We start from the raw sequence: 115,343 nt of genomic DNA, 5'->3' as shown, positions 1-115,343 counted from the left end.
TGGCCTGGGGTTGTGTTGCAGGGTAGGAGAGTGGAAACCTGTGGGCTCAGTGGCCTTGTTTTTGCCTTATCTTGGAAAGCATTCCTCCGCTATTTCTGTATGCCTACCCCTGTTTTACCTGCTATGGAAGCGCCAGTGGCGCCTTTTCCGTGGGTGCCGCGCTGGCGCACCCTGCTTTCCTCGCTGGCCATGGCCCGTGACCCTATCGGTAACCTCAACCGCGCCCACGCTGCCCACGGCGACACCGTAGGCCTGCACCTGGGCGGCATCCGGCCCTGCTACGTCACGCGCGACCCGGCGCTGGTGCAGCACATTCTGCAGAAAAACCACCGCCGCTACCTCAAATCAGACCTCACGCATGGCCTGATTCGCTACATCGGACGGGGGCTGCTCACCAACGAAGGGGCCGACTGGCTGCGGCAGCGCCGCCTGATTCAGCCGGCCTTCCACCGCCAGCGCCTGGCCGGCCTCACCCGCCTGATGCAGGCCGCCGCCGAGGAGTGGACTCAGGAGTTGCAGGGCCGCACGGCCGCCGGTCCGGCCCTGGTAGATATTCATGAAGCCATGACGCGGGTAGCGTTTCGCATCATCGCGCAGGCCACCTTTGGAACCAGCATGAGCGACGCGGAGCGTGACCGGCTGTCGGATATCCTGACCCAGATTCAGGCTTTCTACGTGCGCACCATCCGGCAGCCCTACCTCCGGCCCTGGCTGCAAGGCACCGGCAGCTACCGCCGCCACGAAACACTAAGCCAGGAACTGCGCGAGCTGGTGCGCACCTACATCCGCAAGCGCCAGCAGGCCGGCAGCAACTCCACTTCCCACAACGACCTGCTGCAGATGCTGCTAGACGTGCGCTACGAAGACACGGGTGAGCCCATGACCGAAGAGCAGCTGGTAGACGAAGCCAACATTCTGCTGCTGGCTGGCCACGAAACCTCGGCAAATGCCCTGAGCTGGCTGTTTTACCTGCTGGCGGAGCACCCTGAGGTAGCCGCGCAGGTACGCCAGGAGCGGGCCGCCGCCGGCCTGGCTCACCGCGCGCCGGAGTTCGAGGAGTTGGCCCGCCTACCGTACTCTATGCAGGTGATTCAGGAAACCATGCGACTCTACCCCCCGGCCTGGATTCTGGACCGCGTGGCCCTGGAAGACGACGAGTTCCAAGGCCACCCGTTTCCGAAAGGCACGTTGTTTTCGCTCTACATCTACGGCCTGCACCGCCACCCCACGCTCTGGTCCGAGCCCAATGCGTTCCGGCCCGAGCGGTTCGCGCCTAGTGCGCAGCCGCCTATTCCGGCCTATGCCTACCTGCCTTTCGGGGGTGGGCCGCGCCTGTGCATCGGCAACCATTTTGCCTTGGCTGAAATTCAGTTAGTGCTGCTGGAAACGCTTCGGCACTTCACCGTCGCGCCCGTCACGAAAGAGGGGGTACTGCCCGTACCGTTGGTGACGTTGCGCCCGCAGGAAGGGGTAGTGCTCCGGTTTGAGCGGATAGCATAACCGTCATTCTGTGCGGAGCGAGAAATCTGGGTTTGCGAGTAACTGCGAGTAACAAAGCTTGTCGGGGCAACGCTACTGCCACCACTTGGCCTGGGGCAGCGGGCCAGCGCCGAGGGTAACAGGTTGGCCCAGCAGCGGAGTCATCATGGGCAGAGCGAGGCGGGTGGCCGCGGCTGCGGCCCGCTTCACCGGCTCGTTCCAAGGGTGGTGCGCCTCCGTGAAAGCACCCCAGTGCACCGGCAGCAGCAGCCTGGCCTGCACATCCAGGGCGGCCTGTACGCTTTGTTCGGGCAGCATATGGATCTGGGCCCATTGGGCATCGTACTGCCCGCATTCCATCAGGGCCAGGTCAAAAGGGCCGTGCTGCTGCCCGATGGCCTGGAAATGCGGGCCGTAGCCTCCGTCGCCGCTGTAAAACACGCGCTTCGCGGCCGATTTTATCACCCAGGAGCTCCAGGAAGTAGAATTTCGGTTGGTGAGGCCCCGGCCGGAAAAGTGTCGGGCCGGTGTGCTGGTGATGGTCAGGCCGCCGGGAAGCTGCACCGAGTCGTTCCAGTCCAGCTCCTGCACCCGTTCCGGTGCCACGCCCCAGGCCAGCAGGTGGGCCCCCACCCCCAGGGGCACAAAGAAGTGCGCGGTCTTATCCTTGAGCCGCAGAATGGTCTGGTAGTCCAGGTGGTCGTAGTGGTCGTGAGAAATCAGGACGGCATCAATGGGCGGGAGCTGCTCGGCGGTAATGGCAAGCTGCGGGTTGTAGCGCTGGGGCGTAATCCAGGAAATGGGACCCATCTTTACGCTCAGCATCGGGTCGAGCAGGATGTTCTTGCCGGCTATTTCCACTAAGCTGGCTGAGTGCCCAAACCACGTTACGCGCAGCTGTTCCGGCGTTTTTTGGGTAATACTGAGCGAATCCAGGGGCTGCGTGGGCAGCGGCTTGGCGGGCTTGTCGTTAGGCGTTTTGCTGAACAGAAAGCGCCAGAGTGAGCCCGCCATGCTACCCCCTGTCATGAGGGTAGTAGGCACCAGATTCTGAAATTCGCCATCCTGGTAATGCCCCGATTTTGCATAAGCCGCCCGTTGGGCCTTGGTGGGTTTGCCCCCAAACTCGGGGCTGAGGTTGGCAAACGCTACGCCTATTACCAGCAGAACTAGCAGAAGGCTGACCGTGAGGCGGCCTAGGAAGCGAAGAGGTTTGCGCATGCGTGCGGGGTAGTGGTTAAGCTCGTAGTCGATTGCATACGGGAAATACTTTACCGCATCCGGCAAAAGACAAAAATGAGCCGCCCTACCCCCGTTTCCACGCAAAACCGCTCTGCCCGGGCAAACGGACAAAGCGGTTTAAAACAGGATACAGCCTATTGAAAGGGTAGGAGCTTAGCTGCGGCCCCCGAAGCCGCGGCGGTCAGTGCCCTGGCGGTCCTGCTGCCGGTCGTGGCGGTTGCTCATCTGGCGCATGCGCTCCTGGCGTTTGGCCTCTAGTTGGGCATACTGCTTTTTGGAAAGGGCATCTTTAAGCTGCTTGTCGGTGTTTTCGCGGATGCGCTGGAACTCGCTCCGCTGCTGGCTCCGGTCTTGGCCGGAGCGGCCGCGCAAGGCCTGCATCTGCTGCTGCTGATCCTGGAAAATCTTCTCGACTTTCGACTTCTGCTTTTTGCTCAGGTCGAGCTCTTTAGCCAGCTCATCGGTGCGGCGCTGGCGTTCCTCGGCGCTAAGCTGGCCGCGGCGGTCGTGGTCTTGGCGGCGGTCGTGGCGTTGCTCGCGGCCTTGGCGCTGCTGGCGGCCATCATCCTGGCCCAGGTCGGCGGCAAAGCTGGTGCTTACGATGGAAGAAGATAAACCAAGGAGAAGGGCGAGGCTGAAAAGTTGCTTTTTCATGATAAGGAGAAGGTTGAGGGCTGAAGTAAGGGCAGCGCCCGGTGCGCTACGTTCTGCCAGTTCTTATTCAAACCAGATGCCTCATTCCGGTGAGTTAGCCCGATCCTCTAGCACTACCCCCGAAACACCGACCAACCGCCTCTTTTAATCGCCCTACCTTTTCTCCCGGTTCTGAAGCTGAAAGCCATTTATTTGGCCTTATGTACACGTATACAGCTCAACTTCTGGGTGAGGGCCAGATGCAGTACCCATGAAGTGCCCCACTGTATTTAAAGCAACCGCTGACAGCCTCGAAATTGCTAAAGCATGTCTATCGAAACCTCAATTGCTATAGTAGGAGGCATTAGGCCTCTTCAGGACCAATTTTACCCTTTGACTGAAGCTGAAATAGCTGAGCTCGAAAAAGCAGTAGGTGCCAGATTGCCGCAAGATTACGTTTGGCTGCTGCAAACCTATGGCGAGTTCATATTCCGCAACTCAGTCGGGTTTGCGCCCCTCACATCAGAGCCAGAATACAAACATCCCGAAGAACTTGGCATACCCAATGGCCACATGTTTAGGGGCTCAGGAATAGCTACGGTATATGGTAAGAATACTCATAAAGGGGTAATAACCATCCTGGAAAAGCTGAAGATGTATCAGAGCAGGATGCCTGAACAGTTTTTGCCCTTTGCGGATGACGGCATGGGAAATCAGCTGTGCTTGGCTCTGGCTCCCGAAAACTATCAGAAGGTGTATTGGTGGGACCATGAGCTGGAGTGGGACGAAGAGGACTATGAAGACGAAACTGGCTCTCCTATGCCCGATGCTGCAAAGTTTCAGAACGTATATCTGGTGGCCAATAGCCTGACCGAGCTTTTCGAAAGGCTGGTCGTGTGGGCAGCGGCTACTTCTTAGATGCTCTCTAGCTACCTATTGCTAGACATAAACCTCTCTAGGGTATGGGCGGCTTATGGAAACTCTGTGCACAACCGAGTTGCAGGAGGCGTTGCTAAATTCATGTCTAATGGCCTACTTGCCCGCATGACCCAGCCCCTGAGCCTGCTTGCTACTCCGCCTTCCTTGGTGCCCGAACTGGAAACCCCCGATTTGCTGCTGCGCGGCCCCCGGATTACCGACCTGCCCGAAGCGGCCGCTATTGCCGCCGCTCCGGCCTTTTACCGCTACCTGGGCAACAAACCGCAAACCGAGGAGGACACGTGGCGCCGTATGCTGGGCCAGCAGGGCCACTGGTCACTGCTGGGGTTCGGGGCCTGGGCCATTGAAGAAAAAGCTACCGGCCGCTACATAGGCACGGTGGGTTTCTTCGACTTCCAGCGCGACCTAACGCCCTCCCTGAAAGGCACTCTGGAGGCTGGCTGGGTGCTGGCACCCCGCGTGCACGGCCTCGGTTACGCCAGCCAAGCCGTGCAAGCCGCCCTGGACTGGGCCGAGCCGCGCTTCCCCACCGCCCGCATTACCTGCATCATCGATCCTGATAATGCGGCTTCCCTGGCCGTGGCCCGCAAGTTTGGCTTCCGGGAATTTGCCCGCACCACTTACCACTCCGAGCCTATTGTATTGCTGGAACGCCCGCGGCCGCAGGCGTAGCGCTACGGCGCATCGGCTGGCTTGGGCTGAGAGAAGAGGGGTAGCCTGCGCACCAGCCACTCACTGAGCCAAAACAAAAGCAGCGCAATAGTGGCCCCGAGGAGCGTATCGAACACACGGCCCTCCACCGAAATCAGGGTATTGCCAGGGTGCCCAGCCGTGGAGTTCAGCAGCGCCATAGGCGTAATAAACAGCAGTGCCAGAGCATAATTGCGCGCTACTACTACCTCCGTAGCCGCCTGCAACAGCATCAGCAGGGCCACAAGCCACAGCCCCGACGGCTGACGTAAAGTCAGCAGATCAAAGACCCCAATGCCCAGCAGCGTGCCGATCATACGTTGCAGCCCTCGGATGGTAGTCAGCTGCCGGGAAGCGCTGGACTGCAGCACCGCCACTGCCGACAGCACGACCCAATACGTCCGGTGCGCCCCCAGCGGCCGACTGACCAAGCAGGTAATAAGCACGCCCATTACCACGCGCAGTGCCATCAGGGCAACTTCCCGGTCGAGCTTGAAGTGTGGATACAACACCCGCAACCCCGAGGGCGAGCCGTGGCGCCGCCGGACCGAGGGCAACAGCAGCGGCGCAATAATCACTAGGTAAGCTAGGGCTGCCCCCACCGCTACCAATCCTACCAGCGGCAGCCCCGGCAAGCCCACTCCGCCCAGGGTTTTGGGCCGGGCCAAATGGGCACTCACGGCGCTTACCAGCACAAACATCATGGGGCCGGGCGGGCCCAGTCGGATACCCAGCACTACCACGCAGGCTATTGCACTCACTACCACTAGGCACGCATTGCTCAGCCAGAGGCTGCCGGCACACGCTACCCCCAGGGCCGAGGCCAAAACCAGCCCCGCGGCCACCAGCGGGAGCAGGTCCATTCGGTCGCGGCGGCTGAGGCTGGCGCCGTACAGGGCCGTGAAGGCTCCTAGCCCTGCCTGCAGCCCCCACCCTTGCTGCCCCAGCGCAGTAAACAGCCCCAGCGGTAACCCCAGCGCCAGCCCGGCCTCCATCCCTACCTTCCAGCGCCAGGGCGCCGGATGAAGCTGAATTAGGCTCCGAACGGCCCGCCGTGTGCGGGGTACATAGCGCTGCATGGGGGTTGACATGGGCGAGAGGGGTAGGGAGGACAGTGACTGACCAGGGTTTTAGAGAAACGGGAGAGGCTAAAGTGGGTTAGGTGAAACTTCATCTCCAGCCACCTGTCCTCAGAGGGGACTGGGGATGGAGCTGTTTGCTCTGGCCCTTATAAAAGCTACCAGCCAACAGCTCTATCAGAACGCACCTCTCTCCCTGAGGAAAGGGCCGGGGGCGAGGCCCACCAAACGCAACGGGCCTGCTCCCTTGGAAGAGAGCAGGCCCGTCAGATAAATAGCAACCAGTAACCTATTCGGCCAGCAGCTGATCAATGGTTTTGTTGAATTCAGCTACTTCCTGCTCGTAGTACTTGCCGGTGCCGGGGCCCGAAAAGCCCGTGTGAATCTTGCGCACCTCGCCTTTCTTGTCGAGGAAGATGGTGGTGGGGAAGGCTAGCACCTTCTGCACCTGGGGCAACGACTGGCTGGCGGCGTCCTTGTTGGCCTCACCGGCCACGGCCAGGTCGTAGCCCACGTTCATGCGCTGTTTCATCTTGAGCAGCTTCTGCGCGGCTGCTTTCTGGTCGGTGGTACGCTCATAGCCCAGCCCGATGATTTCTACCCCGCGCTGCTTGTTCTTCTCGTACCAAGGAGCCAGGAAGTTGGTTTCGTCCATGCAGTTGGGGCACCAGGAACCCAGAATCTGCACCACCACTACCTTGCCTTTGTACTTGGGGTCAGAAGGCGAAATGCTGCCGCCCTCAAAGATATTCGGGAACTTGAAGTCGAGCTTTTTCTGGCCGGGCTTCATACCCGTCAGGGCGTTGGCATCGGGTAGCTTAGCGTTCGGGTCGAGGGTAGCCGTCCAGGTTTCATGGCCCGATTTACCGCTGTAGAAGTTGCCAGAAATCTGGTTGATGTTACCTGGCTTGGCCAGTTTGCCATCGAACAGGAAGCCGTGGCTGCCATCGAAGGTAGAAAGCATGATGTGCTCCTCTCCACCTTTGGTTACCAGGTTGCCCGCCAGGTAGCGGTAGTCGCCGGTGGTAGTCAGGAACGTACCCGTCAGGGCTGAGCTGTTGGTGCTATCCTGGCGGATAAGGCCCACGGCCGGATACGTTTTGCCCTCTTCATCCCGAAACTCCACGCGGAAGGTCGCGCCCCGCCGCAGGTCCCCGAAGGTAGAAGTCGATTTGGTATCACCCGTGAACAGGGCAGGGGCATCAGTTGCTTTCGTGGCCGTGAAGGCTACCCGGTACGGGTCTTTGGCGTCGTACTTCACCCAGGCGCCTTTGAGCTTGTCGGCTCCATCCGTGCGTACCACCAGCGCGGCATCGAACACACCCAGGCGGATGGTGGTGGAGTCGCCGACGGTTTTGATTTCGTCGAGCTTCAGGCGCTCCTCGCCGTTGCGCAGGTACACGGCTACGGGCTGGTTGTTATTGCCCGCTTCTACATCGAAAAGAAACGGAATTTCCTGACCCTGAGTAGAAAGCACGCCGCGCCAGGTACCGGCCGGCAGGTAGGTAGCGTTGGCGCCGGTGGTTTCCACGGGCTCGGTTTTTTCGGAGGAAGAGTTGGACTGACAGGCCACCGCGGCCAGCGCGAGTCCGGCCCCGGCTATGGCCTTACGGAAAGAGAAGGCGACGGGCATAGGGAAAAGTTAAAGAAGGTTGATGCGAGGCTAAACTACTACCCCTTGCTATTAGTTTAAGGAGAGCAAGGTCGCGAATGTAAGGCCGGTACCGCATTCTGTCTGCCAGCAAGGTAGCAGTGCCTTTTGGAATGATTCTAAATCAGGCTTCCAGGGCCGCCCAGGGCCCGAAATTTTAGGCAGCGCAACGACCGGCAACTATATTTGCGTACCTGTTTCCGACAGGTTCGTTCTCTCCACTTTTTCCGTTTCGCATTATGGCGTTTGACTTAGAAATGATCAAGGCCGTGTACGATGGCATGGGCTCTCGCATTGAAGCCGCCCGTACTGCCGTTGGCCGCCCGCTTACCCTGACTGAAAAAATCCTGTACGCTCACCTGTACGGCGGCTCTGTTTCGCAGGCGTATGAGCGGGGCGTTTCCTACGTCGATTTCGCTCCGGACCGCGTAGCCATGCAGGACGCCACCGCCCAGATGGCGCTGCTCCAGTTCATGCAGGCTGGCAAAGCTAAGGTAGCCGTACCCAGCACGGTACACTGCGACCACCTTATCCAAGCCGAGCGCGGCGCCGACCAGGATTTGGCCGTAGCTAACTCCGAAAACAAGGAAGTATATGACTTCCTGGCTTCGGTATCCAATAAATACGGCATCGGCTTCTGGAAGCCCGGTGCTGGTATCATTCACCAAGTAGTGCTCGAAAACTACGCCTTCCCCGGCGGTATGATGATCGGCACTGACTCGCACACCCCCAACGCCGGCGGCCTGGGCATGATTGCCATTGGCGTAGGCGGGGCCGATGCCGTGGACGTCATGTCGGGCATGGCCTGGGAGCTGAAGTTTCCGAAAGTAATTGGCGTGAAGCTGACCGGTAAGCTCTCGGGCTGGACGGCTCCCAAGGACGTCATCCTGAAAGTAGCGGGCATCCTGACCGTAAAAGGCGGCACCGGCGCTATCGTGGAGTACTTCGGCGAGGGTGCTGAAAACCTCTCGTGCACGGGCAAGGCTACCATCTGCAACATGGGTGCTGAAATCGGGGCTACTACCTCGGTATTCGCCTACGACGAGAAAATGGCTGCTTACCTGCAGGGCACCGGCCGTGCTGATATTGCTACTATGGCTTCGGGCGTAGCTGCTCACCTGCGCGCCGACGACGAAGTTCTCGCCGACCCCGAGGCCTACTACGATCAGCTGATCGAAATCAACCTTTCGGAGCTGGAGCCCCACGTAAACGGTCCGTTCACGCCGGACGCTGCCTGGCCGATTTCGCAGTTCGCTGCCGCCGTTCGGGAGCACAACTGGCCCGCTAAGTTGGAAGTTGGTTTGATTGGCTCGTGCACGAACTCGTCGTACGAAGACATCACCCGCGCCGCTTCGGTAGCCAAGCAAGCCGCCGACAAAGGCCTGACGGTACAAGCCGACTACACCGTAACGCCCGGCTCGGAGCTGGTGCGCTACACCGTGGAGCGCGACGGTCTGCTGGACACCTTCGCCCAGATGGGTGGGGTAGTACTGGCCAACGCCTGCGGTCCGTGCATCGGGCAGTGGGCCCGCCACATGGACGACATGAAGCGGCCCAACTCCATCATCACTTCGTTTAACCGCAACTTTGCCAAGCGTAACGACGGCAACCCGAACACCCACGCTTTCGTGGCTTCGCCCGAAATCGTAACGGCCTTCGCTATTGCCGGCGACCTAACCTTCAACCCCCTCACTGATACGCTGACCACCAAAGACGGCCAGCAGGTGAAGTTTGATGAGCCTCAGGGCATCGAGCTGCCCCCCCGCGGCTTCGACGTGGAGGATGCTGGCTACCAGGCTCCCGCCGCCGATGGCACGGGCGTACAGGTACTCGTTGATCCGAACTCCGACCGTCTGGAGCTGCTGGAAGGTTTCAAGCCGTGGGAAGGCACCGACCTGATGGGCCTGCGTCTGCTCATCAAAGCTCAGGGCAAGTGCACCACCGACCACATTTCGATGGCCGGCCCCTGGCTGAAATACCGCGGCCACTTGGACAACATCTCCAACAACATGCTCATCGGGGCTATCAACGCCTTCAACGGCGAGGCTAACTCGGTGAAGGATGCCCTGACTCAGGGTACGCCCTACTCGGCTGTGCCGCAGGTAGCTCGTAACTACAAAGCCCTGGGCATTGGCTCGGTGGTAGTAGGTGACGAAAACTACGGGGAAGGTTCGTCGCGGGAGCACGCGGCTATGGAGCCCCGCCACCTGGGCGTGCGCGCCGTGCTGGTGAAGAGCTTCGCTCGTATCCACGAAACCAACCTGAAGAAGCAGGGCATGCTGGCCCTGACCTTCGCCAACAAGGCCGACTACGACCTGATTGAGGAAGACGACACCATCGACATCCTCGGCCTAACGTCATTTGCCCCCGGCAAGCCCCTGCAGGTTCGTCTGCACCACTCCGACGGCGACACTGACCTCATCACGGTAAACCACACCTACAATGAAGGTCAGATCGAATGGTTCAAAGCTGGCTCGGCCCTGAACCTGATCCGCCTGAAGGAAGCCGGTGGCAGCATGATGTCGCAGAAGTAATTCAAGCGTTAGTTTTCCAAAAAAGGCCGCTCCAGACTCTGGGGCGGCCTTTTTTGTGTGGTTGTCAGACGGTTTGCAACCTTCTAACTCGGAGCAGAATCAGAGGAGTACGAAACCTATAATTGGGCTTGCTCTATGAAAACAACTTCTACTTTCTTCGCCGCAACTCTGGTCCTGTTAAGCGGCTGCATTACGCCAGTAGACGAGCCGGCAGAATGTGTGGGGCCGGAACTGCTGGTTAAGAGCCTGGAAAGCGAGTACAGCTGCCAGAACACTACCCGCCAGCTGAACATCAACCTGTCGGAAACCTATACCGTCATTCGCTCTCAGGAGGAGTTCGATAAGCAGGTAACCGGCAGCTGCCGGCCCCAGATCGACTTTACTACCTATGATTTGGTGATTGGTAAGAAGGGCCTACCCAATGGAGTAAGTGGAATTGCCTATACTCTGCGGCGTGAGTGCAACAGCAATAAGGAAGTGTTAAACGTGGCCATCAGCCTAGGTATGACGACGGAAGCGCCCAATATCACCTACCACGCCCTTATTCCTAAGTTGGCTGCTGGGCAGGAGATAGGAGTGCAGGTAGAAGTAAAATAAACTGCTGCTGGCTCTAGCTGATACAAAAACGGCCGCTCCAGATGCTGGGGCGGCTGTTTTCATTTATATATTCAATCGTTTGGTTTTCATACCGTGACAAAAGGCTTTCGATAGTGGTGCTGGCCTATGGGTTGTGTTGCGTATCGCCCATTGCACAGTTAGCCGACAGAAATGGAAAGCCAAATACATAGCCTCGGAACTCAAGGCCTTTGTGGATAAAGAACAGTGCTTGACTCAGGTACCCAAATAGAATTAACGCTTGACTACTTTTTAGCCGGTAAACAGCTTGGGGTAGCGGCTACGTTGTTGTTCCTATAGGTGCCTTGCCCCGGCCCCACCACACGAACACCGCCAGGACCAGCAGCACGAAGTTGAACGGCGTGTTGGCCTGTTCGCCGCGGGCAAAGTGAAAGGCAATGGCACACAGCTGTAGCAGCGCACAGCCCAGTGCCGCCAGTCGTGTTAGCTGCTGCGGGCGCATGCGTGCCAGGGCCGGCCCCGCGAGGCCCAGGCCGCCGAGCAGGTCGGCTACGGCGGTGACGGGTACTAGGCCGGGCTGCTCACCAGCCCAGGGCCACATGGTGGCAAGGGTAGAAATGGGGGTAAAGAGTTTGAAAATGCCCGTGCCAATGAAAAGTAAGGACAGCAAGGCCTGCACCAGCCAGAGCGAAACGTGCAGCCAGCGAGCGGGTTGGGAGGAAGTCATGCGGCGAGAGAGTAGTGGTTGACGCCAGCAAAGTTCACTACCTTGCCCCTTCTATCAGAAGGCAGTTACCTCAACGTAAGCGCAATGCTCCTGACCGACGGCACCACTAAACAACTTAACTGCCTGGCGCAGGTGCAGCCCATTCGCGATGCACTGGACGTGGTTGGTGGCAAGTGGAAAGTACTGATTCTGACAGCCATCATGCAGGGCAACCGACGCTTCCGGGAAATCGAGACAAGCATTCCCAAGCTTAACCCTAAGGTGTTGGCCAAGGAGCTGAAAGACCTGGAGGAACACCAACTAATTCAGCGCATTGTGCACGACGACTACCCCGTGCTTATTGAGTACGTGGCTACGGACTATGCCCGCACCCTGAAAAAGGTGATGCTGGAACTACACGACTGGGGCGTGAACCACCGCAAGCAGGTGTTTGGAAAATAAGCCGGAGTTTTGCCGCGTCCTCTAGCTCTCCTCCGCATGCCCGGTCTCGTCCGATACCTTTTCGTTCTGGCCTTACTACTGCTTGGCCACCTCAGTGCCCGCGCCCAGCAGGAATTTACCGTCGACGATTTCTCGCCAAGCTACTTCGGCAAAATATATATTCAGGATACCTCGGAGGTATTCAGTCCTGGCTGGATTGCTATCTACGACAAGAAGACGAAGAAAGAGGTCGTCAAGGTGGAGTCGGAGGAATTGGCCTTGTCTCTGCACAACGGCAAGGCGCAGTCCAACATTCAGCAGGTGCCTTACGGCGAGCAGAGCCTGATTATCAGCGAGGATTTCAACTTCGATGGCCGCCCCGACCTTGCCATTGAAGATGGGCAGAACAGCTGCTACCACGGCCCTTCCTTCCAGATTTATCTTAACCTACCCCCCGGCCTAAAGTACAGCCAGGCCTTTACAGATCTGGCCCAGGACTACTGCGGCATGTTTCAGGTGGATGCCAAAACCAAGCGCCTCTATACTTCAACCAAAAGCGGCTGCTGCTGGCACCAGGACTCGGAGTTCATCATCCGTAACGGTGAGCCGTCTCTGGTGCGTCAGGTGGAGATGGACATGATGCGCTTTCCGTTCCAGACGACTACCACCACCACCTGGAGCGGTACCCGCATGGCGCAGACTACCAGTCAGGAGCTGTATCTGGAGGATGAAAGTATCCGGGTAGTCTGCTCGTTTCAGGTGGCGGGCAACGGCAAGCAAGCCGTGCTGTTCACCACCGATAATGATCTGGTGCTGTACTACGCCCTGCTGCGGAAAGATGGACAGCTGGAGTTTACCTACCCCGCCCCCGAGGCAGAAGCCGCCCAGTTTACTATTCAAGCAGCTTCTGGCATCACCAAGTTGCGCTTTGCTAACCAGAGTGCCCAGTACACCGTGCAGCAAACCTCCGGCGGCGCGCTTAGCATTCAGGTGAAAGTAGGGGGTAGGGTGGTGGAGCTACGGGAGCAACCCGGCACCCGCAAAGGCAGCCTACAGCCCTTGCTGAAAATGAAGCCGGAAAACCTGAGCCGTATCTAACGAGCAACCACTCTCTGAGGCAATAGAAGAGTTCTGGCATTCCGGACTTCTTGGAGAAAGGCAGGGAAGGAAAATACACTGTAATCCGCTGATTGGGCTAAAACGCCAGAGGGAAGACAGGGAAAATCATAAACCGCCGAGTTCCGGCCGCTTACCTTTGCGCCGCGTGGTTTTCCGCCGAATCTACTGCGCTATTCTGCATGAAGCATCTTCTACTCCCTGCCTCTCTTCTGTTGGCCGCTACCCCCGCGGCGCTGGCCCAAACTCCTGCTACCTCGACTGCTGCGCCGGTAGCCGCGGATAGCGCCCAGACCCTGCCGGAGGTGGCCGTGACCTACCGCGCCGGCAGCCGCACGCCCGTTACCTTTCTGAACCTGAGCGGACGGGAGTTGGCGGCTCGCAGTGTGGGCCAGGAGCCTTCTTTCCTGCTGACCCAAACGCCCGGCGTTACGGCGTATTCCGATGCGGGCAGCACCCAGGGCTACGCTTATTTCCGCCTGCGCGGCATCGACCAGACCCGCATCAATACCACCCTGGATGGAGTGCCCCTCAACGAACCTGAGGACCAGGGGGCGTACTTCTCGAACTACCCCGACCTGTTCAACTCCCTGAGCAGTGTGCAGATCCAACGGGGGGTAGGCACCACCCAAAACGGCGTGGCCAGCTATGGCGGCAGCATTCAGCTATTCTCGCCTTCCCTGCTCGATTCGGCCCGCACTACCTTGGGCGGGGGCTACGGCTCGTTTGGAAGTTACCGGGCTTTTGGGGAGTATGCCAGCGGGCGGCGGGGGCGCGCGGCCCTGTACGCTCGGGCTTCGCACCTGCACTCCGATGGCTACAAGGAACGCTCGGCCAATACCTCGCAATCGGTGTACGTGAGCGGTGGGCTGTTCTATGAGAAAACCAGTTGGAAGCTGAGCGTGCTAGCCGGGCAGCAGCGCAACCAGCTGGCCTGGCTGCCCGTGCCCGACTCCGTGCTGCGCCTCAACCGCCGGGCCAATGCCAACGGAGCCGAAAACGACCGGTTTCAGCAGGCTTTGGTGCAGCTTCAGAATCAGTGGCTAGTGGGCAGCCGCTCAGAGATAAACACCAGCGTGTACGCCTCGGGGCTGCGCGGGGGCTACGATTTCGACCTGAATACCTTTCTGGGTCTGCCGCCCACCACGGAACTGTACCGCTACGATTTTCGCTCGGGCCTGCTTGGGGCCTTCAGCACCTATACCTACCGCACCGACCGGCTAACCTGGACCAGCGGCCTGCACCTGAGCACCTACCAGCGCCGCCACCTGGGCAGCGAGCAAACCGCCGGGGAACTGTACCGCAACACGGGCTACAAGCGGGAAGGTAGCATATTCAGCAAAGCCGAGTACCAGCTGGGCCGCCTTACACTGTTTGGCGATGTGCAGGGCCGGGCCGTTTCGTTCCGCTACGCCGGCAGCGTGCCGCTGGAAACTCTGGAGTGGCGCTTCCTGAACCCCAAAGTGGGCGCCAGTGTGACGGTGGGCCAGCGTACTACCCTGTACTATACTCTGGGCCGCACCGGCCGGGAGCCTACCCGCAATGACTTGTTCGAGGGCAACGACGACCTGCTGGCCGACAGCACCGGCCGGCCCCTGCTCAGCAGCCCCCGCGCCGAGTACGTGAATGACCACGAGCTGGGCGTCCGGTACCGGAGCGCTACCCTCGAAGCGAGCTTGAATGCCTACTACATGGATTTTCAGAACGAAATCGTGCTCAATGGGCAATTGGGCCCGAACGGATTGGCGCTAACGGATAACGTGGAAAGCAGCCGCCGGACGGGGTTGGAGGCCACCGTGCGCTGGCAGCCGCTGCCCCGCCTCACGCTTACCAACAACTCGGCTTTCAACCGCAGCCGCATCCGGGAACAGGAACAGTCGTTCCGGCCCATTCTGACCCCGGCGCTGCTCATTAACCAGGAGGCTACCTACCAGGCCGGGCGCTGGCTGCTGGGCGTAGCGGGCCGCTACCAAAGCCGCTCCTACCTCGATTTTGCCAACTCCGCCGCCATCAGCGGATATGCTTTGCTGAATGCGCGGGTGCGGTACGCCCGGCCCCGCTGGGAGGTGACCTTGTTTGGGAACAACCTCACCAACACCCGCTATTTCAACAACGGCACCGTAGAGCCCGATGGCACCCGCAAGTATTTCGTGCAGGCCCCGGCCAACTTTTACCTTGATTTCCGTCTGCATATCTGAGCCTCTGGCAACACCTTAAAAGGTCAGGCACTTTACTTACTTCGGGAGGGTAGGGGGCACGTAGCTTCCTGCTCCGGCACCTATGACGCACGCATTCGTATTCGGGAAATTTCTACCCTTCCACCAGGGGCACGCCGCCCTCATTGACTTTGCCCGCCGGCACTGCGACCACCTGACAGTGCTAGTGTGCGCCAGCAACCACGAAACCCTGCCCGGCGCGCTGCGGGCCCAGTGGATACAGGATACCTACGCCCATTGCCCCGAGGTAAGCGTGCAGGTGCTGAACTACCGCGAGGAGGAATTGCCCAACACGTCGGTTTCTTCTGAAGCCGTAGCGCACGTCTGGGCCGACTATTTCCGGCAGGTAGTGCCCGGTGTTTCCCTGGTAGTCACCTCCGAGCCGTACGGGGCGCTGGTAGCCGCCCGCTTAGGTATCCGGCATCTTGACTTTGATAAGGCCCGGGCGCAGGTACCGATATCGGCCACGGCCATTCGGCAGGATGTGCGGGCCTACTGGCCCTACCTGCCGGCGGCGGTGCAACCCTACTACCGGCGCACGGTGGCTATTTTGGGCACTGAATCAACGGGAAAAACCACCCTGACCGAGCAACTAGCTGCGCACTTCGCGGCTGATTTCGTGGCTGAGGCTGCCCGCGACTTGATTGCTGATTCTACCAATTTCAGCCCCACCGATTTGCTACTCGTGGCCGCGGAACACGCCCGCCGTATTGCCGCCGCCCGCGCCACAGCCGGACCCTTGCTGCTGCTGGATACCGACATTCACATTACCCAGTCCTACGCCCGACTAACCGAGGGTTCCTACCTCGAACTACCCTCCGAAACCTACGCCCTCAACCGCGCCGACCTCTACCTTTACCTGCTGCCCGATGTGCCGTTCGTGCAGGACGGCACCCGCCTGCCCGCCGCCGAGCGCCTCCGCCTGGACCAGGCGCATCGCCGCACACTGGCCGATTTTGGCATCGAGTACAAAGAAATCAGCGGCGACTGGCCCGAGCGGTTTCAGCGGGCGGTGGCGCTGGTAGAAGAGTTGCTGCGCGCGGCCGGCACCTTATGAGGTAGCTACCGCCTCGGCCCGCGCCTCCCGCGGCTTCTGCACCAAGTAATAGTAGAGCAGAATCAGCAAACCCGTGAGGAAGGGCAGCAGGGCTAGGTGCTTGCCGGTAAAGCTGCCCCAAATAGGCACGGTGTCGAACCCCACGAACTCGCTGATCATCCAGTAGGAGTTGGCCGAAATCCAGAACACAATGGCCAGGTTGTGCGCCAGCTCGGCCTTGATGTCGAGGGTGCGCCAGGTGATAAGCACGGCAATGAGCAGGGTCGGGAAAATCATCAGAATGCCCAGGGGCTTCCATACCATGCACCAGCCAATGTCCTTGAGCAGCCAGAACAGAATGTGCATGTTTTCCATGCGGCGGTACGGGGCCGGAATGCTGTATACCTGGTCGTTGGGCTGGCTCATGGGGGTAGGAAAAGCGCGAAGATACTGCGCGGTAATGGCCGTAGAAAAGCGAAACGCGGTAGCTTGGAGTAGTTTTTAAGGCCCGGACGGCTTTTTTCGCCGGTCTGCGTATGAGGCCCTGACGTCCGTTGTACCCCTAACCCGAACCAATGCCCGAAGCTTTTCGGAAAATAGCCAAAGGAGCCGCCTACGTGGGCGGCGGTATCGTTGGGGCCGTAGCCCTGTATCTGGCCGCTGCAGTGGGCCTCTCCGCCATTCCCGTAGGGCGCAACAATTCGCCTGAAACCGGCGAAATTGAAGCCTACATCCTCTCCAACGGGGTGCATACCGACATTGTCGTGCCCGTGAGTACGCCCCAGATGGACTGGACCCAACTGGTGTCCTACTCCGATACGCCCGCCATGGATACCACCCGCAGCTACATTGGGTTTGGATGGGGCGACAAGGGCTTTTACCTCAATACGCCTACCTGGGCCGAGCTTAAACCCAGCACGGCCGTAAAGGCCATGTTCTGGCTGAGCACCACGGCCATGCACGCCACCTTCCATCATAAGCCCCAGGAAGGACCTGATTGTGTGCGCGTGCAACTCACCCAAGCCGAGTACGCCCGCCTGATTGCCTTCATCAAGAATAGCTTCGACTACGATACCCAAGGCCGCACCCAGTATATTCGGGGCTACAGCTACGGGCAGCACGATGCCTTTTATGAGGCGAAACGCACCTACAATCTGTTTTACACCTGCAACACCTGGGCCAACGAAGGGCTGAAAGTAGCCGGGCAGAAAGCGGCCCTCTGGACTCCCTTCGAATTCGGGATTTTCTGGCAGTACCATTAAACCAGGGTACTACCCCTGGCAGAATAAGTACCCCCAGGAGCAGCGCGGCGTAGTAGCCTGGCGCTGCCTCTGGGTGTACGGCTGTTTCAACGCCACGCCGGCCGTAGGCTCTTGGCAGGAAAGAAGGGCAAAAAGAAGCCCGGCTGATTTCGCAATGGGCGAGGCAGCCGGGTAAGAGAAAGGTGGAGGAAGGAAAGAGGGCTAGTTAAGCCATAGCTGCGCCACGGGTTCGAAGCGGTGGCGGGCGAAGGCACCGTAAGGACGCTCGGCATAGAACCCTAGCACATGCACTTGCAACTCACCGGTATGAGCGTTGCGGCGCATCTGAATAGGGTACACCTGCCCAGCGACAGGCCAATCCCCGATATGGTCGGCAGGGCGGCGGCTGGCATCGACGCAGCGAGCATATTGCTGCACGGGAAGCGGTACAGGAAGCTTTACTTTCGACATATCCAAAGATAAGAATATTGCTGCTGATAAACTAAAAATATTGGGCTGTTTTTTATGCCGTGCCTATAGGATAAAACAGGGTATAAATTGGCTAACACAACCTAAAAACTGTGACAAGAGTAAGGTTGACCCTAGCCCTTGCCTACGGTTGAGGTGACCGGTGGAATTTGCTTATTTGCTAATTTAATTAGTAAATAGCGGACCCGGATACTGACCCGGCTATTTCGCCTATGAGTACTCTGTTTGCTTACGCCATTCCGGCCGCCCAGCTGTTGCCGGCTGAGCTGCCTCTCTACGGGTGCCCGGTGCCGGCCGGATTTCCCTCCCCCGCCGACGACCACCAGCAGGACCCGGCGTTCGATCTGAAAAGCCACCTGTTTCGTAATCCGGCCTCTACCTTCCTGGCCCGGGTAACCGGCGACTCCATGACCGGAGCCGAAATTCATCCCGGCGACCTGATAGCGGTGGACCGCGCCCTCGTGCCCCGCGACGGGCACATTGTGGTAGCGGTGCTCGATGGGGAGCACACCCTGAAGCGCCTCCGCATTCGGGGCATGCGGGTAAGCCTGGAGGCTGCCAACGATTTGTACCCGACGTTGGAGCTGCTGTCCGGCGCGCAGCTGGAGGTGTGGGGTGTGGTGACGCATGTGGTACATGCCCTGGAAGGCCGACCCGCGGCGCAATCATTGAACGAGTGGCGGCTCCGGGCGAGGTAGCCCCTATCGTCCGGGTTATGTACTACCCTCCTTATGGCCCCCAACGTGTACGCGCTAGTCGATTGTAACAACTTTTACGTGTCCTGCGAGCGGGTCTTTCGGCCTGAGCTGGTGGGTGTGCCCGTAGTGGTGCTCAGCAACAACGATGGCTGTTTGATTTCGCGCTCCGATGAAGCCAAAGCCTTGGGGCTGCGCATGGGCGAGCCGTACTTTAAAGCCCGCCCCTTCCTGGAACAGCACCGGGTGCGCGTGTTCAGCTCGAACTACCCCCTCTACGGCGACCTAAGTCGGCGCGTAAACCTGGTGCTGGGGCAATTTTCGCCCGAAGTGGAGCCTTACTCCATTGATGAGTCTTTTGTGCGCTTGGCCGCGCCTGTGCAGCATCGCCCAGATTACCAGGCCCTAGCCCTTGCCATTCGGGCGGCAGTTTTGCAACAGGTGGGCATTCCGGTGTGCGTGGGGGTAGCGCCCACGAAAACCCTGGCCAAACTAGCTAACCGTCGGGCCCGCCACGTATCCGGAGGTGTGCTGATTTTAGATTCACCGGAAAGCCAGGCCATGGCATTGGCCGCTACTGCCGTACGCGACGTGTGGGGCATTGGTCGGCGCCAGGCTCCCAAGCTGCTGGCCGCCGACATTGGCACCGCCGCCGAGCTGGCGGCTGCCACGGAAGGCTGGGTGCGCCGGAATCTGGGTGGAGTAGTGGGAGTGCGGCTGTGGCGGGAGCTACGCGGCGAACCGTGCCTGAGCTGGCATCCGCGCCCCGAAGCCGACGACGAGGCAGAAGGCCGCCGTCATAGTGTAACCTACACCCGCTCGTTTGGGCAACCCCAGCGTGGGCAGCCAGTGCTCTGTGAAGCCGTGGCCACCTTTGCCGCCCGCGCCGCCGAGAAACTGCGCCGCCACGAGCTGGCCGCCCACTTAGTAACTGTGCTGCTGGGCACCGATAGGTTTGCCGCAACTACTGAGGGAGCTACGCGCACGGCCGTCATCTACTTGCCCCAGGCCACCCAAGATACCAGTACGTTGCTGGCCGCAGCCCGGCGTGGGCTAGCCCAGTTGTACCAACCGGGTGCGGCCTACGTGCGAGCTGGGGTGCTGCTTAGCGGCCTGGAGCCACCCGGGCAGCCCCAACTCGACTTGTTTACCCCCATTGAACCAGCCCGGCTGCAGGAGCAACAGCAGCTTATGCGCACCCTCGACAGCTTAAACCACCGTTTTGGGCGCGATGCTGTGCGCTACGCTGCCACCGGAACGCGAGCCGCCGCCTGGGCTGGGCGCAACGGATTCCGTTCCCCTGCTTATACTACCAGCTGGGAAGAACTCTGGCAAGTGAAGTGATGCAACTACCTGCTTACGGCTGCCGCACTACGCGGTGCGTGGTAGTGCCAGCAGCGCTGCTCACGCGCACGAGGTATACGCCCGCCGGCAACGAGTGAAGATCCAGCTGCGTGCTGCGGCCATCTGGCACCGTGCGCGTGAGCAGGACCTGGCCCAGAGTAGAGAGCAGGCTGACGGTGGTGTTGCCGGCCGGGAAGGTTAGCTGCACCTGCCCCGTAGTAGGATTAGGGTACAGTGCCACCTGGGGCTTCGATGCCGGGGCACGCACGGGCAGCACCTGCTGGTAGCGCATGGCGGCCGCAACAGCGGCGGCTTGCAGCTGAGGGAGGGAAGGGGCGGCCAGCACGGCAAAGACCACCACGGCCGAGTCGGCGGGAGCCAGGGCGGGTAGGGTGGCGCCCACTACCTGCGAAGCATCGGTACCGTGGGGCAGGCCGGCCGTGGGCTGGCTGGTGCCGCTGCTCAGAGTCAGGAACTTCTCGGCCGAGCTAAAGCCATCGGCCAGCCGCACGGGTTGGCCGGCGGGGGCCTGGTTATCAATGGAGTATACCGTAGCCTGGCCACCGGCCACGTGTTGCACCCCGGCGTAGCTAGTGGCATCTACCGGGTCGTAGAGGTAGCCCAGGCGGCGGGTGGCGTCCCAGGCGGCCACGTTGCGGCCAGGCTCGCCCGGCAGGTCCCAGTCCATGTACAGGCCCACGCGCAGAGAAGCGAGGGTATCGGGAGTGAGGTTGGTGAGGTGATATTCCAGCACGACGTAGTCGCGGTGGGGCGCAGCAGTCCAGGCGTAGGCGCGCTGGCGCACGCGCACGCCCACTGAGCGGCCCTTGGTAAGGGTGGGCAGCGAATCCTGCAGCGCAGCGTAGGCCTCCTGGTCGGCACGCAGGGGCTGCAGAAGCCGGTGGGCGCGGGCTAGCGCATAGAAGTCCTGGTTGGCGCCGCGCCGGTCATTGCGCACGTTGTCGGATACACGAGCCGCGGATGTGGCCACGAGCAGCCCCCCCTCAGCCAGCAGTGGTGCCCCGCCCCGGTAGCTTACTCCTTCGCCCACGTCGGACCCCAGCCCGTCGTAGCCGATGTTGCCCCGGCTCGTCAGGGTCAGGCGCAGGTCGCCGGCATCCAGCACCACGTAATCGGGGTGCAGCAGCAGGGTTTCATACTGGTCTTCCTCGTAGCCTGTAGCTGCATCAGTCAGATGGTAGCGCAGCACGGCCCGCGTGTTCAGGGGAACAGAGGCTGCCACGGCCAGCCGGAAGGGAGCCGCGGCGTTACCGCGCTGCTCCAGCGTGGTCAGAGCCCCCACCGAAAAAGTGCCCTGGCGCACGGTCAGGTAGGGTGAGAGCGAGGTAAGCGTGACCGTGAGGTTAGTGACCGGGCTGAGCAGGTTCTGCACCGTCGCTGCCAGGCGCACCGTGTCGCCAGGGGCGTAGGCCGGACGGGTAGGGGAGGTTTCGCGGGCTACTACCCGGGCCGCGTGCTGGGTAGTTTCGGTGAGGGCCCGCAGCACGTTGAGCCGGCCCGTTCCTATACGCCCCGCGTAGGCTACGTTGCCCGGCAAGCGGTTGATGTTATCAGTGGTGCGACGAAGCTGGGCGGCTATCTGGGCTGCCGTGTACTGCGGGAAATGGGTCCGTAGCAGGGCTGCCGCTCCTGCTACCAGCGGAGCAGCAAAGGACGAGCCCCCCACCGGATAGTAGTCTGAGTCGGTGTTGCCCAGGGTGGTGAGAATGTTGATGCCCGGGGCCGAAAGATCGACGCGGCGACTAAAGGTAGCGTTCGGGCTTCGCTCGTCGGAGGGCTGCAGGGTGGCCACTGACACCACGTGGTCGTAGCTGGCGGGGTAGAAATCCAGCTCGGCCGGGGTGTTGCCGGCGGCAGCCACCACTACGGCATCGTGGTTGACGGCGGCGTAGGTAATGACATCCTGCTCAAACTGGGAGCGGCCGCCCACGCCGCCCCACGACAGGTTGATAACCTGGCAGCCGTGGTCGGCGGCGTACACAATGGCCTCGTATCCGCCGAAGGAGCCAGTGGCAGTGCTGGGGTAAATCTTCAGGGGTAGGAAGCGGCAGTGGTACCCCACGCCGGCAATGCCCTTGCCGTTGTTGGGGGCGGCGGCGGCGCAGCCGGCCACCAAGATGCCGTGTACGCTGCCTGGCTCCCGGGTGGGGTCGTTGTCGTGGTCGGCGAAGTCCCAGCCGTGGTAGTTGTCTACGTAGCCATCCTGGTCGTTGTCGATACCATCAAGGGGGTCCTGGCGGTTAACCTGAATCTGGGAGGCCAGATCTTCGTGGGTCAGCCGCGTCCCCCCGTCCACAATACCAATCACTACGCTGGTGTCGCCCTTGGTAATGTCCCAGGCCCGGTAGGCCCGGATGTTTTTGAGGTAGTACTGTCCGTCGGTGCGGGTCGAGTCGGCGAAGGGGTCAGTGGGCTGGTGCAGCACGGGGTAGCTATAGAGCGGCTCGGCATACTCCACGGCACCGGTTTTGCGTAGGGCCCGGCAGGCTTCCTCCACCGGATAGTCGGGGGGGAGCTCCGCCTGAAATACCAGGCCCAGGTTAACGGCTCCAGGCTGGTCGGGACCGGGCGGGCGGCTGTGCGGAAACTTAGCCCGCACGTTGCGCGCCCCTATCCGGGAGAGAGCCGCCTCCAGGGCGGGGCTACCTATCAGGCTAGGGCTAGGACTGGCAGGGGCAGCCCGCAACTTAAACACCATCCGGCCGGTCATAACGGTTTTTGCCGCCGACTCCGGCGAAACCTGCAGTTGGGCGCGTAGCTGGCCGGGCACCAGCGTGCAGAGTAGAGCCCCCCAGCACACAAGCATAAACCGGGCGGCCGAACGACGGAGTAAGGGTAGGAGCATAAGCAGCAGTATGGCGGCCGTGCGCCGGCGCACGCCAGCACCCGGAAGCAGAATAAACAGGAAGAAGACCCTAGCGGAAGCCGCAGAGGCCAGGCTCCGTAAATGTAACTATAGCCAGCCGGCTTAACGGCTTCACCGTCTGGATTTTCGACCAACAAACCGTTGCCACCCCCCAACGAAAGCAACTGGCAGGGCAAGCAGAGAGGGTAGCTAGGCTGATTAAGAATAAAAAAAGCAGAAAAAGCCGTTTCAGCAGCTGAAACGGCTTTTCTGCCCGGAAAGGCCAAGCGCTTACCGTCCGCCTTTGCTGTACTTGTAGCGCTTGGGCGCGTTTACCATTCGGAACTTGTACGGATTACGCGAATTCAGGTCCAAGCCCAAGCCAACAGGATTATGGTTGCGCTTAAATTGGGATTTATCGTTGTGGCGCCGGGTTTTCTCGGTAGCAGCCGTGCGGTATTCACGGGGGCGCTCCAGTACCGTAGAATCCTGGGAGCAGGAGGCCGAAGCCAGCAAAAGAGCAAGGGCCGAAAGGGGTAGTATAGCTTTCATAAGACGTAGGGGCGAAGAAGAGAAAAGCACCACCGGCGCAAAGCCAGGTAGCTGAGCCTGTGTACTATAAAAGCTCGCAAAAGGATGCAGCCGCACCGGAATAATCCAGCGGCTTGGCTACAAACTCAGCATCTCCCGGAACCGCACCGACTGCTGGCGGGAAACCTCTACCTCGGGGCCGCCGCGCAGCCGGATTTTCAACGAGTTGCTAAACCAGGGTTCAATGCCTTCCACCCACTTCAGGTTAATAATCTGCTGGCGGTTGGCCCGGAAAAATACCCGCGGATCAAGGCGCTGCTCCAGGTGCTGCAAGGTGCGCGGAATCAGGGGGCGGTGCTGGTCGAAGTAGATTTGGGTGTAGCTGCCGTTGATTTCAAACAGGCGAATGTCCGACAGCCGCACAAACCAGCACCGCTCCCCGTCTTTCACAAATACCTGGTCGTGCTCGGTGAGGGGGGTAGGAGCAGCCTCCTCGGCTGCCGCGACAGGCCCCGCCGCCGGGCCGGTAGCTAGGGCTGGCACCATGGCGGCCTGCTTGGTGCGGGCTTTGGCCAGAGCTGCCGCCAGGCGGTTTTCCTGAATTGGCTTGAGCAGGTAGTCGAGAGCGTTTACCTCGAAGGCGCGCAGGGCGTACTCGTCATAGGCCGTAGTAAAGATGACGTGCGGGGCGGCATCAAGGGAAGCCAGCAGCTCAAACCCAGTTTCACCGGGCATATGAATATCCAGGAACAGCAGATCGGGCTGCAGCTCCCGCACTTGGGCGCGGGCCTCTTCGGCGTGGCGGGCCTCGCCCACTACTACCACCTCCGGAAACGCCTGCAACAAGTGGCGTAGCTCTGTGCGCGCCAGGCGGGAATCATCAACAAGCAGGGCATTCATAACGTGGTACGTAGACGCTGATGAGGTAAGACACTGAACTTCGTTTCGTGCGGCCGCCGCCGGCGGGTAAGAGGTGGTCGTTTGCACCGCCCGCACGCGGCTCGGAGGGGCGGACCAAGGGCCGCCTCTCCGAGCCGACCAGGGTAGGGCTACCCTGCGGTATGGGCGGCAACGGGCACTTGCACGGGCAGTTGCAGGTGGGCTACCACCATATCCGGCACGTGTGGGTCGTTGGCCAGATGCAAGTAGGCCGCCGGGCCGAACAGCAGGGCCAGCCGCTCGCGGGCATTGCGTACGCCTACCCCGTCGTGGCTGGGGCGGGGCTGGTAGCAGCCTGTGTTGCGCACCGTCACATGCAGCGTGTTGGAGTCGTTGAGCTGGGCGCAGAGGCGGATGACGCCGCCAGCCGGCCGCGGGGCCAGCCCATGCTTAATGGCGTTTTCCACCAGTAGTTGCAGGGTCATGGGCGGAATCTGCACGAAGAGGGCGGCCGGGTCCACATCAAGGCTATAGTCCAGGCGCTCTTCCAACTGCAGAGCTTCCAGCTGCAGGTAGTGCTCCACAATTTCCAGTTCCCGCCCCAGGGGCACCTGCTCGGCACTGTTAAGCTGAATGGAGTAGCGCAGCAGGTCGGAGAGGTGAGTAATCATGTCGCGGGCCCGGGCGGGGTTTTCCATCACCAAGGCCCGGATGTTGTTGAGACCATTGAACATGAAGTGCGGGTTGATCTGCGCTTTGAGGGTGCGCATCTCGGCTTCCTGCACTGCCGCGGCCAGCTTCCACTTGTCGACCTCAGCCTGCCGGAAGCTGGTGAGGTAGTGCCAGCCGAAGTAAAACCCGGCCCACAGCCAGAGCAGAATATTTACATTGACGGCATAGCCGAAGAATTGTGCCCAGCCCTGGGGGCCGCCTCCCGGCCGGGGCCGGATCAGCAGAATAATAACCACCCAAATAATCACCTGACTCAGCACTGAGAGCACCGCGTTGGCTACCAGCAGGCGCCCCAGCAGGGGCAGCGGCCCCAACTGCTCCCAGCCGCTGGCCCGAATGTGGTAGCGCAGCCAGTGGGTAATGCCCAGCATGGTAGCGGCAATGGTGAAATTAATCAGCAGCATATCGCGCGAGCGGGCCCCCATAAGGGAGAAGGCCACCGCACAAATCAGGAAATACAGCATCCAGCCCAGCAACTGACAGCGCCAGTACAGGCGGCTGGGCGACGGAACGGCGGCGTAGGAAACCATAAGCGCAGAAAGGCTAAGCCGCCACCGGTTCGGGAGCAGAAGGCGTTAGCAGCAGGTAGCGCTGCGTGTTCTGCCGGTAAGAAACCCAGAGCAAGCCGGCCAGCACCAGCAGCATACTGAGCACGAACAGCGGAATCAGGTACAGCGTGGCGCTGGTTGTGCGCAACCCTAGCACCAGGCACCCTACCGGAATAAGGCCGGCCATGAGGGCAAAGGGCGGGGCCTTATAAAACCAGGCGTACGGGAAAAAGTGGGCCCCCGTAATGATGCCGTAGGTCATGATAAAGTGTTGCGGATAAGTGCTGAACACGAAAATCAGGAAGGGGAAGTAGAACAGCTGGGCAAAGTTCAGCCACAGGCCCAAGGGGTGCAGCGGGTTGTGGGGCAGCGCCCAGGCCGTGCGGAATACTTTCGACAGCAGCCAGGCCAGCGGGAGGGTGGCGGCCCCCACGAAAAACGTAATGAACCCGTTGTGGCTTGGGGAGCCAGGCAGCGCCCAGATGCCGGCAATGGCAGCCCACACCAGGCTGGCGGCCACAATGAAATCGAGGCCGTTTTTGGCCTTAACCGAAAGCTCGAGCTGTAGCGCCGCGAACTGCTGAGGAGATACCATGTTGGCAGAGAAAAGGAAGTTGCAAGAAAGGGAAATGGGTAGGGAAAGCAAGCACCACCACGCTGCTTGACCAGTACGGCGGCCGACCTCACCAGGCAGGGCCGGCCACCGCGCCACCGCCTACTGCTTTGCTACTGCATTCTGCTTCAGGAACGCGTCGGTCTGGCTGAAAAACCACTGGGTGTCGTCCCACATCAGGAAGTGCTTGCCGGCCTCCGACATAACTACCTGGTGGCGGGGTAGCTTAGCGTACTGCTGCTCAAACACGGCCTGGGTACCTTCCTTGGTGGAGCCATAGGGCTTGTAGGCGGCCCAGGCGCCCAGCACCAGCACGGGCTGCTGAATACGCGCTACCTCCTGGCGCAAGTCGGTGGTCATCAGGTCGTAGTAGGCCTGCGCGACGGTGGCGGGGTCGGAGGCTACCGACCAGCGGGTGGCCTGGCTGATGCGGGCCGTGTCAGTCATCATCGTGGCCGACATCTGGCGGGCGGCGGCTACCGTCATCCGGCCGCTGCTCATTTGCTGACGCAGGTTTTCGGCCATGGGCTTGGCTGCTTCAGCGGTGGTGGCAGGGTTCTGTACCGCCGCCAGGAAGGGCAGCGAGTCGACGATGACCAGGGGGCCGGCTGCTTCGGGCTGGGCGCTGCTCAGCCACAGGGCCAGAAAGCCGCCCAGGCTATGCCCTACAATGGTTGGCTTGTGAAGCTTCTGGGTTTTGATGTAGGCCAGCAGCTGGTCGCGCACGTTGCGCAGCAGCTGGTCGGTGCTGGCCGGGGCGGGGGTGCCGCCAAAGCCGGCCAGGGAAATAACATGGCACTGGTACTGCTTTTGGTAGTGAGCCACGGTTTCGTTCCAGACCGCGCCGGGGCAGGTCAGGCCCGGAATCAGCAGCATAGGCTGCCCCTTGCCCACTACCCGCACCGTGAAGTTAGGGTGAGCCGCCGGCGTATCGGCGCAGGTGGGGGCCAAGGCAGCTGCAGGGGCAGCCGGGGCCGTGAGCAAAGCAGCGGCCAGCAGCACAGCGGAGCAAATGGGGCGGAAGGTAGCAGACAGGTTCATGGCGAAAAGCAGGTAGCAGTGGAAGGTTTCGGGTTGCTTGATGTTCCAAACCTACTGCCCTGCGCGGCCGGGCGAAACTACATTTCCGCGAACGGTAAATCCGCCGCCCGAGCTGCCGAAATCGGGCCGCGGATGGAAAGAGGCCTGAGCAACACAGGCGGCGGAATAGGTGCGCATAGGCGAAGCACCTGTTACCACTTCCTGGTTGTCATTCCGACCTGAAGATTCTGAATTTATCTTTCGACGAATTAAGCCGAAGTCCTCCCGCGTCCGGAATGATACCTGGCTGGCCCAGCCCCGCGCACAAAAAAAAGACGCCCCAGGAAGGGGCGTCTGACCGGATGGGGCATCCCACCCCGTTTCTGTTTGCGTTCAAATGATGTTACGCAGGTCTTGGCGGAGGTTTTCGATGCCATGCCAGATTTCATCCCAGGTGCTGCGGTCCTGCTCGGCCCCGGCGGGTTCAGACGGGGTGGCAGGGGTAGCGGCATCGGGGCCGAGGCGCTCTACGAGGCGGGCGCGTTTGGCTTCCAGCGCGTCGGCATGCTGGTGGTAGGTGTTCTGCGAGTTGGCCGCCGTGGCGTGGGCGCGGTTGCGCAGGGTCTGAATCTTGGCGTCAAGCTCGGTCAGGGCCTGGCGCAGGTCTTCGGCGGTAAGATGGGCCGGAGCCCGCATGTGTTCGGGGGAAGGAGTAGTAGCCATGAGAGCAAAAAAGGAAGGTGGGAGCGGCCCGGCGGGCCGGTTAGCTGTGTACTTGCCCCCCGCCAAAAAGGATACACGCGGCCGGCTCAACAAATCGGCAACGCAATGATAACGCAGCGGTTACCCGCCGCACAGCAGGCCTAAGTAGTTTTGCTCGTCTTTCCGCTCCTACTCCTGTTGCCTATGTTGCCACTACTACGCTTCTTGCTGCTGCCAGTCTTCCTGCTGTTCCTGGCCTCGCCCAGCCAAGCGCAGCACGCGGGCCTCGTGGCCCACAGTGAAGAGGGGCCGGGCACGGCCCCTCCGGCGGTAGCTACGCCGGTTGTGTACCACACAGCCGAGGAAATGCCGGTTTTTCCCGGCGGTGCCGAAGGGCTACAGAAGTTCCTGCGCAAAGAGCTGCGCTACCCCGATGAGGCCCTACGACGCGGCGTTTCGGGCAAGGTGTACGTGCGCTTTATCATCACGGAGGAAGGCCGCATCCGCGACGCGGAAATTGCCAAGGGCCTGGGTGCCGGCCTCGATGAGGAAGCCCTGCGGCTGGTGCGCATCATGCCCTGGTGGAGCCCCGGCAAAATTGCCGGCCGCCCCGTGTGGGTTGCTTACACTATGCCCATCATCTTCCGGGCGCTGGAGTAAGGTAGGCGCCGCCGGAAATAAACCCTGGGCGCGTACGGGGACAGCACAAGTGAACCGGCTCAGTTGCCCGAAAGCGAGAAGCTACTACTTTCCGGACACGCTCCGAGCGGCTAGAGGTAGCCCCCAGCAGTTAGGCCGCTTACGGTTTCCGTGCTGCTGGGGCCTCGCCGGCCGCGGAGGGCTAACGTACTACCTCCCCGGTTCACCTACTGCCACTCCCGCGGAATACCCAACTCACGGGCCAGGGGAGCGGCGGCCGAGGCGTAAAGCAGGGTCAGCAGCTCATTGAGGGCGGGGGCCAACTCTACGTGGTAGTCTTCGTGAAGCTTCTCGGCAGCTTTCAGGACCTCGGCGGTGCGCCGGGCAAGGTGTTGCAGCAGGGGCTGGGTGGGGCCGTGCAGGCGGCCGGTAGCCTCGGGCTGGTGGCGCAGCACGTTGGTGAGCAGGCGCAACGTCAGCTCGATTTCTCCCTGGGTGTCGCCCGTGATTTTGCAGTGGTAGGTGAGCCGCTGCTGGAGCTGGCGCACAATGTGGAGCAAATCGTTGGGGGTCTGGTGGAAGCCGCGCACGGGGTCATCTACCTGTTGCTGCAGGCGCTGGCGGCGCACTTCCAGGGCATCGTCGCCCTCCAGCAGGCGGAAGGCCAGCTGCTCCGTGAGCACCGCGTCCTGGGAAACGAGGCGGGTTAAAAGTTGGTCTTTCTCTTTTTGCGGCAGGTTCAGCAGCGCTTTGCGCAGGTCGGGGGGTAGGGCAGGCATAGGAACTATAAACGCAGCGCCGCCGCTCCAGATTCCCCAAAGGGTAGGTAAAACCCTTCTTCTAGGCCGCTGCCGGTCGCCACTGCCGCGCCACCCGCCACCCCGAAAGCAAGCTCAGCAGCAACAGCAGCAGCCAGGTGTTGCGCCATTCGGGGAAAAGCGGCAGGGAAAAGATTGTTGTTGAATGTGATGAGCTAGAAGGCAAATCATCAGTTGAACTTATAAGTGCTTCTATACCGACACATTCTATTCCAGTTACTACAGGCTGACGATACACTAGCACCGTTGGTAGCTGCCGTAGAGTGTTTACAGTAAATAGTATGTTCGGGCGGCGCTGCAATAGTTGTACAACCTGCTTTACTTCCTGATGGCTGGACAGTGGGGAGAAGTACAGCTCTATGCCTTGTAAATCGGCTACGTCACCGTTACCATTATCAGGCAAAACAAAGTCTAGTTTCCGAGAAACAAAGTAGTCCATCCACTCACCCGAAGCTGATAAAAAGATACGCCTTGGATTTGGTTGGAGCTTGTAAAAAGCAGACTCAAAAGAATTGTCTGTATTGCACTGAGTTGTGTTGTACGAGAAACAAGTATTCTGATAAGTTGGGGAAGAAGGGACCCACAAAGCCCAAACCTTCGGCGGCTGTATCCGCGGCAGCGCCACGCACCCCAGCCACAGCAGGCCCGCCAGCGCCAGCAAACCCGGTGGAAATAACAGCGACCGGCGGGAGCGGCGGGGTAGGAACAGGGGTAGCATAGAGGATAGACGTTGTTTAAAGCAATATAGGAGTTTGACAAATGCTGCCTCTGAACGGCCCGGAAAGCTCCTGTACTTCGTGTTCCAGCGCCGCCACTAGCGTTTCTGTCCTTCCGACGCGAAAGAATCTGGGGGTAGCCCCTGGTGAACAACTCAGATTCCTCGCGCCGCTCGGAATGACAGACGGCGGGCCGTCCTCCCAAGCTGTGGGAGCAGGAATGGATAAGACCATCAAGCAGGGCGCAGCATCTCGTTCGGCTGACAGCAGGTAGTAGTTCAATAATTCGGGCGGAATGCTGTGCTGCCACTCGGCCTAGCGGTTTTGGTGCCAGTGGAATCGTGGTCTATTTACTGGTCACGCAGCTTGGCGTACTCCAGACCACGGGCAACCGGACTGTTAGGTCCGTTGAGGTGGGCGACCCGGCCGCGCAGCCAGTGGGAGCACCTGGGGTGGTAGCGGCTTACATAGCTCGGGGTTGCTGTGGGAAGGGACAAAGATCCTTGTTTTGGTGTCTTGTACTTATTCAATTCTGCTTATAAATTATTCTTTGCTATCTTGGTGGGGCGAAGCCTCCTTCGCTGCTGCCTGTTGGGCCCCAACTTCTGCCTGCCGCCCTCTGGACTGACCCCCACCCGTCCGGCCCCAACGGTGTAGTGTGTAGTGCATAAAACCAGGTATCAGCTGCTTCGGGCTGAGCCACTTATCCTGGCCTGCGGGCCAGCCGTTGTCGGGAAGTAGGGCCAGCTCTACCGCCCCACTTTCAAGCACCGGTCACTCTTGAAAGCTGCCGTATGGAACGTTCTACTCGCTACCGCTACCCAAGTGGCCGGGCCTGGTTTGCCGCCGCCCTGCTAGGGCTGGCCGCGCCCGTCACTACCTGCACCGGTCCGCCCCACCCGCCCGTCGTGCGTACCCCGCACACGGCCGAGAGCTACGTGCGGCCCTACACCGCCGACTTCGGCTACGGCTGCAACATGGGCTACTACGGCAGCGGCTGGGACGATGAGCACCTGGCCTCGGCTATCAGCAAGGCCGGGGGGCAAACCATTCGGGTAACCCTGCCCGACCAGTTTCTGGACAAATGGGGCTGGCAGGCCCGGCAGGCCGCCTTCAATCACCACACGACTAACCTGGGGTTGCGGGAACTGGTATGCTTCGTGGGCGAGCCTTCGGCCGCGCACCGCGACAAAACCGTGTATCCCGGCTGCCGGGAGCCTTCCAAGCTGTTTGCTAACCTCTACGAGCCTATCTGGCTGGCCGACAGCACCGTGAATCCGCGCAACTACTACGCCGCTTACATCTACCGGCTCACCCAAACCTACGGCAAGCACATCCGCTTCTGGGAAGTGGTCAATGAGCCCGATTTTATTGCCGACGTCAGCAATAAGGAGTGGCTCAGCCGGGCCCCGCAACCAGCCGAAACCACCAACACCCTGGCCCCCATCTACCACTATATCCGCACCTTGCGCATCACGTGGGAGGTAGTGAAAAAGTACTGCCCCGAGGACTACGTGGCCCCCGGCGGCCTGGGCTACGCCGAGTACCTGGATGCCCTGCTGCGCTTCACCGACAACCCCCAGGGCGGGGCCGTAACGGCCCAGTACCCGGCCCGGGGCGGCGCCTACTTCGACGTGGTGGACTACCACGTCTACCCTTCCTATTACCTGCGCCGCCGCAACCTCTTGCACACCGGCTTCAACTACCAACGCAACTCCGATAATGCCGCCGCCCAGCTGCTGCGCCACAAGGTCCAGTTCGAGGCCGTGCTCCGCAAGCACGGCTTCAACGGCGAAACCTACCCCGAAAAGCATTTCATTGTCACGGAAACCAACATTAGCCGCCGCACCGCCGAGTGGCGCTACGGCTCCGATGAGATGCAGCGCAACTTTGGTATAAAAGCCTTGGTAGCGGCCCAGAAGAACGGCATCCGACAGGTGCATTTCTACAGCGTGGCCGAAGCTGCCAGCGCCCCCCGCCCGCCTGCTGGCATCCCCGTCAGCGAGGAATTTAAGCTTATGGGCCTCTACGAGAATATGAACCGCGACTTGCCCGGCCGCGAAAAGCTAACCCAGCTGGGGCAGGGCTTCCAAACCACCGCCCAGCTGCTGGCCGGCTGGCACTACGACGCCGCCCGCACCGCCGCCCTGCACCTACCTGAAGAAGTCGACGGGGCCGCCTTCCGTCGCGCTGATCAGTACCAATACGTGCTCTGGGCCAAAACCCAGCTCGATCAGCAGGAAGATGCCACGGCCCGCTACGCCTTCCCGGCCGGCTGGCCGGTGGCCGGCCTGGAGCGCCGCGGGTGGGATTTTGGGACCTCCGCCGCCAGCATGCGCCTGCCCGGGCGTGAGGTGCTGCTGGATGGGACTCCCGCCTTCTTTACCATTTTGCCCCTCACCGGCCTGCAGTTGGCGGCCACGGCCCGGCCCACTCCCAGGGCAAGCCGCTGAAGCTCCGGTACTATTTAGTCCGGGCCAGCAACTGCAGTACCCGTCGGCAGAGCTGCCCCAGTAGCAGTGTAATTATTGTATTATTAAATTATTAGTTTTTGACTTAGTTATAAAAACGCGCTAAATCAAGTATTTGTGACGAATCTAAAACTTGTGAATTGGATTTTTTGCGAAATTTGAAAGGCCGGCAGGTAGCGCTGGGCCGGAATAAGCACGTGCGCTTGGCGGTAGTGGAACGAAGCAAAGCCGCTTCGGGGTTAGGCTAGGCCTACCGATACAGCAGATGGGTGCTCCGGCGGCTTTTGTAGAGCTAGCAGGAGCAAAAAGAGGAATACGGACGCAGTTTGTCTGCTGCGTAGCGGCGGCAAACGATGGGGCTTCCCGAGGGGAAGAGCAGGTATTTTCGGGGGGCAAGGGCAGCGGTTTACCCGGTGCCAGATGCTCAGGCCGGAAAGACCAAGGGAGAGGAGAGAATGTAGTTCCGTAGCCACGGAACCCACACCAGCGCACTACACCACCCAGGCCCGCACGGCGGGTTGGCTTACCAAAACGGGGCAGCGCCTAAGCCAGGCGTTACCCTACACCTTCACCAAACTTCTTTCGAAATGGGGAAATTTTCCAGATGGATGGCGCTGCTGACCTTCACCGTGGGCATTTTGCTGGCCTGTACGGCCCGGGCCCAAACCGAAACCCGGGTAAGCATCACCGCCATTACACCCAGCGTGAACACGGGGCAGGACTACTCGCCCTGGCTTAACGACAACCTCACCGACCTGGTGCGCAACCACTGGGAGCCGGCCAACTTTCAATACATCGACGTAACACTACCCCTAGCCCAGCGCACCACCCTGACCCGCGTGCGCCTCTACGACGTTGAGGGCTCCTTTGCCGATAACCCGGCCTCCATTTACGCCCTGAGCGGGGGGCAGCGCACCTTGCTGGGCACCTTTACCGGAGCGCTTTATCAGCAGTGGGTGGAACTGCGGCCAGCCGCATCGGTCACGGCCGAAGCCATCATCGTGCGCAAGTACTGCAACAACATTCCGCAGAAAATTCAGGTGTTCGGCTACGCCAGCGGCCCGGCGGCTCCCTCGCCAACGCCTACCCCCTCACAGGCCGTTATCAGCTTTGGGGCGCTGGCGGGCAGAACGGTGGGCGACACGCCGTTTGCGCTCAGCGCTACCAGCACCAACTCCGCTACGCCCATCACCTTTACCTCCTCTAACCCGGCGGTGGCCTCGGTTTCCAATGCCGGCGGGCAGTGGCAGGCTACCGTGGTGGGGGCCGGTACTACCACCATTACGGCCTCGCAGGCCGCCAGCGCCGCCTACCTGGCCGCGGCCAGCGTTAGTCAGACCCTGACGGTGCAGGCGGCGCCAGCCCCGACGACGCCCGGCACTCCTGGCACTGCAGCGCGAGCCATCAAGTTTAAACAGTCGTTGGGTATCAATGCTTTCGAGTGGGACTTAGAAGACCCCAACCGACCCTGGGAAGTAGAGCCCTCGCGGTTGGCGGGCATGAAGAACTTCACCGGCATGCGCCACTACCTCGACTGGGAGCGTCTGGAGTCCTCCGAAGGCAGCTACACCTTCAACCCTACCCACAGCGGGGGCTGGAACTACGATGCCCTGTACCAGCGCCTGAAGGCGGAAGGCATTGAGGTGCTGGCCTGCATCAAAACCCTGCCCGGCTGGCTGCTGAACACCTGGCCCGCCGACCAGCGCGACCATGAAAACGTGCCCGTGCGCGGCGGCGCCGACTTCAGCAACCCCGCTTCCTACCGCGAGCAGGCCCGCATGGCGTTTCAGTTTGCTGCCCGCTACGGCCGCAACACAAGTCTGAGCCGCAGCCTGGTCACAGTAAATACTACCCCCCGCTGGCCCGGCGACGGCATCAACGAGGTGAAGATTGGCCTGAACCTGATTACCTACATGGAGTGCGACAACGAGCGGGACAAGTGGTGGAAGGGTGCCAAAGCCTACCAGACGCCCGCCCAGTACGCCGCCAACCTCTCAGCCTTCTACGACGGACATAAGAACACCCTGGGCGCGGGCATTGGGGTGAAAAACGCCGACCCTACCATGCAGGTGGTGATGGCCGGTCTGGCCAAGCCCGACCCCGAGTACGTGAAGGGCATGGTGGAGTGGTGCCGCCAAAACCGCGGCTACCGCCCCGATGGCAGCGTAAACCTGTGCTGGGACATCATCAACTACCATAACTACTCCAACGACGCGGGCACTTCCCAGGGCGGCAACTCTACCCGCGGGGCGGCCCCCGAGGTGTCCGACGCCGGGCCCGTAGCCCGCAGCTTCGTGCAGATGGCCCGCCAGTACTGCGGCAACATGCCCGTCTGGATTACCGAAACCGGCTTCGATACCAACCAGGGTAGCCCCTTCAAGGCCATTGCCATCGGCAGCCGCTCGGTGCAGGAAACCCAGGCCGACTGGATTTTGCGCACGGCCCTGCTGTATCCGCGCTACGGCGTGGAGCGCGTGTTCTTCTACCAGCTCTACGACGACAACCCCGGCAGCGCCACGCAGTTTGCCACCATGGGCCTGCTCAACGCCGACCGCAGCCCGCGCCTGGCTACCCGCTACCTCACGCAAGCCAACCAGCTGCTGGGCGAGTATGCCTTCAAGGAAAGCCTGAACGCTACCCCCGTAGTGGACCGCTACGAGCTGAACGGGCAATCGGCCTACGCCCTGGTAGTGCCCGACGAGCGGGGCCGCACGATGCAGTACACCCTCAACCTGGGCACTGCCTCCTACGCCGACGTGTACCGCCCAACCAGCGGCAGCGCACTGGCGGTGCAGCGGGTAAACCTCACGAACGGGCAGTTGAGCGTGCTGCTGACGGAAACGCCGCTGTTCGTGGTACCCGCGGCGGGCAGCACTGTTGGTACTACCCCGCCGCCCACTACCGTGCCGGCTACCTGCTCGGCCACGGGCAGCATCCTGCGCGAGCAGTGGAATAATGTAAGCGGCGCGGCCGTAACGGGTATTCCGGTGCTGACTGCGCCGGCCAGCACCAGCTACCTGACCCAGTTTGAGAGCAGCCGCAACCTCGGCGACAACTACGGCGCCCGTATCCGGGGCTACCTCTGCCCGCCCCAAACCGGCACCTATACCTTCTGGATTGCCGGCGACGACAACTGCGAGCTGTGGCTAAGCTCCGATGCTGACCCGGCCCGCAAAGTGCGCATCGCCTCGGTCAGCGGCTACACCAACTCCCGGGAGTGGAACAAGTACGCCAGTCAGAAATCGGCCCCGGTTACCCTGACGGCCGGCCAGCGCTACTACGTGGAGGCGTTGCACAAAGAGCAGGGCGGCGACGACTACGTGGCCGTGGCCTGGCAGCTGCCCAACGGCACCCTGGAAGGTCCCATTCCGGGTAGCCGTTTGTCGCCTTACCCGGGCGGCAGCGCCAGCCTGACGGCCACGGCCGGCGGCGCTCTGCTGGGCGAAGGTACAGGAGCCGCAGCCCGCGGGCTGGAAGCCGAGTTTACGGTGGCTCCCAATCCCTTTTCCTCCAGCAGCGAAGTAAGTTTCCGGGTGCCCACGGCCGGCCACGTAACCCTCGCCGTGTACGATTTGCAGGGCCGGCTCGTGCGCCAGCTGCTGACCGGCCCGGTGGAAGCCGGCAGTACGCAGCGCGTGACGCTGCACGCCCAGGGCCTGCCGACGGGGGTATACCTCGTGCGGCTGACTACCCCCGCGGGAGTACGCAACCAGCGGGTGGTGCTGGCCGAGTAGCCGACCCCGCCACGGCAAAACCCGCCCGTTATTCCGAGCGGGAGCGAGTCACCTGCCCCCACGCCTTGGGCGTGAACCGGGCCGGCTCGCTCCGAGCGGGATGATGGGCGGGTTTTGCCGTGGGGGGCGACGCCAACGTGCGGCGGCTTACCACGAGCAGGCGGCGCAGAAAGTAGCGGCTGAACGGAGCCTTGGTCAGGGATTTCAGCGCGTACTTGACGCCCGCCGCCGGCTGTCGGTTGGTAAAGGCGTAGAGCGCCCCCTCGCGCAGCCGGTCGGCCTCCACCTGCCGCTGCCAGGGGCCCGTAAGCTGCCGCACCCGCCGTAGCCGCTCCGGCAAGGACGTCTGCTGGAACCCCGGCTGGAGCAAGCCGGTCAGTTGCGCATCCATCAGGCACTTTTGCCGCCGGCCCCAGTAGTGCAGCAAATACGCCTGGCAGCCCACTAGCTGGCTCTGGTTTTGCAGCACCAGGGAAAAGGCCAGCTGTTCGCTCACAAACCAGCGGGTACGGGCGAAAAAGGTGTCGGCCAGCTTTAGAACATCGGGCAGCAGACCGGCATGTTGGCGGCTGACGCCGAGCACGCCCGAGTTCCAGGCCATCTGGCGGGAGTAAAACCGGGCGGGCTGCCCGGCTACCTGGAAGGCCTCCCGGGCCAGCAGCTCCAGCAGCTGCTCGGGGTAGTGCTGCTGACCGAACTCGGCAAATACGCCCACGGCATCTTGCAGCAGGTATTCGGGCTGGTGCATCAGGCTGGTAGCCGGCGTCAGGCGGGCCAGCAAGGGCGCAGGGTCGGCTACGAAAAACGTGTCGGTGTCGATGTAGAGGATGTCGCGGGCCGGAAAGCGGGTGAATACCAGTTCCAGCAGCAGTACCTTTACGCGGTGCACGTAGCGGGCCGGGCCCTTCATGTGGGTGAGCTGCTCCGGCGTCAGCAGCTCATACTGCACGGGCAGCCCGGCCAGGTAGGGCTGGAAAAACGCCGGATTATCGGTGTAAATAATGGTTTGTACGCTTGCTCTATCCCCCCTATACCACGCCCAGAAGCTCAACACCGCAAACACCGCCCGCTGATACTCGTTTTGCCTGCCGTAGGAGAGGACGATAAAGTTCTTCATAAAGTAGGATTGCGGTGGGTGATGAGCTTCACCTTTTGAAAGAGCAGATCAAGCCGGCTGCGGAACTCGGCCAAGGCCAGCGGAAAGGTATCCTGGTAGTGCAGGGGGAGGTACTTGTTCAGCACCCAGTAGCCGTAGCCCAGGCTGGCCACCAGCGTAAAGGCCGAGGCCACCGCCGCCCCGTAGATGCTGCCCGTCAGCCGGATGCACAGAATGTCGGCGGTAGTATTGATGGCCAACGCAATGAGCACCTTGATCAGGTTGAGCTGGGGCTTGTTGATGATGTCCAGTGTTACGCCCAAAAACCGCTCGATGGGAAACAGCAGGGCGCACACAATCATGATGCGGTAGATGTTGGCGGCTTCGGTGTGCACGTACTTGGGGCCCCCAATGGCCAGCACAATCACGTCGGCAAACACCAGCACGCCCAGCGCAATCGGGATGAAAAGCAGGGTGAGGGAGCCGGCGTACTTTTTCAGGGTGTGGGCTACCTCGTCGTGGCGCTTGCGGTTCACGGCCGCCGACATATCGGGCATGGCCGTGGCCAGGCCGCTGCGCAGCGGAATCTCAATGATTTCGAGCAGGCGCTGGGGCAGGTTGTACACCGCCAGCGCGGCCGGCCCGAGCATAAACTTGATGATGAAGGTATCGGAGCTGCGCAGCAGGGTAGCGCACAGGAACGTGCCGAAGCTGAACTTGCCGAAGTGGAATATCTCGGCCACGCACTCCCGGGTTTTGTGGCGCAAAGAGCCCAGGCGGGCCCAGCCCATCACCAGGGCCACCACGCTGGTGAGCAGGGAGCTGGCCAGAAAGGAGTACACAATGCCCAGCAAGCTGATCTTACCCAGCCAGTAGAGCAAAACCGTCAGCAGAATAAAGGAGCCCTGGTTGAGCAGCCGGATGGTCAGGATGGCATCGAAGCGCTGCTGGGCCTGTAGAAGCCACACGGCCACGTTGAAGGGCAGGGTCACGACCAGGCTGATGCCGAAGTACGTGAGCAGCAGCAGCAGGCCGGCGTCGGTGGTGGTGGCGGCCAGGGGCCAGGCCACCAGGTTGAGCAGCACGAAGCTGCCCGTTACCAGCAGGCCAATAAACCAGGAAGAGCCGGCCACGGTGGTTTGGCGGGCCAGGTCGGCGCCGGCGTAAAACTTGATGAGCGGGGTTTGCAGCAGGCCGGTGCGAAACGTATCGAGCAGCAGAAACGCGAACTGAAAGAACACCCAGTTGCCCATGTCCGTTTCGGGCAAAAAGCGGTACAGGATGCTGTACGTCAGGATGCTGAACACGGCCATGACGCCGTTCCCGGTTAAGGATAAGATGTGTCGGTTTTTAAACAAGGCGAGCATCAGCTACCGGGGAAGAAATGGTGGGAACAGAAGGGCGGAAAAGGGCAAGGCAAAGGGGCAGCGGTAAGCAGGCTTAGGCATGAGCCAGAGCAACAGGGGCAGCGGCCGGGGGCGAGGCTGCCCGGATGGCCTCGTAGATCTGCCGGACGCTGTTTTCCCAGGTATGGGTAGCGGCAAACGCGGCCCGGCGGCGCTGGCGCTCCGCGGAGTCCTCCCACAGGGCCTGCTCAATCAGGGCCACGTAGTCGGCGCCCGAGTCGGCCAGGTAGGTGTGCTCGGCGAAGATGTCCATGGCCTGGGTGCGGGTAGCTACCACGGGCTTGCCCAGGGCCAGGTACTCATCAATCTTGCGGGGGTAGTTGCCAATGGTCATGTCGTTGACCAGCTGAGGGTTGAGGCACACAGTAAACTCCCGGATGTAAGCCGGCAGCTCCGCGGGCGCCTTCGGACCCAGAAAATATACGTTGGGCAGCTCGTGCAGAGCGCTGGCTTTAAACGCCTCGTCCTCGGGCCCTACCAGCACCAGGCTCCACTCGGGGCGCTGCCGGGCCAGACTAACCAGCAGGTCAATGTCCAGGCGCAAACTCACCAGGGCCCCTACGTAGCCAATCAGCGGCCCGGAAATGGGGGCCAGGTCGGGGGGCACGGTGGTGGCCGTCGTTGCGGCGGGGGCTACGTCGCAGCCCTGGCCCACGTAGTAGGAATTAGGGTTGTAACGCTGGCAGTAGGAGGCCAGGTAGCTGGAGTTGGCTACGCACACATCGGATTTGGCAATGAGCTGGGGCTCCAGGCGGCGGCCGTGCTTGCGCCAGTAGTCCACGGCCAGCATATAGTCGCGGGAGTAGTACACGCTCACGGCAGGGGCCAGCAGCTCCTTGAGGTAAAAGCTGCGGAAAATGTCGTTGTCGTTGAAGAGCACGAACTCCTGGAAGCCCAGGGCCTGGATGCCGCGCTCAATAGCGGCGGCAAAGCGGCGGTTGTTGCGCTTGTTGAGCAGGTCGTAGAGGGGGGAAGCCGGCAGCCAGTTAATCGACTCCACAATGGCATCCGGGGTAAGCACCCACAGGTTGTCGCCGGCCATCTGCAGGGGCTGCTCCTGGCCCCGCACCACCCGCAGGCGCTGCTGCACCCAGCCCGCGCGGCGGTGCCGGAGCACGGTGTTGCGGTCCAGGGGGGCATTCACGTAGAGCACCCGGTTGTGGCGGGCAAACTCCAGGGCAATGTTGCGGCAGTTGCTGCCAATTTCGGTGTCCCAGGGCTGCTGGCCCACCACCACAATATCACGGCCGAGTAGGGTATTCTCCATGTAAAATCAGGCTAGAAGTAAACGCGGCCGCCGCCGCCGGGTGCGCATCAGGAAACGGGTTGCAGCGGGGCCGTGAGCAGTTGCTCATCTACCAAATCGAGGACGGTAGCATCCACCGCCGGGTCAAACTTGCGGGCAAACAGCTGGGGGCTGGCCCGCAGGCGCTCGAAGTCAGCCGTCGTCAGCACCTTGGGGTTGGCCCCGCCCTGGCTCCAGTCGATGTAGCGGTAGTTGTTGTTGATGATGGTGGGGCGGTAGGGCGAGTTCATCAGGATGGTAGAAATCAGAAACTCGTCGGAGCCCCAGGTAAACATGGTGAAGCGGCGTAGGGCCGGGTTGTCATCCAGGAAATCAACCAGGTACTGGGCGCAGGTCCGGCTCAGGGTCCACCAGGAGCCATCTTTGCCCCCGTACAGGGTGTAAGGCAGCGGAAACCGGCGCTTGGGCAGCAGCCAGTTCAGGGTGGATTGCAGCACGTACTGGCCCTTGAAGTGGAAGTAGGTGGAGTGGTACTTCTCGACCCGGGTAATGGCGTGGGCCCACCACTCCGAGTCTTCGGCGTTGGCCTCGAAGGAGAGAAAGGAGCGCCCCCGGTGGCGGGCAAAAAAGCGGTAGATAGTATCGGCGGGCTTGATGGGGTAGTCCTGGGCGCTCATCAGGTTGATGAAGTCGTAGGCAATGCCGGTGGCCAGGATTTCGCGGGTGCACTCCACAATGGCTTTGGTGAAGCGGTAGGAGGCCCAGCGCACGTAGAGGCGGGTGGTGGTCAGGCGCACGCCCGGCAGCTCCTCCAAAAACTCGAAGTCCCGGCGGTCGGCCTTGGCGTCCAGGTGAATGTAAAAGTCGAAGCCCTCGTGGGCCATGGCCGTTACCAGGCGGGCAATCTGCTCCGGACCTTTGTGGGCCATAATCAAATGGGCTATTCGCATCGCCGAAGGAAAGTTGGGTGAACGGCTACTGAATGGCGGGTGGGGAAGGAGCGGGACGGGGTCAGGCTTTCGGAATGCTCAGGTTGCCTTCCAGGGGCTGGGTGCGGGCGGCCTTTTCCCAGGCCGCCGACTGGGTGCCGCGCAGGTAGCGGCGGAAGCCGGCAAACACGGCCACGTTCATGCTGGTGAAGTACAGCGGCACGAGCAGCAGCTTGCGGCTGCGACCCTGGCTTTCGGCGCGCCAGCCCAGGTAGGCCAGCCCGTAGAACAGGACCTGGGCCGCGAAAAAGGCCGCGTAGAAGCCGCCGTGCAGCCCGGCCAGCACGGCGCCCAGCACCAGCAGCAGCACCAGCGCCACCGGCGTAAGGCTCCAGCGCAGCACCCGGTGCGAGACGTAGAGGAACGTGACCAGCGGCTGGCGTAGCGGGTTCAGCAAGGAGCGCAGCCGCACCATCGACTGCCAGCCGCCGGCGCAGATGCGGATTTTGCGCTTCATTTCCTCGGCCAGGGAAGCCGAAGGGGCCTCGGCGGCGTAGGCGGCCGGCTCGTAGACCACGCGGTAGCCCTTCTCCACAATGCGCAGGGACTGGATGAAGTCGTCGAGGATGGTGTCCTTTTCCAGGGGCTGGAACAGGTTGGAGCGGAACGACACCAGCTCGCCGGCCGCGCCCATGAGGGAGTAGATTTCGGAGTCGCAGCGCTTCAGGAAGGACTCGTATTTCCAGTACAGCCCCTCGCCGGCCCCGGAGGCCGAGTTGTGGGCCAGCACCTTTTTCTCGCCCGATACGGCGCCCACCTGCGGGTCCTGGTAGTGCTTTACCATCTCGCGCACGGCCTCGGGGTTCAGGAAGGAGTTGCAGTCGGTGAAGATGACGTAGGGCGTGCGCACAAACTCCATAGCCCGGTTTTCGGCCAGCGACTTGCCGCCGCGGAAGGGGGAGTGCAGGTGCTCCACCTGGGGGTAGCGGGCCAGTACTTCGGCCGAGTTATCGGTGGAGCCGTCGGTAATAAACACAAGCCGCAGCTTCTGGCGGGGGTAGCTCAGGGCCAGGCAGTTGGCTACTTTGTCATCGAGGATGTCGGCCTCGTTGTAGGCTGGCACTACCAGCGTCACGTCGGGCTCAAAAAACGCCAGGGGGCGGCGGGGGCGCACCAGCCGGCTTAGGCGGGCCAAGGCCCAGGCCACCAAGCCGTAGCCCACGTAGGTGTAAAACGCCACGGCAAAAGCGGCCCAGAACAGATAGAGGTACACGTTGCTCATCATGGGGAAAGGGTAGCTCAACAGCTGCTGAAGAGGTTGGGCGTCACGTGGGAGGAAACGCGGATGTGAGGTAGGGAGAGGGGGAGGGCGGAAGGGCGGTCAGGACTGCCGGCGGGCCCGCAGGCCCCGGATAAAGCCGAACACCAGGCAGGCGGCGGCCGGCAGGGCAATAAGTTCGAAAGGCATAGCGCGGGGGAGGTTAGTGGTCCAGCGAGGCGTCCAGGGCCTGCACCCGGTGCGGAGTAGCGAGAAAGGCCGTTTTGGAGCGGTTGATGCGCAGCAGGGCCAGTATCATGCACAGCAGGGCGTAGGGCAGGCGCACCACGGCCGTGAGCAGCTGCCGGTTGTAGAGCCGCGCGGGCAGGGAAATAAGTAGGGTCAGGGCCAGCACGGCCAGCAGCCCGGCCCAGAACAGCGGCGCGGGCCCGGCGGGTAGCACGAAACTCAGCCCCACGGACACGAGCAGCAGCAACCCGAGCACGCCAATAAGCAGGGTGCGCGGCACCAGAAAGGCCTGCACTACCTTGTTGAAGAACTCGAGGTTGTCGTGCTCCATGAGCTGCTCCAGCCCCTCGGCGGCGTACTTCTTCAGGAACTCGAACTGCGAGGCCAGCCAGCGGCTGCGCTGCTGGGTGAACACCTGGGCGTTTTCCACCTTCTCGTCATAGACGTACACGCTGTCGAGGTAGCAGATTTTTTCCTGGTCGCGGGCAATGCGGAAGTCCAGCTCCTTGTCCTCGCCCACCGTCTCGCCGATGCCCTGGAGCAACTGGCGCAGGTAGCCAAACTCAAAGGCCATGCCCGAGCCGATGAGGGCCGCCGAGAGGCCCACCGCAAAGTGGCCCTTGCGGTAGATGTGGTTGTTGATTTCCTCGTTGCAGGCGTCGAGCAGGGCAAAGGCCGAGTCGGTGTTTTTGGCCGTGCGGTGGGTTTGCACCACCTGGTAGCCGGCCTCGAAGGCCTCGTTCACTGCCTCCAGGCAGCCCCGACCCATGAGGTTGTCCACGTCCAGGACCATGGCTACCTCGAACGTGCGCGGGGGGAGCTTTTCCAGCGCGTAGAGCAAAGCCTTGCCCTTGGTGCTGCGCGCAAACTGGACTTCCAGCACCTGCGCCCCCATCTCGCGCAGGCTCGCCACGGTAGCCGCTTCCAGGCCATCGGCAATAACACAGACGGTGTGCGCGCCGCGGTAGGCGTGGCGCAGCGCGGCCCGGGTGGTTTCCAGCACCACCGTATTTTCGCGGTAGGCCGGAATCAGCACGCACATGGCGCGGGCCGGGCGCGGGCGAGAGTTGGCCGCGGCTGGCAGGGCCGGCCGCTGGGACGGGCGCAGATGGCCGGCAATGGCAAAAAACAGCAGGTAGGCGCAGTTTAGCAGCAGGTAAATACCCAGCACCCAGAGCAGCCCATCCAGAACGAGAGTAATAAGGGTCATAGCGTAGGGATTAGGTAGTAGTAGCGGAAGGAGTGCCCAGGTGCTGCAGATTCCACCACAGCCCGCGGCCCAGGGCCCGCAGGTGGCTCCACTCCGAGCGGCGCGAAAAGGCCACGGCTTTCTTGGGCAGGGCCGCCAGCAGAAACACGCAGGTGCTCGTCCACAGCGACCAGCCGGTGAAGTTGCGGCGGATAAAGAGCAGGCGGTTGCGGTTCATGTAGTAGGTTTTCAGCACCGAGGCTTTGCCCACCGACATGGACTCCTTGTGGTAAATGGTGGACTCGGCCACGTAGTGGCAGCTGTAGCCCCAGCGCTTGATGATTTCGCAGTAATCCAGCTCTTCGTAATAAAGGAAGTACACCTCCGGCATCAGACCTACCTCGTCAATCACGCGGCGCGGCACCATCATGGCGGCCCCGTCGGCGAGCTTGGTAGGGCCGGAGGTGTTGTGCTGGCCGGCATCAGGCTCTCCGTGGCCGATGGTCACGCTACGGCCCGTCCAGGTGTTGATGCCCCGCGAGCCGGCGTACTGAATAATATCGTCGGTGCCGTGGAAGATGATTTTGGGCGAGGCAATGCCGGCGTCGGGGTTGCTTTCAAACAAAGCCACCAGAGGCTCCAGAAAGCCGGGCGCTACCTCCGTGTCGTTGTTGAGAAACAGGATGTATTTGCCCCTGGCCTGCTTGATGCCCAGGTTGTTGCCGCCAGCAAAGCCCAGGTTCTGGGCGGACCGGATCAGCTGCACCTCCGGAAACTGCTCCCGAATGATGCCGGGGTCATCGGTGGGGGAGGCATTGTCCACGACAATGATTTCCACGGCCGGGTACGTGAGCTGGCGCAGGGAAGCTACCATCTCGCAGGTTACCTGGGCCTGGTTGTAGTTGATGGAAATAATAGATACCAGGGGCGTTGCCATAGGCTGATTACTGCTGTACAGGTTCAGGTTCCGAATCCAGCCGGGGCCCCAGAAAGATGAAGGCCCAGGAGATGTACACGATGATGGCCGAGGGCATGAAGTTGATAACCTCGTTGCCGTAGCTGCAGAAGAGGATGCCCGCCGCGCCGGCCGTCAGGGCGTTGAGCTTCACGCGCAGCTTAGGGTCCCGGATGTTCCAGACGATGCCGCAGCCCTTGCCCACGATGTAGAGCATGATGCCAAACCAGATGATAAAGCCCACAATACCGTACATCACCCACACCTTCACCCAGTAGCTGTCGGGCGGAATAGTGGAGAGGTAGCTGCCCGGGTTGTACTTGATGCCCCAGGCCCCAATGGTGCCCACGCCCCCCCCGAAGGGGTGCGACTCCAAGTAGTTGCGCAGCACCAGCTGGTTGTTGAGGCGCACGTTCAGGGAGGCATCCTGGGGGTCCAGGGCCGTGCGCATGCGGTAAATGTTGTAGTTCGTGTCGCCGATGTGGGTGTACTTAAGCACGTACAGGGCTGAGAGGGCCAGCACCGAGCCCACCACTAGGGCCTTGATGTTCTTGCTGATGAGCAGGGCTACCCCAATCCCCACGATAAGGGCGAATAAGGCCCCGCGCGTCCCGGAAATAAACATGCCCGTAATCAGCAGCCCGGCCGCCAGCAGCAGCAAGGTTTTCTGCCATTTCTTGAACGGCCCGAAGCCCAGAATCAGGGCTATCAGGGCAATGTGGGCCTGGGAAGCCCCGAACTGGCCCGCGTCGCTGTAGAAGGAAAACACCCGCAGCTTGCCCCAGAGCAGGTGGGTTTTGGCGTTGCCTTCGTCAAGGAACTGCTGCTCGCCCGGCGAAAGGCCGATGTAGAGCTGCTTGAGCCCGTTGAGCGTGCCCAGCACCGACAGCCCAATCAGCAGCACCAGAAACAGGTTCAGGTCTTTTTTCTGGTTGAACAGCAGCAGCGAGAGGGGCACCGTGAGCAGCCAGTAGAAGGAGGCGCTGCGGAATTCCTGCACCCAGCCCATGAGGCTGGCCCCCGAGGGGTTGCCCAGCTCCAGAATGTTCACTACAAACCAAAACAGGGTCAGCAGTACCAGGTCGTTCTTGAGGTAGCTCCAGTCGAAGCGGCGGTGCTGCACCAGCACGGCCACGGCCGTGGTAACCAGCAGCCCATCAATGGCCATGCCGTAGGGTGCCCCGCCTACCTCCCGGTCGATGATGAAGAACAGGAAGCAGTAGCAGAGCAGGGCAATGATGCCTACCCGCGGTGTGGTGAACAGGATAATGACAAAGGGCACCACCACGGCCAGCACAATCAGCAGGGCCGGCACCAGTACCCCGGCCCGCGCCGTACTCCAACCCACTACCACGGCCGCCAGCACCCCGAGCAGGAGCTGAACCCCGCGGCTTCTCAGAATAGTAGCTGACGATACAAAGTGACTCATAACGGGGAAAGGCAGGCAAGGCGGCGGGCCGGGCCCGCGGGCAAGAAAAACGGGCGGCTACGGGTTGAGCAGCCCCTGGAGTGGCCGTGGGGGTAGGGCGGCGCGCTTGCCGCTGGCCGATTTCACCCGGGCCCCAATAAAATCGGTCACGTATTCGGGCAGCACGCCGTTGAGCACTACCTCAATGGGGGCCCGCGTAACGTTCTTGATGTTCTCGAAAATCTTCTTGTCGGCCTGCTCCCAGCTGCGGGTGGCCTTCACCGCCACCAGAATCAGGTCCAGGCTTTGCAGCAGAGAGGCAGGGTAGGTAGCTTCCAGCAGGGCCGGAAACTCTACAATGATGACGGCATTGTTGTAGGCGCGCGTGCCCGCCAGGTCGGCTACCGTCACGCCCTGCGACAAGCCCTGCAAGGGCGAGTAGTAGGCCGTGTGTCCCTCCAGCCAGGTGTGCTCGGCGTGGTCGTTCGGAAACAGCCCCAGGGTTTTGATCTTCATGTGGTTGAGGCTGGTCGTCAGGGAGGTGGAGAGGGTAGTTTTGCCCTCGCCGCTCTGGCTGCTGAGTACCCCAATGATGAAGGGCTTAGCGGAATCGTCCTTCTGGTGCATTTTCAGCAGCAGCTGGCGGGCCAGCTGGTCCTCGGCCCGCTGGGCGTCCAGCAGTTGCTTCTGCGTAAGGTTGGTGGTGCTCGGGATAATGCCCATCACCGGGAAGCTGGTCACCTTAGTAGCCAGGGCCGGCTTCTGCAAGGAGTTGTTGAGCAAATCAACCGTCACCAGGCCAGCGCCGGTAAACAGGAAGGAGGCCAGGCACCCCCCTAGCAAAAGAACCAGCAGGCGGGTGCCGCCGGCCGTCACGGGCAGGTTGGGCGGGTCCACTATCTTCAGCTGCGAAGCCAGCTCCACGTTTTGCTGGGAGAGTTTGCTTTGCTTCAGGCCCTCCACCTGCGACATATACTCCTTCTCGGCAATTTCTACCTCGCGGCGGATTTTACGGATTTCCGCCCCCAGCGGTACCAGGCTGTTGTACTGGCTGGTGAAGTTGTCTTTCTGCCGGCGCATAGAGTTGAGCTGCCCGCGCAGGTCTTCTACCTGCAAAGCATTCTTGCTGTAATCCTGCAGTAGGTCCTTCACGGCCACGCCCTGCACCGAGCGGGAGTCGGCGTCGTAGCTGGTGGTGGCCGCGTCGAGGCTGCTGCTTACACTGGCGGCCTGCTGCCGGAGGTTGGCCACGCGGGCGGCGCCGTCCGGGGTGCTGGCGCTTTTGGTCAGCAGCTCAGCTTCCGAAATCTGCTCGTTCAACTCGGAGAGGCGGCTGCTCAGGCGCAGAATCTCCTGGCTTTTCAGGTTGGAGACGCCACGCGTGCCCAGGGCCGCCTGCGTCGACTTCAGCGCCGAGCTGGCGCCGGCGTACTGCATTTCCAGCTCGTTGAACTTGTCGGCCGTGAGCTGGCGCTCCTCCGTGGAGGTTATCATCTGCTTGTCGTAGTCGACGATGTTATGCCGCTGATGAAACTCCAGCAGCTTCTTTTCGGCCGCCTGCAGCTTGGTGTAAGCCTTCTGGGTAGCTTCATCGAAGTAGCCAATCACGTTGGCGTTCTGCACCACGAATAACTCCCGGTGCTTGCGGATAAACACTTGGGTCAGAATATCCAGGGTTTCGCGGCACACCTGCGGGTTTTTTGAGCTGTACTCAATGCGCAGCAGGTCGCTGTCCTTGATGCGGCTGGCGGCAATGTTCCACATGGCCGCCTCCGAGTAGTAGGGGTGCTTGGAATAGAGCAGCTTGTACACGGCGTTGGTGTTGTTGACCCGGTAGGCCGCCGTGAGGTTGGCCAGGGTTTCGGCCTCCGTGTTGCCGGCCAGTGTGGCCGCCAGCGAATCGAGCAGGGGCGCATCGGCGGCGGCCTGCTGCGCCGGCCAGAGCACCCGCTGCACCGAAGCCAGCACGCCAGTAGGCGCTATAGCGGCCTGCTGGGCCGTGGCTGCCGTGGCACCGTTGGCCTTGCGCTCCTGCAGGTGGCGGGCCAATAGGCGCAGGCCCACTTCCTCCCGCGTTTCGCGGGAGTTAATCAGGGAAAGCAGGTTATCGAAGGCTGTGGAGGCGGCGTTCCAGCCCCCGCCGGCCGCGTTGTTGTCGCCGTCTATTTTATAGCCCGAGGCAATGCCGGTGTAAATGACCGTATCAGAGGTGTACTTCTTGTCCCGGTTGCGGCCGAAAAAATAGATGGAAACGCTGGTAGCCAGCGGCACCAGCACCAGCAGCAGCCAGTGGCGGCGGAGCAGCCGGAAAAGGTCTTTAAGCGTCATCGGCCAGTCATTAAAGCGTGAAGGGGCGAGCCCAAAAGGTCTTCTAACAGCAGCAGCGCCGTCTGGTACTTGTTGCGGGCTTCTTCCTGGGCCAGCAGGGCTTTGTTGTGCAGCTCCGTGGCAGTCATCTGCTCATCTACCTGCAATTCACCGCTGCGAAACTTGCTGTCAGCCAGCTTCTTGCTGATGCCGGCCAGCTGCACAGCGCTTTGGTGGTGCTGCAGGTTGGCGCGGGCCAGGGCCAGCTCCTGATAGAGCAGAATCACCTGGCGGCGGATTTCCTCCTCGCCAACCGCCCGCTCGGCCACGGCCTGCTGCAGAATCAGCTCCTGCTTGTGCACGGTAGCGCGGCGGCTGGCCAGCTGCTCTAGGGGCACCGTCAGGCTCAGGCCCACGTTGTACTGGGCGCGGGCGCCAAGGGCAAAGGCGTTGAGTTGCTGCACGCGCTCCGTAGAGCCGTTGGTAGAGAAGTAGGGCAGGGTGCCGTAGTTGTAGCTGGAGCCCAGGGCCAGGGAGTTCAGGATCTTTTTCCGGGCCAGCCGGATGTCCTCCCCCGCTACCTGCTGGGCGGCCTCCAGCTTGTCGATGCCTGCCGAGTGGCCAATGGCGGCCTGGTAGAGAATGGGTAGCACTACTTCGGGGGCCTTGAAGAACCGCTCCTCCCACGCTTCCGCGGGCGGGGGCGGGGGGCCGGGCGTCTGCCCGCGGGAAAGCAGCGGAGCCAGGGCCAGCACCAGAACCGGGAAAAAATGGGCAGTTTTCATTACACGTTCTCCTTTTGCAGCAGCGCCGGGAAGGTTTTGAGCAGAATCTGCACGTCCTTGCGGAAGGAGTAGTTGGTGGCGTACTCTACGTCGAGGGCCTTGCGCTCCTCAGCCGACATGTCGCCGCCCTTGCCGCGCTTGCTCACCTGCCAGAGGCCCGTAATGCCGGCCGGCGCCAGAAAGCGGGTGGCAAACTGGTCGGTGGTCAGCTTTTCGGCCTCGTAGAGGGGTAGGGGGCGGTTACCCACCAGCGACATGTCGCCGCGCAGCACGTTGAAGAGCTGGGGTAGCTCGTCGATGCTGGTGTTGCGGATGAACAGCCCGATGCGGGTAATGCGCGGGTCGTTGGCAATCTTGATGAAAGCGGCCTCCTCCCGGGCCTTCTTCGCCCGGTAGTAGTGCTTCTCGCAGATGCGGTTGCCGTGCTTGTCAATCAGGTGGCTCTGGCAGGTGCCGCCCTCGGCGGTGCAGGCGCAGGCACCAGGCTCCAGAGTTTCCTCGTCGGCGGCGGCCTGGTACTGGTTCAGGTTTTTCATGGAGGCCAGCAGCTGGTCGGCATCCTGGCGCATGGAGCGGAACTTCCAGAACCGGAACTTGCGGTACCCGGTGCCTACCCGGTAGGAGTAGTACAGCACAGGCCCCTTCGACTCCAGCTTAATCAGCAGGGCCACCACCACAAACAGCGGCAGCAACGCCAGCAGAATAGTAGCCGATACAACAATATCGAAGGCGCGCTTGGCTACCGGCATGCGTAGCCCGCTGCCCGCGGGGTGCAGGCGCTGAGCCGAACGGGCTTTCTTGGTTTTGCGGTGTGTGAACTGCCACCAGTTGGGTAGCAAAGGCTGAGGGGTACTGCCTGAAGGGTAGAGGTTAGGAGCGGTAGCGTTCATAGCCGGAAAGGAGTAGTAGACCAATGCATACAGGGAATTTCGGGTAGAGTAGAACGAGAGTAGAAGCGGGCAGAATAGACTAAGCCCGGACGCGGCCCAGGACGTTTTTGATTCTGATTTCCAGTTCCTCCGGGTTAAAAGGCTTCACGATGTAGTCGTCGGCCCCCTGGCGCAGACACTGAATCTTTTTGCTGCTCTCATCGGCCACCGACAGCATCAGCAGCGGGGTAGTGCCGTAGGTGGTGTGGGCCCGCAGGCGCTTAAGAAATTCCAGCCCGTCCATCTGGGGCATTTCGTAATCGGCCACAATAGCATCGGCCTGGTGGCCCTTCTGCAGCCAGTTCAGGGCTTCCTGCCCATTGGAGGTCACGACTACATCGTACTCACTGGAGAAGTAGTGCTCCAGAATCAGCCGGATAGACGGCTCGTCATCAATAATGAGGAGTTGTTTCTTGGGGAAGACCATAAGTGCCAACGGTTATGGTGAAAGGAAAAGAGCAAGCTCTTGTGACTAACCAAATAATAAGTTGTGTTTAACCTGAGCCGCGGATAGGGCACGCGCACAACAATGCACCAAAAGGCCCCCTGACCGCACGCAAAGCGGCCCAAGGTTTTTGGAGTGAAAACGGGTGGGAGTGGGTAGAGAGCTACAGGCAGGCAGTAGCCCGTGGGGGCTAGTGTAGCAGGTCGGAAGGAAAGCTGGTAAGTGTCGCAGTGCTCACATAATCAGAGGGTAAACCTGGAGTAAGTGAGGCTGGACGTAAGCCAGTAAGCGGTTAGAGAAGGGTATGCCAGGCTATAAGGCCAGGTCAGATGAGTAGTCGTGTTTCAGTTTCGCCAGAAAAGACAGATGACTGCAACTCAGTTCATCAAACTTGTTAAGTCAGTGCGCATCCACAGATACGCCAGAGAATAACATATGTTGTATTCTTATGTAATTATATCAATTATTTTTTGTGTTAAAAAATATAACAGGTAAAAATTTCTATGAAATAAATTCAATGGAAGAAAGACTGGTTGCAAAACCGGATGCGAAGGTGGTATCAAGAAGGCATGAGAACAGAAGAGACAAAAGGTAAGAAGCTGAACATCAGCGCGTAGCTAATAGCAACTGGGCTGGACATCCGTTAGGGTATCGGAAGGCCGGGCGGCCCAGAGAAAATTTCGGTTTCTGCCGTTGTTTCGGCAGTCTGCTGCTCCAGGTGCTGGGTGAACAGCTCGGCAGTACGGCTGGTAATGGCATCCAGCAGGTTCAGCAAGCTCAGCAAGGGCTGGGCCGTGACGGGCGGTGGATGCATGACTTTTTCCAGTTGCTTGAGGCAATTGGTAGCTTCCGTCATTTGCAGGCTGCCATACGTAGATTTCAGGCTGTGTGTAAGCTGGGCCGCAACTTCCCACTGGCGCTCATGAAGAGCAGTGCGTAAGTGCAGAAGCTGGCTGGGTACCGTATCCAGAAATAACTGCTGCATCTTCCGGATAAACTCCTGGTCGTGGGCCAGCTTACCGAGCTGGGAGAAGTTATAGGTAGGCTGCGGCAGGTCGGGGGTAGCTTGGGTGCGGCCGGTGGCCCGGGCCATAAGCCGGTACAGGTCGGCCTCGGGATACGGCTTAATCAGATAATCTGTGAAGCCCTGGTGCAGGTAGGCATCCACCTCGTCCTGCATGGCGTTGGCCGTCAGGGCAATAATGGGGGTATGCTGATTTAGGTTGGCCGTAGCCCGCAGGTAGGCCGTGGCCTCCAGGCCGGTGAGCTGGGGCATCTGAATATCCATCAGAATCAGGTCGTAGCGCTGGGTTTCGGCCAGGTCTAGCGCCTGCCGGCCATTGGTGGCTACGTCTACCTCCGCGCCCCAGTCGCGGAGCAGCGAAGTGGCTACCAGCTTGTTAATGGAGTTATCCTCGGCCAGTAGCACCGACAGCCCCTGGAGCAGTCCTGGGGCCAGGGCCGGGAGGGTCTCCTCCTGCTGGGGCGCGTGCGAGCTGCGGGGATACACCAGCGAAAACCCGAAGCAACTGCCCTGGCCCGGTTGGCTTTCCAGCCAGATGTGGCCTCCCTGCAGCTCTATCAGGCTCTTGCAGATAGCGAGTCCTAACCCCGTGCCGCCGTAGCGCCGGGCCGTGCTGGTAGCTGCCTGGTCGAAGGCCCGGAATACTTCGTCCGCTTTGTCGGGGCTGATGCCGATACCAGTGTCTTCCACGCAGAAATGCAGGTGCACCAGTTCCTCATCTGAGTGCTGGACTTTCGCTGTTACCCTGATCTGGCCCACCTCCGTGAATTTCAACGCGTTGGTTATCAGGTTCAGGAGCACCTGCCGTAGCCGGAACGGGTCACCTTCCACGGGTGGAACGGCCGGGCCAGGCAGGCTGGTGAGTAGCGTCAGCCCTTTCTGACGGGCTAGGTGCTGCAAAGAGCGGGTAGTGTCGCGCACGGTAGCCGCTACATCAAAGGGTACCCGCTCCAGATCCATTTTGCCCAGCTCTACCTTGCTGAAGTCCAGAATATCGTTGATGACGGAAAGCAGATTTTCGGCTGTGGAGGCAATAAGGCCCAGGTTTTCTTCCTGGTGAGGAGTTATAAAGCTTTCCTGCAGCAGCCGCGTCAGGCCCATAATGCCGTGCAGAGGCGTCCGGATTTCGTGGCTTACGGCGGCCAGAAACGCCTGTTTACGCTGCACCAGGGCCTCGGCAGCCAGGCGGGCGCGGGTAGCCTGGCGAAGGGCCAGCTCCTGGCTGGCCTGCCGGGCCAGCAGGTGCAAGGCCAGGTGCTGCTCAGCACTCAGGTTCCGAGCAGTCGTATCACAGACGCAGAGCGCGCCTACGGGCACTCCTTCAGTTGTGCGCACGGGGTAGCCAGCGTAGAAAACAACCCCGGGTTGCGCCTGCACCAACGGGTTGGTGGGAGCTAGCTCCGCTAAGCCACGCTGATCGAGCACCAGTAAGTCGTTGGCCGAGATGGTATGGGCGCACAGAGAGTCGGCGCGCGGCAGCCAGGTGAGCGGCGTGCCGGTGCGGGCCTTAATCCACTGCTGGGTTTCATCCAGAAAGCTGAGGCAGGCAATTGGGGTGCAGCAAGCCAGAGCGGCTTGCTGCACAATGGCGTCAAATTCCGGCTCCAGTTCAGTAGTCAGCAGATCCAGGGCGCTTAACGCCGCCAGCCGCTCCGCTTCCCTCGCGCCAGCGAGGCCGGGAGCAAACGGCGCTACCCCTGGAGCGTCGGGCTGCTTACAAGACAGGGTAGAGTTCATGCATAGTTCTGATTAGGGATGCCCGGATTGTTGTGCTCCTTATTAGCAAACAGCGCAGCTGGCAGTGGCATGCTGTTGCCGAACCCCACTACCTCAGCCCTCGGTCAGAAGCTGCTTTGCTAAAGGCAGCCCTGCTCAAAACGTGATAATATGTGGTTGCTATTTCTGTATTACCAAGATGCAATACTAATATGTAAAAATAAAGTTTTAATTTTTATTGTTATTGTTATATTATTATGAATTCACTTTTACTGTCGAGCTTCTTAGGCGTGCTGCTTCCCGCCATAACAGTCTGGCTCAAGCGTAGACGAGGCCGGTTGCGAATTTGGCTTTGGGAAAAGAATATATGCTGATTTCTATACTGATAACTATCTGACTGCGAAACAGTGACTCCGGGAAATAAGGCGGGAAAAGAAAGCTAAAACAGGGGGGTATTTCACTGCCAGAACCAGCAGTAAGAAGCTGGCAGCAAAGAAATTAGGGGGCTTATACTCGGAGGCCGCACCCTCTGTTGGCCCAATAAAAAAATTATGGCCTACCCCGAAAAATAGTTTTGCAGACGCCGGCTGCGCTGCCAACGGGTAGCAAAAGTTAGGTCTCGCCAAACGAAATGCCCGCAATCCGGTATAGGTTCTGACCGTAGCTACGGCCCGCCTCCTGGAGGGGGACACCTGCCCGGCTTCTGGCTTTCCGTTTCCTGCTTGCATGACCTCCTATTACACGCTACCCCTGTTGCTGCTGCCCTGCTCCGTTGTGGCTCAACAGCTATCCTCCGCCCCGCCCGATACCGCCTTGTTGCGGCCCCGGGTACTGCCCGAAACTACCGTGGTCGGCTACGGTCAGCAGTTGCCCTTGCGGCGCACGGCGGCGGCCGTGGCTGTGCTCGATGCCTCCGTGCTGGAGCGTTTTCCGCAGAATGCCCTAACCCAGGCCATAAACACGCTGCCGGGCGTACGGCTGGAGGAGCGCGCCACGGCCAGCTACCGGCTGAGCGTGCGGGGTAGCACGCTCCGCTCCCCGTTTGGGGTGCGCAACACCAAGGTATACTACCAGGGCCTGCCCTTCACGGAAGCCAGCGGCAGCACTCCGCTCAACCTGCTGGATCCGGCTTTACTGGGAGGAATCGAGGTAGTGAAAGGTCCGGCCGCCAGCGTGTACGGGGCCGGTACCGGCGGGGCCGTGCTCCTGACCGGCCGCCGCCCGGCACCCGGCACTACCCGGGGCCAGGTGGGCTTCACCACGGGCAGTTTCGGGCTGCGGCGTTACCTGGCTACGGCCGAAACCGGCAGCGCCACCGGCTACCTGCGCGCCAGCTACGCCCGCCAGAGCCTCGACGGCTACCGCCAGCAAAGTGCCCTGCGCCGCGACGTACTGGCCCTGGATGGAGAGTGGCAGCCCACTGAGAAGCAGACCCTGAGCCTGCACACGCTCTACTCCGATATCACCTATCAGCTGCCGGGGGGACTAACCCGAGCGCAGTTCGAAGCAAACCCGCGCCAGGCCCGGCCGGGTACGGCCACCAGCCCTGGCACCGTGGCGCAGCGCACGTACTACGCCTCTCGCTCGGCCTTGGTAGGCGGCACGCACGAGGCCCGCTTTTCTGAGCGCCTACAGCTGCGCACTACCTTCTACCTGAGCGGCAGCCGCATCAATACGCCTTACCTCGTCGATTTTGAGCGCAATACCTTGCTGGGTGGGGGTGGCCGGGTAGTGGCCAGCTACCGCACCACGCTGGCCGGGCGCACCCTGCGGCTGCAGGGCGGAGGCGAAGGCCAGACGGGTTTTGAAAGCTCCCGCAACTACCAGAACCGCGCCGGCACGCCCGGCCCGCTGCGCTACGACGACGAAATCCGGACGCTCACGGGCTTTGCCTTCGCCCAGGCTGACTACGAGCTGCCCGCCGGGCTGCTGCTCACGGCCGGGGCCAGCTACAACCGGCTGCGTTACCGCATCAGCCGCCTTTCCGACGCGGCTACTCGTCCCACGGCCTACGAGCTGGAGCGCAACTTCCGACCTGAAGTGTCGCCGCGGGTGGCCTTGCTACGCGAGTTCGGGCGGAACGTATCGGTGTACGCCAGCGTAAGCTCGGGCTTCTCGCCGCCCACGGAGGAAGAAATCCGCCCTTCGGATGCTTCCATCAACCAGGCCCTGCAAGCCGAGCGTGGTACCAGCTATGAGGTAGGGGCCCGGGGCCAGCTCTGGAACGAGCGGCTGCGCTACGATGTAGCCGTCTATGACCTGCGCCTGCGCCAAACCATTACCACCCGTACCACCGACCAGGGGGTTCAGCTTTTCGCCAACGCCGGCACCACCCGGCAGCGCGGGGCCGAAGCGGCCCTGAGCGGCTGGCTCTGGCGGCCTGCGGCCCCCGCCAGCCCGACCATCGCCCTAGCGCCAGGTGGCCTGCGCGCTTTTGTGAGCTACGCGTACAATCAGTACCGTTTCGGGAGCTACGCCAGCGGTGGCAACGATTACAGCGGCAACCGGCTCACGGGTACGGCGCCACATACACTTACAACGGGCCTGGATTTCAGCGAGCAGCTCGGGTTTTACCTCAACCCCACGGTCAACCACCAAGCTCGCCTACCCCTCAACGACGCCAACACCGACTACGCCCCTGGCTATTGGACGTTCGGGAGCCGAGCCGGCTGGCGGCGGGAGCTGTTTGGGGCTTTGGCCCTTGACGTGTTCGGGGGAATTGAAAACGCCACAAACCGCCGCTACTCCCTGGGCAACGACCTGAATGCCTTTGGCGGACGTTATTTCCAGCCGGCACCCGGCCGCAACTGGTACGGTGGCCTGCAGCTTGGGTGGCGCTGGTAGCCGGCGTGGTCATGCTTACTCAACCGCCCTGGTAGAGGGGAGGGGTTAGTCGAGGGCCGGGAGCAGCAGGATGGGTAGCTTCCCGTGCAGAATAACCTGCGAGGTAACGCTGCGGTTGAATAGCTGCCCCAGAAAACTCCGCCGACGGGCCACGAGCACCAGCAAATCAGCGTGGGTTTCGGCAGCGGCCTGCAGAATGCCACTGGCTACGTGCCGGTGCCGGACGCCATGCGCATGCACGCGGTAGGTGGTGCCTGCCGTCAGGCCACTATTGGTAACGGCCGTAAGGGCCGCTTGGCAGCTGTCGCTGTTTTCGGGTTCTGCTACGTGCACTACCGTCAGGTGGGGCTGAAGCAGCTGCAATACGTGCTGTATTCCCGCCGACTGGACTTTCAGATCAATAGAATTATTATCGGCGGCAATAGTAACGTGGCGGGGTGAGGCGGGGGCCTGCGTTCCAATGGGCACTACCAGCAGCGGAGTGCGGGTGGCACGCAGCAGCTTCAGCGAGGTGCTGCTCACCAGCTCATCGGGGGTACTTTCGGTAGCGGGCTTACCCAGCACTACCACGGAAGGGGAGTAGCGGCGTACGGCGTCGGTTACGGCTCCTTCCACACCATCCACTGCCGACTCAACGGTGGTGCTCACTCCCAGCGGCTGCACGCGCGCTTGCAGGGCGGCCGCAATTTCTCCCTCACTCATATGGCGGACGCTGCCGTTGAATGCGTCCGGGTCGAGTAGGGTTTCGCGCCGAATGTGCAGGACGATCAGGGACGCCTGCACGGAAGCAGCTAAAACTGCCGCGTAGCGGAGGGCATGGTCGGCGGCGGGCGTAAAATCAGTCAGAACGAGAAACGGAGCAACCATAAGGGGGCAGGATGGGAGTGGAGAGCGACAAGCTACGCCTAAGGATTGTATACGGGAAATGCTGGGCTATGTCGCAGCGGCGGCCGGAAAACTCGTAGCGGCTGGCGCCGGCTACCTCGTCCCGGCAAGTCTTGCCCAGAAGGGCGTATGCCCGGCGTGCACCCGCGGCATCGCACTACCCGGCAAGGGGGCGCGGCAATAAAAAACCGGGTAAAGCGAAGCGGCTCTAATCAGAGCAGGTTCGCTTTACCCGGATCCTATACGGCGGCTCCCGTGGGTAGCAGCTGGTAACCGACCTAGCGGTTGTTATCGTCAATAGGGTTATTGAAGCCCGGAATATCCAGTTCGTCGCGGCGGGTCATGTTATCGGGGTCGGGCCCGGTAGCGCCAGCTCCGTCAAGGGGAATACCCGTAGTTTCCTCCTCCAGGCGGGCGGAGGTATCGAGCGTGCCTTCCTCGTCGCGCTTGTAGCTGTACAGTTCTTCGCGGTGCTTGCGCTGCTCTTCCGTCAGGTTAGCGCCTGAATTCGGGTCGAGGGCAGCGGCAGGGTCTTGGTTTGGTTCGGTAGCCATAAAAAGAGAAGTAAGAGAGCCAGCGTTGGGGCGCTTAACCCACCGGTAGTTTGGTTCGATACGCAGGTAGTACTACCACCGGCTATTTGTCTTTGTCGTCAGCGGCAAAGTGCGGGCCAGCCGCGTCAGCGCCCGGAATACCACGGCCCTTATCGGGGCGGAAGGCGCTGAACTCATCCGGGTTGTCATTTTTGCCAACATTTGGGTTGCGCGGCTTTTCCTCATCTTCGAGCGCAGGGCCATTGCTGTGGTTGGCCGGCTCGTTGGTGGCCCAGTTGCGCGTGCCGCCGGCATAGCGCGGATCGTCCTGCGCCCAGCCCTCGCGCTGCTCGGTGTATTCGGCATCGGCTACTTCCCGGGCCAGAGCCGGGTCGAGGTTTTGCGGGGTGCTGCCGCGCTGTTCCGGGAAAGCTATCTGCGGAGCTACACGTCCGCCCTGGGTTAGGCTTTCGCTTTCGGAAGCCAAGGGGGTAGGCGCGTCATTGGGTTTGCCAAACTCGCCGTACTGGGGCGTGCTGTGGCCTTCGGAGGAAGAAGCCTGATGAGGGTTCTGAGGCGTGAAGTCGGAATTTTCAGCAGTATGTGCCATAGGGCGTAGGAGAGAAGTGGGAGGAAAACAGGCCTCGGGTGGCCGGTGCTGCTTCTCTTACGTAAACGCGCAAGAAATGGCGGTCCTTGCCGGACCGTTGCCACTGTTGGTTTATTGCTTTGCACTTCTCATGACTGTTTCCGTAACCCACAACGCTGCCGATCAGGAATTCACCCTAGTTCGCGACGGCTACACCGCTGAGCTGGCGTATAGCTTTCCAGAACAAGAAGTTATCGATTTCACTCACACCTTCGTGGACGAGGAGCTGCGAGGACAGGGCCTAGCTGAAGAGCTGGCCCGGGCCGGCCTGGCCTACGCCCGCCAACAGCACCTGAAAGTACAGACCAGCTGCCAGTTCATGCGTCACTTTATGGAGCAGCACCCTGAATACCACGAGCTGCGGGCCCAAAAAGCTTAGACTGCGCCTGTCGACTAGGGCGAATAAGGGCCCAGCAGCTTTTTGGCGTAGTAACCCACTTAAGTAGTCAGAGCCCAGACGTCATGGCTTCCGCTACCTTACCTTACTACCAAGAACCGTTTTCATAGTTCAGCTAGAAATAACTGAGTATAAGACGTTTTTAATGTAGTATTAATTTTTGCTACTATGGAACGCAGTATCTTTCCCTGAAAGAGTTTACTGTTTCCATCAGTTGCTACCTCTATGTTCACTTTCCACGTCCTGACGGACTTCTCGGCTACGGCAACCAATGCGTTGCAGTATGCCGTGGTAGTGGCCCGACACGTGGGTGGCCAAGTGCGGATTTGGCATGTGCCGCCGGAAGCAGCCGGCGAGCACCACGCCTATTTCAGCCCGGCCAGCCAGGAGCTAGCCGGCCCGGCGGTGGTGCAAGAACTGACGCGTTTAGCCGCGCAAGTAGCCGCCGAAGTGCCGTGCACCTGGGAACTGCTGCTCACGGATCCTATCAGCCGCTTTACCGACTTGCTGGCGGATGCTACCGGGCACGTACTGGTAGTCGGCAACGCCAACCCCGCGAAATCCATGGCCTCGGCCCGCCAGAGCACGGCGCTGCACCTAGTACGGCACCTGGCGCAGCCCCTGCTGGTAGTACCCCGTACTTTCCGGGCCGGGCCGGTGCCGCGCCGTATTGTGCTGGACACCGACCGCCGCGCCGTGCGGCTGCCGCAGGCTGCCCAAACTATTCCAGGTCTGCTGGCTCAGCTAACACACGCACAACATCCGCTCCTGCTGGGCCATCTGCCCAGCGATGTTGATCTGCTCCTTACCCGCAGTATTCCGGAGGTAGTAGGCATTCATGTGTACACCGGTGAGGCATCCCCCAAGATGGAGGAAATAGCAACGCAGGTACGCCAAACGGGCTTACTCGAAGGCGTTGCCCACACCGTGGCCTCCACCCGGCACCCCAGCATTGAGCAAGGAATTCGGCACGCCGCCGCCCGCTACCGGGCTGATCTGCTGTCATTCGTGACCCGGCCACGCACCTATCCCGGGGAGCAGTTTCTGCAAAGTGTAACGGCGGGGCTGCTGGCTCACAGTCACATTCCCGTTCTGACTATATCGGAGGTGTGAGGCCACTCTGCTCTGTTATTTACCGAGTGAGCATACAACGTGAGTGATACTACCCGCATGTTAGTACCCGTAAAACGGCCCGCACTGCAAGGCGGGCCGTTTCGCGTTTGAGGCCTCAGCAGCCGGCCTTCTACGAGAAAGTCCACCCTCCATTACCGCTGACGGGCGGTGCTGGAGGGTGGACTTTGTGTGAGGAGCAGGTGGCTGGTTGAGGGCTAGGGCTGCACCACTACGCGGCTGGTATAGCGTACGCCATCTACCTCCACGCGCACCGAGTACAGACCCTGAGCCAAGGAGTGAACATCAAGGGTAGTTGTTTCGGTGGCGCTTACCAGGTGGGTGCGGCTGAGTACTCGCTGGCCCAGGGCGTTGTAAAGGGCAATGGTCGCCTTTTGCTGTCCGCGTACCTGTGGCAGGCGCAGGTACACGCTACCCGTGGCCGGATTCGGGAACACCTCCAGCCCAGGGGCGGAAGTAGCGGCAGCACCGGCCGACGTGATGGTGGTACAGGTGCTGCTGTGGCTGCCTACGCCCGTGTACACGTCGGTGCCGAGGGCCTGCCAGCCTTCCGCTGCCACTGACCAGCGCGTATTGCCCCGGCTTACGGTAGGTTTGCGTACCAACGTGTTGTCCTTGGTAGAGCCACCCGTTACGCTCCAGGCGCCGCCCGCCGGAGCCTGCCCGATTACGCCAATTACGTCGAGCGTATCGGAGCCATCAAACAGCCCGATGGAGTGGGGACCATTGAAAAAGCATACAGCCGACTGCAAGTCGGTTTGGGCCTGCACGCTGGAGGCCGTGACGCCCGTGTTGGCAATTACGTACACGTCGCCGGGAGCCAGCGTACCGGTGAGGGTAGCCGTTTGCGAGGCCGCCGTGGAGCCGCTAGGGTAGAGGCGCACCTGAATGCCGGACAAATCGATAGAAGCGGGCGAGGGGTTATAGATTTCCAGCACCTTCGTGTTGCCGGCTGCGCTTTCCACGTACTGCGAGAAGAACAAGTCGGTGCAGGGCGAGCCTACCGGGGCCTGGTCGTCGTTTTGGATGGTGAGCAAGTGGGTAGCGGGGGCGCCCAGCACGGCTCCGCCGGTAGTGGGTGCGCCCAGGACTAAGCGCACGGTTTCGTTCGGCTCGGGTTGGGCGTCACCGGCCACAGTTACGCTAACCGTGCGGGTCTGGGTGGCCTGCCCGGCCGTGAAGGTCAACGAAGTCGTGCTCAGCGTATAATCGGCGGGGCTGGTGGCAGTGGTGCCGGCCGTGCTTACCGAAACCGGAATGGTGACATCGGCAGTGGGGGCGCTGCCGCTGAGCATGACGCTTACCGTGTAAGTACTGCTCGTGCCCGCGTCGCCCTCCAGCATAGTGCCGGTGGCCGTAGTAAAGGCCAGAGTCGGGGCCGGACCATCGTCGTTGGTAATCGTCAGCTCGTGGGTGTTGGGGCCGCCTACCTCCCCGCCAGTGGCGGGGTTGCGCAGGCTCAGGACTACCGTTTCATCAGCCTCAGGCTGGGCGTCGCCGGTGAGCGTAACGGTAACAGTCTGGGAAGTTTGTCCTGCCGCAAACGTCAGGGTCTGGGGCGCGAAGGTGAAGTCCTGCCCGGGCGAGGCGGTGGAAGAAGCGGCGTCAAGCACTACCTCCACGGTGAGCGGGGTAGTAGGAGCCGGCGACACGGAAACGGTAGCTGAGTAGGTGCTGGTACCGCTGGCGCCTTCTGGGGCACTGCCGCGGGCAGCCGCAAAGAAGAACGTGGGCGGCACCGGGAAGCCCCAGGCACGGGCCACAAGTCCGGGGTAGGCAACGTAGGGGTTGAAGTTGCCCTGGCTTTTGGCCGTGCGGCGGTTCCGCTCCCGCTCGCGGGCGTCCACTGGGTCGGCCAGGTGCCAGGCGTAGAGGGTCTGCAGGTCGGCGGCGGCCGTAATGACTTCCTTGCCCGCATCAAACTTTTCGTTCTGGTGCATGGTGTAGAAGTAGAAAATAGCCCGGGCTAGGTTGCCCTTGTGGTCTTCGCGGGGCTCGAACTGCGTGTCGGTGTCCTCGCTGTACTCGTTGATGCTGGTGGCCGGAATCGTTGTCTGGCTCTGGTTGTTGCGCATCCAGAGGCGCGTCTGGGCATCCGGAATTTCCGCAAACGGGTCGGAGCCGCGGTTGCTGTTCCAGGTGTCGTAGGTCGGGAACAGGTGGTGAATGTCGGAGCGCATACGCACTACCTCGTTAAACCACGACTGCGGCACAGTATGCTCGCAGTTGATGCGCGTGACTACCCCGGGGCTGGTGTTGCTGGAGTCCAGGGGCGTGTTTTCAGTGTAGCCGGAGTACACGCACACCACTTTGCCGTCCTGGTTATCCACGTAGTTGTACATCTTGCCCCGGGCCACGTTGTAGCTCAGCTCAATACGTTTGCCGTCGTACCAGTTCTGTCGCAGCCAGGCTTTTAGATCGTTGCCCTGCAAGGCAATGGGTGGGGCCGGCGGCAGGGTTTGGGCCACGGCAGCGCTTACACTCAGCGCCAGGCCCAGAAGGTAGGAGAAGAGATGTTTCATAAGGAGCAAGGGTGTGTAAATGACAAGGAGGAACTCAAAGGTCCTAAATCCTACCCGTACCAGCAGGCTTACAGGGCGTCAGCCGGCGTTTGGTAACAATTCCGTAACGCGTAATGACAGCCGCCAGGTAAGGCGGAAAACCACAAAAAGGCCGGCCCCTGGAGCAGGAGCCGGCCTTTTCGTAGAGTGCTCATTAGCGCTTATTTAGTGGGCATCAGCACGGTGTCAATTACGTGAGTCACGCCGTTTTTCGACACCACGTTCGGGATGGTTACGTTGGCCATGCCACCCTTGGCATCGTGGAGCATCACCGTGTCGCCCATGCGGTGCACGGTCAGGGTTTCGCCCTCTACGGTAGTCAGCGTTTGGCCGTCCTTCAGGTCGGCGGCCAGCAGGCGGCCGGGCACTACGTGGTAGGTGAGAATAGTGGTGAGCTTCTGCTTGTTTTCGGGCATCATCAGGGTGTTCACCGTGCCCGAGGGTAGCTTATCGAAGGCCGCGTTGGTGGGGGCGAATACCGTGAACGGGCCGCCGCCCTTCAGCGTCTCTACCAGTCCGGCACCTTTCACGGCGGCTACCAGGGTCGTGTGGTCCGTCGAATTCACGGCGTTATCTACGATGTCCTTGTCGGGCGTCATCATGGCCCCACCTACCAATACCCCCGCGCTGCCCGACGACATGGTCATGTCCTTCATGTCCTTGCCTTTACGGGGTTTGGTGGTGGCCTTCAGCTTGGCGCCGTCTTCCGACTCGCCTTTTACTTTGACTTTACCGTCGTCGCCCACCTTGGTTTTGGTGGTCATGCCGGCTTCTTTGGTTTTGGTTTTTTCGTCGTCCGACTTGGTTTTCATTTTTCCCTGCGCCAGGGCCGAGCCCGTGCTGAACGTGAAGGCCAGAGCCAGGGTTGAGAGCAAATACTTGTTCATTGCGTGCAAGAGAGTTGGAGTGGGAAGCAGAGAGAGGTACCCGCCGCGGTGGGCCGGGCTGCCGCTATATACGCAGGAGCTTGCCATTAGGATGTATGCCCGGTTACAGGGCGTATGAGTAGCGCTGTAGAACCTGCTGCCGCGGCGGAGCATCTTACTCAAAATATTGCGTTACTACCTGGTATTAGCCGGCTGGCATGCCCGCCTCGGCCAAACCGTATTCGAGGCAATTGATACCACATGCTAGAGGTGTGACGCGGGCGGCCGACTGGTAAACTCACGGTACTTGCCCTCCTGGGAGCCAACCGCCACCGTGCGGACCGTGTTCCGGGGCGAGTAGTGCCTCGCCCACGCCAGTGACGCAGCCCTGGCCGTGCGCGGCGCGCTCCGTCTTCCTGTGCTGCCCGCGCCGCAGGGCCTTGGCGACCAGTTCAGCGTGGCAATTGGGGTAGACACTAACGGAGTAATAACCGGCGCTATGGGCTCAGTTGCCCCGAAGCAGTTGTACTTCCCCATTATCAGGGACACCGTGAACCGGGCCCAGTGCCTGCAGTTACGGGCCCGCCCCAGCCAGATTCTGATTGTACTTACTACCTTACCCCTGCTCCCCGCGCCAGGGTTTTGAGTTCCTCGTTTTGCTGGCGCAGGCGCTGGCAGAGCACGCGCAGGATGTTCTGGAGTACTTCGGGACATTCTTCCATCACGTCGTAGAAATCTTCCTGGTCAAGGCGGAAGGCCACGATGGGGCCGTGGGCCACGGCGGAGGCCGAGCGGGGCTCGGCGTCGAGTAGGGCCAGCTCCCCGAAAAAGTCGCCCTCGCGGCACGTAGCCAGTTGATGGTCACCGGTGAAAATGCCTACCTCCCCCGTGTAGATAATAAACAGGGAGACACCCAAGTCGCCCTTGGCAAAAATGGCGTGCTGGTCGGGGAAAACTACTTCCTTCATGATGGGCACAATGCTGCTGAGCACGTTCTCGGGCGTTTGGGCAAACAGGGAGGTACGGCGCAGCAGCAGCAGCCGGTCCATGGCCGCTATATGGGTTGGGGGCGGCGGGCTGGGGGCACTCTCGGGGGTAGGGTAGAGGCTGCGCCACTGCTCGAATACTATCGGATAGCGGGCGGGCAGCAGTGCCAGCACACCCTCGGCACTTTCCCGCACCAGCGGCTGGGCTGAGTGCAGGTACGTATGCAGCAAACCCACGGTGGCGGGGGTAGGCTGCCACTGGCGCAGGGCCACGCTCAGGGTCCAGGGGGCAAACACTTCCTCGCCCCGGTGCAGAATAGTAGTTAGAACGGATTCCGGCGGCACCGGTCCCAGCAGCTGGTCGAAGGTCTGGACTTTTTTAGAAAGCCGGCCGCTTTCCGCCAAGGCCTGCAAGCCCTGATAGAGGGGGCGCGGAATCAGGTTGTCCAGGATTTCCAGCGCGCTTACCTGATGCTCCTGGCTGGTGCGGGCAATGCCGCGCTGGGCCTGGAGGATGGGCTGACGGTCGTAGAGTTGCAGCAGCAGCCCGAACAGGCGCTGTTGCACTTTCGTCAGCTCATATTTCAGGCAGGAGCGCAGCTCTACGTTAGCGCCCAGCATGCCGTGCAGCAGCTGCTGAGCCAGGCGCATTTCCTTTTGCATCAGGTGCTGAAACAGCGGAGCATCGGCCGCTACCGAGTCAAAGCGGCTCAGGGCCTGCAGGGCCGCGGCGCGGCGGCTAAGAGTAGGCTGCTGGGCCAGAATGAGTAATACCCGACGGCTGGCTGGGGTAGCCAGGCGGGCGCACACGGCGGCCAGCCGGCGCAGCAGAGGATAGTTGGTTTGGCGCTGCAAGGCGGCTTCCAGGGCCGGTAGCGCGGCGTTACCCATGCGTACCAAGGCATCGGCGGCCGGCTTTCGGGCGGCCTTTTCTTCCAGCAAGCTCAGCAGCACGCCCAGCACCTCGGGAGTGGGATGCTGAGCCGCCGCGGCAACGGCGGCTTTCGTCAGGTCTGGCTCCAGGCTGCGCAGGCAGGTGCGCAGCAGTGTTACTTGCTGGGCGGGGGGTAGCAACCCGAGCAACGCCAAAGCAGCCTGGCGCTGCTCGGCGTTGTCAGAGGCTGCTAGCTGCCGGAGGCTGGCGGCAGCGGCAGGAGAAGGGAGTTCGGCCGTAAGCAGCGCGCGGATGGCCTGCTGCCGCACGGCCAGGCTAGGGTCGTGCAGCGCCGTTTCGGCGGTAAGTGGTGTAGTGGAGGTACCTGGGGCCGCTTCGGTGGGGAGAGCCTGCTCCGACCAATCCAGCGACTCGCCGATACTAAGCCCGGTTTTTTGCTCGGCCAGGTAGTAATGGTGAGCGCGGCGCAGCAGCAGGGCCGCCGTGAGCAGCAGCGCCCCCATCCAGGCAAAGGCTACCCATTGGTTCGCGCTGGGCCTGGCCTGCATGGCCAGCAGCAAGAGGCCGGCCAGGCCCATGCCCAAGGGCTCGCATATGCCTTTTGCCAGCGCGTGGCTCTGCAGGCGCCGCGCCGGAGACAGAGAATAAAACAGCACCAGAAATACGGGCTCGAACGCGGCTCGTCGCAGCACTTCCAGCCCCAGGTACAGGCCGCAGAAATACACCAGCTGGCCTTCCGCCCCCACACCCAGCCGCCGCAACCCCTCCAAAAGGACTACCCCACCCAGCGCGGCCACGGGCAGCAACAGCAGTGTGCGAGGAAGCCCCAGCCAGGTGAGGCCATGGTGCAGCAGCAGCTTGCCCAGCATGGCCAGCAAGTAGGTGAAAGCCAGTACACTCCCTACATACTGGAGCACAGTAGCCTGGTTCAGCATCCTCTGCTTGACGTGGACAAAGAAAAAGTACTCCGCGCCCGTTCCCGCGGCGGCCAGCGTAAACAGGCTTAGTCCCAGGCATACCACCAGCGGAGTATAGCCTAGCAGCCACTTGGGCAGGGGAGTGGCTCCGGGCGGGCTGGGCCGGCGCGGGGCCGGGTGGGCTTCTACCACCTGCGAGCCAAAGGTGAGATACTGAGTGTACAAGGCCCCCAGATAGGCCCCAAAAGCCAGCAGTAACAAGACTCCCAACTCGGCCCGGGCGCACACGAGAATGGCCAGCACGGCCCCCAGGGCTTTGGCCGGCAGGTCGGCGGAGCTGATGAGGCTGACCCGGTGCCGCTCCTGGGGCACATCGAACACTACCGCCGACATACTCCAGAGCTCCAGGTTCGTGAGCAGATAAAGCAGGTGGTAGGCGGCCATCAGAGCCACCGCAACGGGTAGGGAGTTGTCTGCCAGTAGCCCCACGGCTGCCAGCAGCCCCGTACAACCTACCACCCCCATCAGCCCCCGTCGGGCTAGGGTTGGCAGCGGCCAGCGGTGCTCCAGGTAGGCGTACACCCGGCCAACGCCCAGCATAGCCAGCGCACCCAGCAGGTAGCCCAGGGGTAGGGTGCGCTCCGGCTGGTGTTCGAGCAGTAGCACATTGGCTACCACGTACACCAGGATGGTACCCATCCCTAGCAGAAAGTGATGCAGAAAAAACAGCGCTACCGACGTTGCCTCCCGCGCCCGCACCCCCAAGACCTGTCGCCACGTATCCATTGGTCGGCTGTTAAGTAATCCAAGTGACGGTGCCACCAGCCCGGGCACCTAGTGTAGCGGCCGTTTCTTGACCAGGCCCCCGCGCGTATCGCTCACGCACTGCATCACAATAAAGGCGTGCGGGTCGATTTTGCGGATCTCATCCGTGAGGCGAATCACCTCCAGGCGCGTGACAACGGTGAAGATGGCCTCAATGCGCAGGTGCTGGTGACCGTGCGAGCCGAAGCCACGCGTGCACTCATACACGGTAGCCCCACGGCGGAGCTTGTCGGTGATAAGCTGCCGGATGGCCTCGCTGTGGGTGGAAAGTATGGTCAGGCCGGTGTACTCCTCAATGCCAGCAATAACGAAGTCCACGGTTTTCGCCGCTGATAGATAGGCCAGAATAGAATACAGGGCCGTTTCCACGGAAAGCAGCCAGGCCGCCACCCCGAAGATAATAATATTGATAACCAGGATTATATCCCCAATGGAGCCGGGCAGCTTCTTGCTGATGTAGAGGGCCAGAATCTCGGTGCCATCGAGCACGCCTCCGCCCCGCATGGCCAGTCCCACACCTGCTCCCAGGAAAAAGCCCCCGAACACGGCAATCAGCAGCTTATCCTGGGTCAGGGAAGGAAACGACACTACCAGCAGCACCCCGGCCAGGGACAGAATGGTAAGCAGGGTTTTCAGGGCGAATTTGGGCCCGATCTGGAAGTAGCCCAGCACAATGAAGGGAATGTTGATCAGCACAATCAGCACCGACAACGAAATGCCCGTCACTTGGCTCACCAGGAGGGAAATACCGGTCACGCCACCGTCGATAAAGCCGTTGGGAAGCAGAAAAGCTTTCAGCCCCAGGGCCGCGCAAAACACGCCCACCAGCAGCATGGCCCCGTGCACCAGCAGGTGTCGTAGCCACTGAAATGAGAGCCGATAGAACAGCCCGTAGTCGGTGGCCGGAGTGCCAGCGGGCCCCGACGACAGGGGCGGGGCGGCTACCTGCCGGGCCAGCCGCCGGGTGCGCAAGCGCGCGGGAATAAGTTGTTCGATTAGCATGGGGCGTGTAACCTGCTAAGCGTGAAATCGTGCCAATGCCGGGGCCCGCGGCCCCGGGAATTGCTAGGCCCCGGCCCCTGTGTCCAGTATCAGCCTGCCTCAGCTTCCCCCTTTCTATTCCGGTTCCGTCTTGTTGCCAGGCGCAACCCCTACTCAAGCGAGCTATGCTCGTTTGCCTCCATCCATCCGGCTGCCCGCAGGAACTACTGCTGTGGCAATGCCCCCACCCCTACTTTGGGTGCGTTCGTTTTAAACAAAGTGAAAGTATACATAAAATGCGTTATAACCTATGAGCATTCCGCCGCAGTACCTAGCTCCGGGAAAGGGGTAGGCTAATGCGGAACTCGGTGAATTCGTCTTGCTGCGTGGAAAGCGTCAGCGTGCCGCCGTGTCCCTTCGTAATGATATCGTAACTCAGCGACAAGCCCAAGCCCGTACCAGCACCTGTGGGCTTCGTTGTGAAAAAGGGCTGAAAGATTTTCTGCTGAATAGCGGGTGGGATACCTAAGCCATTGTCCCGCACGCAAATAAGCGCCTGGTGCGCGCTGGCTTCAAGCTGCACGCTCACCTCGGGCCGGTAGCTGGGTAGGGCCTGTTGCTGGCGCTGGCGCACAGCGTAGAAGGCATTGGTAAACAAGTTGAGCAGCACCCGGCCAATCTCCTGAGGCACTACTTCTACCGCGGGCATATTCGGCGCAAAGCGGGTGGTGAGCGTTGCCACGAAGCCGTGGTGCTGGGCCCGGGCGCTTTGGTAAGCCAGTTGCAGGTATTCTTCGGCCAGGGCGGCCAGGTTGGTAGGCTGCCGCTCGCCGGTGCTGGCGCGGGAGTGCTCCAGCATGCTGCGCACAATAGCCGCCGCGCGTTGGCCGTGCTGGGTAATGCGGAGCAGGTTTTGCTTCAGGTCGTCGAGCAGTTCTGCCTCCAGCGGGGAGCGGGTGGGGGCGCGGCGCTGCTCGTCTTCTAGTTCGCTGATTAATTCACCAGAAACCTCGGCAAAGTTGTTGACGAAGTTGAGCGGATTTTGAATCTCGTGGGCAATGCCGGCCGTCAGTTCCCCCAGCGAGGCCATCTTTTCGCGCTGCACCAGCTGGGTTTGGGTAGTGCGCAGCTCTTGTAAGGCTTCTTGCAGGCTGTTGCGCTGGGCTACTACCTCGGCCGTGCGCAAGGCTACCTGCTGCTCCAGCAACTCGTTCTGCTGAGCCAGCAGCGCCTGCTTTTCGCGTTCCTGCCGGAGCCGCCGATGCTGCTCCCGAATCAGAATGCCCACGATGCCCACGGCCAAGAGCAGCAAAATAGGGCCAATCAAGAGTAGGGGTAGTAAATCGTGGGGCATAGGTGGCTGCCGACAGAGGGTAGGAGCGGACACGCGAAAGCAGGGAGCTGCTGGCGGTCAGCTGCCACCCGCTGCTGGCACCAGCCACCGCGGCGAGCGGGGCAGCCGGAGCGTCAGCAGGGAACGGCCCAGCAGACGGTAGCGGCGCGGGTGCCAGGTGCTATAGTGCAGCCACCGCGGCAGGGCGCGCCGGGGAACCACGCTCAGGGGGAAAAACTGAAACATCCAGGCCAGAAGCCCCATTTGTACGGCCATGAGCAGCATATCAGGCGCGCTCAGCAAGATATCAAGCCGAACCAGGGTGGCAGCGTCGTAGCCGGCGTGGTAGATGCTGTTGATGGCCACGTAGCTGACAACAGAGCTGGAGCAGTACACCAGCACGGACGCGCTCAGAAAAAACTCTGGCTGCTGCTCCAGCGGCGGCCCCGGCGTACGGCTGCGCGTCAGGTGTAGCACGTGGAAAATAGCTACCACCAGCAACAACACGCACCCCAGAGCTTGCGAGTAGGTATTGACGTCGGTAAACAGCCCGTTCAGGTAGCTGGCATCCAGCAGGGCAACGCCTATAAATAGCGCCAGCCCCCCGAGCATAAGCGGCCGTACCCGGGCGGGTAGTAGCTGCCAGTAGGTCCGGACCAAGCAGCTCACTAACACTACCGTGGCCAGGTGGTACACGTACACGTTGTTGCGAAAGACCAGCCGGCTGCACGTGTCCAGAAAGTAAAGCAGTGATTTTGCTCCTACGAAGTAGTACACGGCGCGGAAAGCAGGCGGTATGTGATAACGCCGCACCCAGGCGCAGGCCAACGGCACCAGGGGCGCCGCTTCCAGCGCCCGATTAAGTACGTGCAGGCCTCCCCAAGTATCCATCGGTGCACAAGCTGGTAGGTTCTTACCGCATCAGGCCGCTGGTTCTATCACAGTTGGCCGGACATTTTTCGGGGCTGTAAAGCAGCACATCACTGCGTAGAGCCCGGGTTTTGGTAGGCACGAACAGGTCCTTCCCCGTTTTATCAACCGTCACTACAATCAGTTGATGGACTCCGTGCTGGTCAATGGCGTTGTAAATGCGGATACCCGCGTTATTACCGGAAATCAGCTGCCGAATGAGGTCTTTATTAAAGTACTGGGAGCGGGTATACACCGTGGAGTCCTGGTGGGTCAGGCGGTAGCGTTTGGTCCAATCCGCCAGTGAATCCAGGCCAGAGGAAGTCGTGACTACCTTGCCCGCCTTAGGCTGGAAACCGGGTCTGCCGCCCTGGCTGCCAGCCGCCAGGGGTGTTCGGTGTGCAGGCTTCCTTTGCCAGCTTGCTATACTTCCTACCAGTAGCAGCACCAGCAGTCCTACCCCCAGAAATCCTAACTGCTTTTTCATAGGGCATATAAGTAAGCACCTGTTGAAAGCCAGGCCCCACTGGGGCGAAGTACCCGAAGTATGTTGCGCTTGCTTTACTAATAATAATAAAAAATCTATGAATAGTAAAATAAATGCGCAGGGTATTCCTCGGGAAATAAACCGTGGTGGCTAGAGCAGCCAGCGGCAGCAGACCAGCAAAGGCCGCCGGAAAACCCGCAGCAGCACAGCCCGAAAACCACTAGAAGCGAAAAGCCCGCGAGCAGAAAAAAGCAGTGCTGCCAGGCAAGCGGGTAGGGGCCGCGGCGTACCCTTGGCAGCTGCCCACTTGCCGCCGTTAGGGTAGTTGCCCAAAAAGAAAAGGTCCTTCAGGTATATCTGAAGGACCTTTGCAAAGTGGTGGCGCCAGGAATCGAACCTGGATCAAGAGCTTCGGAGACTCCCATACTATCCGTTGTACTACGCCACCAGGGTAGAGTAGTGGGTGGCAAAACTAGAGAGAAAATACGGCGCTGCCAAACTCTAATCTGCATTTTCTGCAAAATCCTACACTGTCCAGAAGTAACCTTCGGCGCCTCAGTACAGTTAACTACCCAGACCAACACCACCTGAACCTATCTTTTATGGCAAGCACCGAAAAAAAGACCTTATACACAGCTGATGCAACGGCCATTGGCGGCCGCAGTGGCCACGTTCGTTCCGCCACCGGCGTCATCGACCTGGAAATGTCAGTGCCGGAAGGCCTAGGCGGTAAAAAAGGCGCCACTAACCCCGAGGAACTGTTCGCTGCCGGATATTCGTCCTGCTTCCAGCAAGCCCTGCTCGTAATAGCCCAGCGCTCCGGCGACCGGCTCGACCCGCAAACCGAAGTGAAATGCTCAGTTTCTCTGTTCCAGGAAGGAGAGGCCTATGGTCTGTCGGCTGTACTGGACGTTGACCTGAAAGCTTTTGACCGGGAGAAAACCATTGATATGGTGCGGCAGGCGCACAAAATCTGCCCTTACTCGGTAGGTACCCGCGGTAACATTGAGGTGGAACTGCGCGTGCAAGGAGAAGTTATTCCGGTGCAGGCCGAGGAAAACGTAGGCGTAGCCGAGAAAGGCGGCGTACAATAGGGCGCTTAGCGCACTTCCACAAGCAAGAGGCCCGGCCGCATATGCAGCCGGGCCTGTTGCTTATGGTTAGCGAGCAGTGGGCTCCTCTCCCGCAGCCAGCCAATCGGTGCCGGTAGGAGCGGCGTAAAACGTAGCCACAGAGTGGGTGTAGCGAATGTTGTGAATGGCCTCAGTGCGCTGAAACACTACCGGCTTGTGGGCCCCCAAAGGCACCAGCATCAGCCCCGTTCGGGCCGACTTCACGCCGTAGCGGTTGTCCATCACGGTATCAAAGTAGAACAGGTACTGCTGTACCCATTTGAAGTACGATTTGGGCTTGGCGTCTGTGGATGTCAGCACCGTCAGGTTGGGAGCATCGGCCAGCAAGGCCTGCTGCAACTCCACGGCATTAAGCGGCTTATCGCCTAGCATTGGAATAATATCCGCCTGGCTGTCTACCATCACCCACTTGCCCAGGTCGGGTAGCCACGCCTCGGCCAAGGCGTGGCCCGCCGCCGAAGCCTTGGTTTGCACATTGGCCGCCTTCAGGTACAGGGGCCGGGCCGGAATACCCACGGCGTTGAATGCTGCTGCCAGCACCAGGCCAAACTCCACGCATTGCACCTGCTGCCCGAGCATAGCGGCCTTTAGGATGGCAAAGGGGTCCTGAGACTGAAACTGCTTGTGTCCATCGTGGTCTAGGCGGAAGTGCACCCACTGGCACAGCGCCCGGGCCCGACCCAGATCCGTGGTTTCCTTGGCAATTATCTGGTCGAGGCCGTACATTTCCCGGAAACGAGTCAGGTAGTCGCACTTAGGGGAGCTATACTGAAAAGGGTAGGGAACCGGGTCGAGAGTAGCCAGGTAGGGAAACGAAGCTTCTTCCTTTCCGGCCTGTTGGGCCCACACGGCCCGGCCACTCAAGCTTAACGCCAGAAAAAAAAGCGTAAAGGTCTTACGGTGCATAGGATACGCTTACGTGAGGTACTTTAAACGGGGCCGTTGCGTTGGGGTTAGCGTTACGCAAGCAAAATGCCCACCCGGTAACTCCGGATGGGCATTGTAAGGTACCATAGGATCTGGGAAAAAGCCTAGGAAATACCCTGCTCCGCCAGAACTTCTTTTACTTTCTGGGCGGCGTCCTTTAGCAGTACGGCCGAGTATACCTTCAGGCCACTCTCATCAATGATACGGGCACCTTCCTCGGCGTTGGTCCCTTGCAGGCGCACGATGATGGGCACTTTGATGTCGCCGATGTTCTTGTAAGCCTCTACTACGCCGTTGGCTACCCGGTCGCAACGCACAATGCCACCGAAGATGTTGATCAGGATGGCTTTTACGTTCGGGTCCTTCAGGATAATGCGGAAGCCAGCTTCTACGGTCTGGGCGTTGGCTCCACCTCCTACGTCGAGGAAGTTAGCCGGCTCGCCACCCGAAAGCTTGATAATGTCCATGGTAGCCATGGCCAGGCCAGCGCCGTTCACCATGCAGCCCACGTTGCCATCCAGCTTTACGTAGTTCAGGTTTGATTCCGAAGCTTCTACTTCCAGCGGATCTTCCTCGTTCGTGTCGCGCAGGGCGGCGAAGTCCTTGTGGCGGTAGAGGGCGTTGTCGTCGAGGTTTACCTTGGCGTCAACGGCCAATATTTTGTTGTCCGACGTTTTCAACACGGGGTTGATTTCGAACATCGCCGAGTCCGTGTCGTCGTAGGCTTTGTAGAGGGCCGACACGAATTTCACCATCTCCTTGAACGCCTCACCCTCAACGCCCAGGTTGAAAGCAATTTTGCGGGCCTGGAAGCCCTGCAGCCCCACGCGCGGGTCAACATACTCCTTGTGGATCTTCTCGGGATGCGCCTCCGCTACCTCCTCGATGTCCATGCCACCCTCGGTGGTGTAAATGATAACGTTCTGGCCCGTAGTGCGGTCCAGTAGTACGCTCATGTAGAATTCCTTGGTTTCCGACTCGCCGGGGTAGTACACGTCCTGGGCAACCAGTACTTTGTGCACCTTGCGGCCTTCGGCGCCGGTTTGCTTGGTTACCAGCTGCATACCAATGATTTGGCCGGCAATTTCTTTTACCTGCTCCAGGTTCTTGGCGAGTTTCACCCCGCCCCCTTTGCCGCGGCCACCGGCGTGAATCTGGGCCTTGATAACGTGCCAGCCGGTACCGGTTTGCTCCGTCAGCTTTTTGGCAGCTTCCACGGCTTCTTCGGCCGTGTCGGCCACGATGCCTTCCTGCACGCGTACGCCGTAACGCTTCAGAATGTCTTTGCCCTGATACTCGTGAATGTTCATAGAGGTCAGTTAAGGGTCGTTTGGGGGTGGTTTACTAGGCGCGAAAGTAGGGAGAAATGAGTTGATAGTTACTGTACCGCTCCCGGATAAGATGCGGGCTAACCGACCAGCAGTTTCTGAAAGCATCCGGCAGCTTTCCTGGCCAGCCCGGCCAGCTTAGGTTGCGGGTGGCCCTCAGGCTGGCATTGTAGACCGCATAGTGCGCGCGCCGGCACCGTTGCTCCGGCTTTCTACAGCGCACGCCCTGGCCGGAACACCGTGCCCCGCCGCCCGTAGAACGGGCCTACTGGCTGGTAGCCGGCGCAGCTGCCCGCTTGGAAGGTCTCTAGTCAATAGATTCCACGGCGGAGCATGAGCGCAACGCCCGACATTCCGTAGATTTGTTTCCTAACCCCTCGGCTCACCTTACCCGGTTTCGTTTTGCTGCAAGCCATTAACGTCCGCAAAAAATATAATACGCTGGAAGTGCTCAAGGGCATCGACCTGACCATTGAGAAGTCGGAAATCGTATCTATCGTCGGTTCCTCGGGGGCTGGAAAAAGTACTCTGCTGCATATTCTAGGCACCCTGGACAACCCCGATTCGGGGGAGGTGTTGTTTGATGGCGAGTCCGTCAGCTCTCTGGGACGCTCCGATCTGGCCCGGTTTCGTAACCGGCACATCGGCTTCATCTTCCAGTTTCATAACCTGTTGCCCGAGTTCACGGCCCTCGAAAATGTGTGCCTGCCGGCCTACCTGGCTGGCCGCTCGGAAAAGGAAACCCGGGTGCGGGCCCGCGAGCTGCTCGGGATGTTGAACCTGGAGCGCCGCGCCGACCACAAGCCCTCCGAAATGAGCGGTGGCGAGCAGCAGCGCACGGCCGTAGCCCGGGCTCTGATCAACTCCCCCGAAATCATCTTTGCCGACGAACCCAGCGGCAACCTTGATTCGCAGAACGCCCAGGAGCTGCACCAGATTTTCTTTCTGCTACGCAAGGAGCTGGGCCAAACCTTCGTCATCGTGACCCACAACGACCAGCTCGCCGAAATGGCGGACCGGAAAATCACAATGAAAGACGGCAACATCTGGGAAGGCTAAACAACCTTAGTTGTCCGGGGTGGGGTAGGTGCACCGGCGGAACCGCCCTGTATTCCTGCTTGTTAAAGCGTATTCTAGCTCATGCTAGAATACGCTTTTTTTGTTTCCGGCCACTCGTTCGATATGCCCCGGGCAGGGGTCGTAGAAACCCGCCGCGGCGTTTTCGGTACGGCCTGCAGTGGGTGCATTCCTGCGCCACGCCAAGCTCAGGCAGAGGGGCTGATGACTAATGAGGATAGGTGTCTAATATTTTTAGGAATACATCTTGTAATGTGCTGATAATCAATGGTAAAAATTTTATAAAAAACACCTAATATTTGCACCTTTCGCGCGCCCGTATAGTTATATACTCAAATAACAAAACGGTACTACAGGACATAAAAGGAAAGACGCCATGAGCGAAGCAACTAAGAACGTAAAAGAGCCGGTTCGTAAGACGAAAGTGGAGAGCTTTGACATCTCGCGCTCCGACGAGACGCTGCACTTGGCGACGGACCTGGCTAAATTTATCAAAGACAACAAGCTCAGCACCACGGTGCAGGGTAAGGAATTTGTAAACGTGGAAGGCTGGCAGTACGCCGGTTCGCGCCTGGGTATTGTACCCATCGTTGACCACGTTATCAATGTTTCGACCGAGCAGGAAATTAAGTACCAGGCCAAAGTAACCCTGTTCGACATGAAGTCGGGGCACACGGTAGGAGCGGGCTTTGCCATCTGCTCGAATAAGGAGCAGGGCAAGAAGTTCTACCAGGAGTTTGCCATCATGAGCATGGCTCAGACCCGGGCCATCGGCAAAGCTTACCGCAACATTCTGGCCTGGATTATTCGCGCCGCAGGCTACGAGCCCACTCCGGCCGAGGAAATGGAGTACGGTGGCAATACTCCGGCTGTTCAGCCAGCCATGCAGGTAACGCCGGCGGTTACTCTTGCCCCAGTAGCTGCTGAGGCGCCCGCCGCCATGAAGGCTGTGCCTGCTGAACCGGCTGCGGCCGAAGCCCCGGTGACTACCTACGCCACAGCTTCGCAGAAGGAGGAAATCATCCGGCTGCTGAACCACCCGGTGATTACCCGCCCCGAGAAAACCAAGATGTTGCTCAACATCAACCGTCTGGACGAGGAGCGTGCCACGCAGGCCATTGCCAAGCTGAAGAAGGCCATCGACGACCGGGAAAACGGTCAGGCCGCGGCGGCCTAGCCTTCCCTACTCCCTATAGCAAAAGCCCGTGGCCCTCAGCCGCGGGCTTTTTGCTTCTACGCCGCCCCTCAACTACTCGGTAAAACAGCGCACTTCAAGGTTGGGCGAAGAACGCTTGGGTAGATTTTGGCTACACTTCAGAAGCCCCGGGGGGCAGTTTAGTAACTTCTGATTGGGCGCGGGCCGGTACCTAGGCACTTTAGCGGCAGAGTTGTCCTTCACCCCCTGATGCTACGGCCATGTTTCATTCCGCTACCGGGTTTATTCACTTGCTGAGCGCGCTGCTGGCCATGCTGGCCGGAGGCGTGGTACTACTTAGCCGCAAAGGAGGCCGGTGGCACCGGCAGGTGGGCTACCTCTACGTGCTAGCTATGCTGGTAGTCAACGCCACTGCGTTTACTATTTTTCGGGTGACGGGCCACTTCGGGCCTTTTCACTGGCTGGCTCTGGTGAGTCTGGTTTCGCTGGCCGGGGGCATGGTGCCCGCGCTGGCGCGCCGCCACATAGCCGGGTGGGTGTACTGGCACTACTACTTTATGAATTGGTCAGTGGTGGGGCTGTACGCTGCTTTTTGGGCCGAAACGGTTACCCGCCTGCTACCCATGCACGTGTTCTGGCCTGTGGTTGTGGTAGCCACGGCCGCCACGACGGCCGTGGGGGCGCGGCTGATCCGGCGTAATGCCGCGCATCTGCTGGCGCCGGCCACGCCGAAAACGGCCGGGCACTAGCGCGCGGGCAGGGCGAGCCCTACCTTTGCGGTATGTCTGAGCACCCTACCGATGATATTCTGCACGTACTGCGCCAAACCTGGGGCCACACCCAGTTTCGGCCTCTGCAGGAGGAAATTATCCGGTCAGTGCTGGCAGGACAGGATACGCTGGCCCTGCTGCCCACCGGCGGGGGAAAAAGCATCTGCTTTCAGGTGCCGGCCCTGGCCCGGCCAGGGCTTTGCCTGGTCGTGTCGCCGCTAATTGCCCTGATGAAAGACCAGGTGGAAAACCTGCGCAAGCGCGGCATCAAAGCCGAGGCTGTGTACGCGGGCATGAGCCATCAGGAAATCGACCAGACCCTGGACAACTGCGTGTACGGGCCGGTAAAGTTTCTGTACGTGAGCCCCGAGCGGCTGCTGACCGACATGTTCCGGGCCCGGGTTGGTAAGATGAAAGTAAGCTTGCTAGCCGTTGATGAAGCCCACTGCCTCTCGCAGTGGGGCTACGATTTCCGCCCGCCCTACCTGCGCATTCAGGAGCTACGGGCGCTGTTGCCGGGCGTGCCCTGCATAGCCCTCACGGCCACCGCCACCGAGCAGGTGCGGCAGGATATTGTGGAGAAGCTGCAGTTTGGCTCTACCTGCCGGGTGTTTCAACAAAGTTTCGCCCGGCCTAACCTCTCGTATTCGGTGCTGAATACTGAGGATAAGCTCCGCCGCCTGTTGGAGGTAGTGCAGGGAGTAGGGGCCGGCAAAACCAGCATTGTGTACGCTCGCACCCGCAAGCAAACTGAGAAAGCGGCGGCCTACCTGCGCCAGCAGGGCCTCTCGGCCGCGCCCTACCACGCTGGCCTGCCCAGTGAGCAGCGCACCCGTACCCAGCAGGACTGGATGCACAATAAAACGCGCTGCATGGTGGCTACCAACGCCTTTGGCATGGGCATCGACAAGCCCGACGTGCGTCTGGTGGTGCACCTGGAGGCGCCCGACAACCTGGAGGCCTACTACCAAGAGGCTGGCCGCGCCGGCCGCGACGAGAAATACGCCTTTGCCGTGCTGCTGCAAGGGCCTAACGACGCCGACGAGTTACGCCGCCGTACCCAGCAGGCCTATCCGCCCCTGGATACCGTGCGCCGGGTGTACCAGGCGCTGGCTAACTTCTCCCGAACGGCCGTAGGCGGCGGCGAGCTGGTAGCCTTCGACTTCGACTTAGCGCAGTTTGCCGAAACCTACCGCCTTAAGGCCCTGGAGGCCCACAATTCGCTGCGTATGCTGGAACGCGAGGGGTTCGTGCAGCTTAATGAAGCCGTCAACAACCCCGCCCGGGTGTACATCCCCATCGACCACACCGACCTCTACCGCTTTCAGGTAGCCAATGCTCAGCACGATCAGCTGATCAAAAGCCTGCTGCGCTTTAATGGAGGCGAGCTGTTTGCTGGCTTCCAGCGGATTTCGGAAAACAGCCTGGCCCAGCACCTGCGCCTGAGTGTGGTGGATGTGCGCAAGATGCTGCTGTTTCTGCATCGCTCCGGCATCATCCAGTACCAGCCCAAGCACGAGTCGCCGCAGGCCCTGTTTACTACCCCCCGCTTTGATGCCGCTCAGTTACCGCTGGATCAGAAACGCCTGAACCAGGCCCGGGAGCTGGCCCGCCACAAAACCGAAGCAGTACTTCGCTACGCCGCCGGGGGGCGCTGCCGCCAGCAGTTGCTGCTGGAATACTTTGGCGAGCTAGACGCCCCGGCCTGCAAGGTCTGCGACTTTTGCCTGGCGAAAAAGAAAGCCAAACAGGATGCTGCTCCGGCTCCCGACCTGCGTGCGCAGCTGGTTTCGCTGGTGAAGGCTACCCCCCAAACGCCCCGCGAAGTGCTGGCGCACTTCGCGCCGGGGCAGGCTACTAGCATCACGCAACTGCTGCGGGAGCTGGTGGAGCTGGGTGAGCTGCACTACGCCGCCGACGGGCGGCTGGGGTAGGCACTGTCACCTGCAAATTTCCTGGAAACGCAAAAGCCGCCTCAGCGTCTGCTGAGGCGGCTTTTGCGTAGTATGGGCCGGAGCCTACTTCTGTAGCAGTTGCAGCAGCTCTTTGGCGGCCGGCTCCGAGGAAGCTGGGTTCTGGCCCGTAATCAGGTTTTCGGAGCGCACTACGTAGGGCTGCCAGTCGGCTATTTTAGAGTAGGCGGCGCCGCTTTCCTTTAGCATGTCTTCCACCAGGAAGGGCACTACGTCAGTGAGCTGCACGGCGGCTTCCTCGGAGTTCGTGAAGCCGGCTACCTGCTTGCCTTTCACCAGTAGCTCGCCGTTGGGAGCTTTTACGTGGCGCAGCACGCCGGGCGCGTGGCACACAGCCGCCACGGGCTTACCGGCAGCATACATAGTTTCAATCAGGGCAATTGACTTGGGGTCTTCGGCCAAATCCCAGAGCGGACCATGGCCGCCGGGGTAGAACACGGCATCATAGTCAGCGGCCGAAACGGAGTCGAGTCGGACGGTATTGGCCAGGGCCTGCTGGGCCTCCGGGTCGTTTTTGAAGCGCTCCGTAGCTTCGGTCTGGGCGCTGGGGTCGTCGCTTTTGGGGTCGAGGGGCGGCTGCCCGCCCAGGGGCGAGGCCAGGGTGAGCGTCGCGCCGGCATCTTTAAATACATAGTAAGGCGCGGCAAATTCTTCCAGCCAGAAGCCGGTTTTGTGGCCTGTGTTACCCAGTTGGTCGTGCGAGGTTAGCACCAGTAAGATGTTCATGGAAGTCGATTTTGAGGGTAGGAAAATGAGTTAGCCCAACAGGTGATACACCGATACGTGGCGTTCTGTGAGCAGGGGCACCAGCTGGCCCGCCACCAGCTCCTTGTAATGAGGCGAGGCTACGTGCGCTTCCAGGGCGGCCTGGTCGGCGTACTGCTCATAAAACAGGAAGTGCGTGGGGTCTTTGGGGTCCTGGTGAGCCAGGTAGAGCAGGTTGCCTGGCTCGTTGGCGCGCACGGCAGCGGCGGCTTGCAGCATCAGCTGGCGCACGGTTTCGGCGTGTTCCGGCTGGGTGCGCCACTCGGCGGTAATGCAGATGATGGCAGACATAAGGCAGATGATAAACGGAAGGTTTTGGGTACCGGCAGGGGGTAGGCAGCCGCGCTCAGCGGGCTTGCCAGTACCCGGTATCCTCGGCCGCTAGGCTACTTTCACAATGGCTTTCCCAGTGTTTTCGCCTTTGAACAGGCCCAGGAAGGCGGCCGGAATCTGCTCGAAGCCTTCCGTAATGGTTTCCTCGGTCCGGAGCTTGCCCTGTTGGTACCATTCGCTGAGTTGCTGCACTCCGGTGGGCCACTGGGGTAGGTAGTCGCTGACAATGAAGCCTTGTAGTTTGGCGCTGGTTTTCAGAAGCTTGCCTTCTGGGCGGGGGCCAACCGGGGCCTCGGTGGCATTGTAGCTGGAAATCTGACCGCAGAGAGCAATGCGGGCGTGTTTATTAAGCAGGTCATACACGGCATCGGTGATGGCGCCGCCTACGTTATCGAAATAGCAATCTACCCCGTTGGGAGCGGCGGTAGCCAGCGCCTCGGGAAGATTGGCGGTTTTGTAATTGATGGCCACATCGAAGCCCAGCTCCTGCAGGTACGCTACCTTCTCGTCGGAGCCGGCCGTGCCTACTACACGGGCTCCTTTGATCTTGGCCAGTTGGCCCACAATCAGGCCCACAGCTCCGGCCGCACCCGATACAACCACGGTTTCGCCAGGCGCGGGCTGGCAAATGTCCAGCAGGCCGAAGTACGCCGTCAGGCCGGGCATGCCGAGCAGCCCCAGGTAGTAGCTGGCCGGGGCCGCCCCGGCCGGAATTGGCTGCAGGGCGTTGCCTTCCGCCACGCTGTACTGCTGCCAGGGCAGATTGCCCGTTACTAGGGTGCCAACGGGCAGTTGCTCTACCTGGCTTTCGACCACCTCAGCTACCACGCCGCCGGATATTGGCTCACCTACCACAAACGGGGCAATGTAGGATTTGGCGTCGCTCATGCGCCCGCGCATGTAGGGGTCAACGGAAACGTACCGGGTTTTGAGCAGCACCTGCCCCGAGGTAGGGGCAGGCACGTCCCGCGTTTCAAAGCGGAAGTTGTCGGCGGAAGGCGCGCCGGAGGGTCGGCTGGCTAGTAGGATGGCTTGCGTTTGCATAGGAGTGCAGTACATGGAAAGAAACCCTAGTGCTTGCCCCGGGGGGTAGCAGCGGAACAGGTATAACCCGCGCGGCGATAAAACTTCTACGAAGCCGGCCGCTGCCAGCAACGGAAAAATACTTCCGGCCAGCTACCCGGCCCGGGCCCCCTGACAGAAGGCACCGCGGTAGGCAGCTGGCCGGAACGAGCGGGGAGCGGTGCGCGCGGTTAGGCGGCGTTGGTCGTGGTGGTGAGGTTTACCTCAATATTGCCCTTCGTGGCGCGGGAGTAGGGGCAAATGCCGTGGGCGGCTTCTACCAGCTGCTCGGCCTGGGCTTGCTCCACGCCCGGAATGTTTACGTGCAAGTCGGCGGAGATGCCGTAGCCGCCGTCTTCGGCCTTACCAAAGCCGATGAAGGCCTCCACCGTTACGTTCTCCAGCTTCACCTGAGCCTGGCGGGCAGCCACGCCCAAAGCGCCCTCGAAGCAGGCCGCGTAGCCGGCGGCAAACAGCTGCTCGGGGTTGGTAGCGCCGGCTTTGCCGGGGCCGCCCATTTCTTTCGGCGTGCTCAGGGCGATGTTCAGCACATTGTTGTCGGAAGTAACCTGACCGTCGCGGCCGCCTTTGGCCTTGGCTTGCGCCGTGAAGATTTTCTCGATTTTCATGAGAAGAGGGGGTAGTGAAAGATGGAAAGAGCCCTGGTGTTAAGCCAGTTGAGTTAAAAGTGTAGTGAGCTGGTGCCGCAGGTTCTCAAAGTCCTGGAGCGGCATATTCAGCCGGGCAAAAATGTGTTCCGGCACCTGGCAGGCCCGCTGCTGCAGCTCCCGCCCCGCCGGCAGCAGCCCGATAATCACGGAGCGCTCATCGCGCGGGTCGCGGCGGCGGCTGATCCACTGCTTCTGCTCCAGGCGCTTGAGCAGGGGCGTTAGGGTACCCGAATCCAGCAGCAGCTTGTCACCCAGCTCCTTTACCGTCAGTTCCTGGTGCTCCCAGAGCAGCAGAAAAACCAGGTACTGCGGATACGTCAGGTCCAGCTCCTGCAGCATGGGCTGGTAGGCCTTCGTAATCATCCGCGACAGGGCGTAGAGCGGAAAGCACAGCTGGTTTTCCAGTTGCAGCAGCGGGTCCGGGGCAGATGCAGAAGCGGCGTGGCTCATAAACGATGCACAAAGAAAGCTAAAATGATTGTACAATATTAAATTGTATACAACTAAATCGTGCTTGCCGTTCCAGTGGCCTGATTGTGAAGTAGAAAAAGTTGCGTTGCAAGGGCTGCTGCCAGCTAAGACGCGGATGCAACAGACGTACGGTTAGGCCAGAAACCGGTGTTCCGTTGTTGCTGAGCCTAGGGAGTAAGCAAAAAGCAAAAAAGCACCGGAGCCATACAGCGCGTATAGCCCCGGTGCTCTAAGGAACAGGTGCCCGGAAGATCAGGCTTGTTGGTAGGCTTGCATGCCCCCAAGCAGGTTGCGTACGTTGGTAAAGCCGTGTTGCTGAAGGAAGGCTTTGGCCGAGGCCGAGCGGCCACCGCCCTTGCAGTGTACAATAATTTCCTGATCCTTAAGATCTTCCAGCTCATCGAGCTTGCCGGGTAGCTCGCCCAGCGGAATGTTCTGGCTGCCGGCAATGCGGCTTTCCTCGTTTTCCCAGGTTTCGCGCACGTCGATGATGGTGGGGGCGGTGCCAGCGGTCTGGCGCTCTTTCAGCTCGGAGGCGGTAATGTCGGTCATGAAGGTACTGCTAAAAGGTAAGAGGTAGGCAAATACGTTGCTACGCTGCAACACTGGAAAGAAACCAGCACAACCGTGCTGAGTTTTGGGTCCTGGCTACTGGGTCAGCACCGAGAGCCGTTTGGTAACCAGCTGGCCATTGGGCAAAGTCAGGCGCACGAAATACACACCGGCAGGCAGCGGCGGCAGCGTCAGCTCCGCCTGGCCCTGCTCGGCGGCTAGCTGCTCCCATACTACGCGGCCCAGCGCGTCGAAGGCGGCGGCGTGGGCGTAGCGGCCCTGCACCCGCACGCGGCCGTCCGGGGTAGGGTTAGGATAGAGCTGGTAGGCGGCCGCTACCTCCGCCGGGGCAGCCGTGCCGGTGATAGTGCTGCCGGTAACGGGGCGCAGCATCAGGGCGCCGGCGGGCCGGGTGGCCGTGGCCGTGCTAAGGGTGTTCCAGGTGCCCAGCGCATTCAGCAGTAGGTAGCCAGCGGGAGAGGCGTTATTTAAGTCGAAGCCGAACGCCACGTTGTTCTGGGTGGCGGCCTCGCCATAGCCGGCGTAGAAACGGCCGCTCACGGGCACCGGCGCATCAAACGGAATTTCCACGAAGGCCGGGCCAGCGGGCAGGCTGGCGGGGGTAGTGTAGGATTTCGTGGCCTTGGGCGTGGCTGTGGGCTTGCCCGTGCCGTCATCATCCCAGAGGTTGAGCGTAATCGTGCGGCCGCCCGCCGTATTTGGCACCAGGTAGAGGCGGATGGCCCGGATCTGGTCGGGCTGGTTCAGGTCGAAGCGCTGCGCCAGGTAGCTGACCGGACCGGTGGAAGCCGGCGGCAAGCTCACGCTGGTTTCGGCCGTGCCGTCGTCGTAGGCGAAGTACGTACCCAGCTCCGTTACCCGGCTGATGGTGTCATTAGACTGGGTAAGTGCGCTGTTTTCGTTGGTAGCCAGGCTCACGCGCTGGCGCAAAAACTTGGGGGTAGGCGTGAGTGGCACATTAACCGAGCGTACACTGCCCAGCACCGGCAGCTGCCGCGAGTTGGCATCAATGGAAGCCCCGCCGTTCAGGAACTGGCTGGTAGGACCATTGGGTAGCACCTCCAGCGTCCCCGTCCAGCGGATGGGCGTAGGCGCGGGCCCACTATCGAAGCTGTTGGCAGTGGTACCCGTGCGGTCCGTTAGCTCCTGAGCTGCATTCTGATTGAACTGGGCCACTGGCATGGCCGTGTACCGCTTCAGGGCGCTGGGCAGGGCCCGGCTCACGGCAATATCGCGGAACGTGGAGTCGGTAGCGGTACGGTTGCGGTCCAGGCGCACGTAGTCCACGCTCCAGGCGTCGCGGTTGGTGAACAGGTAGCCGGTGGTGCGGAAGCGGAAGCGGAAGCCCTCGTGCAGAAACTCCGGCTGATTGACGGGTAGGGCCTTAAAGCGAAAGATAGTTGTGTCGCCGGCACTGCGTACCTGCCACACCTGCTGCCACTGCTGGTCCTGATCCAGAAAATCGACGTACAGCGCCACGGGGCGGGTACCGCTGGGCGCGGGCGGCCCCACCAGCGAGCCAGCCTGCCAGAAAAAACTCAGGTACACGTTGTCGGCCGCCGTCAGGCTTCTCAGATCCAGGGGCTGCGAGGTCAGCAGGTCGCCTTCCCCAATGAATGACACCGGCCCGCGGGCCCGGCCCTGCTCATCGAGCCCGTCCAGCGTAGCCACGGCCCTGGTAGGCGGGCGGCGGGGGTAACGGTTATTTACCAGCGTGCCGCCCGAAAGCTCCCAGCGCTGGGCATCGGGCAGACCTTCGGGCTGCTGGCTGAAATCGTCGAAGAACGGGAGGGAGAGGGTAGCAGCAGGGCGGGCCGCAGTTCGGCCCGGAGCGGCTTGGTGGGGCGGCTCGGCCCCCAACGGCTGAATAAGTACCTGCCCCCAACTGGTGAGTGGCAGCAGGCCCAGCAGCAGAGACAGGGCAATAAGAGAACGTAGGGGATACATCATCAGGGCAAAGTAAAGGGCGGAAACCGGAGGGAGAGAGCCTCTCTCACGGCCCGGAATGGAAAAAGGTTCGCGGTAGCTACCAACGAACCTTTTTCCAGCGTATTACAGTCAGTTTTACTGCACTTCTTTCACGGGCTCCTTGCCGGCTACCCACAGGTCAACCAGCTGACCCATCCGGATGGTAGTGCCGGGGCCAGGTACGGGGCGCTGCTTTACTACGGTGCCTTCGGTCTGGCCTTCCTCGGGCTCCTGGTAGAAGGTTTCACCGACTTGCAGGCCCTGGCCTACCAGCAGGGTAGTGGCCTCATCGACGGGCATGTTCACCAAGTTCGGCACCGGGAACTCCTGGTTGCCCAGGCCGTCGCCTACCTCTAGGTCTACGCGGGTGCCTTTGGTGATGGCCGCGCCGGGTGCTACCTCCTTGCCGCCCACGAACTGCCGCAGCACGGCATCCTTCTGGATGTTAGGCACCAGCTTGATCTGGCCCACAATCAGGTCGTAGCTTTTCAGGATGAGCTGGGCATTTTTCAGGGAGCCATCCGTCAGCTTGGGCATCTTGATGACGGGTGGGTTCTTCATGGCCACCGAAATGTAAATCTTGCGGCCTTCCTTCACCTTCTCGCCCGCTTTGGGCTCCTGCGTCAGCACCGTGCCGGGCCGGATAGAGGCGTCGTAGGTGCTGTCGTCCACGAAATAGGCTAGGTCCCGCTCATCGAGGTAGTCTTCCAGCTCCGCCTGACTCATGCCCGTAATCTTGGGTACCACAATGGTTTCGCCGTGGTTGGTGGTGATGGGCAGGTACACGTAAAAGAACCCGAACACTAGAATACCCGTCGCCAGCAGAATCACCAGCACATGCTTGAGCAAGTCGGCAGGAGTATCGGACTTAAAGAAAGACATTAGGGGAGAAGCTAGGGGGTAGGAAGTCGTCAGGAGCTAGAACTCAGCAGACAAAACTAGGAATTAGAAAGCGAGTAAGGAGGGGTAGTGAAATAGTTTTAACCCGAACGTCATTCCGAAACGTCATGCAGAGCGCAGCGAAGCATCTCGTGTGCTGACGTTGAATTAGCCTCACAACGTCAGCACGCGAGATTCCTCGACTAGCTCGGAATGACGTTCCTTTGACCCTAGCCTTGCACCGCGGAGGCTTTCTCCGTGCGCTGCTTGCCGAACTCCAGGATCCGGTCGATGAAGTCGTAGGGGGTGTAGCCGGCCAGGGCGGTTTGGTGGAAGATGCAGGTGGCGGGCGTCATGCCGGGTAGGGAGTTTACCTCGATGATGATAACCTCCACGGCTCCGTTCTGGCGCACCCGCACAAAGGCGTCAATACGGGCGTACCCCTGGATGTTCAGGATTTCGGCCACCCGGCCCAGCTCCTTCTTCACCTCCTCCGATACGCGCTGGCGTTCCTGCAAATCAGCGGCGTAGCGGGCGGGGGTGATGTTCTGACCTTCGCCGGCCAGGAATTTCTCTTCCAGGCTTAGCACCTCGCCGGTAGCCAGGGCCTCGGAGGCTTCAAACACTTCTACTTTTAGCTCCCCGTTTTCAGTCCAGTGCGTGAGCAGGCCGCCGGTGATTTCCAGGAAGTGCGCCGCCCCGTCGCGGTCAATCAGGGTTTCTACCAGGAAGGCATCCTTCTGCGGGAATTCTTCCTTGAAGCCCAGGCTGAGGGTAGTCGCTTCGGCCTCGCTAAGCGCTTCCTGGTTGCGGAAGATAAGGCGGGTGAAGGCCTCCAGCTCCGCGCGGTTCTTGATTTTCTTTACCGCCGAAGAGCAGCCATCGTCGGCTGGCTTGGCAATGAAGGGGTAGGGAAACTGGGTTTCCAGGCTGCGGTAGAAGCCTTCGTGGTCGGCGTCCCATTCCAGGCGGTTGGCCATGCGGTGCTCGGCCACGCGCATACCCGCTTGGCGCAGGCGGCGGTTGGTTTCGAACTTATTGATGGTGATGCTGGAGCTTTCCACGCCCGAGCCGTTGTAGGGCAGGCCGTACTTTTCCAGCTCCCGCTGCAGGGCGCCATCCTCGCCGGGGCGACCGTGCAGGGCAATAAACACCTCATCCACCATCTGGGCCAGCTCATCGAAGGAAACGCGGCGCGGCTGGGCCGTGGGCTGCCCGGCGTAGGTGCTGGTAATAGCCGAAGCCTCACGACGAATGCGCTCCAAGATGGGGTGCAGGCCGTGGCCGGCCTCCATGTGCTCCACTTTCTCCCGAATGTCGTCGGCGTTGTCTTTGAGCATCACGTTGATGGGCAGCACGTAGAGGCGGAACTCCTGGCTGCTACCCGTCAGAAACACCGGAACCGGTTCGTACTTCACGGAGGAGCTAAGCTTCTCATAGATGTTGCGGCCGCTTTCCACCGAAATGTGCCGCTCTGAGGAGTAACCGCCCATAATTACGGCCACCTTGGTGCGGGTGCGTTCCTCGGAAGCGCGGGCCGCTACGGCGGCATCCAACTGGGTAAGCAGGCCGGCCAGCTTCACAGGGCGCAGCCCCGCCCGGCGGCGTGCCGCCAACGAAGTGCGAATCAGGTAGGTCAGGAACTGCGAAGGGTTCAACCCGATTTCCGCCGCTTGGTGGAAGAAAAATGAGGCTGGCAGCATGCCCGACGTCGTGTTCGGGTCGTTGAGGGTTATGGCATAGTGTGGCTCCGAATCTTGCTTGGCTGTAGCTTTCAGATGCTCATCTATTTCCTCTTGCGTAGTTGTAGGCGCAACTACATGCCACCTGCCTTTTCTTTCGGAAATAAATCCGTCGAGGCGCGCGTATACCTGAAACCCAAATGTGGTAAACATTTGCTCACAAGCATCCCGAATAGCTTGGATAACCTCTTCGGGCAAGTCAATGGGAGTGATTTTGCGAGCCAGGCCGGGTAGATATTTCGAGCGGTAGTCGAACATTTCCTCGCCCTTTACAATCTCCGTAGGAGGTAGGGCCAGCGGCTTGCCCTCGGGGTCTTCTACCACAATGCAGGAAAACTCACGGCCCTGCATAAATTTCTCCACCAATACCTGCGTTTCACCGTCCACACTGGTCAGACGCACCGTTTCAGCGGTTTGAAGCCGCTCATTTAGTGCCTTCAACAACTGCTCTGGTTGATATACCAGTTCGGTTTCGTCATCAAGCACAACCGGTAAGCCAATACCTTCACGAATATCCACCAGTTGCTGAAGCCACACGACTTTCTGCTGATCTGACAGCGCCTGCCATTCCGTTTGGGTAACTGTTCGACGGAATAAGCTGCGTTCTACCGCCGCTCCAAACTGCTTTAGGTCTGCTTCACGCAGAATACTGATACCAATGCTGGAACCCTGCCGAGGTGCTTTAAACACCATAGGCAGCGAAAAATGACTTATTAAATAATCAAGAATGGCGGCATGGTCACCTGCATCCCACTCTGCGGCCGTCAGGATGCGGAAGTCAGGAGTAGATTGGTGAGTAGCGCGTAAAAGATTCTTCTGGGCAATTTTATCGATGCCGAAAGCGGAAGGCAGGATGCCGGAGCCCGAGTACGGAATGCCGTACCATTCCAGCAAGCCCTGAATGGCGCCGTCTTCGCCCGCCGGTCCGTGTAGGGCCAGGAAAGCAAAGTCCATGAGGCTGCTCAGCTCCTGGGGCTGAATGCGGCGGCCCACTTCGGAAATGATGCGGTCCTGCTCCTCCAGGCTCAGCTCGCCCAGACTTTCAATGTAGACCTGCCAGGGCAGCTCCGTGCGCGGCAGCGCCGAAACGGGCGGGTAAAAGTCCCGGATGGTGCCCTTGTAAATGTACTCCCAGTTGAGCTGAATGAAGTTGCCGCGGCTGTCCACAAACACGGGAACCGCCTCAAACAAGGACTTATCCAGATTATCGTACACGGTGCGGCCGCCCGCAAAGCTGATTTCCCGCTCACGCGACGGGCCGCCGAAGAAGATGCCTATTTTCATACGTAGGAGCAAAGGTACAAGCCCGCCGCGTCATTGCGAGCGGAGCGAAGCAATCCGTCCTTTTCAGAGTGTTACCCCCTGAGATGTGACAAACCCTTTTGTAGCTAACACCCTACCCCCTGAAATGTAACGGCCCCTTCACTTGCTATCTTTCAAAACTTAACTTATTCCCATGAATCAGTATTACATCTATATCCTGACCAACCAGAACCGCACGGTGCTTTATACTGGAGTTACCAACGAACTAAAACGAAGAGTTGGCGAGCATAAAGCAGGTATTCACCCCGGGTTTACAAAGAAGTACAACGTGCAGCAGCTAGTTTACTTTGAAACCTATCCGGACATCAGGGCAGCCATTGATCGAGAAAAGCAACTGAAAGGGGGCTCCCGCCAGAAAAAGCTCGATTTGATAAACGGGTTTAATCGAACGTGGCAAGATCTGTTTGAACAGTTGTGAGGAAGCGCAAGGCTTGTCACTTCTCAAGGGGTAGGCGCGTTGGACAGGACGGATTGCTTCGCGCTGCTCGCAATGACAGGCGGAAAGGGCTTGTCACATTTTAGGGGGTAGGCACGTTGGCGAGGACGGATTGCTTCGTCCTTCGTCCTCGCAATGACAGATGTTTTACCTTCGCCCCAGCCAAACCCATTTCCTTTTCCATGAAAACCCTCGATCAGTACAACTTCGCCGGCAAGCGTGCCGTGGTGCGCGTGGACTTCAACGTGCCGCTGGATAAGAGCTTCGCCATTACCGATGACACCCGCATCCGGGCCGCTACCCCCACCATCAAGAAAATCCTGCAGGATGGTGGCTCCGTGGTGCTGCTCTCGCACCTGGGCCGGCCTAAGGGCGGACCGGAAGAAAAATACTCTTTGAAGCACCTAGTAGCTCGCCTCGGCCAGGAGTACGGCCAGGAAGTTCAGTTTGCCGATGACGCCCTGCAGGCCGAGGAAAAAGCCCAGGCCCTGCAGCCCGGCCAGATTCTGCTGGTAGAAAACGTGCGCTTCTACGGCGAAGAAGAAAAAGGCAACGCGGAGTTTGCTGCTAAGCTGGCTAAACTCGGCCAGGTGTACGTGAACGATGCCTTCGGGGCCGCGCACCGCAAGCACGCCTCCACCGCGGTTATTGCTGAGAGCTTTGCGCCCGAAGACCGGGTAGGCGGCTACCTGCTGCAGGGTGAGCTGGACAACGCCAAAAAAGTGCTGGAACAAGCTGAGCGCCCCTTCACCGCCATCATGGGCGGCGCCAAAATTTCCGACAAAATCCTCATCATCGAGAAGCTGCTCGACAAGGTCGATAACCTGCTCATCGGGGGCGGCATGGCCTTCACCTTCGCCAAGGCCCAGGGTGGCCAAATCGGCAATTCCCTGCTGGAAGCTGATAAGATGGACCTGGCCCTGGAGCTGATCGAGAAGGCCAAAGCCAAAGGCGTAAACCTGGTGCTGCCCACCGACAGCGTCATTGCCGACAAATTCGCCAACGACGCGGAAACCAAAGTGGCTCCCAACAACCAAATTCCTGACGGCTGGCTGGGCCTCGACCTCGGCCCGGAGTCTATCAAGGCTTTCTCCGACATCGTGCGCCAGTCGAAGACCATCCTGTGGAACGGCCCCATGGGCGTGTTCGAAATGAGCAGCTTTGCCAAAGGCACCGAGTCCGTAGCCCAGGCCATTGCCGATGCTACCCAGGGCGGCGCCTTTAGCCTCATCGGCGGCGGCGACTCGGCGGCGGCTGTGAACCAGCTGGGTTTCTCGGAGCAGGTAAGCTACATCAGCACCGGCGGCGGCGCCCTACTGGAGTATATGGAAGGCAAAGAGCTGCCCGGCGTTACGGCCCTGGGGTAGGTGGTGAAGTTGTAAATGACTGGGTTGTCATGGCGAGGGTACCGAAGCCATCTTTCCTCTCCAGGTGACCAGCCTAGTAAACAGACAAGCCCTTGACGCTAGCACAGTCGTCAAGGGCTTGTTACGTTTCAGGGGGTAGGGAAGCGGTGAAAGCTCAGGGCAAGGACGAAGGAGGGCGCCATAATCCCGCACTATTCCACCACCTCACCCCTAGTTCACATACGGCGTTTCCAGCTCTTGGCCCATGAGCTTGAGCGGGTCAAGAGAGACGCGGCCGGTGAGGCGCGTACTAAGAGTGCGCAACTCCGTGGTGCTGAGCACCTGCAAGTGATGTAGCCACTTCAGACGGTGTAGCTGCAGCTCAATGGGCCCCAGGGGGTTGATATGCGCGTATTCTTCGCGAAGGTAGCTGTGGGCCCGCAGCCGGAGTTCGTTGGTGAAGGTTTCCAGGTGGGCGCGTTGGCTGCTGCTGTCGTGCAGAGTCAGGCGGATGCGGTTGGTTACCAGCGTAACAGTTCGGGCGCGGCTCCGCCGTAGCAGTAGCACGGCACCCAGCCCCAGCAGAAACCCCAGCCCCGCCACCCAGAACGCGAGATTATCTTCGTGATTTTGGAGCAGGTAGCGCACGGCTTGGGCTAGAAGCCAGAGGGCCACCCAGGCGCTGGCCGGCGGAATCCGCAGGGGAGCCGGCTCGGCGTACTCTAACTCAATGGGTAGCAGCTCCTCGTAGGGAATTTCAGTTTCCAGCCACGCTACCCCCCGCCGGTTGCGCTGACTGACGTAAAGCCCATGCTGACGGAGCACCAGCAGGGTGGAGCCGCGCAGGAAGTGAGATTGGGAAAATTGTGAAACGCTCATTCAGAAAATCGGGGTAGGCGAAGGGGCCTAACCGATAGGGGCTTTAGCGAATAATAAAGGGTGCAGGCGCAAAGCACAGGACAAAAATAACCAGCATCAGCCAGCCCAGCACCTTGCGCCCAGTAGAAAGTGGCCGCTCGTCAGGAGCCGGCGGATGGAAAATACCCGTCAGCCGGGCCAGCATCAGCCCAAATACCAGCCAGCCGGGTGCCCCCTCCAGCGTTGGAAACCCGGAGGCCAGCACTATTTGCAGCAGCCACACGCCAGTTCCCAGCAGCAGGGCCCGCTGCGCGGTAGGCACCACGCGCCGAAACACGCTGTACAGATACAGCGCATACGGGCCCGCCCAGTACAGCCAAGTGTCAGCATCGGAGCGGAGTGAAAATAGGCCCAGGCCAGCGTAAAAGATAAATGCCACAAACAGCACTGCCGAAACCCGTGCCGCCCGCCGCGGCCCCAGCAAGCCATACACGATATGGCCCCCATCCAGTTGCCCGATGGGTAGCAGATTAAGGGCCGTGAAAAACAATGCCAGCACTCCGGCCACCAGCACGGGGTAGTGCATCAGCTCGTTGGGGTGAGGCATGCGGGCCGGATCCGCCAGCAGGGCAGCCATGCTTTTAAACAGCAAGGGCTCAGCCAGCAGAGTTCCTACCGCTGCTCCCGGCTTGTACACGTACCGGGCGTAGTCGGGACCATAGAAGCGGTACTCCGGATGAATGCTGAACAAATACTCCAGCGGCGGCAAATGGGTAAGACCGTACGCCAGCACGCCTACGGCCACCACAAAGCCAGCCAGCGGACCAGCCAGGCCCACGTCAAAGAACTCCCGCCGGGAAAAAATGCGGTCTTTGATTCGGATAACCGCCCCAAATGTGCCAATGCCGATGGGAAACGGGATAAAGTAGGGTAGCGTGGCCCGGATGTGGTAGTAGCGAGCGGCAAAGTAGTGCCCAAACTCATGTACCGTCAGTACGGCCAAGAAAGGTAGGGAAAAGGCCAGGCCCGGTTCCAGCAACTGGGGCCATTGCGCCACCGGTACCTTCCACAGCAGTTCCAGATGCACATAATCCAGTGCCCCGGCCCGCAGAAAGATACCGGCCAGCGTAGTCGTCAGCAGTGTGAGCAGAAACAGCAACAGGTGCAGGCCATAGCGCGCCCAGTTGGGCAGCGGGGGCCGTTCGTAGCGCGTGAAAGATGCCGCCTCCTGCTCGGCTGCCGATAAAGCATCAGCGTGGAAAGCCGTTGGAAGATCAGGCAGGGGTAGGGGCGGAGTATTCTCGGGGGAAGGCACGGAGGGCAGCAGGCAAGGCGTCTTGCAGCGTGAGCGGCGGAGTCAGGAATAGCGTACGCAGCCCCAGCCGGCGGGCCGTTGCAATGTGCTGGGGGCTGTCTTCAATGAATAACGTTTCCTCGGCCTTCCAGTTCATCTCGTGTAGAGCGTGCCGGAAAATTTCTTCGCCTGGCTTGCGCCAGCCCACTTGTTGGGAGTAAAACACCCGGTCCAGCGCATCGGCAATACCTTGCTCAAAGCCATACTGCTCTTTCAGCCGGCGGTTAATTTCCTCGATATGGATTTGGTTGGTGTTGGACAGCAGCGCCGTCTGGTGGCCCTGCTTCCGCAGTTCGGCAATCAGGGCCAGGCGCTCGGCTGGCACATCCAGCAGCATGGCGTTCCAGGCAGCATCCAGCTCGGCGTCGGTGGCCGTCAGCTGGTAGTGCTGCCGCAACCCTTCCCGAAACTCCTGAGGCGTAAGGCGGCCGGTTTCCATCAGATCAAACAATTCTGCTTGCGCCGCCTGGCTGAACTCGATACTGCTGCCGTGCTGGCGCATGGCAGCCAGCGTCAGGGTATAGTCAATGTTAATAATGACGCCCCCGAAATCGAAGAGCAGATTGGGCAGTTTCGAAGACATAGCGAAGAACAACTAAGTACGGCCTTGCTACTACTAGCCCGACTTGGGGACCAGCAATAGCTTTTGCAAATCTGCTGACAAAAGTCGAAGTTTGTGCAGCTGAAACCAACCGTCTTCTGGAAGGTTTCGCACCGGGCCTATAGCTCAATCGGTTAGAGCAGCTGACTCATAATCAGCAGGTCACTGGTTCGATTCCAGTTGGGCCCACCTAAGTGGACTGTACCTTAGTTAGAAGGTGCAGTCCATTTTTTTTGCTGATTTGGATCTGACTTTCTGGTAAATAGGTCAAATACCAGAGTTGGCCGACTGGTTCGCTACTGGCCTGTTGCTGGGCGCACTGGCTACTCCATTGGGGCAGGTCAGTTTGGAAACTGCTGACAGGTGCTTGCATCAGCTTCTCTAACAATACAGGCCGCCTTGATCAACATAAAAGCTGAGTATTCGGCTGTCAGTGGTCGTCGCTTGTAAGGTAAAACTTTGGTATTGCTGTACAACGACTTAACTTCTCTTTTTACTGGTAAAAATGTAGCCTCAGATGTTACTAGAAGCCTTTTTGCCGCGGCCTTCAATCGGACTGTGTGGAATTGAAATCTGACTACAACTTTCTGGCAACGGTGATGGGCACCCCTTCAATCGGACTGTGTGGAATTGAAATCAGAAGAAGCAAGCTGCCCACCTGGGAGCTCGATACCTTCAATCGGACTGTGTGGAATTGAAATATCCACTGCTGGATGCGCAGGGCTTCGTTGGGGAAGCCTTCAATCGGACTGTGTGGAATTGAAATCTGCTGGACGCCGGCAAGCGCCCTACCAGCAGCCTTCCTTCAATCGGACTGTGTGGAATTGAAATGCATTGAACTGGATGTGCGCCCGACGACGGTGAATGCCTTCAATCGGACTGTGTGGAATTGAAATTGGTAGATATAGTAATGTTGCTCACCGGCTGTTTCCCTTCAATCGGACTGTGTGGAATTGAAATTCGCCCGTGCCCGTGGTGTTCGGCGGCCAATAAGCCTTCAATCGGACTGTGTGGAATTGAAATGGGGGCAGCGGGGCGGCCAAGGGCTGGCCTTCGGGGCCTTCAATCGGACTGTGTGGAATTGAAATGGCGTGACGGACTACGACATGGGCATGAAGGTCGGTCCTTCAATCGGACTGTGTGGAATTGAAATAAGGTGAAGGGGTGGCGGCCACGCAGCGCACCCTGCCTTCAATCGGACTGTGTGGAATTGAAATTCTCTACGGCAGCCGCGGTGCGCTTCCAGGAAATACCTTCAATCGGACTGTGTGGAATTGAAATGGCTGAACTGGCCACGCCCGTTACCTCGCTCACCACCTTCAATCGGACTGTGTGGAATTGAAATAGTGGCTTTTGCCAGCAGCGGCCAGCAGTTCTTTCCTTCAATCGGACTGTGTGGAATTGAAATACTTGGCAGGATAAGAAACAATGGGCAGCGCAGCAGCCTTCAATCGGACTGTGTGGAATTGAAATGGGGCAGGAACCTGAGGGAGCTGCAGCCAGTGAGGCCCTTCAATCGGACTGTGTGGAATTGAAATGAAAATCGTAGTCATGGCACCATAGCCGTACAGGTCCTTCAATCGGACTGTGGAATTAAGATAGGTAGGTATTGGTGACGTCGCAATGCTTGATGGGCCATGAGCTGTTACCAGCTGTACCTGCTCTGACGTAGCGCGCAGCGCCATCAGCGGTACTTACCCGAAGATAACCAGAGCTTCACGTATAGATCTACCCAAAGCAAGTGAATAAGTGCCAGCCGCAGCCCGGTGGGGAGGAGTGGGAACTTCTCCGCCAGGCGCAGGTAGCGCCCGCCCAGCAGCTGGCCTTGGGCGCCACTCCGCCTGCCCGCCCGAAGCCAAGCCGTTCCGTTGGCTGGCCCCGCTCGGTGCACTGCGGTGTACATTGAAAAGGCCCGATACAGCAGAACTAACCGCTGGATCAGGCCTTTTCTTGGTTTCTGAACGGGTTTCTACCCCGCTCGCAGAAGGTACTTATTGCCACCCACCCCCCAGCGCCCGGTACACATTCACCATGGCGGTGAGCTGTTGCAGCTTGGTTTCGGTGAGGTCGAACTTTGATTCCAGGGCTTCCCGCTGGGTTAGGAGCACCTCCGTGTAGTCGGCGCGGGCAGAGCGGAACAGGCTGTTGGAAATGGTGACGGACTGGTTCAGGGCTTCCACGGCCTTGGCTTTCTCGCCGTAGCTTTTCTCCAGGTTATTCAGGTTGGCCAGTTGGTTGGCTACCTCCACGTAGGCCTTGAGAATGGTCTGCTCGTACTGGTAGGCGGTCTGGATCTGGCGGGCGTTGGCGCTGGAGTACACCGCGTTGATGCCGTTACGGTTTACTAGCGGCGCTATCAAATCACCGCCCAGTGAGTACAGCATCGACTCGGGGGTAGTAAACAGCAGGCCGGGCTTGAAGGCCCCGAAGCCGGCCGAGCCCGTGATGCGCAGCGAGGGGTAGAAATTGGCCCGCGCTACCTGCACATCGAGCTTGGAAGCCGCCAGGTTCTGCTCGGCCTGCCGGATGTCGGGGCGGTTCAGCAAAAGCTGAGCAGGCACTCCGGCCTGAATGGTGGCCGGCACAAAGCTGTTGAACGAGGCATCGTTGCGGGCAATGGGCCGGGGGTAGCGGCCCACTAGAAAGTTCAGCCGGTTCTCCGTTTCCACGATGCGCTGCTGCACGCTGTACTGCAGGCTCTGGGTGTTGTGCACCTGGGCCTCGAAGCGGCGCACGGCCAGCTCGGTGGTGCGGGCTGCCTCCTTCTGCAGGCGCACGGCTTCCAGGGCATTGCTTTGAATGGCAATGTTCTGCTTCACAATAGCCAGCTGATTGTCCAGGGCCAGCAGTTCGTAGTATGAGGTGGCAATTTCGGCAATTAGGTTGGTAACCATGAAGTTCTTACCCTCCACCGAAGCCAGGTAGCGGCTGGCGGCGGCTTTCCGGGAGTTGCGCAGCTTGTGCCAGATGTCCACTTCCCAGGTAGCAAACGCGCCTACCTGGTAGTTGGTCAGCGGGTCGGGGTTGGGCTTGTCGGGCTTGATGGCCACCTGCTCTTCCGTGGCGCCCTGCAGGGTGTAGCGGCCCGGCCGGTCCGCATCGGCGCGGGCCCCCAGGCCCACGAAGGGCAGGTACTCGCCCTTGCGGACCTGCACCTCGTTGCGGGCAATCTGGATTTCCTGCAGGGTAATGTTCAGCTCCTGGTTGCGCTGCAGAGCCGTGTCAATGAGGGCTACCAGGTTGGGGTCGGTGAAGAATTGCTTCCACTGCACCTTGCCCGTGGTGTTCGTCGAATCCGGGAGGCTGCCCACGTAGGTAGCCGGAACCGCACGACTCTCGGCTTTCTGCGTCAGCTGCGGGGTTTTGCATGCGGCCACGGCCAGGGCCAGGGCGGCGGCGCTCAGGCCTTGATAAATGCGTCTTTTAAGCATGAGCTTCAACTTCTTCAACTAAAACGTGCGGCTCGAACTCCGACAGGGGGTGTTCGTTTTCATCCTGAATGAGCTTGCGGCCATCGGCCAGGGAGCCGAAAATGTAGTACAGGCCCGGCACGATGACGACCCCGAAAATGGTCCCGAACAGCATGCCGCCCAGGGCCGACGTGCCGATGGTGCGGTTGCCGATGGCGCCCGCCCCGTGAGCCAGCACCAGCGGAATCAGACCGGCAATAAAGGCGAAGGAGGTCATTAGGATGGGACGGAAGCGCACCTTGGCACCTTCAATGGCCGCGTCGCGGATGGACATGCCTTCCTCGTGCTTCTGCACCGCAAATTCTACAATCAGCACGGCGTTCTTGCCCAGCAGACCCACCAGCATCACCAGGCCCACCTGGGCGTAGATGTTGTTGGCTAGGCCCATGGTTTTGATGAGCAGGAAAGAGCCGAAGATGCCCGCGGGCAAAGAGAAAATAACGGCCAGCGGCAGCAGGAAGCTTTCGTACTGGGCTGCCAGCACCAGGTACACGAAGGCCAGCACCACCAGGAAGATGTAGATGGCCTCATTGCCCCGGCTCACCTCGTCCTTGGAGAGGCCACCCCAGTCGATGTCGTAGCCGCGGGGTAGGGTTTTGGCTGCTACCTCCTGCACCGCCTTAATGGCCTCACCGGAGCTGTAGCCGGGGGCGGCGTCGCCGCGGATGGAGGCCGTGGGGTACATGTTGTAGCGGTTGATTTCGTTGGCGCCCTGGCTTTTCACGATTTTCATGAAGGCCGAAAACGGCACCATCTCGCCCTTATCGTTTTTCACGTACAGATCCAGGATGTCGGAGGGCAGGCGGCGGTACTCCGGCGAGGCCTGCACGAACACCTTGAAGAAGCGCTGGTACTTAATGAAGCCCAGCTCGTAGGTCGAGCCAATCATGATGCTCAGGGTGTTCATGGCGTTGCCAATGCTCACGCCCTTTTGCATGGCCAGCTGGTTGTCAATCTGCAGCTCGTACTGGGGGTAGTTGGCCGAGAAGAAGGTAAACAGCCCCGCCAGCTCCTTGCGCTTTTTCAGCTCGCGCATGAAGTCCTCGTTTACCTGTTCTAGCGCCTTGTAGTCGCCAGTAGAGGTTTTGTCGAGCATCTGGAGCTGGAAACCACCCGCCGCGCCGTAGCCCGGTACTGCTGGCGGCTCGAAAAACTCGATGGTCGCGCCTGGTATCTCCTTGGCCTTCTCTTCCAGCCCCTCCACAATGTCGTGGATGGACTCCTTGCGCTCGTCCCAGGGCTTGAGGTCAATCAGTAGGGTACCAGCGTTGGAGCCGCGGCCCTCGGTGAGTACCTCGTAGCCCGCCAGCGAGGAAATGCTTTCAATGCCGGGCACTTCCTTGGCCAGCTTGGAAAGCTGCTGGGAAAGGGCGTTGGTGCGCTCCAGGGTGGAGCCGGGCGGCGTCTGGATGATGGCGTAGAGCATGCCCTGGTCCTCGGCCGGAATAAAGCCCGAGGGGAGGGTAGAGGAGATACCGAAGATGCCCACCCCAAAACCTGCCAGCACCAGGAACGTGAGCACGCGGCGGTCCACTACCTTTTCCAGGATGTTGGTGTAGCGACCAGTCAGGCGCTCAAAGCCCCGGTTAAACCAGTCGATGAAGCGGTTGATGGGCGTTTTCTTGCGGGGCTGGCCGTGGTTGTTCTTCAGAATCATGGCGCACAGCACCGGCGTCAGAGTCAGGGCCACAATACCCGAAATGACGATGGACGAGGCCATCGTAATCGAGAACTGGCGGTAGAAAATACCCACCGGACCGCTCATGAAGGCCACCGGTACGAATACGGCCGTCATCAGGATGGTAATGGCAATGATGGCCCCGCTGATTTCCCCGATTACCTCGCGCACGGCTCCGTAGGGCGAGAGGTGGGTTGACTCCATCTTGGCGTGCACCGCTTCCACCACCACAATGGCGTCGTCGACCACAATACCAATGGCCAGCACCAGGGCAAACAGGGTAATCATATTGATGGTCATCCCGAAGGCCTGCATGGCAATGAAGGCGCCCACCAGCGACACCGGCACGGCAATAATCGGGATGAGCGTGGAGCGCCAGTCGCCCAGGAACAGGAACACCACCAGGGCCACCAGGATAAAGGCGTCGCGCAGGGTGTGGATTACGTTTTCGGTCGAGGCGTCGAGGAAGCTCGACACGTCGTAGCTGATTTTGTAGTCCATGCCGGGGGGCATGGTCTTTTTCAGCTCCTGCAGCTTGGCCTTCACGCTCTTAATCACGTCGGAGGCGTTGGAGCCGTAGGTTTGCTTAAGCACAATGGCGGCGGAGGGGTAGCCGTCGAGGTTGGAGTAGATGTCGTAGAATTCACTACCCAGCTCCACATTGGCCACGTCCTTGAGGCGCAGCGTTTCGCCGTTGGCGTTGGCCTTGATGATGACATTCTTGTACTGCTCCACGTCGTTGAAGCGGCCCTGGTAAGTCAGCACGTATTCCAGCGCCGAGGCCTCCTTACCATCGGAACGCCCAATACGGCCCGGCGAGCCAATCACGCTCTGGTCGTTGAGGGCCTCCATCACGTCATCCACCGACAGGTTGTAGGCCCGCATGCGGTCCGGCTTCAGCCACACGCGCATGGCGTACTGCCGGCTACCCAGAATGCTCGCGCGGCCAATACCATCGATGCGCTGGATTTCGGGCAGCATGTTCACCCCGGCAAAGTTGAAGAGGTACCGCATGTCGGTATTCTTGTCCTTGCTGTAGAGGTTCACGTACATGAGCATGTTGGGCACCACGCGGTTCACCACTACCCCCTCGCGCTGCACCAGCACCGGCAAGCGGTTCAGAATCTGGGCAATGCGCGTATTCACGTTTACTACCGCCTGCTCGGGGTCGGTGCCCAGGTTGAACACAATCTGGATGTTGGCCTCGCCTGCACTCACGGCGTCGGAGGTCATGTACTTCATGCCGGGCACGCCGTTGATGGCCTGCTCCAGCGGAATCAGCACCGACTCGGTCAGCACTTTAGCGCTGGCGCCGGGGTAGGCGGTGCTCACCATCACCATGGGCGGCGAAATCTCGGGGAACTGGGAGTTGGGTAGGGTATTGATGGCCAGGACGCCCAGGAAGAGAATGACCACCGATATAACGATGGCAAACACGGGCCGGCGAAGGAATCTACTGAACATGATAATGCGCTGTTCGTGATAATTAGCACGTCATTCCGAGCGGAGCCAAGGAATCTCGCTGGCTAGTAACTCCTGTATCAGGGCGTTACTAGCCTGTGTCAGCACGCGAGAGGTCTCAGCTAGGCTCGACAGGACGCTCTTCAGAAAGATTGGCGTCTACTCCGAGTAGGTTTTCAGGTGGGAAATAACCTGCTTGGGCTCCTGGTACTCGAAGTCGATTTTGTCGCCCTCCTTCACTTTGCGGATGCCTTCGAGCATGATTTTGTCGCCCGCTTGCAGCCCGCCCGACACCAGGAACAGGTCCGGCATTTCGGCGCCCACGGTTACTTCCCGCTGGTGCACCTTGCGCTTGCTGTCCACCACGTACACAAACTTTTTCTCCAGCACCTCAAAAGTGGCTTTCTGCGGGATGATGAGGGCGTTTTTCATGGGCACGGTCATCAGCACCGAGCCGGTTTCGCCGTTGCGCAGCAGGCCCTTGGGGTTGGGGAAAGTGGCCCGGAAGGCAATGTTGCCGGTTTCGTTGTTGAAGTCGGCCTCAATGGTTTGCACTACGCCGGGGTACTGGAACACCTCGTTGTTGGCCATCCGCAGCTTTACCTGCATGGGCGTGTTGTCCTGGGCGTGGGTTTTATAGGAGAGGTACTCGGCCTCGGGCACGTTGTAGTACACCCACATCTTGCTGTTGTCGGAGAGGGTAGTAAGTAGGTCGCCCTCATCCACGAGGCTACCCAGCCGGGCCTGGAAGTGGTCCATGATACCGCTGAACGGTGCCTTAATGGTCGTGAAGCCCAGGTGGGTCTGGGCCAGGGCTACCTCGGCCTTGGCCTTTTCCAGCTTGGCTTGCGACAACGCCAGCTCGTTTGAGGACACCACGTTGCCGTCGGCCAGCTTTTTGGTGTTCTGGTACTCAATGTTCACGAACTTGGCCTCGGCCTCGGCCTTTTTCAGCTCGGCCTGGTAGAGCAGAGGCATGATCTGAAACATGACCTGGCCCTGCTGAATGTGCTGGCCTTCATCCACGAAGATCTTTTGCAGGTAGCCTTTCTCCAGGGCCCGCACCTCAATATGCTGGATGGAGTGAATCTGCGACACGTATTCCTTGGTGATGGTCGTGTCTTTCTGCAGCGGACTGGTGACCAGGAACTTAACTTTTTCTTCTTTCGCCTCGTGGTGTTGCGAGCAGCTGGTAGCACCGTACAAGCAACCCGCGCTCATGACTGTGAGCAGGAATGTTCTGTTCATAAGAACCTGACTGATATGCAAGGGGTAGTGATTGGAGAAGGGGAGTTAGGCGGAGGTGCGCCGGAGGGGCGGGGCGTTGGCGGCCTGCGCCAGCCGGGCCAGTGGGCGGCCTTTGGAAGGAGCCACCCGCTGGCAGTGCGCCGGATGCTGCCCCATCTTATTCAGCACCCGGGCCCACGGGCTGGCGGCGCGGTGCCCCCGGCCTGGCAGGGCACTTAGCGCGGTAACCGCCGCAAGCCGATGAGTGCCCGCCGGAAGACCCGGGGCTGCGCACGGCGCTGAACGAAAAAAAATGTGGAAATACCGGAGCTGCAAAGCGTGTGTCCTGAGTTGACGGCACAAACCACGGTACAGTATCATGAAGCCGGTATGAAGGAACCTGCTAAATGCGGGTCGGAAGAATGTCCCGGGGCTGGGCCGTCGAAGCCTGCTCTAGCCCCCGGCTTTGGTCCCCGGGTGGTGGCCGTTTCTGGCTGGGCTTGAGTAGCAGGGGGGCTGCCTGCTCGCGGGCCGGGCTTGGCCTGGGGGCTATGGGGTAGCCAGGGTAGATGGGCCAGGAGGCAGCCGGTACGCCGGGCCCCGTCACACCGTCGAGGTAATTTCTTGTTACTTTCGGTGCATGCTTTCCTCCGCGCGTATCTGGCCTGGGTTGTGGCGCTGCCTGCTGGTGCTGAGCCTCTGGCAGGGGGTAGGCAGTTGCACGCGCCGGGCGGCGGAGCCCCGTTACAGCATTGGGTTTTCGCAGTGTACTACCGGCGACGCCTGGCGGCAGGCCATGCTGGCCGGCATGAAAAAGGAGCTGAGCTTCTACCCCGAGGTGCGCTTCCGCATGAAGGACGCCCACGACGACAGCCGCCTGCAACAGCAGCAGATTCGGGAGTTTTTGCGAGAGAACATCAACCTGCTTATCGTCTCGGCCAACGAAGCTGAGCCCATTACGCCCCTTGTGGAGGAGGCCTTTAACCGGGGCATTCCGGTGGTTATTCTCGACCGCCGCACCACCTCCAAGCTCTACACGGCCTACGTGGGTGGCAACAACTTGGCCGTGGGGCAGGCAGCGGGCAGCTACGTAGGTAATTTGCTGAACGGCCGTGGAAACGTGCTGGAAGTGCTGGGCACGCCCGGCGCTTCTCCGGCCGCCGACCGGCACCAGGGCTTGGTGCAGGCGCTGGCCGCCTACCCCGGCGTGCGGCTGGCGGCCCAGGTCAGCGGCGACTGGAAGCGCCCGTCGGTGGTGCAGCGCCTGCCCGCTGTGCTGCGTCAGCACCCGGAGGTCAATCTGATTTTCGCCCACAACGACCGGATGGCCTTGGGGGCCTACCAGGTCTGCAAGCAGCTGGGCCTCGACCAGCGCGTTCGGGTGGTAGGGGTAGATGGGCTGCCGGGGCCGCACGGGGGCATTCAGTTTGTGCAGGATGGGGTGCTGAGCGCCACCTTGCTCTACCCCCCGGGTGGGGAAGAGGCCATTCGTACGGCTATGAAGATTCTGCGCCGGGAGCCCTACGAGAAGGAGAACCTGCTCGGCACCATGGTCATCGACTCCACCAACGTGGGCACCATGAAGCTCCAGACCGAGAAGCTCGCCAGCCAGCAGCAGGACATCCAGCGCCAGCAGCGGCTGTTGCAGCGGCAGCGCGACACCTACGCCAGCCAGCAAACGGTGCTGTACGTGCTGGCCGCGGCTCTGCTTGGGGCGGCTGGGCTGGGCCTGCTAGTGTGGCGGGCGCTCCGGGCCAACCGCCGCATCAACCGGCAGCTGGAGGAACAAAACCAGGAAATCCTGTCTCAGCGCAACCAGATTCAGGCGTTTGCCGAGCGAGCTAACGTAGAAACCGAGGCCAAGCTGCGCTTCTTCACCAACTTCTCCCACGAGCTGCGCACCCCACTCACGCTCATCCTCGGGCCGGTAGAAGAAATGCTCACGAGCTGGCCTGAGCTGCCCGCCGCCCAGCGCCACGATCTGGGCCTGATCCGGCGCAACGCCCAGCGCCTGCTGCAGCTGGTTAACCAGCTCATGGATTTCCGCAAGATCGGCGTGGGCAAGATGCCAGTGCGGGCCACCGAGGGCAACCTCGTGACCTTCGTACGCGAAATTATGGATGTGTTTGAGCGGCCCGCCCGCCAGCGCGGCATCAGTCTGCGCTTCCTGCCCGCCGAGCCTGCCATTCCTCTCTGGTTTGATGGGAACATTCTGGATAAGGTGTTCTTCAACCTGCTCAGCAACGCCCTCAAATTCACGCCCAACCGGGGACAGATTATCGTCAGCATTCAGGCGCTGCCCGCTGAGCGCGCCGTGCGGATAAGCGTAGAGGATACGGGGCGGGGCATCTCGGACGAAGACAAAGCCCATATTTTCGAGTGGTTTTACCAGGGGCAGCAGTCTGCGGCCCGGGGCTCCGGCATGGGCCTGGCCCTGGCCCTGGGCCTCACGCGCCTGCACCAGGGCCAGCTCACGTTCAGCAGCCAGCCCGGCCGGGGCAGTACTTTTGTTGTAACCTTGCCGCTGGAGCTGCCCGCTGCGCTCCACTCCGCCGTGGCTCCGGCCTCGCCCGCGTTTACGCTCGACGAAGACAGCGCCCCGCCCGCTCCGGCCCTTGCTGCAGAGACAGTGCCCGCCACGGGGGCGGGGAGCGAGGCCCTGGTGCTGGTGATTGAAGACAACCCCGAGGTCAACGCCTTTCTCTCTCAGAAGCTGCGGCCCCACTTTCAGGTGAGCACGGCTACCGATGGCGCTACCGGCCTGCGCCTAGCGGCCGAGGCTATTCCCGACCTGATTGTCTGCGACGTGATGCTGCCCGGGCTGGGTGGCTTGGAGGTAGTGGCCCAGCTCAAGGGCGACTGGCGCACTTCTCACATTCCGGTGGTGCTGCTCACGGCCCGCAACGCCCCCGAGCAGCAGGTGGAGGGCGTGCAGGCCGGCGCCGACCTCTACCTGACCAAGCCCTTCAACCCGGCCTTCCTGCTCGAAAGCCTGCGCACGTTGCTCAGCAACCGTGAAAAGCAGCGCGAGCATTTCCGCCGGGAGCTGTCGGTGGATACGGCTACGGTGGCCCCGCAGCGGGTAGACCAGAAGTTCCTGGCCAGCCTCACGGCCATTGTGGAAGCTAACCTGAGCCGGCCCGAGTTGAGCGTGGAAGACGTGGCCCGCAGCCTGGGTATTTCGCGGGTACAGCTCTACCGGAAGGTGAAGGCCGTGCTGGGCACTGGCGTTACGGATTTCATCCAGAGCATTCGCCTGACTAAAGCCCGCCAACTATTGCGCGACGACGACCTGACTATTGCCGAGGTGGCCTACCAATTGGGCTTCTCCTCGCCGTCCTACTTCTCTACCTCCTTCAAGTCTCGCTACCAGGTGTCCCCCTCCGAGTTCCGGGCCATGCATACCACGGCCGGGTAGCGGCTGGCTGTACTACCAGCCCGGGTGGCACCGGGTTTGCCGCAGAGAACTGCGTGTATCAATTTTGAAACACAGGTAGCATAATTGAAAAAACCGATGGAAGAGCAGTGGCTAATTGGTTTGTAAGATATTGATATACAGATTATTGCTAGTTAATGTTATCTTGATCCAAATCTGAAAGATATTGAGTGAATTACGGAAGCCGGTGAACAGCGGGTAGGAGATATTTGGACAACTGCCCGCGGCCGTCGCCCACCTGTTTTCTTGGGTGGCTGCCCCGCGGGAGATGAAGCGGTAGGGCTGCTTCGCGAGATTTCGCAGCCCGCCCTGCGCCCCTGGGGCCTGCACCCGGCACCGGCGCACGCTTCTGAACTTTACCATTTCACAACTTGAATGAAAAACAGCAACGTTTTCTTTTGGTCCCTGGTAGTGGCACTGGGCGGCTTCCTGTTCGGCTTCGATACGGCGGTTATTTCCGGGGCTGAAAAGGCCATTCAGCAGGTGTGGCGCCTGAGCCCGGTGGAGCACGGCTTCACTATCTCCATTGCCCTGATTGGTACCGTGTTCGGGGCTGTTTTCGGCGGCATCCCGTCGGATAAGCTGGGGCGCCGACAGACGCTTATTTGGATTGCCGTGCTCTACTTTGTGTCGGCCCTGGGCGCGGCGCTTACCAGCAGTTGGGTGGCCTTTATGGTGTTCCGGTTTCTGGGCGGCCTGGGGGTAGGAGCCTCATCGGTGACGGCGCCGCTCTACATTTCTGAAGTGTCGCCGCCGGAGTCTAGGGGGCGTATGGTGAGCATGTTCCAGTTTAATATCGTGCTGGGCATTCTGGTAGCCTACCTCTCCAATTACCTGCTCACGGGGGTAGGGGAGCAGGACTGGCGCTGGATGCTGGGCGTGCAGGTGCTGCCGGCCGCCGTGTTCTTCCTGCTTTTGTTCCGGGTGCCGGAAAGCCCGCGCTGGCTTATTGGGCGGGGGCGGGTAGAAGAGGGCCGGCGGGTGCTGCACCTCATCAACCCCGCCCAGGCCGACCAGGATGTAACCAGCATCCTGACCACCAACGCCGCCGATGAGGCCCGCAGTACTGGCGGCCACTCCCTGTTTGCCCGCCAGTACCGCGGGCCTGTCCTGCTGGCCGTGCTGTTCGCTGTATTCAACCAAGTGTCGGGCATCAACGCCATCATCTACTTTGCCCCGCGCATCTTCGAAATGACGGGCTTGGGCAAAGGCTCTGCGCTGCTGTCGTCGGCCGGGCTGGGGCTGGTCAACTTCGCCTTCACGCTGCTGGCCCGCCAGTTCATCGACCGGTTCGGGCGCCGCAAACTCATGCTCATTGGCTCCTACGGGCTGATTGGAACCCTGGGGTTGGTGGCCTGGGCCTTTTACCGCCAGGATTTTAGTGCCTTCGGTGGTATGCTCGTGCCGGTACTGTTGTTCGTGTACATTGCCTTTTTCGCCTTTTCGCAGGGAGCCGTTATCTGGGTGTTTATTTCTGAAATCTTCCCCAACCCGGTGCGCGCGAAAGGCCAAGCTCTGGGCTCCTCCACCCACTGGGTTATGGCGGCTATCATTGCCTTTACCTTCCCGTATTTCGCTGAGAAGCTGGGGGGCGGCAACACCTTTGCCTTCTTCTGCGCCATGATGGTGCTGCAACTGCTGTTCGTGTGGCGCCTGATGCCCGAAACCAAAGGGGCCAGCCTGGAGCAGCTCGAAAAAACGCTGGTATTGCATTGATATAGCGGTTGGAAGTGAGAAGTAAGAGCTGAGACATGGTGTTCCGCACCAGCTCATCGGCTTGATCTTCTGCTCCCACTCTTTTTCCAAGATTCTACGCTCTGAACTCTCATGTCTAATACAATCGTCTGCTTTGGAGAAGTGCTTTGGGACGTGCTGCCAACGGGCAAGCAGCCGGGCGGCGCGCCCTTCAACGTGGCCGTGCACCTGCACCAGCTTGGCCTGCCCGTGGACCTGATCAGCCGCGTCGGCGACGATGAGCTGGGCACGGAGCTGCTCAACTTTATTGCCTCCAAGGGCTTGCGTACCGATTTTGTGCAGCGGGGCACAACCCACCTGACGGGGGTAGTAAAAGCCAACGTAGACGATGCCCAGGAGGTCACCTACAAGATTGTGCAGCCCGTGGCCTGGGACTACATCCAGTACGAGGCAGCTCTGGAGCACCTGGTGGAGTCGGCCGCGGTGTTCGTGTTTGGCTCCCTGGCCGCCCGCCAGGCCGGCACCCGGGAAACCCTCTACCACCTGCTGAAGTACGCCCGGCTCAAGGTCTTTGACGTGAACCTGCGCCCCCCGCACTACACCCGGGAAATAACCCAATACCTGCTCGAAAAGGCCAACCTGGTAAAGATGAACCACCACGAGCTGACCGAAATCATGGCGTGGTTCGGGCCGGAAACCGACCAGGCCACCGCCATGCAGTGGCTGGCCGAGCGGTTTGACTTGCAAGCCGTGTGTGTAACCTGCGGGGCTGAGGGGGCCCTGCTTTACACAGGCAGCCAGCTTTACCGCGCCCCGGGTATTCCAGTTGACGTGAAGGACACCATCGGCAGCGGCGACGCCTTCCTGGCTGCTCTGCTTAAAGGCTGGCTGGCCGGCACCGAACCGGGGGAGGCCCTGCGCTTCGCCTGCGCCACTGGCGCGCTGGTGGCTACCTCCCCGGGCGCTACCCCCACCCTCGCCGAACGCGACGTAACCGAACTGCTGGCGGCCCAGGCGCTGTAGGTGCCTGGCTGGCGGGGCCGGGGGCGGCCACCCACCACAACACTCCCTCCCTTACCTCTCTTTCCCACCCATATGAAAAAGACTTATCTGCTAGCCTTTTCCCTGGCTAGTCTGACCGCCCTGGGCCAAACTCAGCCCGCTGCACCCCTACCCCCCGCTACCCCGCAGTACCGCCCGGCCTACCATTTTAGTCCGGCCAAGATGTGGATGAACGACCCCAATGGCATGGTGTACTACCAGGGCACCTACCACCTGTTTTTCCAGCACTACCCCGAGGCCCTGGTGTGGGGCCCCATGCACTGGGGCCACGCCACCAGCCAAGACCTGGTAACCTGGCAGGAGCAGCCCATTGCTCTGTATCCGGATAAGCTGGGCTGGATTTTCTCGGGTAGCGCCGTAATTGATGAGAACAACACGGCGGGCTTCGGCAAAAACGCCATGGTCGCCATCTTCACCCACCACAACGACCCCGAAGAGAAAAAGAAAACCAACAAGCACCAGTACCAGAGCCTGGCCTACAGCCTCGACGAGGGCAAGACCTGGACCAAGTACGAGGGCAACCCGGTGCTACCCAACCCCGGCATCCAGGACTTCCGCGACCCGAAAGTAAACTGGAATACGGTGGCCAAACAGTGGGTAATGACCCTCGCCACCAAAGACCGCATCACGTTTTACAGCTCGCCCAACCTCAAGCAGTGGGCTAAGCGCAGCGAGTTCGGGCAGAAGCTGGGTGCCCACGGCGGGGTGTGGGAGTGCCCCGATTTGTTTCCGCTCACCCTCAACGGCAAAACCTACTGGGTGCTGCTGGTGAGCATCAACCCTGGTGGGCCCAACGGCGGCTCGGCTACCCAGTACTTTGTGGGCCAGTTCGATGGCAAAACCTTCACGCCGACTACCACCACCCAGAAATGGGTTGATTGGGGCAAGGACAACTACGCTGGCGTGACGTGGGGAAATACCGGTGCCCGCAAGATTTTCCTGGGCTGGATGAGCAACTGGGAATATGCCAACCAAGTGCCTACCTCGCCCTGGCGTAACGCCATGACCGTCCCGCGTGACCTGGCGTTGCGGCAGGTAGGCTCGGAAATTTACCTGACTTCCCAGCCCGCTAAAGAGGTAGTCGGGGCCCTGCAAGCCCCCCAAATCCTGAAAAACCTGACGGTAAAATCGGAGCTAAACCTTACCGATAAGATCAAAAATCCCGCTCAGCAGTTTCAACTCAACCTCAGCACCAGGCAGCTCCAGGACATGGCCGTGGTCTTGTCGAATGCGGGCGGCGAGGAGGTGGTTATCGGCTACGACAAGCGGGCCAACCAGTATTACATCGACCGTACCAAGGCCGGCCTGAGCAGCTTCGGCTCCACCTTTGCCGGCCGCCACCCCGCCCCGCGCCTAGCCGCTGGCCCCGCCGCTGATATGACGCTACTCTTCGATGCAGCCTCCGTGGAGCTGTTCGCCGACGGCGGCCTGACAACCATGACGGAAATCTTCTTTCCCAAGCAGCCCTTCACCCAGCTTAAGCTGCGCTCCGCCGCGGGCCTAACCGTGGACGCGCTGACCTATGCCAAGGTGGGTAGCATGGTGAAGTAGCAACAAGGTGTAAAGACGCAACATACTGCGTCTTTACACCTTGCTAAGGTTGTTTAGTGCAAATAAGAACGTCATTCCGAGCCTCGCGAGGAATGACGTTCTGAATAGTTGGTTCTAAGCGAGTTTACACGTACTAAAAAGGCCCCGCTAGCTGTTAGCGGGGCCTTTTTAGTACGTGCAAGCGACTTTAGGCCAGCACCTGAATTACGGCTTCGGAGAACCGCTCCATTTCTTCCAGCTGCGGGCTGCACTGGAGCAGGAACAGGTCCACGCCGACATCCTCGAAGGCGCCGATGCGGTCCGCTACTTGCTGGGGCGTGCCGGTGAGGCCGGAGCGCAGACCGCGGTTAGAAACCGAGTAATCCTGCAGGCTTACCTGGTTTTCGAGCTGGGTGCCGGCCAGCCACTGCTGGTAGTTTTTGTAGCCGGCGGCCGAGCCCTGCACATTGGTAATGCGCTCCAGCTCCTTTTTCACCTCGGCTTCGGTGTTGCGCACGATGCTGTAGGCGGCCACCCCGAACTTCATGGGCGGCAGGCCCAGCCGGTCGCGGCGCTCCTGCAAATCCTGGATGCGGCGGCCGATGGCGGCCGGTTCGTCGCCGTGCATTACGTAGCCGTCGCACTGGGCGGCAATCAGGTTCTTGGCCGCTTCCGATTCGCCGCCGGCGTAAATAAACGGCCGCGGGCGCGACACGGGTTTGGGCTGCAGAATCGAGTCCGTGACTTTGTAGAACTTGCCTTCGAAGGAAAAGTGGTCCTGCTTCCAGAGGTTGTCGACCACGTGCAGCCACTCGGCGGTGCGGGCGTACCGGTCGTCGTGCTGCTCGAAGTGCACGCCGTACTTCTTGGCCTCATCCTGCCACCACGACGACACCACGTTCAGGGAAATCCTACCCCCGCTGATGTGGTCGATGTTGGCGGCTTGCTTGGCCAGCAGGGCGGGCGAGTGGAAGGTGGGGCGCACGGCCACCATCAGCTCAATTTTCTTGGTAACGGCCGCCAGGGCCGCCGCCGTGCTCCAGGCATCCAGGCTCGGGGCTTCCTCGCCCTTGATGTCGTTGAGGTTCAGCTCGGCAATCAGGGACAGGTCGTAGCCCAGGTCCTCGCTGCGCTGGGCCAGCGTCTTCACGTAGTCCCAGTCGGCACGCATGTTCTCGTCCTCCACGTTGCGCAGCCACCCGCCGAAAACGGGCATCCAATATCCGTACCGCATGGCTTAGTGAATAGAAGCCGCTACCGGCTGTGGAGTGGAGGAAACAGCATCAGCCGACACAGACTGGCTACCCGGGTTAGGAGCGTCAATCTGGGTTTCGAGGTAGTCGACGAAGCGGGCGTAGGGGTCGAAGCCCACCACGTTCACGGCGTCAGCCACGAAGTTGGACAGGGCGTTGATGTCGTAGAACAGCACGTCGCCGGTGCGGTCGTCAATCAGGTACTCGATGCCACCTACGTCGATTTTAGCGGCGGCCACAATGCGCTCCACGGCTTCTACTACCTCAGCCGGGGGGGTAAAGGCTTCCACCTGAATGCCTTTCTTGGGGGCTTCGGTGAGGCAGAAGTCACCGGCGGCGGGCTCCTCCGGAATCTGGCAGATTTCGGCGGGGCACAGGTTGAAGCTCTCGCCAGTGGTGTACACCTTCATGGCGTAGAGGAACTTGCCGTTCAGGGTTTCCACGCGGTGAATGTTGCCGCCGCGGGGCGTTACGTACTCCTGCACCAGGGCCGTCTGGTCGATGCCGAGGTCGATTTGGCCAGCGGCTACGGCGGCTTCTACCCCTTCCATCGTGTCGAAGCGGATGATGCCGGCGCCGCTACCCCCAATGTTTACTTTCACCACGATGGGGAACTGCAGCTGGCGGGCCGCATCGGGTACGCGGGAGGCGTGGTTAATCACGAAAGATTTCGGAAATTTCAGCCCCAGCGAAGCGAACAGGCTGAGCTGGCGGGCCTTGTTGGTTTCAATGGCTGTGGCCCCCGAGCCGTTGATGATGCGCGTGCCGATGCGCTCCAGGTGGGTAGCGTAGCCGGCCGTGTGGAAGATGCCCTGACCGTGCCCGCGCAGGTAGGCCGAGGAGCTCATGCGGTTGACTACCAGCGAGTAGCGGCTCTCGGTTTCCAGCGGGTCGAAGAGGTGGTGAGCGGCGTCTATTTTCTCGTAAGGCAGGCCCCGGCGGTCCAGTTCGGCAAACAGGGGCTTAAACCATTCGGGGTGTTCGAAATAAATGCCAATCGGCTTCACTTGTTGTGACATGCGAGGGGGGAAGAAGAACTAGAAAGTAGAAAATTAGGGAAAGCCGTTGCAGCAGCTGGAAGCTTGGGGGGTAGCGCAGGGGTAGGGGGCTCCTTAGGGAAACATCGGCGAGAAGCCCAAATGCCTGACTGCCGCAGCCACCGCAACAGAAAGCAGAAGAAAAGCGCCGCACCGGCAAGGATCCGTGTATTTTCGGGCTAGGCGGGCCGTAGCAAGTGCGGCCGGTGCAGCGGTTACATCACCAGCGCGCCCCGAACGTTTACGTCCGCCAGAATACGGATTAACAGCTGCCTACCCAGCCAGCGGCATACACACCGCCCAACAACACGTGCTACAACATCCATGCTGTACGGATGCAGCGGTGGCAGGAGTAAGGGCGAAGTGCGGGAAGCGGTTCACGGTACGTTGTTTTTATATGGTCAGGAGTTGGCACCGTTTCCGTACTGCTACGGAAGGTTGCCGGCGTTTCGTCGAGCCTGTCTCTCCACGCCTCTGTATAAAAACAATCCTTTCAGGTAAAGAATTGAGTGTGGCAAAGGTAAAGCCGCTGGGTCGACACTGCCAAATTTTCTTTGACCGGCTGCGGCTGCCAGCCAGTTTGCCGGGAAAGCCCATTCGACTACGCCTCACGGACCAACGCCGGCCGGAACCATACGGGGGCTAGCTCCGGAAAGAGTTGCGGGCAAAAAGCCACTCTCCGCCGTTTACGTCCGGTTGTTAGGCATGGATAGCTTGCGGTGCTTGATAGCCAGGTAATTAGGGATAGTCGAGTTATGTATAAAAAAGGATGTAACTAATTTTTATTATGAATATTTATATAAAACTTTAGGCGTATCACTGCTCAACGGTTACCCGTTGGGTGTGTTCGATTTCCCACCATCTATCCTACTAGCAGTATGAAATCAACCGGAGTACTCATGGCCGCTTTGCTGACCAGCGGCGCTGCCCTCGCGCAGAACAACACCCAGACTTCCACTAGCTACGGCAACAACAACCGCGTGACGGTGGAGCAAACGGGCCGTTCAAACACGGCCGTGGCCCGCCAGAACGACGCGGCCGTGAACGGGGGCAGCAGCAGTGGCAACAACAACGAGGTAACCCAGACCCAGGAAGGCAGTCAGCATCTGGCCCTAACCGACCAAATGGGCAACCGCCAGCAGGCCGTGCAGGTGCAGCGTTCCGACGTAAGCCGGGGCGCTAACGGGGCCCGCATCCGGCAGGGCTCCACCGCCGCGGGCAGCGACGGGAACTACGCCAGCCAATCCCAGGGCGGCTTCAGCCATAGTGCTACGATTGAGCAACTTAGCGGCGGCAACTACGCCACCCAAAATCAGAGCGGCCGCAACGCCTACGCCACTATCTTTCAGAGCACGGGCAATAATAACCGCGCTACTCAGAAACAAGAGACTAGTAGTGCCGGAACTGTTACGGCTCGGCAGTTGGGAGCCAATAACATAGCCAGTCAGCAGCAGAGTGTTTCCTCAGGCAACGAGACGCGGGGCAGCGTACTGCAGCAGGGCAACAACAACACGGCCAGTCAGCAGCAGCAGCAAAGATCCAGCGGTTACATGACTGCCAGCATCGAGCAGCTAGGCAATAACAATGCGGCCACTCAGCTCCAGATTGGCACCGGATATGCGTCTTCTTCTGCGTTTATCCTGCAGACCGGCAACAACAACGCGGCTACCCAAACGCAGAACCATTCGGGGTCTTACGGAACCGTGGCGGCCAGCGCTACCCAAACCGGCAACAACAACGCCGCTACTCAAAGCCAGACGGACGTAACGTCGGTCAGGGCTACGGTTACCCAGAATGGCAACCGCAACGAGGCCACCCAAACGCAGGTCAATACGGCATTTTCGGGGTCAACTGCTCTGCAGGTGGGTAATAATAACACAGCCACCCAGCGCCAGCAAAACGCCGGCTTTGTGCAGGCTTCCATTGAGCAGGAGGGCAACCGCAACGTGGCTACGCAGAACCAGCAAGGACAGTATCACGAGGCCATAGTAGAGCAGACGGGCAACCGCAATACGGCCCTGCAGGACCAGCAAGTGGGCGGATTTGCCAGCAGCCCCACCCGCTCGGGCAACTACGGCTCCATCAGCCAGACAGCCGACGACTCTTACGCCCGCCAGGTGCAGGCTGGCAACAGCAACGATGCCCGCACCTACCAGGGGGCCAGCGGCAACAGCAGCAACGTGCTGCAAACCGGCGACGGCAACACTACGCTCGTGCACCAGAACCACTAACCTATTCCGGCATACAACACGCAGGCCCGCTTCCCCGGAAAGGAGGCGGGCTTGCGTATTGTATGCCCCTGCCTGGGGGTAGCCGCTCTGGCCCGAACCGAACGCCCGCAGTTGGGCGCAGCACCAACAAGACATAAAAAAAAGCCCCGGCTCGTCAGCCAGGGCTTATAATGCAATAGGTGCAGCTCTTGCCGGCAGACACACACCTGTAACAGCCGGCAAAGCAAACCTACGGAATTTGTGGGGTAGGCGTTTTAGTCGAGCTTACAAACATGCGGGCTACGCTACCTTTCGCCCCCAGTTAGTAGATGACTTTGGCCCGAACGTCGATAACTGAGAGCAGCAGGGCCCAGCGGGTACCATCTTCGGCTGCCTGGCTGGTTCCCGGGGGCCTTCCTCTCCTGCTTGCTACAACGGGCTTGCCCCGGAAAGGCAGTTGTAAGGCGCAGTGTGGCAGAAAGGTAAAAATAGCTTTTGTCGTGTTTTCCGCCTTTCTTAATACGTGGTCATCCAACTATCCAACCCGCGCCCGGGTGGCGCAGCGCCGGATTAGTGCTACGTGCGCGCCGGGAAGCGGACGGCGACAGGAGGCACACCGCGCAGTCTGGTTAGGCGGCTGGAATACTTTAGTCAACCTGTATGAAATACGTTACTCTTTTTTTTCGGGCGAAGCGGCTGTGGCTAGCGGTTGTGCTCCTCATGCTCCTAACGGGGCCGGCCGCCCGCGCCACCCACATCGTAGGCGGTGAGCTGGACCTGCAGTATCGCTCCGGCAGCAGCTACGCCCTGACCCTGACTCTGTACTTCGATGCCATCAACGGGAGCCCGGGCGCCCTGGACGACGATATGCGGGCCAGCATCTTTGAAAAGGGAACCAATCTGCGGATGCAGAACGTGGTTCTGCCCCTGACCAGCAACACGTTTGTCAGCTACACCAACCCGGCCTGTACCAGCTCGGCGCTGAGCACCCGCAAGCTTATTTACACCACCACCATTTCGCTGCCGGCGGCTACCTACGCCAGCACGGGCGGCTACTACGTGGCCGTGGAGCGCTGCTGCCGAAACCAGGGCCTGAGTAACATTGTGAACTCCCTGGGGGCCGCCCAGGCGTTCTACCTGGAGTTTCCGGCCGTAGTGCGCAACGGCCAGCCTTTCCTGGATTCTACCCCGCGTATCTTTCCAGCCCTCGGCGACTACGCCTGCCGGGGCGAGCTATTTTACTACGACTTCGGCGGGCAGGACCCCGATGGTGATTCGCTGGCCTACGACTTGGTGACGCCCCTGAACGGGCATGCCAGCACGGGCAACTCCAACCCCAACCAAGCGGCGCCGGCACCCTACGCGCCCATTACCTGGGTGGCGGGCCTGGGGGAGCAGAACCAGATTCCGGGCAACCCCACGCTGGGCGTAGATGCCCGCACGGGCCGCCTCACGGTGCGGCCTACCCAGCTCGGGCTGTTCGTGTTCGGCGTGCGCTGCTCTGAGTACCGCGGCGGAGTCAAGATTGGCGAAACCCGGCGCGACTTCCAGCTTTTCGTGCTTAACTGCCCCCGTAACACCGCTCCGAGTCTGGAGCTGCAATCCACCACCGGCCGGCCCTACCGCCCCGGCCGGGATACGCTGCGCTTGGTGCCCGGGGCCGACCGCTGCCTGCAAGTGCGCTTCACTGACCCCGACGCCAACTCCCGCCTGACCCTGAGCCTGCGCCCCGTCAACTTCACTACCCCCGTGCCCGGCTTTACCACCCCCGCCGCGGGCCTTGTACGCGCGCCCGGCGCCCCCGATTCGCTGACCGCCCGCTTCTGCTTTCCCGACTGCCTCAACAGCAACGGACAGGTGTACCTGCTGGATGTGATAGTGGCCGACGACGGATGCAGCCTGCCCAAGCGCGACACCGTGCGGGTAGCTTTCACTGCCACGCTACCCCCCAACGCCCCGCCCCTGCTGACCAGCACACTGCCCCCGCCGCTCAACGCCCAGGACGCCCCGCCAGTAACCAT

Annotated in this window: 90 protein-coding genes, 2 tRNA genes, 1 CRISPR repeat array and 1 riboswitch (1 of these 94 cut by a window edge); of the genes, 33 read left to right on the top strand and 59 right to left on the bottom strand. The window is 60.6% G+C overall.

Annotation, left to right across the window (positions count from 1 at the left end):
- Positions 1-99: 99 nt before the first annotated feature.
- Positions 100-1,500, top strand: a complete 1,401-nt coding sequence (locus K3G63_RS08795) for a cytochrome P450 (protein WP_220613666.1) — start codon at positions 100-102, stop codon at positions 1,498-1,500.
- A gap of 72 nt (positions 1,501-1,572) precedes the next feature.
- Here the strand turns inward: K3G63_RS08795 and K3G63_RS08790 are convergent, their stop codons facing one another.
- Positions 1,573-2,700 carry an MBL fold metallo-hydrolase gene (locus tag K3G63_RS08790; protein ID WP_220613665.1) on the bottom strand — a complete coding sequence of 376 codons (1,128 nt, stop codon included), beginning with the start codon at positions 2,698-2,700 and terminating at the stop codon, positions 1,573-1,575.
- Between the two features lie 174 nt (positions 2,701-2,874).
- Entirely contained in the window at positions 2,875-3,375 is a 501-nt protein-coding gene (locus K3G63_RS08785) for a hypothetical protein (RefSeq protein ID WP_220613664.1), read from the bottom strand.
- Positions 3,376-3,747: 372 nt separating this feature from the next.
- Between K3G63_RS08785 and K3G63_RS08780 the strand changes: the two genes are divergently transcribed.
- Positions 3,748-4,272 carry an SMI1/KNR4 family protein gene (locus tag K3G63_RS08780; protein ID WP_220613663.1) on the top strand — a complete coding sequence of 175 codons (525 nt, stop codon included), beginning with the start codon at positions 3,748-3,750 and terminating at the stop codon, positions 4,270-4,272.
- A gap of 126 nt (positions 4,273-4,398) precedes the next feature.
- A complete protein-coding gene (locus K3G63_RS08775; protein WP_220613662.1) occupies positions 4,399-4,965 on the top strand; it encodes a GNAT family N-acetyltransferase in 567 nt (188 codons plus the stop codon).
- 2 nt (positions 4,966-4,967) lie between these two features.
- Here the strand turns inward: K3G63_RS08775 and K3G63_RS08770 are convergent, their stop codons facing one another.
- Together K3G63_RS08770 and K3G63_RS08765 are read right to left on the bottom strand one after the other, a co-directional pair.
- Positions 4,968-6,074, bottom strand: a complete 1,107-nt coding sequence (locus K3G63_RS08770; protein ID WP_220613661.1) for an FUSC family protein — start codon at positions 6,072-6,074, stop codon at positions 4,968-4,970.
- 277 nt (positions 6,075-6,351) lie between these two features.
- Entirely contained in the window at positions 6,352-7,695 is a 1,344-nt protein-coding gene (locus K3G63_RS08765; RefSeq protein WP_220613660.1) for a TlpA disulfide reductase family protein, read from the bottom strand.
- Positions 7,696-7,952: 257 nt separating this feature from the next.
- Between K3G63_RS08765 and K3G63_RS08760 the strand changes: the two genes are divergently transcribed.
- Positions 7,953-10,247: an aconitate hydratase gene (locus tag K3G63_RS08760; protein ID WP_220613659.1), complete on the top strand. Its 2,295-nt coding sequence runs from the start codon at positions 7,953-7,955 to the stop codon at positions 10,245-10,247.
- Positions 10,248-10,382: 135 nt separating this feature from the next.
- A complete protein-coding gene (locus K3G63_RS08755; RefSeq protein WP_220613658.1) occupies positions 10,383-10,844 on the top strand; it encodes a hypothetical protein in 462 nt (153 codons plus the stop codon).
- Between the two features lie 298 nt (positions 10,845-11,142).
- Here K3G63_RS08755 and K3G63_RS08750 read toward each other — a convergent pair whose 3' ends face one another.
- A complete protein-coding gene (locus K3G63_RS08750) occupies positions 11,143-11,550 on the bottom strand; it encodes a DoxX family protein (RefSeq protein ID WP_220613657.1) in 408 nt (135 codons plus the stop codon).
- Positions 11,551-11,592: 42 nt separating this feature from the next.
- Here K3G63_RS08750 and K3G63_RS08745 point away from each other — a divergent pair, with 42 nt between their 5' ends.
- From K3G63_RS08745 to K3G63_RS08730, 4 genes are all read left to right on the top strand, one after another.
- Positions 11,593-11,991, top strand: coding sequence for a helix-turn-helix domain-containing protein (locus K3G63_RS08745; RefSeq protein WP_259404313.1), 399 nt, complete (start codon positions 11,593-11,595; stop codon positions 11,989-11,991).
- A 36-nt stretch (positions 11,992-12,027) separates the two neighbouring features.
- On the top strand, positions 12,028-13,068 hold the full coding sequence (locus K3G63_RS08740) for an XAC2610-related protein (protein WP_220613656.1): 1,041 nt from the start codon (positions 12,028-12,030) through the stop codon (positions 13,066-13,068).
- Between the two features lie 200 nt (positions 13,069-13,268).
- Complete coding sequence (locus K3G63_RS08735; RefSeq protein ID WP_220613655.1) at positions 13,269-15,284, top strand: TonB-dependent receptor; 2,016 nt, start codon at positions 13,269-13,271, stop codon at positions 15,282-15,284.
- An 82-nt stretch (positions 15,285-15,366) separates the two neighbouring features.
- On the top strand, positions 15,367-16,359 hold the full coding sequence (locus K3G63_RS08730; protein WP_220613928.1) for an AAA family ATPase: 993 nt from the start codon (positions 15,367-15,369) through the stop codon (positions 16,357-16,359).
- Here K3G63_RS08730 and K3G63_RS08725 read toward each other — a convergent pair.
- Positions 16,354-16,764: a hypothetical protein gene (locus K3G63_RS08725; protein ID WP_220613654.1), complete on the bottom strand. Its 411-nt coding sequence runs from the start codon at positions 16,762-16,764 to the stop codon at positions 16,354-16,356. The two genes, K3G63_RS08730 and K3G63_RS08725, sit on opposite strands and share 6 nt — an antisense overlap.
- Before the next feature lie 149 nt (positions 16,765-16,913).
- On the opposite strand from K3G63_RS08725, the gene K3G63_RS08720 reads away from it, so the two are divergent.
- Positions 16,914-17,600: a TIGR02117 family protein gene (locus K3G63_RS08720; protein WP_220613653.1), complete on the top strand. Its 687-nt coding sequence runs from the start codon at positions 16,914-16,916 to the stop codon at positions 17,598-17,600.
- 201 nt (positions 17,601-17,801) lie between these two features.
- Here K3G63_RS08720 and K3G63_RS08715 read toward each other — a convergent pair whose 3' ends face one another.
- Positions 17,802-18,017 (bottom strand): hypothetical protein, encoded by a 216-nt coding sequence (locus tag K3G63_RS08715; RefSeq protein ID WP_220613652.1) that lies wholly within the window; start codon positions 18,015-18,017, stop codon positions 17,802-17,804.
- A 263-nt stretch (positions 18,018-18,280) separates the two neighbouring features.
- On the opposite strand from K3G63_RS08715, the gene K3G63_RS08710 reads away from it, so the two are divergent.
- Positions 18,281-18,766, top strand: a complete 486-nt coding sequence (locus K3G63_RS08710) for a LexA family transcriptional regulator (protein WP_220613651.1) — start codon at positions 18,281-18,283, stop codon at positions 18,764-18,766.
- 33 nt (positions 18,767-18,799) lie between these two features.
- The gene (locus K3G63_RS08705) at positions 18,800-20,107 is read left to right on the top strand and encodes a Y-family DNA polymerase (protein WP_259404312.1); all 1,308 of its coding nucleotides are present in this window, start codon (positions 18,800-18,802) and stop codon (positions 20,105-20,107) included.
- Between the two features lie 13 nt (positions 20,108-20,120).
- On the opposite strand, the gene K3G63_RS08700 is transcribed toward K3G63_RS08705, so the two are convergent.
- The 7 genes from K3G63_RS08700 to K3G63_RS08670 form a co-directional block, all read right to left on the bottom strand.
- Positions 20,121-22,973 (bottom strand): S8/S53 family peptidase, encoded by a 2,853-nt coding sequence (locus K3G63_RS08700; RefSeq protein WP_220613650.1) that lies wholly within the window; start codon positions 22,971-22,973, stop codon positions 20,121-20,123.
- Between the two features lie 291 nt (positions 22,974-23,264).
- Positions 23,265-23,525, bottom strand: coding sequence for a hypothetical protein (locus K3G63_RS08695; protein ID WP_220613649.1), 261 nt, complete (start codon positions 23,523-23,525; stop codon positions 23,265-23,267).
- A 117-nt stretch (positions 23,526-23,642) separates the two neighbouring features.
- Complete coding sequence (locus tag K3G63_RS08690) at positions 23,643-24,404, bottom strand: LytTR family DNA-binding domain-containing protein (RefSeq protein WP_220613648.1); 762 nt, start codon at positions 24,402-24,404, stop codon at positions 23,643-23,645.
- Positions 24,405-24,553: 149 nt separating this feature from the next.
- A complete protein-coding gene (locus K3G63_RS08685) occupies positions 24,554-25,645 on the bottom strand; it encodes a sensor histidine kinase (RefSeq protein ID WP_220613647.1) in 1,092 nt (363 codons plus the stop codon).
- A 13-nt stretch (positions 25,646-25,658) separates the two neighbouring features.
- Positions 25,659-26,258, bottom strand: coding sequence for a DUF7010 family protein (locus K3G63_RS08680; protein ID WP_220613646.1), 600 nt, complete (start codon positions 26,256-26,258; stop codon positions 25,659-25,661).
- 120 nt (positions 26,259-26,378) lie between these two features.
- Positions 26,379-27,317: an alpha/beta fold hydrolase gene (locus K3G63_RS08675; RefSeq protein WP_220613645.1), complete on the bottom strand. Its 939-nt coding sequence runs from the start codon at positions 27,315-27,317 to the stop codon at positions 26,379-26,381.
- A gap of 372 nt (positions 27,318-27,689) precedes the next feature.
- On the bottom strand, positions 27,690-28,019 hold the full coding sequence (locus tag K3G63_RS08670; protein WP_220613644.1) for a hypothetical protein: 330 nt from the start codon (positions 28,017-28,019) through the stop codon (positions 27,690-27,692).
- Positions 28,020-28,202: 183 nt separating this feature from the next.
- On the opposite strand from K3G63_RS08670, the gene K3G63_RS08665 reads away from it, so the two are divergent.
- Positions 28,203-28,658, top strand: coding sequence for an energy transducer TonB (locus K3G63_RS08665; RefSeq protein WP_220613643.1), 456 nt, complete (start codon positions 28,203-28,205; stop codon positions 28,656-28,658).
- Positions 28,659-28,864: 206 nt separating this feature from the next.
- On the opposite strand, the gene K3G63_RS08660 is transcribed toward K3G63_RS08665, so the two are convergent.
- Both K3G63_RS08660 and K3G63_RS08655 read right to left on the bottom strand, forming a co-directional pair.
- Positions 28,865-29,416 carry a hypothetical protein gene (locus tag K3G63_RS08660; RefSeq protein WP_220613642.1) on the bottom strand — a complete coding sequence of 184 codons (552 nt, stop codon included), beginning with the start codon at positions 29,414-29,416 and terminating at the stop codon, positions 28,865-28,867.
- A 61-nt stretch (positions 29,417-29,477) separates the two neighbouring features.
- Positions 29,478-30,173, bottom strand: coding sequence for a hypothetical protein (locus K3G63_RS08655; RefSeq protein ID WP_220613641.1), 696 nt, complete (start codon positions 30,171-30,173; stop codon positions 29,478-29,480).
- Positions 30,174-30,965: 792 nt separating this feature from the next.
- On the opposite strand from K3G63_RS08655, the gene K3G63_RS08650 reads away from it, so the two are divergent.
- Together K3G63_RS08650 and K3G63_RS08645 are read left to right on the top strand one after the other, a co-directional pair.
- Positions 30,966-32,624: a hypothetical protein gene (locus K3G63_RS08650; RefSeq protein WP_220613640.1), complete on the top strand. Its 1,659-nt coding sequence runs from the start codon at positions 30,966-30,968 to the stop codon at positions 32,622-32,624.
- Positions 32,625-33,229: 605 nt separating this feature from the next.
- Positions 33,230-36,376 (top strand): T9SS type A sorting domain-containing protein, encoded by a 3,147-nt coding sequence (locus K3G63_RS08645; RefSeq protein ID WP_220613639.1) that lies wholly within the window; start codon positions 33,230-33,232, stop codon positions 36,374-36,376.
- A 28-nt stretch (positions 36,377-36,404) separates the two neighbouring features.
- Here K3G63_RS08645 and K3G63_RS08640 read toward each other — a convergent pair whose 3' ends face one another.
- From K3G63_RS08640 to K3G63_RS08580, 13 genes are all read right to left on the bottom strand, one after another.
- Positions 36,405-37,493 carry a hypothetical protein gene (locus K3G63_RS08640; RefSeq protein ID WP_220613638.1) on the bottom strand — a complete coding sequence of 363 codons (1,089 nt, stop codon included), beginning with the start codon at positions 37,491-37,493 and terminating at the stop codon, positions 36,405-36,407.
- Entirely contained in the window at positions 37,490-38,839 is a 1,350-nt protein-coding gene (locus K3G63_RS08635; RefSeq protein WP_220613637.1) for a lipopolysaccharide biosynthesis protein, read from the bottom strand. Before K3G63_RS08635 ends, K3G63_RS08640 begins: the two co-directional genes overlap by 4 nt.
- Before the next feature lie 73 nt (positions 38,840-38,912).
- Positions 38,913-40,145, bottom strand: coding sequence for a glycosyltransferase (locus K3G63_RS08630; protein ID WP_220613636.1), 1,233 nt, complete (start codon positions 40,143-40,145; stop codon positions 38,913-38,915).
- A gap of 47 nt (positions 40,146-40,192) precedes the next feature.
- Complete coding sequence (locus K3G63_RS08625; RefSeq protein ID WP_220613635.1) at positions 40,193-41,074, bottom strand: beta-1,6-N-acetylglucosaminyltransferase; 882 nt, start codon at positions 41,072-41,074, stop codon at positions 40,193-40,195.
- Between the two features lie 61 nt (positions 41,075-41,135).
- Positions 41,136-42,356 carry a glycosyltransferase family 2 protein gene (locus K3G63_RS08620; RefSeq protein WP_259404311.1) on the bottom strand — a complete coding sequence of 407 codons (1,221 nt, stop codon included), beginning with the start codon at positions 42,354-42,356 and terminating at the stop codon, positions 41,136-41,138.
- A gap of 178 nt (positions 42,357-42,534) precedes the next feature.
- On the bottom strand, positions 42,535-43,770 hold the full coding sequence (locus tag K3G63_RS08615) for a glycosyltransferase (protein WP_220613634.1): 1,236 nt from the start codon (positions 43,768-43,770) through the stop codon (positions 42,535-42,537).
- Between the two features lie 10 nt (positions 43,771-43,780).
- A complete protein-coding gene (locus K3G63_RS08610) occupies positions 43,781-44,686 on the bottom strand; it encodes a glycosyltransferase family 2 protein (protein ID WP_220613633.1) in 906 nt (301 codons plus the stop codon).
- Positions 44,687-44,693: 7 nt separating this feature from the next.
- Positions 44,694-46,133: an O-antigen ligase family protein gene (locus tag K3G63_RS08605; protein ID WP_220613632.1), complete on the bottom strand. Its 1,440-nt coding sequence runs from the start codon at positions 46,131-46,133 to the stop codon at positions 44,694-44,696.
- A 57-nt stretch (positions 46,134-46,190) separates the two neighbouring features.
- Positions 46,191-48,440, bottom strand: coding sequence for a hypothetical protein (locus K3G63_RS08600; RefSeq protein ID WP_220613631.1), 2,250 nt, complete (start codon positions 48,438-48,440; stop codon positions 46,191-46,193).
- Positions 48,437-49,204: a TolC family protein gene (locus K3G63_RS08595; protein ID WP_220613630.1), complete on the bottom strand. Its 768-nt coding sequence runs from the start codon at positions 49,202-49,204 to the stop codon at positions 48,437-48,439. The genes K3G63_RS08600 and K3G63_RS08595 overlap by 4 nt, the downstream gene beginning before the upstream one ends.
- Positions 49,204-50,094 (bottom strand): sugar transferase, encoded by an 891-nt coding sequence (locus tag K3G63_RS08590; RefSeq protein WP_220613629.1) that lies wholly within the window; start codon positions 50,092-50,094, stop codon positions 49,204-49,206. Before K3G63_RS08590 ends, K3G63_RS08595 begins: the two co-directional genes overlap by 1 nt.
- A gap of 79 nt (positions 50,095-50,173) precedes the next feature.
- On the bottom strand, positions 50,174-50,560 hold the full coding sequence (locus tag K3G63_RS08585; RefSeq protein WP_220613628.1) for a response regulator transcription factor: 387 nt from the start codon (positions 50,558-50,560) through the stop codon (positions 50,174-50,176).
- 661 nt (positions 50,561-51,221) lie between these two features.
- Positions 51,222-53,339, bottom strand: a complete 2,118-nt coding sequence (locus tag K3G63_RS08580) for an ATP-binding protein (protein WP_220613627.1) — start codon at positions 53,337-53,339, stop codon at positions 51,222-51,224.
- 705 nt (positions 53,340-54,044) lie between these two features.
- On the opposite strand from K3G63_RS08580, the gene K3G63_RS08575 reads away from it, so the two are divergent.
- Complete coding sequence (locus K3G63_RS08575; RefSeq protein ID WP_220613626.1) at positions 54,045-56,162, top strand: TonB-dependent receptor; 2,118 nt, start codon at positions 54,045-54,047, stop codon at positions 56,160-56,162.
- Between the two features lie 45 nt (positions 56,163-56,207).
- Here the strand turns inward: K3G63_RS08575 and K3G63_RS08570 are convergent, their stop codons facing one another.
- The 3 genes from K3G63_RS08570 to K3G63_RS08560 form a co-directional block, all read right to left on the bottom strand.
- Positions 56,208-57,029: a universal stress protein gene (locus K3G63_RS08570; RefSeq protein ID WP_220613625.1), complete on the bottom strand. Its 822-nt coding sequence runs from the start codon at positions 57,027-57,029 to the stop codon at positions 56,208-56,210.
- 296 nt (positions 57,030-57,325) lie between these two features.
- Entirely contained in the window at positions 57,326-57,601 is a 276-nt protein-coding gene (locus K3G63_RS08565) for a hypothetical protein (RefSeq protein ID WP_220613624.1), read from the bottom strand.
- Positions 57,602-57,683: 82 nt separating this feature from the next.
- Positions 57,684-58,190 (bottom strand): hypothetical protein, encoded by a 507-nt coding sequence (locus tag K3G63_RS08560; RefSeq protein ID WP_220613623.1) that lies wholly within the window; start codon positions 58,188-58,190, stop codon positions 57,684-57,686.
- Between the two features lie 130 nt (positions 58,191-58,320).
- Here K3G63_RS08560 and K3G63_RS08555 point away from each other — a divergent pair, with 130 nt between their 5' ends.
- Positions 58,321-58,608, top strand: a complete 288-nt coding sequence (locus K3G63_RS08555) for a GNAT family N-acetyltransferase (protein ID WP_220613622.1) — start codon at positions 58,321-58,323, stop codon at positions 58,606-58,608.
- Positions 58,609-58,851: 243 nt separating this feature from the next.
- The gene (locus K3G63_RS08550) at positions 58,852-59,739 is read left to right on the top strand and encodes a universal stress protein (RefSeq protein WP_220613621.1); all 888 of its coding nucleotides are present in this window, start codon (positions 58,852-58,854) and stop codon (positions 59,737-59,739) included.
- A gap of 215 nt (positions 59,740-59,954) precedes the next feature.
- Here the strand turns inward: K3G63_RS08550 and K3G63_RS08545 are convergent, their stop codons facing one another.
- Complete coding sequence (locus tag K3G63_RS08545; RefSeq protein WP_220613620.1) at positions 59,955-62,279, bottom strand: endonuclease; 2,325 nt, start codon at positions 62,277-62,279, stop codon at positions 59,955-59,957.
- A gap of 200 nt (positions 62,280-62,479) precedes the next feature.
- The gene (locus tag K3G63_RS08540) at positions 62,480-62,974 is read right to left on the bottom strand and encodes a fasciclin domain-containing protein (protein ID WP_259404388.1); all 495 of its coding nucleotides are present in this window, start codon (positions 62,972-62,974) and stop codon (positions 62,480-62,482) included.
- A 628-nt stretch (positions 62,975-63,602) separates the two neighbouring features.
- Between K3G63_RS08540 and K3G63_RS08535 the strand changes: the two genes are divergently transcribed.
- Positions 63,603-63,830 (top strand): hypothetical protein, encoded by a 228-nt coding sequence (locus K3G63_RS08535; protein ID WP_220613618.1) that lies wholly within the window; start codon positions 63,603-63,605, stop codon positions 63,828-63,830.
- Here K3G63_RS08535 and K3G63_RS08530 read toward each other — a convergent pair.
- From K3G63_RS08530 to K3G63_RS08505, 6 genes are all read right to left on the bottom strand, one after another.
- A complete protein-coding gene (locus K3G63_RS08530) occupies positions 63,796-66,768 on the bottom strand; it encodes a cyclic nucleotide-binding domain-containing protein (protein WP_220613617.1) in 2,973 nt (990 codons plus the stop codon). The two genes, K3G63_RS08535 and K3G63_RS08530, sit on opposite strands and share 35 nt — an antisense overlap.
- A 48-nt stretch (positions 66,769-66,816) precedes the next feature.
- A complete protein-coding gene (locus K3G63_RS08525) occupies positions 66,817-67,809 on the bottom strand; it encodes a YitT family protein (RefSeq protein ID WP_259404310.1) in 993 nt (330 codons plus the stop codon).
- A gap of 310 nt (positions 67,810-68,119) precedes the next feature.
- Positions 68,120-69,142 (bottom strand): sensor histidine kinase, encoded by a 1,023-nt coding sequence (locus K3G63_RS08520; protein ID WP_220613616.1) that lies wholly within the window; start codon positions 69,140-69,142, stop codon positions 68,120-68,122.
- Positions 69,143-69,199: 57 nt separating this feature from the next.
- The gene (locus K3G63_RS08515) at positions 69,200-70,012 is read right to left on the bottom strand and encodes a hypothetical protein (RefSeq protein ID WP_220613615.1); all 813 of its coding nucleotides are present in this window, start codon (positions 70,010-70,012) and stop codon (positions 69,200-69,202) included.
- 22 nt (positions 70,013-70,034) lie between these two features.
- Complete coding sequence (locus K3G63_RS08510; RefSeq protein WP_220613614.1) at positions 70,035-70,517, bottom strand: hypothetical protein; 483 nt, start codon at positions 70,515-70,517, stop codon at positions 70,035-70,037.
- Between the two features lie 376 nt (positions 70,518-70,893).
- Positions 70,894-70,965 (bottom strand) — tRNA-Arg (locus tag K3G63_RS08505).
- Positions 70,966-71,119: 154 nt separating this feature from the next.
- Between K3G63_RS08505 and K3G63_RS08500 the strand changes: the two genes are divergently transcribed.
- Positions 71,120-71,611 (top strand): organic hydroperoxide resistance protein, encoded by a 492-nt coding sequence (locus K3G63_RS08500; RefSeq protein ID WP_220613613.1) that lies wholly within the window; start codon positions 71,120-71,122, stop codon positions 71,609-71,611.
- A 66-nt stretch (positions 71,612-71,677) separates the two neighbouring features.
- On the opposite strand, the gene K3G63_RS08495 is transcribed toward K3G63_RS08500, so the two are convergent.
- Together K3G63_RS08495 and sucC are read right to left on the bottom strand one after the other, a co-directional pair.
- The gene (locus K3G63_RS08495) at positions 71,678-72,556 is read right to left on the bottom strand and encodes a transglutaminase family protein (RefSeq protein ID WP_220613612.1); all 879 of its coding nucleotides are present in this window, start codon (positions 72,554-72,556) and stop codon (positions 71,678-71,680) included.
- Between the two features lie 125 nt (positions 72,557-72,681).
- A complete protein-coding gene (sucC, locus tag K3G63_RS08490) occupies positions 72,682-73,887 on the bottom strand; it encodes an ADP-forming succinate--CoA ligase subunit beta (RefSeq protein ID WP_220613611.1) in 1,206 nt (401 codons plus the stop codon).
- A gap of 420 nt (positions 73,888-74,307) precedes the next feature.
- On the opposite strand from sucC, the gene K3G63_RS08485 reads away from it, so the two are divergent.
- The 4 genes from K3G63_RS08485 to K3G63_RS08470 all read left to right on the top strand — a co-directional run bounded on the left by K3G63_RS08485 (position 74,308) and on the right by K3G63_RS08470 (position 78,842).
- Positions 74,308-74,964: an ABC transporter ATP-binding protein gene (locus tag K3G63_RS08485; protein ID WP_110979954.1), complete on the top strand. Its 657-nt coding sequence runs from the start codon at positions 74,308-74,310 to the stop codon at positions 74,962-74,964.
- A 394-nt stretch (positions 74,965-75,358) separates the two neighbouring features.
- Positions 75,359-76,159 carry a hypothetical protein gene (locus tag K3G63_RS08480; protein WP_220613610.1) on the top strand — a complete coding sequence of 267 codons (801 nt, stop codon included), beginning with the start codon at positions 75,359-75,361 and terminating at the stop codon, positions 76,157-76,159.
- Positions 76,160-76,398: 239 nt separating this feature from the next.
- The gene (locus tag K3G63_RS08475; protein ID WP_220613609.1) at positions 76,399-76,887 is read left to right on the top strand and encodes a DUF2306 domain-containing protein; all 489 of its coding nucleotides are present in this window, start codon (positions 76,399-76,401) and stop codon (positions 76,885-76,887) included.
- Between the two features lie 32 nt (positions 76,888-76,919).
- Positions 76,920-78,842 (top strand): ATP-dependent DNA helicase RecQ, encoded by a 1,923-nt coding sequence (locus K3G63_RS08470; RefSeq protein WP_220613608.1) that lies wholly within the window; start codon positions 76,920-76,922, stop codon positions 78,840-78,842.
- An 84-nt stretch (positions 78,843-78,926) separates the two neighbouring features.
- On the opposite strand, the gene K3G63_RS08465 is transcribed toward K3G63_RS08470, so the two are convergent.
- The 9 genes from K3G63_RS08465 to K3G63_RS08425 form a co-directional block, all read right to left on the bottom strand.
- Complete coding sequence (locus K3G63_RS08465) at positions 78,927-79,607, bottom strand: type 1 glutamine amidotransferase domain-containing protein (RefSeq protein ID WP_220613607.1); 681 nt, start codon at positions 79,605-79,607, stop codon at positions 78,927-78,929.
- 30 nt (positions 79,608-79,637) lie between these two features.
- The gene (locus K3G63_RS08460; RefSeq protein ID WP_220613606.1) at positions 79,638-79,937 is read right to left on the bottom strand and encodes a putative quinol monooxygenase; all 300 of its coding nucleotides are present in this window, start codon (positions 79,935-79,937) and stop codon (positions 79,638-79,640) included.
- A gap of 90 nt (positions 79,938-80,027) precedes the next feature.
- Positions 80,028-81,023, bottom strand: a complete 996-nt coding sequence (locus K3G63_RS08455) for an NADP-dependent oxidoreductase (RefSeq protein WP_220613605.1) — start codon at positions 81,021-81,023, stop codon at positions 80,028-80,030.
- A 209-nt stretch (positions 81,024-81,232) separates the two neighbouring features.
- Entirely contained in the window at positions 81,233-81,670 is a 438-nt protein-coding gene (locus tag K3G63_RS08450; protein ID WP_220613604.1) for an organic hydroperoxide resistance protein, read from the bottom strand.
- A 39-nt stretch (positions 81,671-81,709) separates the two neighbouring features.
- Positions 81,710-82,162, bottom strand: a complete 453-nt coding sequence (locus tag K3G63_RS08445; protein ID WP_220613603.1) for a MarR family winged helix-turn-helix transcriptional regulator — start codon at positions 82,160-82,162, stop codon at positions 81,710-81,712.
- Positions 82,163-82,435: 273 nt separating this feature from the next.
- A complete protein-coding gene (locus K3G63_RS08440; RefSeq protein ID WP_220613602.1) occupies positions 82,436-82,735 on the bottom strand; it encodes a rhodanese-like domain-containing protein in 300 nt (99 codons plus the stop codon).
- Positions 82,736-82,831: 96 nt separating this feature from the next.
- Positions 82,832-84,706 carry a T9SS type A sorting domain-containing protein gene (locus tag K3G63_RS08435; RefSeq protein ID WP_220613601.1) on the bottom strand — a complete coding sequence of 625 codons (1,875 nt, stop codon included), beginning with the start codon at positions 84,704-84,706 and terminating at the stop codon, positions 82,832-82,834.
- 114 nt (positions 84,707-84,820) lie between these two features.
- The gene (locus tag K3G63_RS08430; protein WP_220613600.1) at positions 84,821-85,606 is read right to left on the bottom strand and encodes a PASTA domain-containing protein; all 786 of its coding nucleotides are present in this window, start codon (positions 85,604-85,606) and stop codon (positions 84,821-84,823) included.
- Between the two features lie 227 nt (positions 85,607-85,833).
- Complete coding sequence (locus tag K3G63_RS08425; RefSeq protein ID WP_220613599.1) at positions 85,834-88,629, bottom strand: D-alanine--D-alanine ligase; 2,796 nt, start codon at positions 88,627-88,629, stop codon at positions 85,834-85,836.
- A 172-nt stretch (positions 88,630-88,801) separates the two neighbouring features.
- Here K3G63_RS08425 and K3G63_RS08420 point away from each other — a divergent pair, with 172 nt between their 5' ends.
- Together K3G63_RS08420 and K3G63_RS08415 are read left to right on the top strand one after the other, a co-directional pair.
- The gene (locus K3G63_RS08420) at positions 88,802-89,086 is read left to right on the top strand and encodes a GIY-YIG nuclease family protein (RefSeq protein ID WP_220613598.1); all 285 of its coding nucleotides are present in this window, start codon (positions 88,802-88,804) and stop codon (positions 89,084-89,086) included.
- Between the two features lie 200 nt (positions 89,087-89,286).
- Positions 89,287-90,471 carry a phosphoglycerate kinase gene (locus tag K3G63_RS08415; RefSeq protein ID WP_220613597.1) on the top strand — a complete coding sequence of 395 codons (1,185 nt, stop codon included), beginning with the start codon at positions 89,287-89,289 and terminating at the stop codon, positions 90,469-90,471.
- 210 nt (positions 90,472-90,681) lie between these two features.
- Here K3G63_RS08415 and K3G63_RS08410 read toward each other — a convergent pair whose 3' ends face one another.
- From K3G63_RS08410 to K3G63_RS08400, 3 genes are read right to left on the bottom strand one after another with little or no spacing between them, the layout of a single operon-like run.
- Positions 90,682-91,329 (bottom strand): hypothetical protein, encoded by a 648-nt coding sequence (locus tag K3G63_RS08410; RefSeq protein ID WP_220613596.1) that lies wholly within the window; start codon positions 91,327-91,329, stop codon positions 90,682-90,684.
- 43 nt (positions 91,330-91,372) lie between these two features.
- Positions 91,373-92,623, bottom strand: coding sequence for a site-2 protease family protein (locus K3G63_RS08405; RefSeq protein WP_310794570.1), 1,251 nt, complete (start codon positions 92,621-92,623; stop codon positions 91,373-91,375).
- Positions 92,583-93,245 (bottom strand): HAD family phosphatase, encoded by a 663-nt coding sequence (locus K3G63_RS08400; protein WP_220613595.1) that lies wholly within the window; start codon positions 93,243-93,245, stop codon positions 92,583-92,585. The genes K3G63_RS08405 and K3G63_RS08400 overlap by 41 nt, the downstream gene beginning before the upstream one ends.
- A 133-nt stretch (positions 93,246-93,378) precedes the next feature.
- Here K3G63_RS08400 and K3G63_RS08395 point away from each other — a divergent pair.
- Positions 93,379-93,452: transfer RNA gene (locus tag K3G63_RS08395), tRNA-Ile, on the top strand.
- A 355-nt stretch (positions 93,453-93,807) separates the two neighbouring features.
- Positions 93,808-94,801: a CRISPR direct-repeat array (repeat unit 29 nt; unit sequence CCTTCAATCGGACTGTGTGGAATTGAAAT).
- A 453-nt stretch (positions 94,802-95,254) separates the two neighbouring features.
- Here K3G63_RS08395 and K3G63_RS08390 read toward each other — a convergent pair.
- From K3G63_RS08390 to K3G63_RS08380, 3 genes are all read right to left on the bottom strand, one after another.
- Positions 95,255-96,694: a TolC family protein gene (locus tag K3G63_RS08390; RefSeq protein WP_220613594.1), complete on the bottom strand. Its 1,440-nt coding sequence runs from the start codon at positions 96,692-96,694 to the stop codon at positions 95,255-95,257.
- Entirely contained in the window at positions 96,687-99,875 is a 3,189-nt protein-coding gene (locus K3G63_RS08385; protein ID WP_220613593.1) for an efflux RND transporter permease subunit, read from the bottom strand. Before K3G63_RS08385 ends, K3G63_RS08390 begins: the two co-directional genes overlap by 8 nt.
- Before the next feature lie 156 nt (positions 99,876-100,031).
- Positions 100,032-101,120, bottom strand: coding sequence for an efflux RND transporter periplasmic adaptor subunit (locus K3G63_RS08380; RefSeq protein WP_220613592.1), 1,089 nt, complete (start codon positions 101,118-101,120; stop codon positions 100,032-100,034).
- Positions 101,121-101,739: 619 nt separating this feature from the next.
- On the opposite strand from K3G63_RS08380, the gene K3G63_RS08375 reads away from it, so the two are divergent.
- From K3G63_RS08375 to K3G63_RS08360, 4 genes are all read left to right on the top strand, one after another.
- The gene (locus K3G63_RS08375; protein ID WP_220613591.1) at positions 101,740-104,517 is read left to right on the top strand and encodes a substrate-binding domain-containing protein; all 2,778 of its coding nucleotides are present in this window, start codon (positions 101,740-101,742) and stop codon (positions 104,515-104,517) included.
- A 393-nt stretch (positions 104,518-104,910) separates the two neighbouring features.
- Positions 104,911-106,251, top strand: a complete 1,341-nt coding sequence (locus tag K3G63_RS08370; RefSeq protein ID WP_220613590.1) for a sugar porter family MFS transporter — start codon at positions 104,911-104,913, stop codon at positions 106,249-106,251.
- A 111-nt stretch (positions 106,252-106,362) separates the two neighbouring features.
- Complete coding sequence (locus tag K3G63_RS08365) at positions 106,363-107,253, top strand: carbohydrate kinase (protein ID WP_220613589.1); 891 nt, start codon at positions 106,363-106,365, stop codon at positions 107,251-107,253.
- 72 nt (positions 107,254-107,325) lie between these two features.
- Complete coding sequence (locus K3G63_RS08360; protein ID WP_220613588.1) at positions 107,326-108,843, top strand: glycoside hydrolase family 32 protein; 1,518 nt, start codon at positions 107,326-107,328, stop codon at positions 108,841-108,843.
- A gap of 187 nt (positions 108,844-109,030) precedes the next feature.
- On the opposite strand, the gene K3G63_RS08355 is transcribed toward K3G63_RS08360, so the two are convergent.
- Together K3G63_RS08355 and K3G63_RS08350 are read right to left on the bottom strand one after the other, a co-directional pair.
- Positions 109,031-110,056 (bottom strand): LLM class flavin-dependent oxidoreductase, encoded by a 1,026-nt coding sequence (locus K3G63_RS08355; protein ID WP_220613587.1) that lies wholly within the window; start codon positions 110,054-110,056, stop codon positions 109,031-109,033.
- Positions 110,057-110,059: 3 nt separating this feature from the next.
- A complete protein-coding gene (locus K3G63_RS08350) occupies positions 110,060-111,094 on the bottom strand; it encodes a RimK family alpha-L-glutamate ligase (RefSeq protein WP_220613586.1) in 1,035 nt (344 codons plus the stop codon).
- A 408-nt stretch (positions 111,095-111,502) separates the two neighbouring features.
- A riboswitch (SAM riboswitch) is annotated at positions 111,503-111,597 on the bottom strand.
- Between the two features lie 393 nt (positions 111,598-111,990).
- Here K3G63_RS08350 and K3G63_RS08345 point away from each other — a divergent pair.
- Together K3G63_RS08345 and K3G63_RS08340 are read left to right on the top strand one after the other, a co-directional pair.
- Positions 111,991-113,343 carry a hypothetical protein gene (locus tag K3G63_RS08345; protein WP_220613585.1) on the top strand — a complete coding sequence of 451 codons (1,353 nt, stop codon included), beginning with the start codon at positions 111,991-111,993 and terminating at the stop codon, positions 113,341-113,343.
- A gap of 639 nt (positions 113,344-113,982) precedes the next feature.
- Positions 113,983-115,343, top strand: the 5' portion of a protein-coding gene (locus K3G63_RS08340; protein ID WP_220613584.1) for a gliding motility-associated C-terminal domain-containing protein. It continues 559 nt past the right edge of the window; 1,361 of the gene's 1,920 nt are visible here — the first part of the coding sequence; the start codon lies at positions 113,983-113,985; its stop codon lies beyond the right edge, outside the window.

The organism is Hymenobacter sp. HSC-4F20, from assembly GCF_019599275.1.
Taxonomy (GTDB): domain Bacteria; phylum Bacteroidota; class Bacteroidia; order Cytophagales; family Hymenobacteraceae; genus Hymenobacter.
Note: the sequence above shows the minus strand (reverse complement) of the source record. Positions and strands in the feature narration are given on the sequence as shown.

Coding starts and splice junctions, on each gene's coding strand:
- K3G63_RS08795 (WP_220613666.1), top strand. CDS start 100: ATGCCTACCCCTGTTTTACCTGCTATGGAAGCGCCAGTGGCGCCTTTT.
- K3G63_RS08790 (WP_220613665.1), bottom strand. CDS start 2,700: ATGCGCAAACCTCTTCGCTTCCTAGGCCGCCTCACGGTCAGCCTTCTG.
- K3G63_RS08785 (WP_220613664.1), bottom strand. CDS start 3,375: ATGAAAAAGCAACTTTTCAGCCTCGCCCTTCTCCTTGGTTTATCTTCT.
- K3G63_RS08775 (WP_220613662.1), top strand. CDS start 4,399: ATGACCCAGCCCCTGAGCCTGCTTGCTACTCCGCCTTCCTTGGTGCCC.
- K3G63_RS08770 (WP_220613661.1), bottom strand. CDS start 6,074: ATGTCAACCCCCATGCAGCGCTATGTACCCCGCACACGGCGGGCCGTT.
- K3G63_RS08765 (WP_220613660.1), bottom strand. CDS start 7,695: ATGCCCGTCGCCTTCTCTTTCCGTAAGGCCATAGCCGGGGCCGGACTC.
- K3G63_RS08760 (WP_220613659.1), top strand. CDS start 7,953: ATGGCGTTTGACTTAGAAATGATCAAGGCCGTGTACGATGGCATGGGC.
- K3G63_RS08755 (WP_220613658.1), top strand. CDS start 10,383: ATGAAAACAACTTCTACTTTCTTCGCCGCAACTCTGGTCCTGTTAAGC.
- K3G63_RS08750 (WP_220613657.1), bottom strand. CDS start 11,550: ATGACTTCCTCCCAACCCGCTCGCTGGCTGCACGTTTCGCTCTGGCTG.
- K3G63_RS08740 (WP_220613656.1), top strand. CDS start 12,028: ATGCCCGGTCTCGTCCGATACCTTTTCGTTCTGGCCTTACTACTGCTT.
- K3G63_RS08735 (WP_220613655.1), top strand. CDS start 13,269: ATGAAGCATCTTCTACTCCCTGCCTCTCTTCTGTTGGCCGCTACCCCC.
- K3G63_RS08730 (WP_220613928.1), top strand. CDS start 15,367: ATGACGCACGCATTCGTATTCGGGAAATTTCTACCCTTCCACCAGGGG.
- K3G63_RS08725 (WP_220613654.1), bottom strand. CDS start 16,764: ATGAGCCAGCCCAACGACCAGGTATACAGCATTCCGGCCCCGTACCGC.
- K3G63_RS08720 (WP_220613653.1), top strand. CDS start 16,914: ATGCCCGAAGCTTTTCGGAAAATAGCCAAAGGAGCCGCCTACGTGGGC.
- K3G63_RS08710 (WP_220613651.1), top strand. CDS start 18,281: ATGAGTACTCTGTTTGCTTACGCCATTCCGGCCGCCCAGCTGTTGCCG.
- K3G63_RS08705 (WP_259404312.1), top strand. CDS start 18,800: ATGGCCCCCAACGTGTACGCGCTAGTCGATTGTAACAACTTTTACGTG.
- K3G63_RS08700 (WP_220613650.1), bottom strand. CDS start 22,973: ATGCTCCTACCCTTACTCCGTCGTTCGGCCGCCCGGTTTATGCTTGTG.
- K3G63_RS08695 (WP_220613649.1), bottom strand. CDS start 23,525: ATGAAAGCTATACTACCCCTTTCGGCCCTTGCTCTTTTGCTGGCTTCG.
- K3G63_RS08690 (WP_220613648.1), bottom strand. CDS start 24,404: ATGAATGCCCTGCTTGTTGATGATTCCCGCCTGGCGCGCACAGAGCTA.
- K3G63_RS08685 (WP_220613647.1), bottom strand. CDS start 25,645: ATGGTTTCCTACGCCGCCGTTCCGTCGCCCAGCCGCCTGTACTGGCGC.
- K3G63_RS08680 (WP_220613646.1), bottom strand. CDS start 26,258: ATGGTATCTCCTCAGCAGTTCGCGGCGCTACAGCTCGAGCTTTCGGTT.
- K3G63_RS08675 (WP_220613645.1), bottom strand. CDS start 27,317: ATGAACCTGTCTGCTACCTTCCGCCCCATTTGCTCCGCTGTGCTGCTG.
- K3G63_RS08670 (WP_220613644.1), bottom strand. CDS start 28,019: ATGGCTACTACTCCTTCCCCCGAACACATGCGGGCTCCGGCCCATCTT.
- K3G63_RS08665 (WP_220613643.1), top strand. CDS start 28,203: ATGTTGCCACTACTACGCTTCTTGCTGCTGCCAGTCTTCCTGCTGTTC.
- K3G63_RS08660 (WP_220613642.1), bottom strand. CDS start 29,416: ATGCCTGCCCTACCCCCCGACCTGCGCAAAGCGCTGCTGAACCTGCCG.
- K3G63_RS08655 (WP_220613641.1), bottom strand. CDS start 30,173: ATGCTACCCCTGTTCCTACCCCGCCGCTCCCGCCGGTCGCTGTTATTT.
- K3G63_RS08650 (WP_220613640.1), top strand. CDS start 30,966: ATGGAACGTTCTACTCGCTACCGCTACCCAAGTGGCCGGGCCTGGTTT.
- K3G63_RS08645 (WP_220613639.1), top strand. CDS start 33,230: ATGGGGAAATTTTCCAGATGGATGGCGCTGCTGACCTTCACCGTGGGC.
- K3G63_RS08640 (WP_220613638.1), bottom strand. CDS start 37,493: ATGAAGAACTTTATCGTCCTCTCCTACGGCAGGCAAAACGAGTATCAG.
- K3G63_RS08635 (WP_220613637.1), bottom strand. CDS start 38,839: ATGCTCGCCTTGTTTAAAAACCGACACATCTTATCCTTAACCGGGAAC.
- K3G63_RS08630 (WP_220613636.1), bottom strand. CDS start 40,145: ATGGAGAATACCCTACTCGGCCGTGATATTGTGGTGGTGGGCCAGCAG.
- K3G63_RS08625 (WP_220613635.1), bottom strand. CDS start 41,074: ATGCGAATAGCCCATTTGATTATGGCCCACAAAGGTCCGGAGCAGATT.
- K3G63_RS08615 (WP_220613634.1), bottom strand. CDS start 43,770: ATGACCCTTATTACTCTCGTTCTGGATGGGCTGCTCTGGGTGCTGGGT.
- K3G63_RS08610 (WP_220613633.1), bottom strand. CDS start 44,686: ATGGCAACGCCCCTGGTATCTATTATTTCCATCAACTACAACCAGGCC.
- K3G63_RS08605 (WP_220613632.1), bottom strand. CDS start 46,133: ATGAGTCACTTTGTATCGTCAGCTACTATTCTGAGAAGCCGCGGGGTT.
- K3G63_RS08600 (WP_220613631.1), bottom strand. CDS start 48,440: ATGACGCTTAAAGACCTTTTCCGGCTGCTCCGCCGCCACTGGCTGCTG.
- K3G63_RS08595 (WP_220613630.1), bottom strand. CDS start 49,204: ATGAAAACTGCCCATTTTTTCCCGGTTCTGGTGCTGGCCCTGGCTCCG.
- K3G63_RS08590 (WP_220613629.1), bottom strand. CDS start 50,094: ATGAACGCTACCGCTCCTAACCTCTACCCTTCAGGCAGTACCCCTCAG.
- K3G63_RS08585 (WP_220613628.1), bottom strand. CDS start 50,560: ATGGTCTTCCCCAAGAAACAACTCCTCATTATTGATGACGAGCCGTCT.
- K3G63_RS08580 (WP_220613627.1), bottom strand. CDS start 53,339: ATGAACTCTACCCTGTCTTGTAAGCAGCCCGACGCTCCAGGGGTAGCG.
- K3G63_RS08575 (WP_220613626.1), top strand. CDS start 54,045: ATGACCTCCTATTACACGCTACCCCTGTTGCTGCTGCCCTGCTCCGTT.
- K3G63_RS08570 (WP_220613625.1), bottom strand. CDS start 57,029: ATGGTTGCTCCGTTTCTCGTTCTGACTGATTTTACGCCCGCCGCCGAC.
- K3G63_RS08565 (WP_220613624.1), bottom strand. CDS start 57,601: ATGGCTACCGAACCAAACCAAGACCCTGCCGCTGCCCTCGACCCGAAT.
- K3G63_RS08560 (WP_220613623.1), bottom strand. CDS start 58,190: ATGGCACATACTGCTGAAAATTCCGACTTCACGCCTCAGAACCCTCAT.
- K3G63_RS08555 (WP_220613622.1), top strand. CDS start 58,321: ATGACTGTTTCCGTAACCCACAACGCTGCCGATCAGGAATTCACCCTA.
- K3G63_RS08550 (WP_220613621.1), top strand. CDS start 58,852: ATGTTCACTTTCCACGTCCTGACGGACTTCTCGGCTACGGCAACCAAT.
- K3G63_RS08545 (WP_220613620.1), bottom strand. CDS start 62,279: ATGAAACATCTCTTCTCCTACCTTCTGGGCCTGGCGCTGAGTGTAAGC.
- K3G63_RS08540 (WP_259404388.1), bottom strand. CDS start 62,974: ATGAAGGACATGACCATGTCGTCGGGCAGCGCGGGGGTATTGGTAGGT.
- K3G63_RS08530 (WP_220613617.1), bottom strand. CDS start 66,768: ATGGATACGTGGCGACAGGTCTTGGGGGTGCGGGCGCGGGAGGCAACG.
- K3G63_RS08525 (WP_259404310.1), bottom strand. CDS start 67,809: ATGCTAATCGAACAACTTATTCCCGCGCGCTTGCGCACCCGGCGGCTG.
- K3G63_RS08520 (WP_220613616.1), bottom strand. CDS start 69,142: ATGCCCCACGATTTACTACCCCTACTCTTGATTGGCCCTATTTTGCTG.
- K3G63_RS08515 (WP_220613615.1), bottom strand. CDS start 70,012: ATGGATACTTGGGGAGGCCTGCACGTACTTAATCGGGCGCTGGAAGCG.
- K3G63_RS08510 (WP_220613614.1), bottom strand. CDS start 70,517: ATGAAAAAGCAGTTAGGATTTCTGGGGGTAGGACTGCTGGTGCTGCTA.
- K3G63_RS08500 (WP_220613613.1), top strand. CDS start 71,120: ATGGCAAGCACCGAAAAAAAGACCTTATACACAGCTGATGCAACGGCC.
- K3G63_RS08495 (WP_220613612.1), bottom strand. CDS start 72,556: ATGCACCGTAAGACCTTTACGCTTTTTTTTCTGGCGTTAAGCTTGAGT.
- sucC (WP_220613611.1), bottom strand. CDS start 73,887: ATGAACATTCACGAGTATCAGGGCAAAGACATTCTGAAGCGTTACGGC.
- K3G63_RS08480 (WP_220613610.1), top strand. CDS start 75,359: ATGAGCGAAGCAACTAAGAACGTAAAAGAGCCGGTTCGTAAGACGAAA.
- K3G63_RS08475 (WP_220613609.1), top strand. CDS start 76,399: ATGTTTCATTCCGCTACCGGGTTTATTCACTTGCTGAGCGCGCTGCTG.
- K3G63_RS08470 (WP_220613608.1), top strand. CDS start 76,920: ATGTCTGAGCACCCTACCGATGATATTCTGCACGTACTGCGCCAAACC.
- K3G63_RS08465 (WP_220613607.1), bottom strand. CDS start 79,607: ATGAACATCTTACTGGTGCTAACCTCGCACGACCAACTGGGTAACACA.
- K3G63_RS08460 (WP_220613606.1), bottom strand. CDS start 79,937: ATGTCTGCCATCATCTGCATTACCGCCGAGTGGCGCACCCAGCCGGAA.
- K3G63_RS08455 (WP_220613605.1), bottom strand. CDS start 81,023: ATGCAAACGCAAGCCATCCTACTAGCCAGCCGACCCTCCGGCGCGCCT.
- K3G63_RS08450 (WP_220613604.1), bottom strand. CDS start 81,670: ATGAAAATCGAGAAAATCTTCACGGCGCAAGCCAAGGCCAAAGGCGGC.
- K3G63_RS08445 (WP_220613603.1), bottom strand. CDS start 82,162: ATGAGCCACGCCGCTTCTGCATCTGCCCCGGACCCGCTGCTGCAACTG.
- K3G63_RS08440 (WP_220613602.1), bottom strand. CDS start 82,735: ATGACCGACATTACCGCCTCCGAGCTGAAAGAGCGCCAGACCGCTGGC.
- K3G63_RS08435 (WP_220613601.1), bottom strand. CDS start 84,706: ATGATGTATCCCCTACGTTCTCTTATTGCCCTGTCTCTGCTGCTGGGC.
- K3G63_RS08430 (WP_220613600.1), bottom strand. CDS start 85,606: ATGTCTTTCTTTAAGTCCGATACTCCTGCCGACTTGCTCAAGCATGTG.
- K3G63_RS08425 (WP_220613599.1), bottom strand. CDS start 88,629: ATGAAAATAGGCATCTTCTTCGGCGGCCCGTCGCGTGAGCGGGAAATC.
- K3G63_RS08420 (WP_220613598.1), top strand. CDS start 88,802: ATGAATCAGTATTACATCTATATCCTGACCAACCAGAACCGCACGGTG.
- K3G63_RS08415 (WP_220613597.1), top strand. CDS start 89,287: ATGAAAACCCTCGATCAGTACAACTTCGCCGGCAAGCGTGCCGTGGTG.
- K3G63_RS08410 (WP_220613596.1), bottom strand. CDS start 91,329: ATGAGCGTTTCACAATTTTCCCAATCTCACTTCCTGCGCGGCTCCACC.
- K3G63_RS08400 (WP_220613595.1), bottom strand. CDS start 93,245: ATGTCTTCGAAACTGCCCAATCTGCTCTTCGATTTCGGGGGCGTCATT.
- K3G63_RS08390 (WP_220613594.1), bottom strand. CDS start 96,694: ATGCTTAAAAGACGCATTTATCAAGGCCTGAGCGCCGCCGCCCTGGCC.
- K3G63_RS08385 (WP_220613593.1), bottom strand. CDS start 99,875: ATGTTCAGTAGATTCCTTCGCCGGCCCGTGTTTGCCATCGTTATATCG.
- K3G63_RS08380 (WP_220613592.1), bottom strand. CDS start 101,120: ATGAACAGAACATTCCTGCTCACAGTCATGAGCGCGGGTTGCTTGTAC.
- K3G63_RS08375 (WP_220613591.1), top strand. CDS start 101,740: ATGCTTTCCTCCGCGCGTATCTGGCCTGGGTTGTGGCGCTGCCTGCTG.
- K3G63_RS08370 (WP_220613590.1), top strand. CDS start 104,911: ATGAAAAACAGCAACGTTTTCTTTTGGTCCCTGGTAGTGGCACTGGGC.
- K3G63_RS08365 (WP_220613589.1), top strand. CDS start 106,363: ATGTCTAATACAATCGTCTGCTTTGGAGAAGTGCTTTGGGACGTGCTG.
- K3G63_RS08360 (WP_220613588.1), top strand. CDS start 107,326: ATGAAAAAGACTTATCTGCTAGCCTTTTCCCTGGCTAGTCTGACCGCC.
- K3G63_RS08355 (WP_220613587.1), bottom strand. CDS start 110,056: ATGCGGTACGGATATTGGATGCCCGTTTTCGGCGGGTGGCTGCGCAAC.
- K3G63_RS08350 (WP_220613586.1), bottom strand. CDS start 111,094: ATGTCACAACAAGTGAAGCCGATTGGCATTTATTTCGAACACCCCGAA.
- K3G63_RS08345 (WP_220613585.1), top strand. CDS start 111,991: ATGAAATCAACCGGAGTACTCATGGCCGCTTTGCTGACCAGCGGCGCT.